Genomic DNA, 115,343 nt, shown 5'->3' with positions numbered 1-115,343 from the left:
CACACCCGACAGGATTTTCATAAGCGTAGACTTGCCCGCACCGTTCTCCCCGATAATGGCATTGACCTTTCCGCTATGCAGCTCCAGGTTGACGTTCTCCAGCGCCGTTACGCCCGAAAACCGCTTTGTGATATTTTCTGCAACCAGCATAATGTTGGATGTTTGATTGATTTTTTTGTTTGTCTTCCTGTCGCTGGTGCGAGCTTGTAGCTCGTTCCATTATTACTTGGGAGTGGCATGTGAAAAGGTACGAGCTACAAGCTCGCACCAGCAGCTACTAAGGAATTGGCTTTGTATGTAGTACGGCGGCCAGATGCCGCGGAATAGTAGACACGAGCGAAGACGCTCACGCCATTTTAACCTTACCTTATTCCTTCACCACCTCCAGCGCTACCGGAATCACTTCAATTTCATCGAGGCGGAGATGCTCTTTGTTTAGTTCGATGGCGCCTATGAACGTTACTTTATCGCCTTTTTTGGCAGCAGCTCTGAAAGGCGGCACTACTTCCGTCCTGATTTTGCGGTTGAGTTCTTCCGACACATTGTTCAGGTCCATGGTGTTGCTGAAGTCGTTGAGGTCTACCAGGCCCAGCGCATCGCGTACGGCGTTTCCGTAGACGAACTCTGTGGCTATTTTGACAGGCTTCTGTTCGCCATCAGCCATCGCCAGAATAGTGACATCGTTCTCGTTGATGGAGCTCAGTTCGCCTTCGCCTTTGATAAGGAAGTAGCGGATATTGCCGATGCCCAGTGCGTTGGAATGGGCTTTGAAGGCGGCTTCTTTGTCTGATTGGAGCTGTGCCATCAGGTCGTTTACCTCGACGGCCTGGTTTAGGCCCGGCATCAGTTTCGTGTCCCAGAAGGTGGCGGCATAGGAGGCGGCGTCGAACTTGCCGGTAGCTGCTTCGGCTTTTACCTCGCTTAGTTTCTCGAAGTATACCGAGTTGTAAGCCAGCAGCACCACCACAACGGCAGCAATGATATATTTCAGTCTCTTTTTCATGGTTGCTTTTGCTTATTTACCTGCCAGATAATCTTCTACATTTTCCTGTTTTACCAGCTCCACGGCTACCGGCATCTTCTGCGGAAAATCACGCTTTCCTTTGAAATATTCATCGGCATAGCTAGCGGCAGTCTGCGCCATAACCACCGGGAACTGCATGCCCGTAGCGGCTATTTTGCCGTTGCTGATGGATTTTACCACATCGTCTGCCCCGTCAAAACCGAATACTTTTACACGGTCTTCTGTGCCTGCTGCCACCAAGGCCTGGTAAGCACCCATGGCCATGGCGTCGTTGCCGCAGAAAACAGCATCAATATCTGGGTGCGCCTGCAGTACCGATTCCAGCACTTCCATGGCTTTGTTGCGGTCGAAGTCGGCGCTTTGCTGGGCTACCATTTTCAGATCAGGATAATTATCTACCACACTGTGGAAGCCTTTGGAGCGGGCCCAGGTGTTGTTGTCGCCCACGAGGCCAAGAATTTCCACATATTTCCCCTTCTTGTTCATCTCCTTTACAAAGTATTTGCCCATCGCTACACAGCCGGAGTAGCTGTCGGAGAGGATTTGTGAGGTAGCGGCTTCGGTGGAATTCACTTCGCGGTCCATGCAGAAAACGGGCACATCAGCTGCTTTGGCTTTCAGGACATTTGAAACGGAGCCATCGGCATCGGTGGGGTTGAAGAGGATGGCGTCGTAGCCCGAGGCAAGGGCGTTTTCGAAATGGTCGGCTTCCAGGGCGGTGTTGTTCTGCGAATCGAAGATTTTGGCTTCGTACCCTAAAGCTCTTGCCTTTTCTGCAGCACTTTCGGCCAGCACCACAAACCAGGGGTTGTTGAGCGTGGAGATAATGACGGCCACTTTCTTAGGTTCTTCTGCACCCGTGTTGCTACCGCACCTTGTAATTAGCAATACTGCGAAAAGCAGGAGCAGCGCCGGTACTCGTTTCATCTTTTTCAACATGACGTTATTTGTAATAGTTTGTATCGTAAGCTGTTCAGGAAAAAGGCGTTATGGAGCTGCTTTTTCTACTGATTTTGATAGCTCTGTTTTACTAAGAACTAACATTCGTTTAAAATAGTGCATAAAAAACTACCTTGCAAGAATTTAAATATAAATAATTTATTTATTTTTAAATAAAGTGTAAAAAGGTGCTGTCTGTGCAGTGCACGAAGGAGAGGAAATTGCAAAGGGCTGGCTTTGCTTGTAGCTATTAATAAAGAGCTAACATTTCGGCAGCGGTTGTGGCATAAGACGCTCGCAGGTCTGGAAGACGCTGCGAGGTCTTTTGAGCCGCTGTTTGTTTGAATTTGGATTCGCAGGATTTTAGGATTAACAGGATTGATAAATTTTTAAAATCCGAAAATCCTTTAATCTGATAAATCCAAATTCAGACAATAATTACCCCCTCAGCAACTCAACTGCGGTTTTCGCGATGCCGCTTTCGGAGAGGCCGTAGTGCCTGAAAATGTCTGCCTGGGAGCCGGTAACGGTGTATTCGTCCGGGATGCCCATGATTTTGAATGGATTGTGGTAACGGTTCTGGAACAGGAACGAAGCGCAGGCTTCGCCTAAGCCGCCGTACACGCTGTGCTCTTCCACGGTTATGATGGCCTGACCGGTGGAGGCCAGCTGGGCCAGCAGGTCGTAGTCGAGCGGTTTGATGGTGTGCATGCTTACCACGGTGGCCGAAATGCCGTAGTCGCTTTCCAGTTTTTCGGCGGCCTGTACAGCTGGATAAACGGTTTCGCCTGTCGCGATGATGGCTACGTCTTTGCCTTCTCTTATTACTCTGCCTTTGCCAAACTCGAAAGTGCCTTGGCCTTCCGGTTGCAGCAGCGGCATGGGCTTTTTGCCGAAGCGCAGGTAGAAGGGCTGGTTCAGTTGGGCTGCCTGGGCCACGGCTTGTTCCGTTTCGAAATTATCGGCGGGCGCTACAACCGTGATGTTGTTGATGGCGCGCAGCACGGCAAAGTCGTGGAGGCTGTGGTGGGTGGAGCCAAGGGCTCCGTAGCTCACGCCGGCGCTGATGCCGACCAGTTTTACCGGGTTGTCGGAATAGGCTACGTCGTTTTTGATTTGCTCCAGGGCACGCGCTGTCAGGAAACAGGCAGGCGACACAGCAAATACTTTTTTGCCAGCTGAAGCCAGACCGGCGGCTACGCCTACCAGGTTCTGCTCGGCAATGCCAACTTCTACTATCTGCTTCGGATACTTCTGCCCGAATGGTACCAGTTTGCCGGAACCGCGCGAGTCGCTGGTTACGGCTATAATATCTCTGTCGGTGGCGGCGAGGCTTTGGAGGGTGCTGGAGAACACATCCTGGTTTGGCTTGCCGGTTGTTACGTCACTTTCTATAATTGCTCCCACTGTTTTCTGCTTTTAAACGGTTACTTCTTTTCCTTCCAGGGCAGCCAGCGCTGCATCCAGTTCTTCCTGTGCCTTGTGGTACTGCTCCTCGCTTGGTACCCCGTGGTGCCACTTCAGCTCGTTTTCCATAAAGCTAACGCCTTTGCCTTTGATGGTATGCGCAATAATCAGGCTTGGCTTTCCTGCTTCGAATGGCATGGCTGCGAAGGCTTCCTTTAACTGCGTAATATCATGCCCGTCCACGTGGCGCACCGCCCAGCCGAAGCTCTCGAACTTGTCGTCGATGGGGTTGGTGTCGCAGACCTCGCAGGTGGGGCCTGTAATCTGGAGTTTATTATGGTCGATGATGGCGCAGAGGTTGTCCAGCTTGTAATGCGAGGCCGTCAGGGCGGCTTCCCAGTTGGAGCCTTCGGGCAGTTCGCCGTCGCCCATCAAGGTAAATACCCGGTAATCACGCTCGTCCAGTTTGGCTGCCAGGGCAGTGCCCACACTCATGGGTAAGCCATGGCCCAGGGCACCAGTATTCTGCTCCACGCCCTTCACTTTCTTGGTCGGGTGACCGATGTAGTGCGACTTATAAGTGCAGAGGTTTTCCAGGTCAGTATATGGGAAAAAGCCTTTATCCGCCAGCACCACGAACAGCGCCTCAACCGTATGGCCTTTGCTCTGGATGTAGCGGTCGCGGTCGGGGGAGGTGAAGTTCTCCGGCCCAACGTTGAGCACGTGGTTGTATAGCACGTTGAGGATATCGGTACAGGAAAGGCTGCCTCCTGTATGGCCTGCTTTCGCCTGGTAGATGTACTTCAGGATTCTTTTCCGGTACTCTATCGACTTTCGCTGTAACTCTTTATCTGTCATCTGATTTCTGGAATTTAATATTGGTTGCTGCCTGGCAGCTGCGTTTTTGTCTTCGTTTGAAGACCAATCTTGTCGGGAAAAGTCTTCTGCTCCTCCCACCATAGCCTCTGCACCACAAGTAGGCAGCAAGGCTTGCTTTTAAATCCCCCTTGGCGAAGGGGGCAGGGGGATTGGTAATTACTGCTGTTCACAAAGTGCTTGCCTTCGCTGGTGCGAGCTTGTAGCTCGTACCCTACTACCACGAACAAAATTTTAGCATCATTTACTGCATTATAAACCTGTTGCTTCTGCTGAAGAACATAAATGCAATAAATTAGCCCGGATAATATTGGTACGAGCTACAAGCTCGCACCAGCGCACCGGTTTCAGGTTCTCCCCTTCAAAGGGGGAATTTTCTCTCAGTACCTTCTTTCTACCCTACACGTGCTGGTAAACTTCCCAGCCCAGGTAGTTTTCGAAGGCTTCCTTCAGGATGCCTGCTGTTTTGGAGGCGTTCATCACGACGTGGTGTTCGAAACCGTTGCGGCACACGTACTGCATCAGGCCCTGCAGGTTATCTATTTGAGCCACGGCACGGTTACCGAAGGTGTTCAGCGGGTCGTCGGTCAGCATGCCTTCGCCTATGTAGACTTTGATGATGCCTTTCGGGTCGTCGGTGCTGATGCGGCCGTAGGTGAGGGGCATGGCCGGGGTGCGGCCTGCGAGGGCGCCGTAGGTGTTTTCTACACCCACAGTGGTACCCAGGATAGGCGCATTGCTGATTTCAATATCCGGTAAGAACGATTTGGCCCAGTTACCGCAGTGGAAGAGTACGCACTTCGTGTCGTCGTCGGCGTAGTTGTTGTTCCAGTCCACGAGGGCGCTTGGCGAGCCGGAAGCCAGCTGCATGGCGTACATGCTCAGGGTACCGGTTACGTCTACTTCGCAGGCGCTTGGCAACATGTTTTCGCTCATCATGCTCATGCTGGTGCACACGTTGCAGCCGTAGTTCTGTTGCAGGGAGGTCCAGCACTGGATGGCGGTGGCGTCGAGCTCATTTGCCTTCACGAAGTCGTTCAGCACCACATCCAGCTTCGCAATCTGTACCATGGCCTCGTCGGGTGTCAGGCCTTTTTTAGCATAGGCATTAATCTGCTCCAGCCGTTCTTTGACCACCGCATCGTCCTTGGTCAGCTTGTTGGCGTTGCCCAGAATTTCGGAAAGGTCGACGGTGGTAACGGAGATGCCGTGGCGCTGTAATATTTTCTCGCTGTAGCGCACGGTGTTGAAGCCTCCTGGCCTGGCACCTACGGCGCCGATGCGTACTTTGCGTAAGCCTTTTACCACGCGGCAAACGCCCAGGAAGTTCTGCAGGTCTTCTTTAAAAGAAGGGTCGTCCGGAGAAACAACATGCTTGGTGGTGAGGGTATATTTGATGCCGTACTGGTAGAGGTTGTTGCACACCGAAATCTTACCGCACCAGGAGTCGCGGCGGCGGGCCACATCCAGCTTGTTCAGCTCGTCCGGGTAGGCCTGTATGAGCACGGGCACGTTCAGGCCGGCCAGGTGCAGCGTTTCAGCTACGCCTCTTTCATCGCCGAAGTTCGGCAGCACCACCAGTACCCCCATTATCTCATCGGCATGTTTTTTAAACAGGTCGGCGCATTTGCGCGCTTCCTGGAACGTTTCCACACCGCCCAGTTTGGAATCGTCCTCGCCCAGCATGATGGGACGGATGTTTAGTGTTTCGAATAAAGCGTTTATTTCAGCACGGGCGGCTGCTACTAACGAATCAGGGAAAAAATCGCGGTTGCCGATGATAACCCCTAGCGTCGATTGTTGTTTCATATTTTGTTAATTCGCTATTATTAATTCTATTTCGTTGTCCTGAAAAACTTTCAGGGATTTGTCTTCTATGCCTGCGTCTGTGATAATATAATCTATCAGCGAAAGCGCTCCCAGACTGGCAAAAGCGCTCTTTCCTATTTTGGTGGAGTCTGCCACCAGGTAGGTCGTTTCCGCAGCATCAATCATCGCCTTTTTTACTACCAAATCGCTGATGCTCGGATACGTGAGGCCTGCTTTGAGCGAGAGGCCCGCCGTTGCCAGGAAAAGCTTCTGCACGTTAATGCCTTTAAAGAAGTCGGCTGCTTTCTGGCCGGTTAACGACAGGGTAGGAGGTTTAAACTCGCCGCCTGTCATAATTACTTCTATGCCCGGTTCTGCCCCCAGCATCAGCGCAATGTTCAGCGCGTTGGTAATAACCGTCAGGTTTTTAAAGCCTTTCAGTTTTTTGGCTATCTCGGTAGTAGTGGAGCCGGAGTCGAGGATGATGGTGTCGCCGCTCTCGATGTACTGCAGGCACTTGCTGGCGATCAGTTCTTTTTTTTCTATGTTTTCCTGGTTTGCCAGCGATACTTCCTGTACCTGTGTTTGTACATTTTTTAAATAGGCACCGCCGTGTTCTTTTATAACTAATCCTTCTTCCTCTAACTTTTCCAGGTCCTGCCGGATGGTAGGTTCGGATACTTTAAAAAGTTTTGCCAGGTCTACTACTTTGGCAGAGCCATCTTCTTTAATGACTTCGAATATTTTTTCTCTTCTGTGGTTTGCTGTCATGTTTACTCGGTACGCCCAACGTTCAGTCCGAAGAAACTATTAGAATACATTGTAGTTTTCTTGCGAAAGAAGAAGTTGAAACGAAATTAATAGAAAAAAATGGAAAATAAAAGAAAAATAAACAGGCACCCGCAGCGTAGCTTCTACGCATGCGGGTGCCTGTACCAAATTATTTTTTTATTTCTTTGGCCATTCGCTTTTCAGAATAAAATGGAAGGTGCTGTTGATGGCATTCGGTTTGGCTTGTTGAATTTCCAGCTTATCGTTTTGCAACAGGCGAATCATTTCGGCACCGGCGTAGAGCACGGGGCCGTAGCCATGCGTGGCATTGACGCTTGCGCCGCGGTGGTAGTAATAGGTGTTGTCGTGGGCGAAGGTGGTGCCTTCTACCGTGCCCTCTACGGCGCCATTTTCCAGCACTTGTGTCTTCACGGCGTTCCATCCTGTTAGGGCTACCGGTCCGTACACATGGCTAACCCACCCTTCGTTTATGCCTTTGGCAATAGCATAGGTAAACATGGCGGTGCAGGAGGTTTCCACGTACGTATCGGGCTTGTCCAGGAGGTTATGCCAGAAGCCGGTGCCGTCCTGTGAATTAGCCAGGCTACGCACCATGGAACGGTAGAGGTGCAGGATTTTGTCGCGGTCTTTGTGCTTTTCCGGCAGTACACTCAGCAGTTCTGCCATGGCCATCAGGGTCCAGCCGTTGGCACGGCCCCAGTAGAAGCGAGGGTCGTAGTTGCCGGAAGTAACACTCCATCCATGGTCAAATAACTCTTTTTCCGGAACGTAAAGCCGGTTGCCCATCTGCAGGAGTTGCCTGGCGGCATCGTCGAAGTACTTTTTGTTTCCGGTAAGTACCCCCATGTTGGCCAGAAACGGCACGCTCATGTATAAGTCGTCGGCCCAGATGGATTGGTACTGCGGACGGTTCCGGGCCAGGGTGCCGTCGGGGAGCCGGTACTGGTTTTTAGAAACGTGCTCGTCTACCCTATTGATAACGGGCAGGTAGTTGCTGTTCTTGTTTTTCAGGTAGGTCTTAATCATGGCCGCACCGATAGAGCCGCAATCATCCAGCGCCTCGAAGTGGAGGATACGGCCCCACGTACCCAGTTTATCGCCAGGTTTCCGGGCATCGTTTTTATGAAAGTAGGAAAGGTTGTCTACCACATAATTGTAAAACCTGGTGTTATGGGCAAAGAACGTTTCGTCGCCGGTTACTTTGGTAATATAATCAAAAGCCGACAACACCACCCCGTGCGTGTACGACCACTCACCGGAAAACCCATCCGACGGGATAGCCTGCGGATTATAGGTGGCGAAGTCCGTGATTCTTTCTCCGGTTTTGGAATCGACAATCGTCTGGGAACTGGTGGCTTCATAATATTTCCGGATGCGGTGCAGTACCTCTTTTATGTTTTCCTCCGACGGCATTTCGTACGGTACCGGATAAATGGGTATCGGGCCCGGAGCCGTTTTCTGGGCAAAGGAGGTGGTGGCGAAAACAAACGACAGAAGCGCAAGAAGAATACTTTTCATTTGTATATTGTTAAGTTGTGTTTAGAATTAAATGAATGAATTATAGTAGTATTCCGGATTTTGTAAGAAGCCGCATTCTGGTATAACAGCCTGCAGCCATAGTGCCTCTCTTTAGTCTAGGAAGTACTTTCCAGGTGGTATTATCTACAAAAGTCTACAACAATCAACACGGATACTATCCGTATCAAAATTTCCATGTTTCAGGGACCGGCGGACAGAAATGATACAGGGCGTCAGACAGTAGCCAACATATACCCAGTAATTTCCCATTTGAACGTTCTACTTCAGGCGTACTCTTCGGAGCAGTTTCAGCTCTTTCAAGCCCGATGGCACTAAAGCATCGCTGGAAGTTGCTATTGCCGGATACGCAAACGTTACACGCTCAGCCTCCGGTAACCCGACATCGTAAATCATGCGGTTCGTGAGCGAATTTGCTACGCGAATTTCGATGTCGTTTGCTCCATCCTTCAGGTACTTGGTGATTTGCAACTGCCAGGGGGAACACCACACAATGCCAGCCTCATTCCCATTTATAAACACCTGTGCCACAGATCCCAGATTACCCAGGTCCAGGAAAATGTCATCGCCTGCCGGATCGAAGGATATGGTCTTCTTGTAGATAGCCGTACCAGAGTAATATTTGATTTGTGGGTCGGCAGATGTTGTCCAGTCTTGCAGCTTTTCCATGGTTAGCTCACCAGGGCCGTCCATTTTTTTGTCGAAAGTAACTTGCCAGCTGCCTGTGATTACTTCGGTTTTATCGGTAGGCTTCGGCCACGAGACAGGCTGAAGTTTTTCAGTTTGATCTGTTATGAAAATAAAACAGGATTCGCGGGCCGCTAAATGCAGTTGTACGGAAACAGTTTTGTTATCCTTTTTTACAATCGGGAGGGAGAAACGTTCGCCTGTTACTGAGTTCCATAGCTGCACCTGTTTCCCGGTAGTAGCAAACGTAAACAGGTTTTCCTCTGCCGCATCTTTGTGGTTATCCAGAAAATAAATTTCTGCATCTGCCAGTTTTCGATGGGCGAAGTAAATCTTGTTCGCTTTGGTGTCTCCGGATGCCATGGCTACATCTGGCGTTATGCCCGCTTTACTAATGGCTTCAGCCAATGGCATGCCCCAATATACTACGCCTTTGCTATAAGCATGTGCGCCTGTGGCAGCTGGATTTTCACCCCACAGCTTATCAGCGATTTCTTTGTATTCCTGTTCTCTTCCTACATCTCTTGCTGAACCGGATGTAAGAGGTTTCTGTCCATAAACTTTTCCTCCCCTTTCAACAATAGAAGCAATTTTACGCAAAGCATCCAACGTGATGTCGCCACTTCGGGGGAGTATCATCATGTTGTAACTTACGCCGTCCGGCAGCATGATTTTCCCTCCTTTCCCTTCCATGCGGGTAAGGAGGGCATCGGTGGTAAAAGCATCGAAATCGAAACCTCCGGGAATGTCGGGAAGGCGGTAAGTGAGAATTTTTACAGGTGCATTTTCACCCAGGTAGACGCACAGGTCAATGGAAGATTTGCCTGTGCGCATGATAGCGGCATTTCTGGCCTGGTAATCCCAGAACGGACGGCTATAATTCCACCAGGTGTTGTTGCGGTTGATGGCATAGTGGCGGCCTCCTCCGGTACTACCGGGTAGCTTGTCCAGCCACGGTTGGTAGGCGGAAGCACAGATGACAAACTCATTAATACCAAAAGCATAGGCATAATCGGCCAGCGATTTTAAGTCGGCAAGGGAAGCGCTATATTTTGCATCGGTATAAGCTTCGCCTGATGCTATTTTTTTGCCATAAAGATGCGCGGCGGAAGAGCTTTCTTTGATGTCGTAATTGCCTTCGGGATGGATGGCCCAGAATTCTCCCTGTGGTTTACTTACTTTGCTCTTGGCCTGAATGGGGTCTCCCACAAAGCACAAGGCGTTGCCAATGGCCTGTGCGGTAAAGGTAAGTCCCCTGCTTTTGCATAACCTTTCAAACGTGCCGTAGTAGTTATCGGCAATCATATCGGCGATGTTGCGCCGCACGTCAAACAAAAAGCCATCGGACTCTTTTACGCTGTTTACCACATAGCCCATCATGGCTGGCAAATAAGAGGTAGGGTCATAGCCTCTTCGCGTTTTAAACTCCGCTATAAAATTGTCGGTCCAGTTTTGTGCGCCGGCCTCGTGGCTATCCATGGCAACGCCTGAGAGGTGGCCGCTGTTGGTAAAGGCGAGGGAATCGGCAATTTTCCCAACATAATTCTCCCACTGTAGTTCGGCTGCCTTTACCGAAAGTTTGTCAGATTCCCTTCCGATTAAATTTGCCCTGCCGTGCTTTGTTTTCGCGCCGGTAGGCACATGGGCAAACCGCATCACAACCCAATAACCGGGAGGAGCATCCCAGCGTAAAATTCCTTCAGCATTCAGTTTGCCGGTAAGGTTGATAATGCTTTTTGCGTCGATGCTTTCAGCGGGTGCGTAGGCAGGTGTTTTATCAGTTTCGATATATTCGGAAAACAGTCCCGCCTTTTCTTCCCATTGGTCCAGTTTGGCCGCAGCGTTCAGCGTGACGGCCCCTAATAACATATCTTTGTTTTTCTCATCCTTCTCCCACCAGTCGTGTAACCGAAGCCGGTAGTACTTTGCTTTTATGGCTGGAAATGAAATAGTCTTCTGTTTCCAGCTTTCGTGGGCCCTGTAAATAGGTTTGAGGTCGCAGATTTTTTTGTAATGAATGCCATCATCCGAAGCTTCCAGCTGGCCCAAATCAGGAAGAACCCGATAACCAGTACCGACAAATTTATCGGAAGGAGGTCCGGGTACGTTGGTGGCGCTGGTGGTAGCTTTTCCCTTTGGCTGCACTTGGTATGTGATGCTTCTTGCCTCAAACGAGTTTTCGAAATTCAGATTGACCAATACTCCCCCTTCCTTTGGAGCTATTCTCGTGAGAGAAGTAACTTTAGGATTGAACAAAGGGGCGAAATCTACGCCCGCTATATTGGAGCTTACGCTGAAAGGAACTGTGGTTGAACTAATGCCTGCGCCGCTTTTGGCCGGAAAGGCAAGGACCGCCACATCCCGGTAAAATCCGTGCTGGTTAACAGGCTCTTCCAACTTCCCGACAAAGCTTTTCCCTCCGCTGATGACCGTTTCGGTGGCCGTGAGACGCTTCATGCTGTATTCTTCCGTAATCCAGGGTCCGCCGGCAACATAGCCATTGGAGAGGTGCACTTCGAATGAGAGTCCCAGGCGTTTTGCTTCTTCAGCCGAAAACCGCAGCATTTTCCACCATTCCGGTGAGAATCCCGGCAATGCATTCTCTGCCTTGCCATGCGACTGATCATAATAAACCACTCCACCGACTCCCCCGCGTTTAAAGGCTTCCAGGTCAGCCGTTATGCCTTCTTTGGTTGTTTCTGTTTCCCCATGGAACCACCATACCTTAGTACGGGCACTGTCCTGCACCTTGTTGAAACCGTGCAGGGCATCTGAAAGCTTTTCAGTTTTAGGTCTTTGAGCAATAGCTAAAGAAGTTAGGGCAATCAGGGGTAAAAGCAGAAGGGTTCGTCGCATGGTGATTATTAAAAGCAATAAATTAGCCTGAAATTTACACTAAAAATAAGGCTCTAATTCTACAGAGCTTGAATTCAAGAACGAAAACAAACGACAGTAGCGCAATAAGAATACTTTTCATTTGTGTACTGTTAGTTTATGTTGTTGAGGTATTTTTCCAGCATCGTGTAGCCATCTGCCGCCACCTTGTTTCTGTCGGACGCATCCTTTGGGTTCAGCCCGTTTTTCTTTTCCCATGCATCCGGTATGCCGTCGCGGTCGGTGTCTTTTGGAACGGGGGCACTTTTCAGCACGGGCCAGCCACCTACATCGTTCTGCGACTGGATGATTTTGCCGGAGCGGTTCCTGACATTCTGCACGATGCGCGCATCAACCGCATCGCGTTTGGGCAGGGTAGCGCCGCCTGTTTCCAGCACCCGCTTGTAGGCAGTTGCAGCATCCTCTGTCTGGACCGGACCCGTTTCCAGTGGCTCTTGCTGCTTGTAAGCACGGACTTGTACGCTCGTCCAGCTTTTGGGGAAATTTACCAGGCTCCAGGGGGTATCAGGCAGTTTGCCGTTGTAGTAATTTCCTGCAAAATAGCCGCGGTTGTAAGGCGACCCTTCTGAATAGGCAACGCCATTGGGTTTAGAATCTGCTCCGGGCACCAGGTAGTTGTTTACATAATTGAGCTGGGTAACGCTAACCTTATCGGCATTGTAACCGGCATGTTCTCCGCCCCAGTTGTAGATAACATTGTTCCTGAAATCGAGCAGCAAGCCCTGCGGGTCCTCGTCGTGCGGGTTGGAATCGTAGTTGCCGGGGCGTGGGTTCCGGCCGCGGTTGCTGGCATACAGGTTATGCAGGTAACTGTACTTTGCCCCGCCTGTTCCGCGAATCAAAGAGCCAAAACCATGGTTATCCGGATTCAGGGCTTCGGTGATGTAACACCACTGTACGGTTACCCTGGTCAGGTCAGGGTCCCTGGTGGAAGCGGATAGTATTTCATCCAGGCTCCAACTGGCGGAACAATGGTCCACGATAATATCATGGCCCTCCGAAATACTGATGGCATCTTTCCCCTGCAAACTGCCCTGCCCGTGCGACCGGTCGCCCAGGCGAACCCGGATGTACCGGATGATGACGTCGTGCGTATGAATCTGCAGCGTCTCACCTTTCAGGCAAATGCCGTCTCCAGGTGCGGTTTGTCCGGCAATGGTGATATAGGGCTTGTCGATGTTCAGCTTGCGGTTCAGTTCTATCGTCCCTGATACACCAAACACAATGGTGCGCGGGCCTTCCTGCTCCACGGCCCACCGTAAACTACCGGGGCCACTGTCATCCAGGTTGGTTACATAAAGAACTTTTCCGCCCCGTCCGCCTTTTGCGTAAGCACCGAAACCTTCGGCAGTTGGAAAGGCAAGCTGCTGGGCATAGGTAACGGAACTCATCAACACAGAAAGAAAAACTCCAACGACTCCAACGAGTATCTTTTTCATTATATATAATTTAATGGGGTAAGTGGTAATATTTTTGGCAATGGCTGCATCGGATGCTGTAGCCGTGCACCAGGCTTTTGTGAATTTAGCTTTTATTTCGCATCTATTTCAAGCCAAAAATGCTTTGTTCGTTATTTATAAAGTTTAATTTTTGTTCTGCACCTGCCACCACAGCCACTGCTCCCTGCAGCAGTAGGTGTGGTGGCAGGTGCAGCTGGATAAAATTCCGTTCCTGTTATTTTTCGCTGAGCCATTTCCAGCGTTTCGCCCAATCAAGCAGCACATCGTTGCGCCATTTAAGTGTCGTTTTAGCGCCCTGCCAGATGCCGTCGTACAATTCCGGAGCTGCCTTATCCGTAAACCAGTTTTCTCCTAACTGATAATCTGTGGGATGTTGTTTTCCGGGCCAGATATTGTTCACTACAAACGCGCCGCTTTGCTCCTGAAACCCGGGAATGGTGGAGGTTACGTTATACGTCAGGGTTTCTGTCTGCTTTGGTGCATACCGTACGGCATAGTTGCCGCTGCCCAGGTAGAACCCGTCCCAGGTTTGATTGCCTGTCGTCATCGTAAAACAGGCAGAATCTGCCGGTATAGTTACTTCTGGCCCTTTAAAATGGAATTCAACTATCGAGTACACCGCTACGGTATCGGTCAGGGTCGTATTCCGGTGATAGACAATTCTCGGGCTGTGGCTGAACTTTTCATAACTTCCTCCCCAGTTGTCACGCATCGGGTTGTTCGGATCGCCGTCCATCAGGTAGAGCAGGGAAGGTGTATCGCCCATTTTGACGTTGCCTTCGTAGCGGTTGTTCTTAAAATCTTTGCCCAGGTGGCCTGCATCGCGAATGTAGTTGGCAAAGTAATTTTTACTGTTCAGCTTATCCGGCACACCTGTGTTAGAAAAAAAGCCCCTGTAGGTCGCATTAGATTCGATGAACCAAAGCGCAGGAAAGTTTTGTGCAATGTAAGCATAGCTGTTGGTGCTCCATTTTTTGTTGGGACCTCCAATCCAGTACACTTTAATCTTGTTCTGAATGTCAGGCGCATCGTGCAGGGCTTGCGCCAGATCTTCGAGGCCGCCCCAAACCAGCACCCATAGCGGCCGGTCGCTTTTTTCTCTAGCCTTTTTAACAATCCAGTCAGAACCTTCGGTTGCGTTGGCATACCCCAAATAGGGTGCACCGCCTTTACGTCCTTGTTTGGTTATGGAGCGCAGGTAAGCAGGGGAGGACAGGCGCTTGTTGTGTTTTTTCAGTTTTGGCAGGTCTTTCTCGTACAAATCAATAGTTCGTAGAATTTCCTCCTTGCTGCCTTCTCCAAACGAAGGTGAAGAAACGAGCCCTTCCAGGTCAAACTTATCACTGTACATGAGCAGATGAATCATGGACTGGTTATCGTCCGGGTCGGTGCCGCCAATGTCTGTGCTGATAAGCACGCGGGGCTTGACTGGTATGGGGTTCTGGCCAAACAAGGCAAGTGCAGTGAGCGACAAGATGAAAGTTAATGCGAATTGGTATTTATACATAAATGTGGTTATTAATCGATGTGTTTTTGGTGGTTTTACAGCTTTATGCATGCACCTCCTTTTATAAAATGTTACTCCACCACATTAACTATTACCCGCTGATAACGGGTTAGGCGGGGAGTGCCATGGTCTGTAACGGCCAGAATAATGTGGATGGTACCTGTTCCCGGGGGCATGACACGGCTGGTCTTCACAATAAAGGAGGCTTTGGGTTGATCAAAATTCTCGATGTCCAAAACCTTACCAGTGCTTGCGTTTGACATGGCGCGCGTTCCTGCTTCGCCATAACAAAACCATTCATAAGACAGGGCATCGCCGTCCGGGTCAGTGGAACTGACAGCGCTGAGGTTGACCCGTTCGCCCTGCCGCGCCGTTATTTCTTTTGGATGATCCAGCTTTGGAACCGGCGGGTGATTGGCTTCTTTGTAGGGTTTAATGGTCCAATCCATGCGGGCGGCAAAGTCGTTTTGGTAGGCAGAGCGCCAGCGCCAGATGGTGGCGTGATTGGTGGTGTGCCATTCCCCGTCGTTTCCTAAAACTTCGTCCTGCACATTGGTCCAGATGGGGCGGGTTTCCGGTTCCAGAAACCATTTTTCTTTCCGGGGGGTGTACAGTTCATAACGGCCTCCCCAGCCGCCCCAATCCGGATGCTCAGGATTGCTTAATCCGTTATTGATGAGATAAAAAAATGCGGGCGTGTCGCCTTCCATCATGAATTCCCAGCGAGGATACACAGCGCCAAGTGGCCCTTTGCTACGGATGTTCTTATCGAGCCATTCGTTGGTAACCAGTGAGAAATCGGCTCCATCGAAGCGGCCATGGAATTTATCTCCGCCAATACCTATCCAGGTAGCATGGTGAAAGCCGCCTCCGGCATTGATGCCAGGTGTTACAATGTAGAAAAGTTCCGGAAACTCTTTGCGAATCCAGGGGCCGCTGTCGTCCTGGTCTGATATGGCGTACACCCGCAGTTTGGATACAAATTTAGCCAGCTCCTTCGGAGACCTGGTGGCCCGTACTTTCCATAGCGCCTGGGCCAGTACATTCGGGCCTCCCCATACGGTTACCCAAAGTGGCCGCTCGTCTTTCCGGTCTGCAGCACGTATTAACAGCTCGGAGCCGGGGGAGTCTTTGCCTTTGCCTACTCCCTGCATGCCATCGAGTGGCAGCCCTTGCGAAATGCGCTCCTGCAGGTAGGCTGCCGTGGGATACCCTGGTTCATGTAGCTCCAGATTATCACGAACCTTTCCATAGTTAGCTACAATGCTTTGCAGATATTTTGGGGAAACTTCGTGCCCGCTACCATGTGGCGTGGCAACAAGTCCTTCGATATCAAAATGATTCGCATAGGTCATGAGCCGTACCATGGACATCTGGTCATCGGGGTCGCCGCCAATATCCGTGAGCACCAGCAAACGGTTTTTTTCGGAAGCCCTCGCTGCTACAGCCAGCAGTAGGAGCATCAGCATCAGCCTAATCGGTTTGTTAATTTTCTGCATTTTGATACGGAAGGTTTTCATGTACAATACTTATCTTATGCGTTTAATCTATTCCGTTTTAGTTTTTCGGCACAAACGGAATAGGTAGTTTAATTTTATCTTAATCTTTATTATTGTTTTAAACCACACCCACAGTTTATGCAGAGCAGAGGGTGTGGTGGCTGGTGCAGAACAAAAAGTTGCATAGTCTTTACTACCTTTTCTAAAGCGTAGCTGCTGCAACGAAAGGAGCTTCATGTTCGAACTAACAATAGTAATGTCAGAAAGAGAAAAATTGTATTCCTTTTCATGATAGCCCACTATTATTTTACTTTAAAGAGCTCTTATTGGGTATGCAAGATCTGCCCTTCCGGAGTGAAGGTTACATAAATATCTTTACCTGATTTTCGCATGCGAAGCGTATAAGTAGCCACCCCTCTCTTTTCTACCATATCCGCATCTGTTATTTCATAGCCTTTATAGGATTCCTGTATGGTTTGCTTAATGGCTACCGGAATCTTTGATTCCTGCAGGTCCTGGTTATGCTGCAATAAATTTACCTTATCATCAAACAAAAACACATGTGCTCTTCCCGCCACTATGTAGTAGACCTTTCCATTCTCTTCCACGTACTTGGCCCTGTTCAGACGCTCGAATGGGCCGTATTTTGAATTGATAAAACTCATGATAGGGGCAGGAACTTCGGCATCATACAGTTCTTTCCGGTATTTAACCAGTTGCGCCTTCTCGTTTATCCAGAAAAAGCGGCGCTTCCCGTTAATCCTGAAAACTATTTCATAAAGCGTCTGTCCGTTTTCAACTGTTTTTTTGGCATCCCCAATGTCAAAAATAGGCTCTTTCGATTCGATGGTTTGCAGAACAGGTTTGGGGATTTCATTCGCGTATAGATCTTGCTGATGTTTTAGCACACCCCCTTTGTAATCCAAGGTTACTTCGTTCGGCTTACTATTCACCTTGTATTTCACCTGGTAGTTTCCATCCTCCAGCTTCCAGCTCACATCTTCCGCGTTCGGAAACTTTACCTGAAAGGAATTTAAGACCACAGCTGGTATATTCTCCTGACGAATAGTTTGTGCGAAGCAATGCGTAACCAGGAACAGAAATATTACTAATACTATAATTCGTTTCAAAGCAAGTACATTTTATACACGTAAAGAAAGAACACGAATCTGGAAACAATTGGGAAAGAATCTGGAAAACACGGGAAATTTAGAAAAAACCGAACAGATGCGTAGCTTTTTTACAGTGGCTTCTCACTCACTTTAAAACTGTGGCGTCCGTTGTAAGTATAGGCTACCGCTAGGTTTGCTACATCGGCAATGGATTTAACAATGGCCAATCCTAAGCCGGTAGAACTATGGCTCTTTGAATTTTTATGAAAGCGCCTGAATAATTTATCGGCCTGTATGGCAGGGGCATGGCTTGTATTTTCAATTGTGAAAAACGAGGCAGACAACCTGATAATGATTTCGCCGTGCGGATGGTTATGGACGATGGCATTCTTCAGCAGGTTCATAACCAGTATTTCAGCCAGGTCTTTGTTCATGTTCATTTCCCAGTCGGCTTCTTTTACATAGGAAATCTGGATTTGCTGGTAGCTGGCAAAATCGTTAAAATCCTGAATCATCCTGCTGAACAGGTGGTCGAAACTAACGGCTTCCGCTGATTGGAACTGGTTATTTTCAATTTTTGAAATGAGGAGGAGGGACTTGTTAAGGCTGGCCAGTCGCTGAAACATTTCTATAATGCTTCCGATTTTTTGCAACTGCTCCGGCGACAGGTTACTGTCTTCGGCAAGTAGTTCAAGCTTATTTATACCGATAGCCAATGGTGTCTGGAGTTCATGCGATGCATTTTCTATGAACTGCTTCTGGCTTTCATAAATTTCGACATTGTTTTTTAACAGGTTCCGGATAGATTTGTTTAGTAAGGAAAATTCCTCAATCCTGGTTTTATCCATTTCCAGCTCCGCCCCTTTGTCAAGCCTGAAAGCATTTATGTAATTTAACACCTGGTAGAATGGTTTCCAGGTTTTGGTTAACACAAAACGATTCACTACGATGGTGCAGACAAACATGAATAAACAAACCCAAAGCAAAGAAGAAATAACTTTTTTTACTAAATCGCCCTTTTGTAAAGCCTGGGAGACGACCTTCATTTCGTAGAAATTGCCATCCGTTGAGACGAACGCCGTGGTAAGCAGCCTGGCCTGATAGTATTCGTTTTTTAAGTCAGAAAAAATAAGCGTGTCTTTGTACGAGTCCCTTACCTGTAGCGCATATGCTTCATCTATTTTCCTGACCAGGTAGTGGTTTTCCTGGAGGCTTTCGTGCTGCACAATGGGAGTTCTGTCTTTTAACTTATCGATAACTACAATTTTGTAATTGGCAAGGCCCTCATCTACCGTTGTTTTAACCTGCTCCAATAACTGAAAATAAAATAAAACCGCCCAAAGCGTTATGGTTACAAACAAAATAAGGGACAAAAAAAGGATGGTGTGGTTAATAAGCTTCATTTAACGACAAGTTTGTACCCCAAACCATAGACCGTATCAATATCAATTTGGGCATGGTGGTCCCGAAGCTTTTTCCGGAGATTTTTAATTTGAGAGTAAATAAAATCGAAATCGTTTGCCTGGTCAATATAATCGCCCCAGATGTTTTCTGCAATAGCTGATTTACGCGCGATTTTGTTTTTATTGAGAACCAAAAAAACAAGAATGTCGAATTCTTTCCTGTTTAGCTCCATGGGGGCTTCGGCTACCGTTACTGACCTTTCTTCGAGATTAATCTGTACGTTTTCCAACACCAGGAATTTCCGGCCGTCCATTTTTCTGCGCCTGATAACCGATTTGATTCTGGCATTAAGCTCGGCCAGGTGAAAAGGTTTTGTGAGGTAGTCGTCGGCGCCAAGTTCCAGTCCTTCCACTTTATCATCAAGCGAATCTTTTGCGGAAAGGATAATAACGCTATCGGCTCTTTCCAGGCTCTTTAGCTTCCGTAATAGTTCCAGGCCGTTTCCGTCGGGGAGCATGATATCGAGCAGCACACAATCGTAATCAAACGAAATAATCTTATCCATGCCCGTACGAAAATCAGCGGCCTCTTCCACCACATAATTCTCCTCCTGCAGAAATTGCTTTATCAATCTCCGCATCTCGGGCTCATCTTCTATTATCAGGATTTTCATTTGATTTAATGCTTTCTATTGTAACTTCTGATGTTATAAAGCTCAAAGGTAACTACTGAAGGTAAACAAATCTCCAGACTTTAGATCAGGCAACCATAGCCTCTCCATTTCAATTTGTATAAATACAGGTCATTTTCTCTCAAAACACCTGTGAAACATCTGTTAAAGGAGGCGTAAATTGTAGCTGCACCAGCCACCACACCCTCTGCTCCTTGCAGCAAGTGGCGTATACTTTACATGATGTGGTAGTGTATGCTGCTGTTATTTACAAGTGCATACAAAAAAACCTGAAGCCCTCCACTGTTACAGTGGATGACTTCAGGTTTAAGTTAATTATTAATTCCCCCTTTGATTTTTAATAGGAGAAATCTATAACAAATTACCTCCAGCGTGGGTCTCCAATTCCTTTGGTATAGATAGGATGGTTTTGAACCTCAGGGGTATTTTTGAAACGAATGCCGTTCAGGTTGTAGAGATGAGCATTTGTATCCCAGTTCGCACCTACTTTTTTACCTTTCGGATAAGGGTCGACCATTAGGTTTTCCGGCGCAATTGGTGTTGGCCCGGTTATCACTTTTGTCGCTTCCAAACCACCCACATTCAGGGCTCCTCCGTTAAAACCGGCTCCCCGGCTGTTGTGACTAAACGGTTGGTTGTTGAATATCTCCGCAGAGGTATAGTAGTCTATCGCATTGTTGGCCGATTTTGCTGAAGTTGAATAGTTGTCCGCAATGTCGAAGCTCAAGCCTGGACGATAGGTCGTGAAATTTAATCCGCTCTGGAAAAACGGCCTGTCGTCGCCGGCAGCTTTTACAGCGATAAAGAGGTTTTTCTTGATCGTGTATTTACTATTGGCCGGCGCATTTGGATGAGCAATCAGGAAACGGCCGTTGGAGATGGAGAAGGCATTCAAAAATGTATTATTCTCGATCGTCACGTTCCATACCACGCTCGGAGCCCAATTAAGGTTCGCATTTTCGCGCATCAGCTGGTCATAGGATATACCGATAAAGGAGTTGTTTCGGATAACCACATTATTGAAAATGTTCGTTTTCTCCGACTTTGCCTCGCCTGTTATAAAAGCATAGCCACGTCCATTCACATCGTACATGCCCACATCGTGGAACAAGCTGTTCTGGATAATGATATTCTCGATAACCTGGCGGTTGGAGCCTTGCGTTCTGAACCAGCCGCGCACCAAGCCCTGGAAGTTACAATTATTAACCTCTAGTTTGGAGCAGGTAAACGGCATCGACGCCGAGTGCTGGTTTATAAAGTAGTTACCTGTAATGCTCTTGCCGGGTGATAAGGATTGGTTGAAGAAGTTAACGGTATACGGTGCCTCGAAGTTAATGTTGTCGAAAATGACATCGCCTACGGTGATACTACCTATTTCGCCGGCCTGTGCCGGGCGGCCAAGCTGGAAGTTGGGAGCCACTGCCCCTGTGTTGGTTTCATTATAGCCCAGGCCCATAAAAACAGTAGGTTTGGTGCCGGGGGTGTTCGACTTTAAGGTGAAACCTTTCGCGATAACGGTACCTGTATTGATATAGTAATTTTTGCCTGCTTCGAGCATGAATATAGTGCCTTCGGCCAGGGTATTATCAAACAGATAATTGTTTAAAATAGTGTCGAGGCGTGAGGCATTGTGTTGTTTGGCCCAGGTATTCGTGTTGTCCACGATGTGTGGGATAAGGATAGGCGCACCTACCTGGCCTTTCATACGCACCATGGTGGTGTTGTAAAGGCGGTCCCAGTAGCGCTTAACCTTGTTATTGAGTCCGTTCACCACATACAGGGCATTGGAGCTCAGGCCTGCAACATCTACATACCCATTGGCCAGGTCTGCCTGGGTCAGCGTGATTTTTTGCGAAGGCAGATTCCTGTTAACTGAAGCAGGCTGTACTAAGATTTCGTCTATCAGGAATTTGCCGTCTTCATGCTGAAAGCCTGGATTCAGAACAGCAGGGTCTGTATTGTACACAGTCAGGTCGAAAAAAACCCGTAAGCTGTTTTCCGTTACATTGCCCACGGACACCACATCGGGAATACCGCGCCGTTCGCCCATCTCAAATTCTGCACGTTCGTCGTTATGGCCGGTATCCCCTTTGCCATACCACTTGGAGTGATAAACTTCTCCGCGGGGGGAGAGCGTTTGAATGGCAAAATTATGCTTGGTTGAATACTGCAAATCTCTCTTCGTCAACTTAAGCACCTCAGGCCCTACGATCGTATCCCAGAGAATATCGCCCGGTATATCCCAGGAACCGGACTGGACTTTCATTTGGATACGGTAGCCTGCAGCGCCATTAATGCCATTCCAAACCAGGTACATATCATTTGTATTGACAACCTGGCTGGCCAGCGGATCGCCGGATTTCCCGGTGTTCGCCTGCGTGCGGAACACCGCCATAAACGACCTGTTGCGTTCTTCGTCGGTGAGTTCATCGATAGGGTCCTTACAGGCATTGAAAACCAATGCCAGCATGCTTGCAAGAACCAGGTTAAGTATGAGTATTTTATTTTTCATTTTAAATATCTTTTATAAAGCCTTAGTTATAGCCATAATAGTTTTTGTAGGCGCCATTGCTCATTTGAATGGCCTGGTTAGGAATAGGCAGGATATAACGCACAGGAGGCAGGTTATTCGGATCCATCACTTCCCAATTGCCTCCCGGACCACCTTTGATAAAGCCGCGGTAGGAGTAAAGAATCTGAGCTCTTGGAACGGAAGTGTTTTCATCGTACCAGTTATAAAAAGTGGCCATCTCCCAGCCGGCACCAGGATGCAGGGTAGCTTCCCACGGATTATAAAATTCAATGATTTTAAAACGGCTGTCAGTATTCGGATAGATGTCTATGTTTTTGGGGTTATCAATACGCTTGTAAAACTTGTTAAAAGGAAGTTTCTCATATTTTTCGTACCCATCTATAAAGTCGCCTCCGGCCATAGACGCTACAATGAAATATTCCTTAAAACTGTTGTACACTACCTTCGAGTAAAGATTCCAGCGAACCAGATCTTTCCAGCGTATGTTTTCGCCGCCCAATTCCCATTTCCGTTCATTAACAATAGCGTTAAAGAAGGTTTCTTTGGAGGCAGCAGCTGCGCTGGTATAATTATCCACTTTTTCTGCATGGTCTGCGGGTTCAAAGGCACGTTTGCGAACTGCTTTAAATGCTTCTGTTGCTTTTGCTCCATTGGGTCCGGTTACCCCATTCTCTACCTCATTCACAGCCTCCGCATACATCAGCAAGATATCAGCATACCGCATATAGGGGAAGTTAATACCGGTACTGCCCGCGCTCTGGTTTCCTAAAACTTTCGCAGGATCAGCCCATAATTTAGACCACTTGTTGTTGTACATGCTATAATCCACAAGTACCTGTGGCAGGTTTGTAGCATCGTAATTCCACATCCCAACGGTGTAGTCTTTCCTGATATCTTTGCGGTCGAAGGAGTAATGGTAGAAGGCATTCAGTCGCATGCCGCCGCTAACAGCACCCCAAGGGTGATTTGTAACGCCTTCAACAGAAGAAACGGCGCCTCCGGTTATAAAGCCAACATTGCTGCTGGAACCTCTCAGGAAAGGCACTTCAAAAATGGGATCATCGTTATTGGTTACAACGTTGTTGGTCTGATCGATGAATACCCGTCTGTACGATTTGTTCAGCTGATGCGTACCGGATGAAATAACCGAATCGGCATATTGCATGGCAATTTTGTAATAATCCTTGTAATCAGGCATACGCTTCATTACACCGGTAGCGCCCTCAGGGTACAAGGCATAACCGCCACGGGTTAAAGCCATGCGGGCAATCATGCCGTAGCAGAATTCCCTGGATGCCCGCTCCACACCGTTATTTAAGGCCGCCGCGTATTTCATGCCGGATGCAGCCCCTCGCAAATCACTAATAAGGAAGTCGAGGATTTCATTCCGGTCCTTAACCGGGATCACAAACGACTGAAGCTTCATGGATGGCTCGGTGTTGAAAGGCACGTCGCCAAACATCACCACCAGGTCGTGGTAGAACATGGCCCGGAGCACTTTCGCCTCACCAAGTTGCTGCGTGAGTTCGATATCGTTTTTATTAAAAACGGGGCTGCTCTGGATTCCTTCAATAAAGATGTTGGCACGCTCAATGCCCTCGTATTGCTTATCCCAGAATCGTTGGATGGAAGCAGCATGCTGGGCGCCGTCAAAGGCTCTGAAATCTTCCCCGCTCACATTCCGTAACTGGTTGCTGAAGGCGGTAAACTCCACGTCGTTGTTCAAGGCAAAGGTGCTGAAATAGGCGTTGCCGTAGGTGTCGTTGCTCATTAACGAAGCATATACGGCAGTCAAGACCCTGTTAATTTCCTCCTTATTCCCAAAGACATAATCGTCCTCGTATTTCGAGTCGGAGCTTACTTCCAGGTAATCGTCGCACGAAACAAGCGGTATTAGCGCTAAGCTGAGAATTATAAGATATTTCCTCATATCTATGTTAATTTAAATCTAATCGATGTGATGTTTGAATTATAAAGTCATGTTTACACCGAATACAAAATTTCGGCTTCGTGGGTAACGGTTATAGTCCACGCCTGGAGTCAGGCCGGTTTGGATATCAACTTCCGGGTCATAGCCGGTGTAATTGGTCCATAACCACAGGTTGTACCCGCTGACAAATACGCGCAGATTCGAAACCTTAAGCCGGTCCATGGCTTTCTGAGGTAATGTATAGCCCAGGGTAAGGTCTTGTAAACGAACGAAAGAACCGTCTTCGATAAAGTAAGAGTGTGTTACTTTCTTGCCGATATCTACCGGGTTGAAGATGACAGCATCGGCGTTCATTTCCTGGTACAGAGCGGTATAACGGGCATCGCTAATCATCCTGTCACCGTAGGTGTCTTCGGCATAACGCCAGCGGCGGTCTTCGTTAAATTCCGGCAGTATGTTGAAGTAGTTGTTGCTGTTGTTCTCGAAGGAGGATAAGGTATAACGGGTGGCGTTATTCACATCGAATCCATAAATAATGTTGAAGTTGGCAGTCACATCGAAATTACGCCATCCCCCGGACAGGTTGAAACCGCCGCTGAATTTGGGATTGGTATTTCCTATAACCACTTTGTCGTTTTCGTTAACTACATTGGTGGCACCCTCTTCGTCTACAAAGTTCTTGAATTTTGGCCTGCCCGGTTGTGTGCCGAAAAGCGCATCGTTATTTACAGTTTCCGGTTTAGGTACCCAGTTGTTACCCTCCAGGGTAAATTCATCGAATGAGTAAATGCCATCATACACATAGCCGTAGATGAGGCCCAACTGATCGCCTACTCGTAGCATGTAATCAAAATCAGAGGATCTCCAGCGGTTAGAAGTCATCCAAAGCACATCTTCAGTGCCATTCAGCTTATCGATTCGTGTTTTGTTGGCTCCAAAGGTGAGCATACCATTCAGGAAAGCATCATTTCGTTTAATGATATGTGCATTCACCGTCAGGTCGAATCCCCGGTTGGTTACCTGGCCAATGTTCTGCATTTGTTGCTTGTAACCCGTTACGGTCGGGATATTGCTCAGGTAAAGCAGATCCGTTGTCGTATTCCAGTATGTTTCCGGTGTTACGGTCAGGCGGCCATCAAACATTTCGATGTCGAAGGCCAGGTTACGGGTGAGGGTGGTTTCCCATTTAATATTAGGATTGGGAAGCGTGTTGCCACCTGCATTCGCATAGTATTCGAATCCGTTTTCGTTAACTTCACCCCAGCCTGGTCCGCCGGTTGTGTTAACTTCGTACTGGTAGCGCCACATGTCGTCGGTAATGCGGTTGTTCCCTGCTTTACCGAGGGCAGCCCGTATCTTGAGTTGTGAGAACAATTCCTGATCAGCCAGGAATTCCTCGTTCGTTAGCACCCAGGCGCCCGAAATGGCAGGGAAATGCCCCCATTGGTTGCCCGGTGCAAATTTGGTTGATCCGTCGGCACGGTAGGTAAGCGAGAGTAAGTATTTCCGCTCGAAGTTGTAGTTGGCCTGCCCAAAGAACGAGGATAATCTTTCAGGCGATGTGATAGCCGAGGTAGATTTCCAGGGCGTTCCTAAGCCCATGTTTCGTATGGCTCTTTCCGCTTCGATTGCTTTCGGAAAATAACGGGCAGAATTTGAGGATGTGAACTGCTCCGTACTCTGGATCTCCTGTCCAACCAGGAAGGTATAGTTGTGCTTATCTATAGAACCTCTATATTCCAGGGTATTGGTCCAGCCATACTTGTTGCGTCTTTGGGTAGTTAGCTCGGTTACAGGCAAACCGTTGTTACTCCTGGCAGTAGAGGTTAAGTCGCCCCAATACCGATCTGAAAAGTTGTAAGCCATGTACTGCGAACCCAAGGTGCGGAAAGTAAGGCCCTGCATCATGTTCCATTCAACAGATGCCTGGTTGGTGAACTCATATCTGTTTCCTCTCAGGTAGTTCTGGTTAATATCTCCTTTGGGATTCGTGTATTCAAAGAATCGTTCTTCTTCCGGATCAATGTCTTCTGCAGGAAGATAAGAAAAGTCGCGTAGACCATTTATTGGTCGGTAACGCAGCACGTTAATAATGCCGCCGCTTCCTACCGCATCGGCACCGGCGCCTCTGTCCTGGCGGTAGGTAAAGCGCGGGTTCAGCAACACCTTTACTTTTTTGGAGATGTCAGCACTCAGTTTTGTGTTCACGTTCGTTCGCGAAACACCGGAGCCGATAAGTACACCTCTTTCTTCGTGATGCGTTACACTTGTATTGAACTTCAGGCCTTGTGAACCACCGCTCAGGGTAAGGTTATACATCTGACTTATTGGCGTGCCACCTAAAATTTCGTCCTGCCAGTCATTTCCTTCAAAGCGTTTGTATAAAGAAAAGTCGGCGGGGTTACCGAAGTTACCCCGGAAGCGCTGTCGGGCTGCATTATTGCCTACAACTGATTCGTATTGAATTTTTACGAACTCATAAGGGCTCATCAGGTCCATTTTGCGGGCAAGCGTTCTTACCTGCGTGTTGTGGTTGAAATTTACTTTTAATTTACCGGCCTGGGCTGATTTTGTGGTTACAACCACCACCCCGTTACCACCACGGGCACCGTAAATGGCCGTTAAGGAAGCATCTTTCAGAATATCGATAGATTGGATATCGGTTGGAGGAATATCGTTGATGTTATCCACAGGAAATCCGTCCACGATAAACAGCGGCGCGTTACTTTGTGTTACCGAGGTACCTCCCCTGATGCGGATGTTCACCTCCGAACCGGGAGCGCCATCGGTAGTGGTAACCTGCACACCGGCAGCTTTACCTGCCAGCGCCTCCGCTGCCGAAGCCACCGGAACACGTGCCAGCGTCCTTCCCGAAACCGAAGAAACCGAGCCGGTCAGATCGGCCATGGTGGTAGCAGTGCCATACCCAATTACGACCACTTCTTCCAGCGCTTTGGCGTCTGCTTCAAGCGTAATGTTAATAACCGAGCGGTTGCCCACTTTCACTTCCTGTTTCATATATCCCACGGAGCTAATAACAAGAATAGCGTCAGGAGAAACGGAAAGCGTAAAATTCCCGTCTATATCGGTTGCGGTACCGTTTGTGGGTTTTGCTTTTTCAAACACGGTAGCTCCCGGCAAACCTCCGCCGGTATTATCCGTTACTTTGCCTGCAATCGATTGCGCTTGAGCCAAAAGTTCAGCCGGTGCAAGCAACGCTAATCCCAGCCATAGAAGGAGGGGGAGCGGCCTTTTCATAAATAGTACTAGTTTACTCATACATTTTTGGATTGTTTGTGGTTAAATGCTCATGGTTGTACCCATTTTGTTTCTGTTAGCCCAGGCTACGCTTTGTCCTGCTTCAGGGCAGTCTCCTGTCCTGAACATTTTTCGTAAGGTGTTCTTTATCGTGGTTCCTTTGCCGGATTAGTTCGGGTAAGGACGGTAGGAGGTGTTACAGGATTTTAACATGCTCTTCTATTAAAATGACGACATAGCAATGCTTGGCCAAAGGAAGAAATATCTGTCTTTGGAAAAACGAACGTTTGTTTATTGTTCTCGCCGCAGCCTCTTGCATTTGACGCGATTACGTGTCAAACATAAGGAACAGGTCGCGGTTTAAAGTTTAAAAATTGGTGAAAAACTATTAAAATTTGGTTATAAAGCATCAAAAGTCGCTTTTGCTATAATTAGGGAGCATTATAGCGCCTTCTCCGGCTTTTTATACTGTTCAGTAGAAAATGACAGCATGACCGGCATAAATTGAATTGCTATATACGCACATCCGGAGAGTGGCATACAATCGGTTATAGCCTGAAAAAATAATCCATCATGTAGAAGTTAAAGGCCAGATAATCAGGTGAAATTATTGCGAACAATTGTTAGGCTAAAAGTATTTAGAAAGAATAACAAAAAAAAGAAGATTTACGAAAAAAATAAAATATTAAAACGGGAGGCAGGAACTGCTCGAAAAGGTAAATTTTCGCAAGTACCACAGGCGTTCAGGGTTTTGCCGGGTTCACAGGTAGGGCAGGTGCATTGCTGCGCCTGTTACCGCTGTATTTCCGGCAGGTAGTGGGGGGGATGGTAAATGTAGAGCAACTTTCGGGAAGGGATGCCATTGCCGCTGTAAGAAGGCCTCGCTGGCAGTTAATCATTTTTTTCATCCTCTGGTAACAGGGTCTGAGGGTGAAATGCCAACCCTTTTTGTTGCTTTGTTTAAAGCTATGTTGGCTAAGTTAAAACCGGTTAACGCTAAAGCCAGTTGGTTCGTGGAGCTGTGGCAATGGTGGCAGGTGCAGCTAACTTTTTCCTGCACAATTGGCTCTAAAGGAGGGCAAAATACTGTGCGTGGCTACTGTTACACAAAATAGAAAAGCTCCTGCTACTCAAATATAAGTAACAGGAGCTTTTTATGCTTTGAATGAAATTAAATTCAGGTCGTTTTCTGTATCGTTACCGGCCCCAGCAGCCCTGCTTCCAGCAGCGGCTTGTCCTCTAAGCGGTAAGGGGCGGTGGTCCAGGTGAGGCGGTCTTTTTCCGGAAGGCTGTGGTCGCCGATCAGGCGGTTGGCCCAGGTGTTGGCCACCTCAATAATTAACTCGTTCTTGCCGGGACGCAAGGCATCGGTTATTTCCACGCGGTACGGGGCGGTCCAGGCGACGCCGGCAGGGGTGCCGTTTACCGTTACTTCCGCAATGTTGGCTACGTGGCCCAGGTCCAGGAAAAAGCGGGCGCCTTTATCGGCAGGCTTTTTCCAGTCGAACGTCTTTTTATAGACGGCGGTGCCGGAGTAGTGGCGGATGCCGAAGGTGCTGTGTTTGCTCCAGTCGCTTAGCTGCCGGAACGTTTGTGGTTCTTCCGGTCCGCCAGCTTCTGCATCGAATTTTACCTGCCAGTCGCCCTCCAGTTGTTTCACCTGCGCCAGATCCAGCCAGTTCTGGCCTTCCTGCATTTTTTGGTCGGAGGTAGCCTGTTGCAATACCACGAACATGGAGCCGTTTGGCGCTAACTTCAATGGCAGCACAGTCCGGCCGTTTTCGGTCCGCCAGTTGGTGGCACTTCGTGCTTCACCGGTTACAGGGTCGAACAGCTCCGGTACACGACCTGCTGTGCGCAACGACAGCTCCAGCGTGCGCTCTTTCTCCTGCTGGTTCGAGATAAAGTAAATGTCAAAATCAGGTGAACTGCGGTGCGTCCAGGCTATTTCCTTTGCCTGCTGCCCATTACTTTCCTGTGCCATTACATCCCGGGCAATACCGATAGCGTCAAATGAAGAAGCCTGGTAGGGTCCTTTCAGGAGGCGCCCTTTTCCGACTTTCCAGAACATCGGGCTGGAAGGAGCAGAGGCTGTGGTGGCTTCTGCAGTATCGCCGCGCCAGAGCTCCTCTACGATTTGCTGCAGCCGCGCTTCGCTTTGCTTTGCATCCTGCAGGCTTGGCGTGTATAATGGGCGCTCACTCATGAGAACAGTAGCACCTTCTTTTACCATTTCTAGCAGGCGGGCTGCCAGTTCGGGTGTCATGTAATTGTTGTTGGGCGCCATCGGACGTTCGCCCGGAAGCACCAGGATGCCATAGCTGGCACCGCCCGGCAGCACGATGCGGCCGTTCTCTACTTTCGCCAGGCGCAGTAGCGCGTCGCGGTTAATGGAGTCGTAGGCGTAGCCCTGCAACGGGTTGGTCCAGTTTTCAGGGTCGGCCATGTTGGCGGAGTGGGTAATGCCGTCGGGTATCTGGCGCAACGGGTGGCCTTCATTCTCCAGGCGCTTCTTTTCCTGTGCGACTACCTCCGGACCAAAAATGCCGGGAAGCGTAGGCACCAGCCTGTCGGGCAGCACGGCACGACGAGGAATTTCTTCGCCGGTAAACACAGCGATGTCGGCCACATGGTTGCCTTGCTGCAACAAAGCCTGGCAACGCTGGGCATAGGTTACCCAGGCACGTCCGGGTTTCCACCAGGTCTGGTCGCGCTGGAAGAACAGGCCAATCGGGTCCAGGGTCATGCCTGGCTTGCGGTCCATCCAGGGATTGTGCATGAACACGTGGTACACAAACTTATTAAACCCAAGGGCATAGTTACGGTCACCAAGGGTTTTGATATTGCCAGGATGCTCGTCCCAGTCCATGCGCAGCTGCGTGAAGCACTCTGCCTGGATAATCGGTTTCCCGTAAACATGTCCGCCGGAGATGGCGTCCAGCATGTCGTTTGGTTTGTCGTGCGTCGGGCTGCGGAGCCAGAATTCACCCATCGGGATATCCACCGTATCAAAATGCAGCATGCCGTCGCTGGTCATGGTTGGCGAAACACACTCGGCACTGAAGGTACAGCCTTTTTCGTGCGCCAGTTCTGCCATGGTCACGAAAAACTTATCCTTCACCAGTTCAATAATGGTCTGGCGTACATCGTACAGGAATTTCTCAGACGTAGCCGCACTTTCCAGCGGAATACCGGCGTACAGTGGCAGGTACGTGAAGAGGTCGTAGCCACGGCGCTTGCGGAATTCTTCCCGGAACACCGGCGACCAGTTCTGGCTGCCGCACTCCCAGCTGTCGACGTGGAATATTTTCAGAATCTCGCCTGCCAGTTCCGGACCAACCTGTTTGATAGTCTCGCCGAACCAGCCGTTAAACTGCAGCGTGATGGCCTCCGGGTTAAATTTGTCGCACTCCAGACCGGCACCGGCTCCGCCTGTGGCGTTGGTGTGGCCGGTGGAGGTGTGGCCCATGCGCATGATGGTCCACTTGCCTTTCGGAGCGTTCCAGTTAAGGTTGCCGCTGGCGTCGAGGTGTTCCGTAATGTCGATGATTTTATCCAGCGGTACGCACAGTTTATCCGGCACCTGTTTGGCAGAAGTACGTTCGCTGATGCGCCACACTTCGCCTGTTTTGCCCTCGTACATGTGAATGCGCGGGGTGCTGGAAAGTTCGATGCCGGCAACCTTAAAGCTAGGACTCCATTTGGCGGAATCGATGTCTTCGGCCCCGGGCTCGGTGCCTGTTTTATCGTATACAAAGCGGAAATACTTTGCTGTTGTCGGCTCGATAACGTGTGTATTGTTGGCATCCGTGTCCTGCCAGCCGTGGCGTGGCGGCACCAGCCGCTTGAGCGAACGAAACGTTTTGCCGTCGTCGCTTACCTGTACCAGCAGGCGCTGCGCCTGGAAGTTGTTCCCGTTGGTGCGGATAACGATGGTGCGGCAGGTAAAGGGCTTATCGAAGGCATACTGAATCCAGCAGGGCTCTTTGCTTGAGAAGTTTTCCTTGTTGCCTTCCTGCACCAGGAACTGCGGCGTTGGCGCATCCGGTTTATTTGAAGTAACCTTCGGCACAACCGTGAAAGTGGACACCCCGGCTCCTTCAGGCGTAGGGTAGGCCAGCACGGCTATATCGCGGTAGTAGTTTTCGTTTGTGGGCGGTTGCGGCAGCTTGCCGGAGAAGCGGCGGCCACCGTCGGTTTGGGTGGTAGACCACACGACTTTCTGCATCGAAAGCTCGGGCGTAATCCAGGGGCCGCCGGCCAGGGCAAAACCGTCGCTGGCGTGCATGGCTATTTCCAGACCGAGGCGTTTAGCTTCGTTCATGGCGTATTGTACCATCTCCCACCATCGCGGCGTGAGCTGCTCCACCACAGGTTCAAACAGCGGCGGGTTTTTTACGCCTTTAATCGGCATGAGGTAAGCCCCGCCTATGCCCGCCTCTTTCATGGCTTCGAGGTCGGCGGTAATGCCTTCTTTCGAGGCACTGGCGTGCATCCAGTACCAGAATACCCAGGGCTGTGCGGCAGCCGGAGGTGTTTGAAATGCTAAACTCAGCGCACTGGCTGGCGCAGTACTGGTCGTTGCTACGGCTCCTTTAGAGCAGGAGGCTACCAGGCCAGCCAGCGGAATACTGGAGGCATAGACGCCCAAGCCGGCAAGGCCGGTGGTTTTAAGGAAGGTCCTTCTATTCCATTTGGAATTCATCAGAGGTAATAAGAATTTATGTGTTGTTTGTTTGGGTTAAAAATAATGCTACTTCTGAAGTTATACCGGATGTTTTTCCCCTTTGAAGCTAATCATGTAGGGGAAAAGCTGAAACGGGTGCGCTGGTGCGAGCGTGCAGCTCGTACTTTCTTCCCGGGCTGAATTGCTGCATTTCTACCTACAGCAGCTTACGAAACGATACTTCATGCTTTACATCGTGGCATGTTAGTACGAGCTACAAGTTCGCACCAACACAAGGGATTGGTGCTGCTGCTGTAAAAATTTCTTTAAACTGATTATTTATAAGTAGCTACTTGCATAGCCTTACTTTTTCAGCTTTTCCGGTCAATCCCCCTGCCCCCTTCGCCAAGGAGGATTTGGTATGCTATAGCCTAAAGTTATAATGTCTTTTTCTGCAAGTTACCAATTAACGGTAAGAAAATTTCTCTTCTTTCTTCCTTCCTGCTTTTTCCAGCTTGCGGGTTGCGTTCCAGTCTCTGAAAGTCAGGTTGCGGTCAAGGTCTGGTTTCGGGAAGAAAAGGCTGGCAAGGTAGCCTACACCAATCACAATCAGGTGGCTGTACACGCCCAGCATGTATTTATGATGCGTAAAGTTGTAGGCTCCCAAATCCAGCAACACCTTGTTTCCGTTACCGAAATCGAATTTGGTGGAGGTCAGGAAGGCGTAGGAGGTGAACAGGATACAGGCTACAATACCAATGTTGAGTCCTTGCCTGTTGGCCCTGGAGCTGAAGAGCCCCAGCAGGAAGATGCCTGCAATACCGCCCGAGAAGATAGCATAGAGCGTAAAGACAATGCCCAATACCCCCTCTTTTCCTGCCGACAGGTAGAGCGTGGCAATCAGGATGGCACCCAGTCCGGAAGCTACCACAATCCATTTGCCTACTTTCAGGTATTCCGAATCGGGGCGGTGCGGACGGAAACGCTTGTAATAATCGGCCACCCCAACAGCAGCCAGGCAGTTCAGGTCGGAGTCGAGGCTGGAGATAGCGGCGGCGATGAGGGCCGACAAAATAAGACCGGTTACGCCAATCGGCAGCTTGGTGTTGATAAAGTGCGGGAACACGGCGTCCGGACGAAGGCCATCGGGCAGCGGGTTCTGCTGGTAGTACACAAACAGGGCCGTACCGATAAACATGAACAGCGCCCACAGCGGCACGGTCAGCAGCACGCCCATCAGGGAGGCACGTACGGCAGACTTATCGGTACGGGCTGTTAAATAACGCTGCACAATGGTCTGGTCGGTGCCGTATTTCTGGATGGCGTAGAAAACGCCATTCAGCGCCATCACCACAAATGTCAGTTTGGTTAAATCCCAGTCGTACGGGCCAAAGCCGGTCTTATCGTTCGCCTCGGCAATTTCCCACACGGCAGCAGGACCACCGTCTACGGAATAAAGAATAATAACCAGGCAGACAATGCCGCCGGCAATCAGCATGAAGCCCTGGATTACATCGAGCCAGATTACAGCTTCGATACCGCCCAATAAAGTGATAGCGATGATGATAAGGCCAATCACCCAGATGGTCATGTACACATTCGCACCAGTCATACTGGCCAGCGCCAGCGCCATCAGGAAGAAGACGGTACCCATTTTGGAGAAGTGCGTCAGGATAAAGGCGAGGGAGCTGTAGAAGCGGGCAAACTTGCCGAAGCGTTTCTCAAAATACTCGTAGGTGCTCAGCCCGATTACCTTGCGGTAGAGCGGCACGATAAACCAAATCATGCCCACTAGCACGGCCGGCACCGCCAGGCCCTGCACCAGCAGAATCCAGTTAGACGAGAAGCCTTCGCCCGGATAAGCCAGAAACGTAACACTACTCACCAGCGTCGCCAGTAACGACATCCCGATAGCCCAGGACGGAATGTTACCCCCTGCGGCAAAATAACTGTTGGTGGAGTTTTGCTTGCGGGCAAAATGCAGGCCCACCCACAGCGATACTGCCAGCGAAAGCAAAATGATTACATAATCTAACCAGTGTAGAGTTTGCTGAGCCATAGATTTTTAATTTATTAGTATCAGATGTTTTGAATGTTTCTTTTTTAGTGCCTGCCTATCAGGAGGCAGACCTGGCCGCTCCACAACAGTGGCCCCGGGCAAAGTAAAGTACAGGGCACCGGAAGCGGCAGGATAAGACAAATTTTTATATAAATCTGCTATTTATATATAAAAATAGAGAAAAGGTTTGGCAAGAACTAACATTCGTTGAATTATTTTTTGTTTTTGTGCTGCTGAGGGCAATAAGAGCTGCAGGAATGGAGGCAGTACAAAAATAAAAGAGGCTGCCCCTTTTCGGACAGCCCCGTGCTTTAGCGTAGAAGCGCTTCGTTCACAAAATTCTTTTCCAATGAGAAAACATGGGAGATGCGAAAGTAATCTGTCTTTCTGATGCTTTCTGGGCCTTACGCGTTGCTTTTCATTTTCTGCTCTTTCTTCGATTCCAGGAAAGAATACACCGTTGGCACCAGCACCAGGGTGGCAATAATGACAATGCCAAGCACTTCGCGCCAGGTTCCGTGCTGAACAAAGGCCAGCAGGGCAAACAGGATGCCGCCTGCCATCCAGAGCGGACCAGCCAGCCGGTGCGTTTTGCGCCAGATGGTCTCGCTTTCCAGGGTCCAGGGAGTGCGGATGCCGATGAAATAGTTCGGTTTAATGGCCTGAAAATAATTGCCCAGCACGGCCAGCAAGGTGCCAATGAGCACGAGCAGCAGGTTCGGGTTCAGCCCATCCGTGCTGGTGGCATTGTAGATAAGGTAAGTCATCAGCCCGGACATGAACAGCACCATCACAAACCGCAGGCGGTGAAAGGTGTTGCCCATGCTTTCGATGCGGCGTTTGGGGTCCAGTTTCGGGAGGAACAACAGCAGCAGGTAAAGCCCCACGGTGGTGAAAAAAACAACGGCAGCCAGCGTGGTTTTGCTGCTCCAGTCGTTGGCCTCCCCCTGCAGGTTGAAGTGGGTCGGCACTCTGTCAGGCAGTTCGTTCCAGGTGATGGCCAGGTACACCAGCGGCACCAGCATCAGGAGCCACATGCTAATTTCGGTTTTCAGATTCAGCTTTTTCATGTCTATTCTTTCAGTGTTATAATCCATTGCATAATATCGTCGAGCACCGTGGTATTGAGGGAGTAAATAACAAACTGTCCCCGCTTTTCCGACGTCACCAGGTCTGCCTGCTGCAGCAGGTCGAGGTGGTGCGAAATGCTGGGTTTTGTGATGTTAAAAGCCTCTGCAATCTCGCCGGCACTCATGTCCTTCTCCTTCAGGAGCTTGAGTATCTCCCGCCGGGTCTGGTCGTTGAGGGCTTTAAAGACTTTGTTCATGCTGATTAGTTATTTAGACAAATATCTAAATAATGGTTGAGATTTGCAAGATGCGCCGGCAGAATTTTTTTGTCTGAATTTGGATTCGCCGGATTAATGGATTTATCGGATTCAGGACGAATTAAAAATGGAAGATTAATCAGATATTTCTGTTGCAGAAGCCTCCACAGTGTGCGCACCTGCCTTTGTGTTTTTCGGGGACTCCTGCACGTGTCTGATGGCAGGAAACTTTATTTTTGTAATCCATTAATCCATTAATCCGGCGAATCCAAATTCAGACAATAAAGGAAATGCTGAATCAATTAAATCATTTCATCACTACCATCAACGGTCCAGGCAAGCAGCAGAGACTGTGGTGGCAGGTGCAGCAGACTAGCTGACCTGTGATTTATGTGATTCGGATGCCTTACGTGAATGGGTAAATGATTAAATTGCTGAGGATAGAGGATGGAACAGTACAGGTACTGTGAAAAATCAGGTCCATCAATTAAATCACCGTAAATCAAAGGTTCAGACAATGCTCCCCGAAACCCATACCCTCAGCGCTCCCTCGGTTAACCTGTTGCTGCACGTGCTGCGCCTGAAGGGGCAGGATGTGGAGGCGCTTTGCCAGCAGGCGGGGCTGGACCCGGTGCTGCTGCAGGATGTGAACGGACGGGTGCCTGTGGAGCAGATGCAGGCCCTGTGGCAGGCAGCCATTGCGGCTACCGGCGACCCGGACCTGGCGCTGCATGTGGGGGAGGCGGTGAATCCGACGTCGGCAGGCATTATTGCTTACGTGATGATGAACGCGCCCACGCTGCACGAGTCGCTGCGGAAGCTTTGCAAGTACCAGGACATTGTGTGCGAAGCCATCCGGACGAGCCTGGAGGTGCAGCAGGGGGAAGCGCTGGTGAAGCTGCAGGTCATTAGTTCTTTCCTGGAGAACCCGCGCCACGCGCTTGATAGTGAAATGATAATTTATAAGAATGCCTTCGAAGCGCTGGTGGGGCAGCCGGTACCTATTAAGCAGGTGCTGTTTGTTTACCCGAAACCGGAGAGCATAGCCGAGCATCAGCGGCTCTTTGCACCTGCCACCTTAGTCTTTGATGCTCCCTACAGCGGTTTTGTGCTCGATGCCTCCTGCCTGCAGCTGCCGGTGGTAACGGCGAACGAGGAATTAAACATGGTGTTCGAACAATATGCCCGCGAGTACCTGCAACGCCTGAAAGAACCGAAAACGGTGCGGGAGCGGGTGCAGCGCGAAATTGCGCAACTCCTGAAAGGGGAGGAGCCAGGCATTAACACCGTAGCACGCAACCTCGCCATGAGCGTACGCAGCCTGCAGAGCCGTTTAAAGGAAGAAGGCGTTACCTACCAGGCGCTCCTCGACGAGGTGCGCAAGGAAATAGCCCTCCGCCACCTCCACGACAACCAGAATACCATCGCCGATATCGCTTACCTGCTGGGCTTTGCCGAGCCCAGTGTTTTCTCCCGCTCCTTTAAAAAGTGGACAGGCCTTCCGCCCGGACTTTACCGCCAGGAGCACCTCCGGATGCAGGCTGCTTCCTGAGTTCTTCGCGCGTGTGGTAATGTTCCCGGAACCAGTCCAGTGTCGTGCGAATAGCTTCGGGAAGGGGCGTAGGCCGAAAGCCTGGCAGCGCCTTTTTTAGCTTGCTGTCGTCGAGCACGATGGTTTGGTCGTAGAGGTAGAGCATTTCCTTCAGCTCGCGGAGCACCGGTATAAACAGGCCCATGAAACGCACAAAGCCTTTGGAGTACAGCTTGTATCTAGGGGTGGTGCCTGCCAGGCTGGCTATCTGCTGAAACAGTTGGCGCATAGAGAGCACTACTTCGCCTCCATAATTATATAGCGTAAAATTTTCTGACGGCGCTTTTTGAAGAAGCTGGTAGAATACACGTGCTGCATCGGGTGTATACACCAGTTGGTGCGGGATGTCGAGATTCACGAGCCAGGGCATGGGTTTGCCGGTAAGGGCCCCGTTGAAAATAGGCGCTACGCCTTCGTTCGTGACATTTGGTCCCCAGAAGTCGGGCAGGCGCAGGAGGAGTACTTTGCATTTCCCTTCGGCAGCAGCCTGTTGCAGCAGCTTCTCCAGCCTTACCCGGATGGCGCCTTCGCGGGTGTTGGGGTTTGGATGGTCCGTTTCGGTGATGGGCCTGGCGGTGAGGCCGTAGTTGTAGACGTTGCCCGGGAAAAGGATGGTGGCTTTGTTTTGTGCTGCCGCTTCTATTACATTGCGGGTCACTTCTTCCATGTTGCCTTCCCACTTGTTATAAGGATAGTTGATGCCGTGAAAGATGTGCGTCGCCTGCGCCCCCAGTTGCTTTAGCAAAGGCAGGTCTTTGGTATCGCCTTCCACAATAGTCAGGTTCGGCTGTTGCTTGAATAGCCCTTGCGCCTTCTGCCTGTTGCGCACCAGGAGCGTCACCTGTTCGTTCTGTGCCAGCAGTTCCTGCGCAACCGCATACCCGATGCTGCCTGTGCCCCCTAATACCAAATAGTGTGCTTTCGTCATTTCCATTGCTTTATGTTTTTATACGTTACAAAGGTCGGAAACAACAGCCGAGGCCTTGATGACAGATGCTGCAAATCGCTTGACTTATTGCGCAGGTGGGGATTTAAGCAGCAGAGGGTATGGTGGGAGGAGGAGCAGTATTTTTCTGAAGGGAAAAAATGTTTGGAGCAGGATATTTTACTAAATTGTCGGAGAGTTGTACTATGGGAGCTGGGAAGGTTTGATGAAGTTTAGGTGAACTCTGGGTATAGTGCAGATAAGCCGGATAGTTCGGTTTATCTTACCGTTGGGCAGCAATTAATAAATGAAGAAGTTAATATACTATGAAAATGCTAAAAGCTTGTTTCTAGAAATAGAGGCTGAATTTAGTTATTTACATATGGACTTAGAATTAAATCCTAAGTACGTTGACTTATCTTTGGATATTCCCAAACAACCTGGTTTAGATTTTGGAATTAATTTGAACCTTCAGACAGATGAGTTATTCATTTCTACTGAATTAATTAATTGTTCTTGGTTTCCTATAAAAGATGCACAGGTGTGCGATATGTTCATGAATGCAGTCAGAGGGATAATAAAGGGCGAATATAGAATTCTGCAATTAGTGAGAAATGAAAATGTATCCAAAGCTATATTGCAAAAACCAATAAATGGCATTTGGGAAACTGTATGCACAGATTCTATGAAGTCACATTTTCCATGGGAAACATTTGAAAAAAGAGAAATAAAAAATTCGTTGTCCAACAATGTATAAAAGGAATACTAAATCCTTTTATACCAGCCCGTTATTCCTCACACCAGTTCATCATCCTAAATTCTTAAATAACCGACCATAAATGCCCAACCTGCTCGAAGCATACGATTCCTATAGCGATTTTCACCGAAGCTCATATTTTATCATTTGTTATGACACGCTCCCTTCCAACCTGAAATTTGAAACGCCCTTAAAAGCAACCAAAGAAGCGATGGAAGCCGTAATGGCGTCGTTTAATTACGAGGATTTACAGTTGAAGGAGGTAGTTAAAAACTGGAACACAGCGGACGATAAAAATGCTGATTCTTCAAATGATTACCCGGACCAGTATTTATTGAAAAGCGAGTCGAAGAAGCTTGTTATCTGGATTTCGTTAGTGAGCAACGAGCTGACGGTAGATTTTCTGTATGATGTGGCGGATGCAGCCCTTGAACAGGAAGTGATATCCATGAACAAGATGCTCCGTGCAAAATTTGGTGTAAACAAGTCGCCGACTTTTAAAGTGCTTTCCCATAACTCACGCCATTTTTATACGGAAGACGTCCGGACGGATGAACTGCAATTAAACCTTGACGAGCTGTATAACGATGACTTCCTGGAAATAAATGCCATCATCGAGGAGGCGTTGAACCGGGAAGTAGCCGGCTTAATTTTGTTGCACGGAGCGCCGGGAACAGGTAAAACTTCTTATATCAAAAGCCTCATCTCCAGGTTCCAGACAAAGGATTTTATCTTCGTTCAGAATGAATTTATCAAGGACCTGCTCAACCCGGATTTTATTTCCTTCTTACTGCAGAACCGGAACTCCATCCTGATTATCGAAGATGCCGAAAAAGTAATTACCAGCAGGGAAAGTTTAAGTGAAAACTCGGTGGTTTCGACCATTCTCCAGCTGACCGACGGACTGTTTAGTGATTACCTGAATATCAAAATTATCTGCACCTTCAACACCAGTATCGCCAGAGTAGACAAAGCACTTCTGCGCAAAGGCCGCATGATAGCCAATTATGAGTTCAAGCCGCTGACGAAGGAAAAATCGAACAAGCTGCTGGAAGCGATGGGTTACCAAGCCGACGGGAAAGATATGGCGCTGGCAGATATTTTTAACTTTGAAAAGAGAGGCTTCGATACGAATGGAGGCGTTAAGAAAATAGGCTTCGGAGTTTAAGAAGAGGTACAGCTGCAGCTACGAGTGCAGCGGAATGTTGGCAATGGCGGTTCTTTCCGGAACAGCTTAGGTCGGACTTCTGTTCTTTAGTGCAGGTGCCTGCTTTTAGCAAAGCACAAAAGAAAAACAAAGTAAATCACATTCGGTGGCTATATGAAAAAACTTTTCCTGACCAGCCTGTTCCTGCTGGTGGTGCTGTACTGCTCGGCGCAGCAGTTGCTAAATTACAAGTCGCTCGACGCCGGCAATCCCATCGCATTCGGCGGCGACCACATTGTATACAAAGGCAAGAAAGTGAAGCTGGGTCCGAAAGCTTTTTTCATCGACGGGCAGCTGACGAAGGAGCAGGCCGCGAAATACCCGTACGTGTACAATTCGGTCAACGAAGCAGCCAAACACCTGACAGACGGTACCGAAGCAGCGCCGATGGTGCTGTACCTGGCGCCGTACGTGTATTGGATAGACAACCCCGATGACCCGGCCATTCGTGTTCCGAAAGAGGGGGCAGCAGTGCCGTATGGTCTGGTGATAAAATGCGAGTGGCTGCGCTTTCAGGGTTTGTCGGATAAGGCCGAGAACGTGGTGCTGGCCAGCAACCGTGGCCAGACCATCGGGGCCCAGGGCAATTTTACCATGTTCCGGTTTATCGGGCAGGGCACCAGCTCCGAGAACATCACCTTTGGCAATTACTGCAGCATCGACCTTGTTTACCCGCTGGCGCCCCAACTGAACCGGGAAAAAAGAGCATCCGCCATTGTGCAGGCGCAGCTTATCCACTGCAACGGCGATAAAATTGTAGCCCGCAATACCCGCTTTGTGAGCAGGCTCAACCTGAATCCTTTTGTAGGCGGCAAACGGGTGCTGTTCGACCGCTGCCACTTCGAATCCACCGACGATGCCCTGTGCGGCACTGCCGTGTACCTGAACTCTACCCTCGACATCTACGGCTCCAAGCCCTTCTACCACACCACCGGCACCGGCGCCGTTTTCCTCAACTGCGACATCAGGTCCTTTACCGGCAATCAGCAGTATTTCACGAAAGCCAACGGACAGGTAGCCGTGGTGGATACCCGTTTTACAAGCGAAGCAACTCCCTATTTAGCCTGGCGGGATGTGGTGCCGCACGAAACGCGCAACTACCAGCACAACATCACGCTCAACGGAAAAGCAGTCGTTATCGGGAAAAAAGACCCGGCCTCCACCGTTGAAATGGCTGGTAAGCCGGTGCTGAATGCCTACCGCCTGGAGCACAACGGCAAGGTAATTTACAACACTTACAACCTGCTGCGCGGCAACGACGACTGGGACCCGATTGGGGTGAAGGAGCAGGTGTTGGCAGCCGAAAAAGCGCAGGGCAAATCCTACACGAATCTGCCGGTGCAGCTGCTGCTTTCGCCCACCAATGTTACGCTTGAAACGAATAAGAACACAGCAAAGCTAAGCGCCAGGGTAATGCGGTTTGGTAACTACGAGCACAGCGATGAGCAAGTGAAATGGGCGGTAGCTCCTGCACATGCTGGGTTGGTAGAACTGAACGTGAGTGCCGATGGCAGGACCTGCGAGGTAATTCCCACTAACACAAACGACGACACCCGGCAGGTTATCATCACCGCAGCTACTGCTTCGGGCCTGGAAGCGGCGAGTGTGTTAACCGTTGCACCTGCCATGTTAGCGGCTCCTGCGTTCACGGCAAAGCCAACTATTGCGAAGCCCACTGATGGGAAACTGAAAGTAGCCTACAAGCTCGACATGCGTTTCGCGGACCAGTCGCGGGTGAGCTGGTACCGCTGCACCGATGCCAAAGGCAGCAACCCGGTAGAAGTAGCTGTGTCGCGGTTCGATACGCCTTTACAGGAATACACGCTTTCGGCTGGAGATGTGGGGTATTACCTCATGGCGGCGGTGGCGCCCAAACACATACGTTGCGAAGCTGGCGAAGCGGTGGCTTATGTGCTGCCAAAACCTATCGCAGCCAAAGATGTGAAAGCCAATCCGAACCTGCTGTACACCGACTTTCGCAACCTTTCTACCAAAAACCAGCCGAAGGTGCTGCCGGGCTTCTGGACGTTCGGGCATTTTGAACCGGAAGATGAAAATAACCCGAATAACGTGAGCAAAGAGCGCGATGCCTGGCACTATGGCGAGGGCGTAGATGGGGCAGCCAACATGCTGGGGCTCTTGCAGGGCCGCAGTGCCAGCCTGCGCTACACCCCGGTCGGGAAAACGTTTGGCGACATGAAACTAACCATGACGGTGGCCCCCTACAAAACGGCAGGCCAGGGCTTCAGCGTGGCGCACCTCTACATGGACGTGCTCATCAAGTTCGACACCGAAACCATGACGGGCTACGGCCTGCGATTTATCCGGACCACCAAGCACCACGATGCGGTGGATTGCGTGTTCGTGCAATATAAGAACGGCCAGGCAACCACGATCAGCGAACCCATCACCACCTCCGGCTACCGGACCCCCTGTACCATTACCATAGAAACCAAAGGAAACAAGCTGCTGGCGCAGGCCGCAACGCAGGCACAGGAGAAGCCGAAGCCCAACAGTCCGGAGGTAGCCGCCGCTGTGGATATGGCAACAGACATCGCACCGGGTAAAGCAGGCGGCTTCGGCATCCAGTACAACGGCGGTGCGCCTGCGCTAATCAAAGACCTGAAAGTGGAGTGGAAATAGTGGCAGGTGCAGTAAGTCCGGAAAGTTTCTTTTAACTTCATGACTTTAAAAATGGCGCGAGCGTCCTCGCTCGTGACGCCTATTCCGCGGCCTCTGGCCGCCGTGAACCATAAGCAGGCTATTTACTGTAGCCAAAGGCTGCGGGATAATAGACACAAGGGGAGCACTCGCGCCAGTATAATTAAGTTTGTCAGCCCTGCGAATAGGGGTGCGCAACAAGACAAGCAACGCATGAACATACTTATTGCCTACGAAGGTGTGATTCCGGTAGCCACATACGGCGGCATCGAGCGCGTGGTCTGGTACCTGGGGAAGGAACTGGTAAAGATGGGGCATCAGGTTACCTACCTGCTGCACGAAGGCTCCTCCTGCGACTTTGCCCCCGTGCTTTTTTTTGATAAAAGTAAAAAAGTGTCGGAGCAGATTCCGGCGGGTACCGATGTGGTGCACTTCAACTTTATGCCCGAAGAGGAAATCCGGACGCCTTACCTGTTTACCATGCACGGCAACTGCAACGACTACCGTGAGTTTGATAGCAATACGGTGTTTGTTTCCCGGAACCACGCCAACCGCTACGGCTCCGACTCCTTTGTGTACAACGGCCTCGACTGGGACGACTACGGCAAACCCGACCTGACGAAGAACAGAAATTACTTCCACTTCCTGGGCAACGCCGCCTGGCGCGTGAAAAATGTAAAGGGCGCCATCAACGCCATTAAACAAACCCGCGACGAACGGCTGCAAGTGCTGGGCGGACAGCGGTTCAATTTTAAAATGGGTATGCGCTTCACCTTCAGTCCCCGCATCAGTTTCTGCGGCATGGTGGGCGGCGAAGAAAAGCTGCAACTGCTCAACGGCTCCAAAGGACTGGTGTTCCCGGTGCGCTGGCACGAGCCCTTTGGCCTGGCCATCACCGAAAGTCTGTACTTTGGCTGCCCTGTGTTCGGTACCCCCTACGGCTCGCTTCCGGAAATAGTAAACAAAGAAGTTGGCTACTTAACAACCAGCACATCAGACCTGGCGCAGGCGCTGGAAAACAGCAGTTCCTACTCCAGAAGCGCCTGCCACCAATATGTCGTGGACGTGTTCAGCGCCCGCAAAATGGCAGAAGCCTACCTGGAGAAGTATCAACAGGTGATAGAGGGGAAGAAGCTGAATGCAGAACCGCCCAGGTTAAAGCAGGTACAAACCGAAAAGTTTTTGCCCTGGCAGTAGGGGCAGGTCTTGCACCTGCCCAATCGTGCACCGGCAATCGTGCAGGGAAAGTAAAAGAAAATACGATAGGAGCAGGGAAAATTAATTCACAGCCATGACTCGGGAACGATTGGGCAGGCGCAAGACCTGCCCCTACAAGTATACAAATGTTCTGAGGCTATGGTGGCAGGTGCAGATAACGCCCAAAAGATGAAAATATGAAGCATAAACCTGATATCAGAACCGTGGATGTGGTGCGGTACGTGACGCCGCTGCGCGAGGGCGGATCGCTGCCGGCCATTGTGGAGGCAGACGACGATTTTATGTACGTGCTCAAGTTCCGGGGGGCCGGGCAAGGCATCAAAGCGTTGATTGCCGAACTTATCTCCGGTGAGATTGCCCGTGCGCTGGGTTTCCGGGTGCCCGAAATTGTGTTCATCAACCTGCACGAAGCCTTTGGCCGCACCGAACCCGACGAGGAAATACAGGACCTGCTGCGGGCCAGCGAAGGCCTGAACCTGGGGCTGCACTACCTTTCCGGGGCCATTACCTTCGACCCGATCGTCAACACCCTCGATACCACGCTCGCCTCGCAAATTGTGTGGCTCGACTGCCTCATCACGAACGTAGACCGCACGGCCCGCAACACGAACATGCTGATGTGGCGCAAAGAACTGTGGCTCATCGACCATGGCGCCTCTCTTTACTTTCATCATTCCTGGCAGAACTGGGAGGAACAGGCCAAGCGGCCTTTCCCGCAGGTGAAAGACCACGTACTGCTGTCGCGCGCCACCGAGCTCGAAGCAGCAGACGCCGCCTTCCGCGCCGTGCTGACGCCGGAGCGTATCCGGGCTATTGTAGCGGTGGTGCCGGACGAGTGGCTGACGGATGTAGAGTCGCCATTCGAGACGGCGGAGGAGCACCGGGAAGCCTATGTGCAGTTCCTGGAAACACGTGTGGCCCATTCTCAAATTTTTGTCAAAGGAGCGCAGGATGCAAGATAAGCACTTATTTGAGTATGCCGTCATCCGGGTGGTGCCCCGGGTGGAGCGGGAGGAGTTCCTGAACGTGGGCGTGATCCTGTACTGCGCTGCAGAGGGTTTCCTGCAGACAAAGTGTGCCCTGAACGAGCAGCGGCTGAATGCCTGTTTTGCAAACGTGGATGTAGCGGAGCTGAAGGAGCGCCTGCTGGCCTTTGAAAAAGTATGTGCCGGCCGTGCGCAGGGAGGCCCCATCGGGCAGCTACCCATCGCCTCGCGCTTCCGCTGGCTCACGGCCGCCCGCAGCACCATTGTGCAAACCTCACCGGTGCATCCGGGCATGTGCAACGATGCCAAAGAAACGCTGGAGAAGCTGTATGAGCAGTTGGTGGCGTAGACTTTACTTCAACTCAATAGAAAGAATTTTATCGCCTACCTGCAACTGGTGCACTACCTCCATGCCGTTTACTACGAGTCCGAAAACAGAGTAGCGGCCGTCGAGGTGGGGGGTGGGGGAGTGGGTGATGAACCACTGGTTGCTCTCGGTGTCTTTGCCAGCCGAGGCCATACCGATGTACCCTGTCCGGAAATAAAGCGGTGCAAACTCCGACCGGATGGCATAGGGCGAACTGCCCCAGCCGTCGCCGCGCTTGTCGCCGCCCTGCACCACAAAGTTGGGGACCACCCGGTGGAAATACAGGCCATCGTAAAAATGCTGTTGGGCAAGCGCTACAAAGTTGGCTACGGTAGCCGGAGCATCCTCTACGAAAAGCTGCAGCTCAATGTCGCCTTTATCAGTTTTTAGAAGCACACGCTGGTTTGCCGGTATTTTCTGCACTAAAGTCCAGTCGATAGGGTGCGTGTAGGGTGGCCGGGGCTGAACAGCTTCCGGTCTGCCGTTGAGGTAGTTAATTGTTTTCTGGAGCTCCATAAAGGTTTCCGTGTCGCGGGGCAGCTCCAGTTGCTGCTGTGCCTCCTTCAGGAAACCGAGGTTCGTATAGGCATCCCGGAAATTCAGGTCTGGCGCCCGCATCACCCCGGCTGCTACTCCCACCAAAGCCACGTCTCCTGAACCAATGGCCTTCTTAAAAATGCGGGCGAATTCCTGTTCCAGCGTTTTCGGAAAACCCGGCTGCAGGCGCATGGCAGCGAGTGCTTCTATGCCATAGGTGGCCACAATAGGCTGTTTTGCCGAAAAGATCTCCTGCTCTATAAACCGGTAGTTGTCGAAGTCGGCAGCGAGCGCTTTAAGCAGATAGCCTTTGTGGTAGGGGTTGTGCGTGTTGTGGTACCGCTGCTTGTATTGGTTGCTGAGGGCGGCCTGGTTGGTACTGTTGCGTAAAAGGATCCACATGATGCCGGATCGTACCCGTTCGTCCTGCACCTGGCGCAGTGCCTGCTCCAGTTTGCCGGTATCAATTTTACGGGTACTGGCCTGGATAAACTCGGCGGTGGCAACCGCAACACTCAGGTTGCTGTCGGTGAGGCCGGCCAGAATCGCCTGCTCTGCCTGTTTGTTGTCTTCTAAGCCAGCCATGGCCCGTATGGCGTTGATGCGTACGCGGTAATCGGAATCGTTTTGCGCAATACCCGCCAGGATTGCCGCTTTGTCGGAGGTCCTGATTTTGGCGATGGCCTGTGCCAGTGCCATCCGTATTTCCGCAGACGGGTCGGAAGTGGCGGCGGTAATGATGGGCTGCCTCGAGGACGTCAGGTCGATGCGGGGTGTGCGGGCCAGGAAATGCGCGGCAGCCAGCCTGGCATCGAGCGGAGAGGAGGGGGCAGCGAGAATCTTTACAGCTTTATCGATTGCTTTAATGCTGCTGTGCTGGCGCATTCCTGCCCGGAACAGTCCCCAGGCCTGCCCGGCCAGGGCATGGTCGTTGGTGGCCGTGTAGGTGGCCAGCACTTCCACGCCCGCGGGGGTGGCAATTTTGCCGAGCGCTTCCAGCAAAGCTGCCTGCACGACTGGCCGTTTTTCCTGCTTCAGGTGTTGGATCAGGCCTGTTTCTGCTTTGCGGTGGCCGGTCTGGCCGATGGCAAAAGCAGCCGCTTCGCGCACGGCTGTTGTCGTGTCGGTGAGCATGGTGAGCAGTTGCGGGAGCGCCAGTGTGTCCTGTACGGAGGCAAAAGCCAGTGCGGCTTCTGTTCGGTAGGCTGCTTTGGAATGGTGCAGGTACTGGAGCAGGGTGGGCGTATTGCGCTCATCCTTCAGGGTATGGATGGCACGCAGGGTGGCATCAGAAAACTTGTTTACAGGAGCAACCGGTTTTTGCGCCTGCGGCGGCTGCACACGGCAGGCGGCCAGGCTTATCAGGATGACCAGGTACAGGGGTATGCTTTTCATGTGGTGGCGCTTGTTTCGAAAATTAGGTGCCTTGCAGGGCTGTAAATGTTTCCGCTCTTATTACCGACGCGTTTTTAGGGCTTACTGTTGCTTTACGGCTCGGACAGCGCATTTGCAGAACCCGGACAGAAATATTTTCGTCAACAAAAATAGCGCCTTGTTCTGCTCTCCTGAAACCAAAGTGGTTGATTTTTTGGTTAGGAAGGAGCAGGAAAGGGGATGTATAATTTTGATTTATCATTCCATATTTCTATATTTAGAGTTGATAATGAGAAGCTTATGCGGGACTTTAGCCTAAAGTTGTTCGACAATGCTTATGTATTGCATCCAAAAACGGAGCAGCAACTGCTTTCATTTTTGCATTACGCCCTTGTGCTCAACCTCCTGCTGCCGTTTTACCTTATCTACACCAACGATATTTACATCGGGCTGCTTATCCTGCTGCTCGACCTGGTCATTGTGTTTGGCTACGGGCTTTACGCCTGGTTTAACCAGAAACCCCGGTTCCGCACCCATTTCACGCTTTCGCTGGAGGGCGTAAGGTACCGGATTCTTGTTTCGGAACCGGAACAGGAGTTTGAGTGGGAGGAGGTTGATACCGTACGGATGCATGCCCATGAACTGGTTTTCACGTTGAAGAACGGTGAGGAGCATACGCTGTGCCTGCATAAGGTGCAGGACGAGGCGGTGCTTCGGAAAGCTGAAACCAAAATCAGGAAGATCGCCAGGCGTAAGGATATTCAATTGCTGTAGACGTAGGTATGTGCACCTGGCTAATTTAGCTGCTTTAACTGCTCCTTTTTTCTTCCATTTACACGTATTACAGCAGGTTTACTCCTGGTTCTGCCTTTGATAAGCCGTATCGCCAGTTTCTGTTCCTGTTGCGGCTTTTATCGTAATCCTTTCAAGTTTACATTTTATTACCTGCAGCTTTGCCTACCTTTGCAGCTCAGTAACTGCCATGGGTGAAACGGCTACACGTGTGTATGGGCTCCAGTTCGGGTTGCTTTGCCTGAGCTCCTTCCTCTTTTTTGCCAGCTTTAATATGATTATTCCCGAGCTGCCGGCTTACCTTACGAGCCTGGGCGGTGCGGAATATAAAGGATTGATCATTTCGCTGTTCACGCTTACCGCCGGCCTGTCGCGCCCGTTCAGCGGGAAACTGGCCGATAAGATCGGGCGGATACCGGTAATGGTAGTGGGTGGAGTTGTCTGTGTTTTCTGCGGTTTTTTGTATCCGTTTACCGGTACGGTAGCAGCTTTCCTGTTGCTGCGGTTTGTGCATGGCTTTTCTACTGGTTTTACGCCCACTGGTACAGCAGCCTATGTGGCTGATATTATTCCGGTGAATCGTCGGGGCGAAGCAACAGGTTTGCTGGGGCTGGCGGGCAGTTTAGGCATGGCGGCAGGACCTGCACTGGGAGGTACAATTGCCAACCAGTTTTCGCTCGATACCATGTTTTATGCTTCTTCGGCCACGGCCTTTTTGTCGGTAGCTGTGGTGGTGCGCATGCACGAAACCTTGCACGACCCACTGCGCTTCCGGATGGGGTTGCTCCGTATTTCCAGGAGTGAGCTGTTTGAGCCGCGGGTTATCGGCCCTTCCGTCGTGATGCTGCTGGCTTATTTCTCCTTCGGCGCCATCCTGACGGTAGTGCCTGATTTCAGCGAACACCTCGGTATAAAGAACAAGGGCTTATTTTTTACAGCTTTCACGCTGACCTCGCTTGCTATCCGGTTCCTGGCGGGCAGGGTGTCGGACCGGTACGGGCGGGTGCGGGTGCTGCGGGTAAGTTCGGCAACGCTGGCGCTGGCGCTGGTCTGGCTTGGCCTGGCAGATTCCGCGTTCGACCTGCTTACTGCTGCTGCTTTGTATGGCATTGGCGCCGGCATGAATTCCCCCACCATCTTCGCCTGGACCATCGACCAGAGCCACGAGGCGCACCGGGGCAGGGCCATGGCTACCATGTACATTGCCATGGAAGCCGGCATCGGAATAGGAGCCCTGGCATCGGCCTGGATCTATAACAACCAGGCAGCAAATTTTCCATTCGTTTTCTGGACCAGCGCCGCCTGCGCCCTCACTTCATTCCTGTACCTGACGCTTGGAAAGTTTAGGAGTTAGAGAGTTTGGGAGTTAGAAAGTTTAGGAGTTTAGGAGTTAGAAAGGTAGAGAGGTTGGAATTTTGTAGGGGTTGAACATCTTTAACCCTGTAACAGAGAGGTCGAAAAGTTGGGGGTGTGGCTGTAGAGACGCGGTGCCCGCGTCTCCTGCACGAACCACAAACAGGCCTAATCCTGAAAATTCTAAAATTCTGTAAATCCTGATTCAGACATTTAACAATTTAACAATGTAACCATCACACCCATCATTCCATCACACCCATCATTCCATCACTACCATCAACGGGTCGGACAGGCAGCAGAGGCTGTGGTGGCAGGAGCAGAAGAATTTGCGAATTGTCTGAACTAGGATTAAGCAGATTAAAGGATTACCCGGATTAGACGCAGCGGCGCACCCTCAGAAAATAACTCCCAAACTCTTAAACTCCTAAACTCCTAAACTCCTAAACTCCTAAACTTTCTAACTTCCAAACTAACATTCCCCCAATAACGAATAACCATTAACCAATAACTATTCACAAGTAACCTGCGTTGTGAAAGAGAGTTTTCTTCGGGACGTTCTTTTTGCTATCTTTCGATACCAAAACATATTCGTGCAGGCTTTTCCTGTATATGACACACTATGGACGCAGCTTTTTTTAAACATCTGTACGAGGAGCACCAGCAGGCTTCGCACCAGGTACCTGGCTCTGCCATTTGCCAGTTTATTGATGGGGTCGTGCAATTGCTGTTTCCCCCTTTATCAGAAAGACGTTTTCATTCGGTTGAAGAGGTAGAAGCCTATGCCGATGGGTTACAGTCGGACCTGCACGGGCTGCTGGCCAGTATGGGCGGTGTGCTTCCGGCCCCGGCTGCAGAACTTACCGAAGCGGTTATGAATTACCTGCCCCTGATCCGCCGCCTGCTCGTGCAGGATGCCTCGGCTATCCTGGAAGGAGACCCTGCCGCCCGTAACCTGGACGAAGTAGTGCGCACGTATCCGGGTTTCCGGGCCGTGATGGTGTACAGGCTGGCGCATGTGCTTTACCGCCTGAAGATTCCGCTGCTGCCGCGGGTGCTTTCGGAGTATGCCCACACCAAAACCGGTATTGAAATTCATCCGGGCGCGCTGATAGGCACCCATTTCTGCATCGACCATGGCACCGGCGTGGTGATTGGCGAAACGACCATTATCGGGAACCATGTAAAAGTGTACCAAGGCGTAACGCTGGGGGCGCTGAGCGTGGATAAGGCCATGGCGTTCATCAAGCGGCACCCTACTATTGAAGATAATGTGGTGATTTATGCCGGTGCGACCATACTGGGGGGCAACACGGTTATTGGAGCGAACAGTGTTATTGGCGGAAATGTGTGGCTGACCGAGAGTGTGCCGCCTAACTCCAGGGTATACCACCGTCCCCAGATAAAAGTAAGCAGGGCCGCAGATCCTGCCGACGTTTTGAATTTCTCTATTTAAATAATCAGAAAAAATATACTATGAAAGCTAATAATGTATTAGAGACGATAGGCAACACCCCAACGGTACGCATAAACAGGCTTTATAACCAGGATGTGGAAGTATGGATGAAGCTGGAACGCAACAACCCGGGCGGAAGCATTAAAGACCGCATTGCTTTGGCTATGATCGAAGATGCCGAAAAGAAAGGCCTGCTGCAACAGGACAGTGTTATTGTAGAGCCTACCTCGGGTAACACAGGTGTAGGGCTGGCGATGGTAGCTGCTGTGAAAGGCTATGAACTGGTGCTGGTTATGCCGGAGTCGATGTCGATTGAGCGCCGCCGCCTGATGGCCTCTTATGGTGCCAAGCTGGAACTGACGGCCCGTGAGAAAGGTATGAAAGGTGCCATAGAGCGGGCACGGGAGCTGGCAACCGAAAACCCCAAAGCCTGGATGCCGATGCAGTTCGACAACCCGGCCAACACGCAGGTTCATATCGATTTCACAGCGCAGGAAATTCTGCGCGATTTTCCGGAAGGTTTCGACTACCTGATTACGGGTGTAGGAACCGGCGGGCACATAACCGGTGTGGCCAAAGTGCTGAAAGAAAAGTTTCCGAACGTGAAAGTGTATGCGGTAGAACCGGCGGCATCGCCGGTGCTGAGCGGCGGCCAGCCAGGTCCGCACCCGATTCAGGGTATTGGCGCCGGCTTTATTCCTTCTATCATGGATACGAGCGTGCTCGACGGTATCATCCAGATTAACCCGGAAGATGCGTTTGATTACTCGCGCCGTGCTGCTGCAGAAGAAGGTATTTTCCTGGGCATTTCCTCGGGCGCCTCGCTGGCGGCTGTGGCGCAGAAACTGGAAGAAGAAATTCCGGCAGGCTCCAAAGTACTTACTTTCTGCTACGATACCGGCGAGCGGTATTTGTCGGTGGAAGGTTTGTTTGTGTAGGTGCTTAACAAGCTTTAAGAAAAGTCCCTGTACAGGTTGCTGTGCAGGGACTTTTTTGTTCTGCTGCACCTGCCACCATAGCCTCTGCTGCTTAATTTTCAGTTTTACGGGGAAGTAGTAAATTGGTATTTTACAATTTTCGGTTGTGCCATAAAGAAGTCTGCCGTATTTTTGTCGCTTTCTTGCTATAAAATTTGTCCGGGAGTAATAACCTGTAAAATAATATTCGATTCAAGCTTAACCTGCATGCACGTTTCGTCAGGCACCTTCTTATCCTGTTCTGTTTGCTCCGCCACACTTCAGTTTAAAGCGGTGAACAGCTTTTGCCTGGTTTGCCCAAACTGTCAGGCGCTGAACTACCGGGGAGCGCAGCAGCCTAACCTGTTGCACCTGCAGCTAAAGCCTGTGCAGGAAGATATGAGCCTTATCCGGATAGGAACAACCGGCGTGGTCAGCGACATGCCTTTTGAGGTTATCGGGCGATTGCAATACTTTTTACGGGAGAGTTATCGGAGTCATTGGTTCCTGCTTTACAGCAATGGCAGCACAGGCTGGCTGGGCGACTGGGAGGGGAGTTACAGTGTTTTTAGCAGGGTAGAGGAAGTGCGGAATAAATTCGAGCATCCGGTACCGGGTAAAAAAGTACAGATACAAAAAGCGGAATACATCACAGAACGGATAGAAAACGGGCGGTATGTGGCAGGTGAGGGGGAACTGGGCGATTTTTACCTCGAAAGCGATAAATTCCTGTCGCTTTATTTTTATACCACGAATGCAGCGCTTGCCCTGGCGAATATTTTTATTTCTAAAAAAGTAGATGCTTTTACCGGCTACTATACCAGCAGCAAGGCATTAAATCTGCAAAACCTCCGGCAGCATCATGATTGGGTTTGAAGTAAAAGATAAAGAAAAGCTGCCGGAACCGGCAGTGGTCAAGTGTCCGAATTGCAGGAACAACATTACATTCATTACCCATGCGCAGGCTTCTTTTGTTGGTTGCGGCAGTTGCCATAAGTTCTTCGAAACCCGTGGTAGTGGCAAGGGGCTGTCGGCTCTTAAATTTTTTGATGTCCGGAAGCAGGTAAAGCCTATCATACCCATTGGTGCTAAAGGGCTATTAAAAGAGAAGTTGTATGCGGTAGTAGGCTTTGCGAAATACAAAGAAGTAAAAGCCGCTTACTTTTGGCAGGAATACGTGCTCTGGAGCCCCATTCACGGTTATGCACTGCTAGCCGAATATGATGGCCATTGGAATTACTTTCAGTTTATTTCGGATTATTCGCACGGCAAAGCCCATCATGGTTCTTTCGATTATAACGGCCACCACTATAATTTGTACAACCGCTACCGCTCGGAAGTGCAGTATGCCGAAGGGGAGTTTTTCTGGGACATACGCGACGACCAGGTACAATACGCCGAGTACATTGCGCCGCCTTATACCATAACGCGCATCCTGGGCAACAAAGAGCTGAGCTGGTTGCTGGGAGAATATATTCAGCCAGAAGACGTAAAAGCGGCTTTCAACCTGGGAGAAGACATGCCCCCGCAGTCGGGCATTGGCGCTTCGGAGCCTTTTTCTACGAGCGTTTCTTTTGAAACCCTGAAACCGATAGCCATTGCGGCGGCCTGTATATTGCTTCTGCTGCAGGTTTTATTTGCTATGTCAAGCAAAGAAGTGCAGCTCAACAGCAACAGCTATACCTTATCCGATACCGGGTTGGGGACTGCTTTACCATCTATGGCTGGGCCCACTTTTACCTTGCAGGAAACCATGCTGGGTAAATCGAGCCTGGAGTTTAAACTGCAGGCACCTGTGGTTAACAACTGGTTTGCGCTGGGCGTAACGCTGGTAAACACCCAATCGCGCCGTGAATACGATTTTGAAATGGGCGTGGAATACTATGCAGGCTACACCGATGGTGAAAACTGGAGCGAAGGCAGTACCAGGCAGGATAAAATTATATCGGCATTGCCGGCCGGTACCTACCACGTTATCCTGCAGCCGTACCGGGAGAATTTTAGCAGTGTGAACAGCTTCACGTTAGCCGTTGTACAGGATGTGCCCATCTGGTCGAACTTCTGGGTGGCCCTTGGGCTGCTGATTACCTTTCCGGCTGTACAGTGGTTCCGGAGTTATACCTTTGAGAAGCGCCGCTGGATGAACAGCGATTTTACACCTTACACCTGAAAAATGCTGTGGCTATGCCTAAATTTAAATTTTCTTTCCTGACGTTTTTCCTGCTTTACCTGGTGCTGGTGCTGGGTTATTTTGTGTATGCCGGCATGACGGGTACCCGCATGCTCGGAGACGATACCGAGCAATTCGACCCCTCCGGACCGGACCGGGATAGCGGAGGCAGGCGGGTTAGAACGCATCGGTTTTATCATAAGTAGTTTGGCTTAAGTTACTTGCAGGAGGAGCAGAGGCTGTGGTGGCAGGTGCAGAAAGCTTTTAGCGTAACCTGAATTGGTTTTAGTTTGAAAAATTTGACTTTATGGAAACATATTTAAACTACAAGTACATTGTCTCGTCGCTGGTCTACTCCATTTTAGGCATCGGTGTGTTATTTACCACGTTCTGGATTGTGGAAATGATTACGCCTGAAAACCTGTGGAAGGAGATTCTGGAAAAGCAGAACATCGCGCTGTCTATTTTATTTGCTGCCTTCATGATTGCGATTGCCATTATCATAGCGTCGGCAGTTCACGGTTAAAAGAGTTTTTTATGCGCATAAACGTTCAGGTCCTCCTGTTGTTTTCGGTGTTTGTGGTGGCGACCTGTGGTCTTATTTACGAGCTGGTGGCGGGCACGCTGGCCAGCTACCTCCTGGGCGATTCCGTTACCCAGTTTTCGACCATCATCGGGGTATACCTGTTCTCGATGGGGATTGGGAGCTACCTTTCCAAATTCTTTAATCGCAACCTTATTGCCTGGTTTATCCAGATTGAAGTGCTGGTGGCCCTGATTGGCGGCTTTAGCTCTACCTTGCTTTTCCTGCTATTTGACAGGGTGGAGTCTTTCAGGCTGGTGTTGTACATGCTGGTTTCGCTTACGGGCATCCTGGTGGGGCTGGAGATTCCCCTGATTATGCGCATCCTCGAAGGTCGCTTTGAGTTCAAGGATTTGGTATCCAAAGTGTTCACCTTCGATTACATTGGCGCCTTGCTCGCCTCCATTATCTTTCCGTTGCTGCTGATGCCGCAGCTGGGCATTTTGCGCACCTCTTTCTTTTTTGGCTTGCTGAATGCCGCTGTGGCGCTGGTGCTTTGTTTTTATTTTAAGAGCGAGTTGCGCTGGCCGGCTTATATGAAAGCAACCTGTGCCGGCGTAATTGCTGCGCTTACCTTCGGCTTTGTGGCCAGCGAACGCATCCTGGCCTTTACCGAGAGCCTGACGTATCCGGATAAAGTTGTGTATGCCACTTCTTCGCCCTACCAGCGCATCGTGCTCACGCGCAATTCACATGACTTCCGGCTGTTTCTGAACGGCAACCTGCAGTTCAGCAGTGCCGACGAGTACCGGTACCACGAGGCGCTGGTGCATCCGGGGCTCAATGCCATTCCTAACCCTAAAAAGGTGCTGGTGCTGGGTGGCGGCGATGGGCTGGCTGTGCGGGAGGTGCTGCGCTACCCGGAGGTGGAGCAGGTAACGCTCGTAGACCTGGACCCTGAAATGACGCACATCTTCTCGTCGCACGCCTCGCTTGTAAAGCTGAACGCGGAATCGCTGTTGTCGCCAAAGGTAAACGTGATAAATGCCGATGCCTTTCAATGGCTCCGGAACAACCAGGAGAAGTTCGACTTTGTGGTGATTGATTTTCCGGACCCTGCCAACTACTCTATCGGGAAGTTGTATTCCAATATTTTTTACCGCTTGCTGCACGCTTCTCTAACTTCGCAGGGAATGGCGGTTATTCAGGCTACCTCGCCTTTTGTAGCGCCTAAGTCGTACTGGTGCATCATCAATACGTTGCAGGCCGAAGGCTTTGCTGCCTTGCCCTATCATGCCCACGTGCCTTCCTTTGGCGACTGGGGTTTCGTGCTGGTTAGTCCGCAGGCGACTATGGCCCTGAACGATGATTACCCGGAAGACCTCCGGTTTTTAAATGGCGATGTTTTCAGGCAGATGCAGATTTTTCCGAAAGACATGCCGCCCCGGCAAACAGAAATAAATAAACTAAATAACCAGGCCCTGGTGCACTATTTTGAAGAAGAGTGGGCGCAGTACCTGAATTAGCGCCTTCCCGGGAGGCTGATACAACAAACTTTTTCGTGTTACTTACATAGATGGCGGAGCAGAAAGGGAGAAGACAGTTTTTACTCAAGAGTGCGTTGGCAGTAGCCGGATTTCCTATCCTGGGCCGATACCTGACGGCCTGTAGTCCTTCCAGGCCAAAGCCCATAGCCGGAAAGTTACAGGGCCCTTCTTTTAAAGCCGGCCATTTGCTGCGTAAGGGTATTTCCGTTATCCCCGAAGAAATTGAAGCAGTGGATGTGGTGATTGTGGGAGGAGGCGTGTCGGGTTTATCGGCAAACCGGTGGCTGCACCAAAACAGTTCTGCCAAAGTTGTGCTGCTGGAACTGGAGGACCAGCCTGGCGGTAACGCCGTGGCAGGCAGAAACAAGTACACCGCTTATCCGTGGGGAGCCCATTACCTGACCTTGCCGAACAATGACTTGCCGGAGCTGCTGCAGTTTCTGGAAGAGGAAGCGGTTATTACAGGCTATAACGAGCAAAAGCTGCCTGTCTACAACGAATACTACTTGTGTTTCGACCCGGAGGAGCGCCTGTTCATAAACGGCTACTGGCAGCAAGGCCTGGTGCCGAACTGGGGTGTGCCTGAAGCGGAGCTGAAAGAAACAGCGCGTTTTTTTAAATTGATAGAGGAGTACCGCCAGGCAAAAGGAGCAGACGGGAAATTTGCCTTTGCCATTCCGTTAGCTGCTTCCTCTGCCGATGAAACCTACCGCCAGCTTGATAAGCTGAGCATGAAGGAGTGGCTGCACCAGGAAAAATTTAGCTCACCGCACCTGCTGTGGTACCTGAACTACTGCTGCCTCGATGATTACGGCTCCCGGCTGGAAGACACTTCGGCCTGGGCCGGTATTCATTATTTTGCTTCCCGGAGAGCCAAGGCCGCCAACACCGATTCCGACCGCGTGCTTACCTGGCCGGAGGGCAATTTCTGGCTCGTGAACCGCCTGCGGCAAGCTGCCGAAAATAACATCAGAACAAACGCCTTAACTTACCGTGTGCATCTAGCGCAGGACAAGGTGCTGGTCGATTACCTGGATGTAACTACAAACAAGCATCGCCGCCTGGTTGCGAAGCAGTGTATACTGGCAACGTCTCATTTTGTAAACGAGCGGCTGCTGCAGGGAATGCAGGAGCAAAGAAATCCGGTTAAACAAAGCCACTTTTCCTATTCCACCTGGCTGGTTGCCAACCTGACACTGAAAGAGGTGCCATCAGGGCGGGGCACACCGTTGTGCTGGGACAATGTAATTTACGGCAGCTGTTCCCTGGGCTATGTGTATGCCAATCAGCAACAGGTGCAGCTGTACCCAGCCAAAAAGACCATCACGTTTTATTATCCTCTTACGGGCGAGCACGAGGCGCAGGTCCGGGCAGAGGCTTACCGGAAAGAGAAGGAAGCCTGGCAGGAAATGGTGCTGACAGAACTGGAAAAAGCACATCCTGCTATCCGTAAAGAAGTAGAAACACTGGATGTCTGGGTATGGGGCCACGGCATGATTCGTCCTACGGTTGGTTTTATCTGGGGCGAGGAAAAAAGGAAAGCAGAAGCACCTGTTCAGGACAAAGTGTTTTTTGCCCATACCGATTTAAGCGGCATCTCTGTATTTGAAGAAGCTTTTTACCAGGGGCTGAAAGCAGCAAAGCAAATTATCAACACGAGCCATGAAGCCTAACTCCAAACAGCCCTGGCTACACTCGGCCGTTGTCGACTTCATCTTTATTTTATCGCCGCCCTTCCTGTGCCTGCTGGCAATAATGGCATTCCCGGATTTTTTCCAGGAGTCGCGGGAGATGTCGGTGGCGGCGTGGGTGGTGCTGGTGCTGTTAATAGATGTGAGCCATGTGTACAGCACACTTTTCAGGACCTACTTTGATAAAGCCACTTTTCAGAAACAAAAACAGCTGATGCTGGCGGTGCCGTTGCTCTCCTGGGGTATTGGTATGCTGCTGTATTCGCTGGACGACATGCTTTTCTGGCGCCTACTGGCTTATTTGGCTGTTTATCATTTCATCCGGCAGCAATACGGTTTTATGAAGTTGTATGCGCGGAAGGAGCAACAAACGCTATGGGAACGTCGCCTGGATATGGCTGCCATTTATGCGGCTACCTTGTTTCCGATACTTTACTGGCACCTGGAAGGCAAGCGCCTTTTCAACTGGTTTGTCGCCGGCGATTTTATCAAAGTCTCTTACCCGGAGCTGCTACCGCTACTGTTTGGTAGTTATGTGGTTGTGCTGGCAGCTTACCTGCTGAAGGAAGCCCGGTTTATTTACCGAACTAAAAAGGTAAACCTGCCGCGCAACCTGGTTATTGTCGGCACCGCGCTTTCCTGGTACCTGGGCATTGTGCATTACAACGGCGACCTGATTTATACCACCTTCAATGTAGTCTCGCATGGGATTCCGTACCTGGCACTGGTCTGGATTTACGGCCGAAAAAAGCAGCAGAGAGCTTTGAACAGCACCAATACGCTATCAAAAGTAGAGAAACTGGTTTTCCGGAACACCGGTCTGGTTTTGTTCCTGGGGCTGGTTGTCGTGCTGGCGTACCTGGAGGAAGGCTTATGGGATGGTTTGGTATGGCGCGAGCATAGGCTGGTATTTTCGTTGTTTACCGGTTTACCCCAGGTGCAGGACAAAATGCTGTTAGCCGTACTGGTGCCCCTGCTGGCCTTGCCTCAGATAACCCATTACGTACTGGATGGCTTTATCTGGAAAGTGTCGAAAGATGAACATCTGAAGCCGTAGGTGATTTTGTGTAATTGTTTTTGCTGAGCAGCAGAGGCTATGGTGGCAGCTGCAGAAGACCTAAACTGGCAGCTTCTGGTGAAATTGGGGTGCGGGCACAGCCGTTCATACAGGGTTTTTCGCTTGGCAGTGCCGGTGCAGCCGAAGAAAGTAAAACGTCGGATTTCAGATTTTTGCGTAGAAGCAGTAAACGCGCGCAATGGCGGAAAGCTTGCCGTAGTGGTACTGTCTAAAAATGAAAGGAAACTATGTCTGAAAACACCCTCTCCCTTTACACCATCTACAACAACCCGACCGACTGGCCGGGGGAGTATGTGATTAAGCGCTGGCTGGTGTCTGAGCCGCGCAATGCAGCTAATGAACTGAACCAGGTGCAGCAGGACCTTTCTTATCTCTTCAACGCCGCTACGCTGGAAGCCTGCCGTGAACAACTCAAAGAAATGGGCTTGCGCAACCTGGGTCGTGCGGATAATGACGATCCGGTGATTGTGGAGAGTTGGATGTGAAGATTAATTGAATGCAAATTGGGTGGCGTTGAAAAAAACACTGATGGAACACCTTCAGAAAGCTGTTGTGACTTCATAGGGTTTTTTCGAGCCATCAAGAAAAGGAGCCGGAGCTTAGGCCCCGGCTTGATGTAATTATACTGCAGCTTTAGCCTGCATTGATTCCATCATTTCTGCCTGGCCTACACGGCCTTTTGGATCTGGTCCATACATATTACGGCCGGCGTCACCATCTCCAAACAGCATCCATAGGCTATAAAATGGAATAAGCTGGAAGAAGCCGGAGTTTCCTCGGTCGTGGCACCTTTTCGCACCAGCTGCCAGGCTTATCCAAGTTGCAAACAAGAAGGTTGCCGAAACTAAAACTACGATGCCCGCAGAGACCTGTTCTCCTGCAAGATAGGCGGCCATGCCAAATCCAAAGAAGATAACTGTGGTAATAATGGAAAGAAGAATTTGAGTAACTGCGTACTCTGTGCGGCGAATCCTGCCGCTGAAAGAGAAGATGTTTGACATAACGTTTTGCTTAAGGGTTATTAATGAATGTTTGTTCTTTTTTTTGAGCATGCCACTACCTGGAAACGTCTTCTATCGGGCACACGTGAAATAAACTGGAATATTGGCAAGAGATAATTCTCAGGTAATATAATGAAAGAATTTATATTGTTTAATGCCTAAACTGTTTTTTCTTTAAGTTGCTTCGAGTTTTTTATTCTGGTTAAAGGCAGTGGGAGGAGAGTAGATGATTCCTGAAGGTAAAGGCGAGTTGTGTGTACTTTTGTGTGATCCAAAAAAAGCACTTGCAGTTTTTTAAGTGTGGAGGATATCGGAGTCGAACCGATGACCTTCCCGAAAGCCTTCGGGACGCTCTAACCAGCTGAGCTAATTAACCGCTCTATATACTTCCGGCTCTTCTTTCTTTTTATCTCAGACTCGCGTTGTCGTGCCGCAACAGAGGTAGGGAACTCTTCCGTGTGCTTAAGCAGCCATGGCATACCTGCCTTTGTGGACTTGTTTCTGCCACTGTTATGCTGCCCGAGCCTTCGTGGCAGGTCCTCTGTTGAGCCTACATAGTAGCGGTTTGTTTTCTCAGAGAAGAGAATGTAAACGGAGTAGGCTATAAAAGAAAAAGGTTGCCGTTTTGCAGCAACCTTTTAGTGGAGAATATCGGAGTCGAACCGATGACCTCTTGCATGCCATGCAAGCGCTCTAGCCAGCTGAGCTAATCCCCCGTTTGAGTGATGCAAAAATAGAATAATTTTCTTTAATCCAAAACAGAAAACAGAAAAATGCGGAAAAAAGAAAGAGCCCCTCTTCCATCTGCTGCAATTTCAATGGTAGCTACGCGTACGATAAGCTACAGCGGCGGCCTTACCGCCTTAATAAATATTTTCTGGTAATGCTCTGAAAATAAGTTGTTTTCGATAACGCCAAGCGAAGTGGAAGCATGAATAAACCTTACTTCCTGGTCGCTGATAACCTCTGTTACAAGGCCAACGTGTGTTATGTTGCGGCTGTTACGGGAGGCGCCGAAAAATACCAGGTCGCCTTCCTGCAGGTTTTTAAGCCGGACTTCGCTGCCGATGCGGCTTTGTTCGTCGGAAGTGCGCGGTAACGGGTAATCAATACTGGCAAAGGAAGCGCAGAGTAAACCGGAGCAGTCCATGCCGATGCGGGAAGTGCCGCCCCAGCGGTACGGGGTGCCGGTATAAGAACGTGCTGTTTTGATAACAGTGGCAATTTCTTTGTTTACATTATTGGATCTGGAGGCCCGGGTGCGGCTGGTGCGGTCTTTGGATGCCACTGCCGGTCTGTCGTTGCCATTCTTCCACGCCAGTTTACGGGCTCTGCGTGCTTCCCGTTTTTCTGCCGCTATCTGCCGGGCCGATTTGTAGGTTTCACCGCGCTTACTGAACACAGGCTGCGACGACTGGCACGAGGTAATGAACAGCATACAAAGAAAAAAAAGTGCAAACAGGCAGGGGGAAGCGGTTTTGTATGTCGTTTTCAAAGCGGTACTTTACTGGTAAGTGAAACAAAAGCAAATTATAACCTTAAAATTAAGCATTACACACGCATTAGAAAAACCAAATCTGATCAATTTGCAGAAGTTCTTTCAGCACGGTGAAAATAAGCTGACTGCAGCGCACCCTGACCTATGGTTCAACAACCAAACGCAATCAGGCGAAGCCCTATTATGCTGATTAGCCGGGAAAATTTTCATTTCATTGGTGGGGATTTATTCCGCCCTGCTCAGGCGGAGGGCGTAAAGTATCGGACGAGCAGCAGAGGGTATGGTGGCTGGTGCAGCAGAAAAAAATTAGCAGCAGTGGCTGTGGTGGCAGGTGCAGTAAGGTTTTTTCGGGGGGCGAAGCAAGAAAGCCTGTGATACAAGGGACGGCTGCAGGATCTGCTTAAACAAAAACAGGCGCAGAATCATTTTTCTGCGCCTGTTTGGTTTGTAGTAGCATGTTGGAGTTGTGTTTTATGGTTTTGTATGTGGGCCTGATGCTCATTTTCGGCAGGTTAACTATCCCATCATATCGTTTCCAAATTTTTCGGCCAGGGCACTGTCCATGGCGCGCAGGTTCATCCAGGATTGCATCAGGTTTTTATGACATTCGTTCAGCGGGGCCTTCTGCTGCTTTGCTGCAGGGCGGTTTTGCGGTTGGTCGGGCTGGGTCATATGATATAGTTGCTCCTGAGACTGCGTATTTTCTTCAGTGGATGGGTGTGCCCGAAAAATAGCCTCGTTAAGCGATTTGCTGCTTTTCATACTAAAAAAATTAAAATTGATTAAACATTAAACTATCCTTTCACGAAGTCATGGGGCGATGCCTCATGCTTTTTCTTCTCCTCTTTAATGAAGTTGTCAACATAACGGGCCACTTCATCTGCATTGTGCTCCTGCAGGAAATGACCGCTGTTTTCAAACTGAATAACATAACTTTCATGGAAAAAGTCTTTCCACTTCTGGAGCGCCTCTGCTTTTACCAGGTTGTCTTCCTCGCCCCAGAGTATCAGGGCCGGGATATCCTGTATAATTTTCCGGTGCTGCCACAACTCATTGAGCCATTTCCTGGTTCCGGGCATGGAGCGGGTGCAGGGGAGGGTATTTACAAGCTGTCCGGGTTGCCCAAGGCCGTTGATGTACTGATTGAGGATGTTCTCTGGCAGTGTTAGTTCGTTGCCGAACAGCTCATGTATCAGCTTGGTATTTGTGTCGTGTAATCGTGCGTGAATGAACCTGGATAAAGGGCCTTCTGCCTTTTCGCCGGACTCATCCGTAGAGGCGCTCCTGGATAACGGCCAGGTCCAGGTGTTGAACAGGACAATGTTCTTCACTTTATCCGGATGTTTCATGGCATAGGCAAAACCAACGGCTGCACCCAGGTCGTGCACCAGCAGGGTAATGTCTTCCAGGTTGAGCTGCGCCAGCAGCTGTTCCACGTTGTCTACCTGCTCCTGCGGATAATAGCTCCAGTTATCCGGCTTGTCTGAAAGCCCGAAGCCGATCAGGTCGATGGCGATACAGCGGTAGTGTTCGCTGAGCTTTTTTACCACTTTCCGGTACAGGAACGACCAGGTCGGGTTGCCATGCAGCATAACAATGGGGGTGCCTGCACCCTCGTCGATGTAGTGCATCCTGCCCGCCTCAACCTCCAGGTATTTTGAATCGAAGGGGTATTCCTGTGTATCTAACCAAGCTGGCCTCATAGCAGTGTAGTGTGTTTATACTATAGCTATACTTTATAGCGGAAGGCAGGTTGTTATTTTGTGGAATAAAAAGGCCGCTTTCAAAATTAAGTTTTAATTAAGCAGCAGCAGGACGTCTGTGATAGGATAAAGACGGAGAAGTCCTAACTTTACACCGCAATGTGTGGAATTACAGGCGTATTTGCTTTTACAGAACCCGGAAGAGCAGCTTTAGAAAGACTGGAGGCTGCCTCAGCAACGCTGGCTCACCGTGGGCCGGATGCTGCCGGCATGTTTGTGAAAGCCCATGTAGGGCTGGCAAACCGGCGCTTATCCATCATCTCGCCGGGGGCTGCCTCTAACCAGCCCATGACCGATGCCAGCGGCCGCTACACCATTGTGTATAACGGAGAGATTTTTAATTACGAAGCACTGCGCAAAACACTGCAGGGGGCAGGCTTCCAGTTCCGGACAGATTCTGATACGGAAGTGGTGCTCCAGCTCTACCGCAAAGAGGGAAGCGAGTGCCTGAAGAAGCTGAAAGGCTTTTTTGCCTTTGCCATTTACGATGCTGCCGAAGATACGCTGTTCCTGGCCCGCGACAGGCATGGCGAAAAGCCCCTGCTCTATTATAAAAGTGCCGATTATTTCCTGTTCGGGTCTGAACTGGCAGCTTTGTTTGAACTTGGTGTTCCACGTGAGCTCGATTACACGGCGCTTTACCAATACCTGCAGCTTACCTATGTGCCAGCGCCCGCCACCATGCTGCAAGGGGTAAAAAAGCTGTTGCCCGGCCATTCGCTCCTGATAAAAGGGAGCAGAATGCAGGAGGCGGTGTGGTACAGGCTGCCTTTTGATGCAGACAAGGCAGCAGCCAACCCCTTAAGCGCAAAACAGCAACAGGCAAAGCTACTGCGCCTCTTAGAGCAGGCCGTAGAAGACAGGCTGACGGCCGATGTGCCGGTAGGCGCTTTCCTGAGCGGCGGCATAGATTCGTCGGTTGTGGTGGCGTTGGCAGCTAAAAACAGGCCAAACTTTAAAACGTTCTCTTTAGGGTATAAGAAGAACCCTTTCTTTGATGAGACAAAGTATGCACGTTTGGTTGCAGCTAAATACAAGACCGATCATACCGAACTGCTGCTCACCCCACAGGACCTGCACGGGCACCTGCTCGGAATGCTCGATGCCCTGAGCGAACCTTTTGCAGACTCCTCTGCACTGGCGGTGTATTTATTAAGTAAGAGTGCCGGCGCCAGTGTAAAGGCCGTGCTGTCGGGGGATGGGGCTGACGAGCTTTTTGCGGGCTACAACAAGCACAGGGCAGAATACAGGTTGCTGCATGGAGGTATGGCAGTGGAGGCTGTAACAAAACTAAAAAATATCTGGAATATTTTGCCGCAATCGCGAAACTCAGCTGTAGCAAACAAAGTAAGACAGTTGCACCGGTTTGCTGCCGGCGCACAGTTAGCTCCCCGGGAGCGTTACTGGTTCTGGGCAACGTGGCAAAATGAGCAAGAGGCGCTGGCACTGCTCCGGCCGGAGTATCGTTTCAAAGCCGTAAACAGGTTGTACCATGCCCGTAAAAGCAGATTGCTGGATCATATCAACAGTGCGCATTACGATCTAAACAGTGTGCTGTGTGCCGACTGGCACCTGGTTCTCGCCAACGACATGCTTCCCAAGATAGATTTGATGGGCATGGCCAATGGCCTGGAAATCCGAAGCCCCTTTCTGGATCACAGGGTGGTAAAGTTTGCTTTTTCGTTGCCTGTTGCTGCCAAGATAGATGGGCACCTGCAGAAGAAGTTGGTGCAGGATACGTTCAGGAGTTTGCTGCCACAGGAGCTTTACAACCGGCCAAAGAAAGGGTTTGAGGTGCCGCTGCTTTCGCTGCTGCAGACAGATGCGCAGGAGTATGTTAAAAAGTATTTAGCGGACGATTTTATAGAAGCTCAGGGGATTTTTGACGTCGCTGAAATCAGGAAACTTCAGAAAGTGCTGTTTTCGGGGGGAGGAGGAGGTGCGCCAACGATTGCATGGGTACTCCTGGTGTTTCAGTACTGGTGGCAAAAATACTTGAACAATTAATATAAAAAATATGAAATAAATATTGTTCATTTTAAATAATGAAACGTAAATAAATAAGCATATATTTACATTTTATTTAAATTTGATTTCCTATGAAAATTGCTGTAGTTGGAACCGGTTATGTCGGCTTAGTAACAGGAACCTGTTTTGCCGAGGTTGGTATAGATGTAACCTGCATTGATATTGATGCAAGGAAAATAGAAAATCTGAAGAATGGCATTCTGCCAATCTATGAGCCCGGCCTGGAGGAAATGGTGTTGCGCAACACCAAGAAAGACCGACTGTCTTTTTCCACCGATTTGGCTGCAAGCGTACAGGGTTGTGATGTAGCCTTTATTGCCGTAGGTACACCTCCCGGAGAAGACGGTAGTGCCGACCTGAAATATGTGTTGGCTGTAGCCCGCAGCATCGGGCAGAACATGCAGGACTACATGGTAGTGGTAACAAAAAGTACCGTGCCGGTTGGTACCGCCAGAAAAGTGCGCCAGGCAATTGAAGCGGAACTGGAGATGCGTGGGGTAGATATTCCATTTGATGTGGCATCAAACCCTGAATTCCTGAAAGAAGGCGCCGCGATCGAAGACTTCCTGAAACCAGACCGTATTGTGGTTGGCGTTTCTTCTGAAAGAGCAGAGGAAGTGATGACGAAGCTTTACAAGCCTTTCCTGATGAATGGTCACCCGCTTATTTTCATGGATGTTCCTTCTGCTGAAATGACCAAGTATGCCGCTAATGCCATGCTTGCCACTAAAATCAGCTTTATGAACGATATCGCAAACCTGTGCGAAATTATGGGTGCCGATGTAAACATGGTGCGCAAAGGCATAGGCAGCGATGTGCGTATTGGTAATAAGTTTATCTATCCGGGTATCGGATACGGCGGTTCCTGTTTCCCGAAAGACGTAAAGGCGCTAATCAAAACAGCTACCGAAAACGGCTACGAAATGCAGGTGCTGAAGGCGGTGGAGAGTGTAAACGAAAACCAGAAGTCCGTGCTTTTCAATAAAATCAAGAAGCACTTCAACGGCGACCTGGCCGGAAAAACCTTTGCTGTATGGGGCTTGTCGTTTAAACCAAAGACAGATGACATGCGCGAAGCACCTTCCCTGGTCATCATCAATAAGTTACTAGAAGAGGGCGCACAGGTGCGTGCCTACGATCCGGTAGCCATGAAAGAAGCAGAACATACGCTGGGCGATTCTATTTACTATGGTAAGGATGAGTACGAAGCGCTTATCGATGCCGATGCCCTGTTGCTGGTTACAGAGTGGCCTGAGTTTAAGGCGCCTAACTTTAATGTTGTAGGCAAGTTAATGAAAGATAAAGTCGTGTTTGATGGCCGGAATATTTATGATGCCGTTGAACTGCGGGACAAAGGCTTTATCTATTATGGAATCGGAGTAAAGCAAAATGTTGAGCAGGTAGATACTGCAGTATAAATAATTATGTCAAGACAACGCGTATTAGTTACAGGAGGCGCAGGCTTCCTGGGGTCCCATTTGTGTGACCGGTTTCTTAAAGAAGGATATCATGTAATTGCGATGGATAACCTGATAACAGGTAACCTGAGCAATATTGAGCATCTTTTTAAGGAGAAACATTTTGAATTTTATCACCATGATGTTTCCAAGTTTGTGCATATTCCGGGCCGCCTGGAGTACATCCTGCATTTCGCATCGCCGGCCAGCCCGATTGATTATCTGAAAATTCCGATCCAGACCTTAAAAGTAGGGTCGCTGGGGACGCATAACCTGCTGGGCCTTGCCAGAAACAAAGGCGCCCGCATGCTCATTGCTTCTACTTCTGAAGTGTATGGCGACCCACTGGTACACCCCCAGACAGAAGATTACTGGGGGAACGTAAACCCGGTTGGCCCGCGTGGCTGCTACGACGAAGCAAAACGCTTCCAGGAAGCCATGACAATGGCTTACCACATGCACCATGGTTTAGAGACCCGCATCGTGCGTATCTTTAATACCTATGGCCCGCGCATGCGCCTGAACGATGGCCGCGTATTGCCTGCCTTCCTGAGCCAGGCACTTCGGGGCGAACCTCTCAGTATTTTTGGCGACGGTTCTCAAACAAGGTCTTTCTGCTATGTAGATGACCTGGTGGAAGGTATCTATCGCCTGCTGTTGAGTGATTATGCGTATCCGGTAAACATCGGCAATCCATCTGAAATTACGATAAAGCAGTTCGCAGAGGAAATCTGCAAGCTAACCGGTGTAGAACTGAAGTTAGAATACCAGCCACTGCCAAAAGACGATCCGCAGAAGCGTCAGCCTGATATTACCCGGGCGAAGGAAATACTGGGCTGGGAGCCAAAGGTAGACCGTGCTGAGGGTTTGCGTAAAACATTGGAGTATTTCAAAGAGAATCTTCATATTGAGCCTAAAGAAGCGAGAACGTTTTAGTTTTTATACTTGCAATAGCAAAGGCCCGGGTTGTAATATCCCGGGCCTTTTGCATTACAGGTCATCTTTTAGAAGAATATCGCGCAAGCGTTCCCCGCTTTTGCCATCGAATTTATACAGCCAGTCTTCTGTGAATTTTGGTTTATTGGAAAGTTGCTGTTGATGGAGCTTGTCAATGTGTTCCAATGCCCAATTAAGTTCATTCAGGTTATACACAGGGTAGGAAACACCGGCTTCAATAAAAGGCTTCGAAACATTCAGTTTGCCAGCAGGGTGGTTTTCGAAAGTAATTAATGTGGTGTGAGGCATTGCCGCAAAAGGCATCAGATAGGTTGAATAGAAGCTCATTACCAGAGATACACTACTACATAGTTTTCTTATTTTTTCATCGTCTACTAGTTCCACACCAGTAACGTTTTCCCACAGAGCCAGGTCCTGAACAGGATGGGGTTTTACTAAAAGGTTAAAACGGTGTGCTGTTACTATTTTTGCAAGTTTTTTAACAAAAGCCTTTTTAAATGTTGTTGTCCACTGTAGCAGGTGGTGTTCGGCCAGAGGCTGATCAATAAATAAAATGATTTTTTGTGGTGTTGCAGGTTTGATATGTGCCAGCTTATCAAAATAGGGTACTCCTATAAAGAAGACTTTATGATCTGGTGATAGTTGATCGTATTGCTGGTGTACCTGAAATACTTTAGGACTGAAGGATATATAATAGTCGGTAGTGCGTTTTTTAGAAGGCAGACGTATGAATGTTTCCAGATAATTGTGTTTGCTTCGGATAGAGATGAATTCTTTTACGAAAGCGGCGTCTTCTGCCGAAAAGCCACGGATGCTGTTTTGGAGAAACAGGCGTGCTTTAATTCTTGATCTTAGGTTAAGCAGAAGTTTTGCCAGGTTGCGGATCTTTCTGAAAGATTTCTGGTGGAGTTCAGGGCTATTGCTAACATTATAACCAATAGCATAATCGGCGCGCATGCCATGTTCCAGATGAAAAGTTGGAATACCTGCATTTTTGCAAGCAATGTTCAGTACCAGCGCATGATACGTGTCAATGTATAAAAAAAGGACTTTGTCAGGGGCTAATGCTGATAACAATGTCTGTGCACTCCTGTAGTCAGACCAATAAACCGCCTGGCCATATTTCTGGTAAGCTTTGTGCTGCTCTTCAGTGGGTGAAGAAAAAAACAGGAACCGAAAATCGCAGCTATCTTTCGCCTCTTTAAGCAAAAGCAGGTAGTCCATTCTGCAATAGTCGCCGATAAATAGTATTTTTGGTTTGAAAGGCATCTTACAAGGTTACGTGATTTACCTCTTAACAGCTAAAGATGAAAAATAGCAGGAGAAAGCCTGTTCGGAGTGTGGCTATTGTTGCGCCGGCTATTGCACGTGAAGGTATAACGAAACAAGTAGCGAATCAAATAACAGGCCTGCAGCAGGAAGGAATACGTGTTTGCTTAATTGTGTTGGCCGAGTCTGATGTGGGTATATTAGCAGAATACGGAGTTTCTGTAGCACAACTGCCTGTGCTGCAACTGTATCAGCCAACAGCTTATTTATCAACGGGAGCCTTTGTTAATGCTATTAGACTAGTTGGTAGGATAGAAAAATTTCTTGAAGAGCATAAGATAGCTGGCGTTGTTGCCCATGCACCTTATACACACTTTGTCATGCGTCTGGTTAAGTTAACGGGATACAAATTTCTGCTTGTACAGTATTTTCATGGCCTGCAGTATAGCGAGTATCCTGTTACTACCTGGAGGCGACGAATGGTGAATGATTTGAACAGGTGGTTGGGAAGGCGCTTTGATAATTGCCATATTTCGGTATCGGAAGCTGTTAAGCAGGAAATTATGACCAACCTTTTCCGGCATCAGGAACATAAAGTGATTTATAACAGTTTGCCTGTCTCTTTCTGGAACGATAAAGCAGAGGAGCACTGGCAGCAGGTACGACAAGTAATTCGGTCGGTAGCCGGAAGGTACCTGGTGCTGATCCCGAACAGGATTGATTATAACAAAGGACAGCTTTTCTTTTTGCAAGTGTTGGGCAATTTTCTGCATACTAGTGGGGGGGCTTTTGCTGATATAGCTGTTTTTGTGGTTGGTGATGGTCCACAGCGAAGAGAGTTGGAGTTGCAGGTACAGTCGATGGGATTGAGTGATATCGTGAAAATAACCGGAGCGTTGCCTAATGCCGTTGTGCAAAAGTTCATGCTGGAAGTTCAGTTGGTCGTAGTGCCTTCCTACTGTGAAGGCTTTTCTCTTTCGGCACTTGAAGCCATAAGCAGCAAATGCCTTCTTCTTGCTTCTGATACGGGAGGGCTGAAGGAGGTCGTACGCGATGGTGACACTGGATTCCTGTTTAGGACTGGTGATAAAAAAGACTGCTTGGAAAAGCTGACTTATCTCTACCACAACCGGCATAAAGTGCTGCTTAATTACCAGCTAATGGAGGATGATCTGAAAAATAAGTTTTCTGTAAAAAGGCATATAAATCAGCTTTTGGAGGTGCTTGAGGTTTGAGTAAACGTGTGGCAAAAAGAATCCTGTTTTTATGCTACTGGTCGCTGAATGATGGGCTTACTAAAGCTACTGTGTTCCCGCGGCTGCGTGTGCTGCAGCATCTTAGTGATGTTGTTGAAGTGGTGTTGATAACGGTAGAACGTGAGCCTTTTGCAGGTAAGGTTGCGCTGCCCGCTGAGCTGAATAAGGTCGTGCATCAGCCATTAATATCCAAACAGTATGGAATTAACATCCTGACCAAGATCAGCGATTTTATTCATTTTCCTAAAAAGCTAATGCAACTGGTAGAGCAGTATAATATAAGCGTAATTTTGGCTCATGGTGCACCTGCGGGCGCGCTTGCTTATAAAGTATGGCAAAAAACACAAACCCCTTTTTATGTAAGTTCTTTTGAGCCCCACGCCGATTATATGCTGGAAACGGGTGTGTGGAACAGGTGGGGGTTAAAGTATCTGTTTCAGAAACGTTGGGAAGAACTGCAGAAGAAGTGGGCTGCAGGATTGATGCCTGTGGCAGAAAATTATAAAACAAGATTAGTACAGGAGGGAGTTGCTCCTGAAAAAGTATCAACGGTGCCCTGTTCGGTTGACTTTAGATCAATGGAATTCAGCCGGACGCAACGTGACAAGATTCGAAAGCAACTGGGGTGGCAACATGCGCTAATCGGCATTTATGTAGGTAAATATGGCGGCTTATATTACCAGGAAGAGGCTTTCAGAATGTATAAGAAGTGTTTTGAGCTGATTGCTGACTTCCGGCTCATCATCCTTTCGCCGCAGGAGAACGGGGAAATTACGCAGCTCTTGCAACAACAGCATATAGATCTTGCTAAGGTTGTTGTAACTTCCGTTCCGCATCATGAAGTGCCTGCGTATCTTTCCGCCGCCGATTTTGCTTTTGCCACTTATAAAGCTAATCCTGCGGCAAAATATCTTTCTCCTATCAAAATAGGCGAATACTGGGCCAGCGGCTTGCCGGTGCTCCTGACTGAAGGTGTGGGCGACGATAGCGACATTATTAAAGCAGAAGGTGGTGGTGCTTTGTTTAATGTGCAGGTAGAGGGGAGTGTGGAGCAGGCCATTGGAAAGATTCAGGTAATACTGAAGGACCCGCAGCACCGGGAGCAAATTCCGGAGCTTGCCAAAAAATACAGATCCCCTGAACGCATAAAGGAAGCTTATGAATACATTTTTGCCAGGCTGGAGGGGGAGTCATGAGCGTGTTATTTGTAGTGCCCTATCCTCCCGGGGAGGCGGCGTCGCAACGGTTCCGGTTTGAGCAGTATTTGCCGTTGCTGCACCGGCAGGGCATCCCTTACCGCTTCTCCGCTTTCTGGAGCCTTTCTGCCTGGAAAATTCTGTATCAAAAAGGGCAAGGTATCCGGAAAGCTTTGGGGTTATTAAAAGGATTTGCAGGAAGAGTACTCCTTTTGCCACAGCTTTTCCGGTATACCCATGTTTTTATTCACCGTGAAGCGACGCCGCTTGGCCCTCCCTGGTTTGAGTGGCTGGCTGCGAAGGTGTTCCGGAAAAAAATAATTTATGATTTCGACGATGCCATCTGGCTGGCCAGCACATCGGGGGAAAGTAGCCTGGCAACCCGCTTTAAATGGCATCGGAAAGTGGCGGGCATCTGCTCCTGGAGCTATAAGGTCAGTTGTGGCAACAGTTACCTGCAAGCCTTTGCCTTGAGGTATAATCCCGCTGCCACGGTACTGCCCACTACTATTGATACAGTGCACCTGCACAACAGACTTAAGGTTCACAAACCCGGAAAAGTGACCATCGGCTGGACCGGCACTCACTCTACACTGCCTTACCTGCAGCTTATAGAGCCGGTACTCCTGCAACTGGAACAGCAGTTTGAGTTTGATTTTATAGTAATTGCCGATAAACAACCCCGGTTGCAGCTGAAGTCGTGGCGGTACCTGCCCTGGCGAAAAGAGACAGAGGTGGAAGATCTGCTGCAGCTTGATATCGGCCTGATGCCCCTGCCGGATACGGCGTGGGCAAAGGGCAAGTGTGCTTTTAAGGCGCTGCAGTACATGGCGCTGGGCATTCCGGCTGTGGTGTCGGGGGTGGGTGCAAACGTAGCTGCTGTGCCGCATGAAGTGGCCGGTTACTTATGTTACGCAACGGCCGATTGGTACACTTACCTGGAGCGGCTGATCCTGCATCCGGAGCTTCGGGCTACGCTTGGGGCCCAGGGGAGGGCACATGTGCAGCAGCATTATTCAGTAATGGCCAATGAAGCTGCTTTCCTGGATTTGTTTAAGTAAATCAGCAGAGGCTGTGGTGGCAGGGGCAGAAGTGTTTTATCGGCTTAATTCGATCGTAAAACGCTTCTGCACCAGCCACCACAGCCTCTGCTCCTTTATAATTGAGATGGGGTCGGGCCCGTTCGTTATCAGATCTTTTTATTTGCTTTTAAGAAAGCGCGGGCCTCTTTAAAGTTATCTGATTTTTTCTCGGAATTGTTGATAACAATGGTGTAGTAGCGCTTTGCTTCTTTCAGGTCTTTTTCCTGCTCGGCAATGCGGGCCAGGTTAAGGAAGGAATTCAGGTAATAGCCGGAGTCGCGTTCTCCGGTCATCTCGGCATACTTTATCACGTCGCGGTAATACTTCTTTGCTTTTGTAAAATCGCGGTACTTGTTCTGGTTGATATAGCCCAGAATATAGGAGGCGTAGCGGCCGCCGACGGCCTCGTAGCCAGGCTTGTTTTTCTCTAGCTTGTCCAGCAGGTCCAGCGATGTATGTTCAGCCATGGTAAAGTGCCCCTGCACGAACAGCAGGCGGGCATAAAACCGCTGGAAATACGCGTTATCCGGATACCGGATGGCCAGGTCCTGTGCAACGCGCAGCGCCTCTGCCAGGTTGCCTTCTTCGCTGTAGATCTTCATGAGGAACAGCTTGGCTTCGGTGGCGGTATAAAAACCATTGTTGGCAACGTAGCGGAGCTGCTTTATGCCCAGCCGTTTGTCGCCGGACGGGAAGAACAGCAGTACCGGGCGGAGCATTTTATAGTTCTCGTGTATCCAGATGGAATAGTAGTTGAACAGCGACTCGCCGAAGAGGAACTCTGGGCTTAAGCCGTTGCCGGATTTTGCCTTTTCCATGTATTCTATGGCGTTTTTGCTGGCGACAGTGGCTTTACGCCAGTTGCTGCGCTCCGAGTGCAGGCGGGCTTCGAACCCATGCGCTGCTGCCAGGAAGAAAGCAGCCTCAAAATTCTTTTCGTCTTTTTCATAGATTCTCTCTGCTTTCTGAATGGTGGTATCCATGTAGGCAAAGAAAAGGTCGTCGTACTGCAAGGTCTGGATGTTGGTTGGTACAATTTTCCACCACTGGCTGAGGCCCATGAGGAAGTAAGGCATCGGGTGCTCGGGGTAGCGGCGGCGCAACGATTTAAACTGCTTCTCGGCACGCTCATACCGGAAGTTGTACATATTGGTTACTGCCCCTTCCAGTTCATCTTTAATGTCTTTGTTTACAAGCAGCATGCCTTTAATATTGCCTTCGGGCAATACCTCTACCTCGCGTATCATGATTTCTGCCATAGACGAATCAGGCTGTGCCTGCTGTTCCTGGGCTTGAGCAAGAAAAGAGAGAAAGAGGCTGAGAGTAATTAAAAGGAATCTATTCATGTAATATAACAAAATTCAGAACGATCAGAATTATAACGTATAACTACCTGCCAGAATTCCCGGCAGTAATAAATGTACAACAAATATGTTAATTTTGAATTCCATCAAAGGAAAATAAAAATATGACATTACTGGAGCAACTATGTCAGGTACATGCCCCGTCCGGCAACGAAAAAAAGCTCGCGGCCTTTTTGATAAACTATATAGAAACGCATAAAGTTCAGTGGAGGTGCCAGCCCCGGATTATTATGGGGGAAGATTTTCAGGATTGTATTTTGCTGGTATTCGGTAAACCCAGGGCTGCCATCTTTGCACACATGGATTCTATTGGCTTTACAGTCAGGTACGGAAAGCAGCTGGTGCCCATTGGCGGGCCGGACACACAAACCGGTTATAAGCTGGTGGGCGAAGACAGCCAGGGGCCAATTGCATGTATCCTGGAACATGACGAAGAAACGGATGCACTGTCTTATCATTTTGAGCGGGAATTAGAACGGGGAACAGAGCTAACATTTGCCTGCAACTTCCGCGAGACGGCAGATACCGTGCAGTCCTGTTACCTGGACAACCGGCTGGGCGTGTGGAGTGCGCTTAAAGTAGCCGAAACCTTAGAGCACGGCGTGATTGCCTTCAGCAGTTGGGAAGAGCACGGGGGCGGTTCGGTGGCGTACCTGGCCAAGTATATTTATGAGCAGTTCGGGGTACGCCAGGCGCTTATTTCCGATATTACCTGGGTTACAGAGGGTGTAAAAGCGGGCCAGGGTGTTGCTATTTCGCTCCGCGACAGCCTGATTCCCCGCCGTTCTTATGTGCAGAAGATTGTTGAAATTGCGAAGGCATCAGGTATCCCGTACCAGCTCGAAGTAGAGGGGGCCGGCGGCAGCGATGCCAAAGAACTGCAACGCAGCGCCCACCCCTGGGACTGGTGCTTTGTAGGTGCACCCGAAGACAATGTGCATACCCCGGACGAGATCGTGCATAAAAAAGACATCGAGAGTATGGTTGCGCTTTACAAAGTACTGATGGAGCAGTTGTAAATGCTTATGCAGAAATGAGTTAAAGGCGCAATGGGTATCCGGCTTTTCTTTTTAGGGCAAAAAAACTGCCAGAGTTCGTGTATTTATTGATTTCACTGGTTGGAGAACGAAAGATTCAATAACAAAAGTTGTTGAAAATAGTGATCATTCTTACTTACAAAGGTTAGGAAAATTGAGAAGAATCTGCTTCCTTTAATATCTCTATATAGTAAGACGTAAACCATTAAATTCTCTTTATGGAATCAATTCTGTACGCTATTCCCGCTTTTGGAATCGCTGCCCTGATTTACACCTTTTTCAGGTCGGCGTGGGTAACGAAGCAGCCACATGGAAACGAGCGCATGAGCACCATTGCGAAGCACATTGCCGATGGCGCTATGGCTTTTCTGAAAGCAGAGTACAAAGTGCTGTTTTATTTTGCTGTTATAGCATGTCTTTTCCTGGGTTACCTGGGCCTTACCGGGGAAAAATCGCATTGGTCTATTGTTGTTGCTTTTGTGATAGGAGCCTTTTTCTCGGCGCTGGCCGGTTTTATTGGGATGCGTATTGCTACAAAGGCGAATGTGCGAACCGCAGAGGCTGCCAGAACGAGTTTATCAAGGGCACTAAGCGTGTCGTTTGCCGGTGGATCCGTGATGGGGATGGGAGTGGCAGGTCTGGCGGTGCTGGGGCTGGGGTCTTTGTTTATCGTGCTTTACTATGTTTTTGTGCAGAGTGTTGGTGCAGGCGCGAATGGCCTGGAGATGGAGCGGGCGCTGGAGGTGCTGACCGGTTTCTCGCTGGGTGCCGAAAGTATTGCCCTTTTTGCACGTGTGGGCGGTGGTATCTATACAAAAGCCGCCGACGTGGGTGCCGACCTGGTAGGTAAAGTAGAGGCTGGTATCCCGGAAGACGATCCGCGGAACCCTGCCACCATTGCCGACAACGTAGGCGACAACGTAGGCGACGTAGCCGGTATGGGAGCCGACTTGTTTGGCTCGTATGTGGCAACTATCCTGGCAACAATGGTGCTCGGGCGTGAAGTAGAGGTGCAGGATAATTTCCAGGGCCTGTCCCCGGTAATTCTTCCCATGCTGATAGCCGGTCTGGGCATCGTTTTCTCGCTGATAGGAATGCTGTTTGTGCGTGTAAGCGAGGGTGGTAATGTGCAGGCTGCCCTGAACCGCGGCAACTGGATATCGGTAATCCTGACAGCCGTAGGCGCTTATTTTGCCATCCGTTGGCTGCTGCCGGACCTGCTGGTGCTGCGCAACTTCGAGTTTACTGCAAACGGGGTTTTTATGGCTGTAATAGTAGGTCTGGTGGTAGGTACGCTTATGAGTATCATTACAGAGTATTATACGGCAATGGGTAAAAAGCCTGTCAATTCTATCGTGCAGCAGTCGTCTACAGGGCATGCTACCAATATTATTGCCGGTCTGGCTGTTGGCATGCACTCTACGGTTATGCCCATTATTGTACTGGCAGCCGGTATTGTGCTTTCGTATGCAGCAGCAGGTTTATACGGTGTAGCGATAGCCGCAGCCGGTATGATGGCGACCACCGCCATGCAGTTAGCCATCGATGCCTTCGGGCCTATTGCCGACAACGCAGGTGGTATTGCCGAGATGAGCGAGCTACCGAAAGAAGTGCGTGGCCGTACCGATATCCTCGATGCTGTGGGTAACACGACTGCTGCCACCGGTAAAGGTTTTGCCATTGCCTCGGCAGCCTTAACCTCCCTGGCCCTGTTTGCCGCCTTTGTTGGGATTGCCGGTATTCCGAGCATCGACCTGTACAAAGCGCCCGTGCTGGGTGGCTTGTTCATTGGCGCAATGATTCCATTTATATTTTCGGCACTGGCGATTGCAGCAGTAGGCCGTGCGGCTATGGCCATGGTACACGAAGTTCGCCGGCAGTTCCGCGAGATTCCGGGTATCATGGAAGGAACCGGGAACCCGGAATATGAAAAGTGTGTGGCCATCTCTACAAAAGCTGCCATCCGGGAAATGATGCTGCCTGGCGCTATTGCCCTGATTGTGCCGCTTATAGTCGGTTTTGGCTTCCGGAATGTTTTCCCGGATACTTCTTCTGCCGAAATTCTGGGAGGTTTGCTGGCAGGTGTAACCGTTTCGGGTGTATTGATGGCCATGTTCCAGTCCAACGCCGGCGGTGCCTGGGATAACGCCAAAAAATCTTTTGAGAAAGGAGTGGATATTAACGGGAAGATGGAATATAAAGGCTCCGATGCCCATAAAGCCTCTGTAACAGGCGATACCGTTGGCGATCCGTTTAAAGATACCTCGGGCCCCTCTATGAACATCCTGATCAAGTTGATGTCGATCATGTCGCTGGTGATTGCGCCGCATATTGCCCTGGACCAGGAGCCTCCTATACCGGAATCGCCACTGGGTGCAACGGAGGTGGAACAAAAAGCACCCGAAAGAGTAGGTGCCGGTGCAAACCCGGAAAAAACAGTAGTGGCTTTCTAACGGTTTGCCTTGCTTCACGAGCCCGACTAATTTAGTTGGGCTTGTTTTTTATATGTAACTTTGTCTGTCTAACTAACGCTCCAAAATCATGTATCCCCGCACGATTACGCTTAACGATTGCCAGTTTAAAACTTACCTGTTCGAAGAAGAAATTATTGCCCGGATAACCATGCTGGCAGATCAGTTGAACACAGATTATGCCGAGAAAAGGCCGCTGTTCCTGGCTGTCCTTAATGGTTCCTTTATGTTTGCTGCCGATCTGATGAAACGGATCGGTGTTTCCTGCGACATCGCTTTTATTCGTTTGTCGTCTTACCAGGATATGGCCAGTACAGGTAAAGTGAAGGAAATACTTGGTTTAACCGAGAACCTGGACGGGCGGCATGTGGTGGTGCTGGAGGATATCGTAGACACCGGCCATACGGTCAACAGCCTGCTGCAGCAACTGCAGCAAAAGAATCCCGCTTCGTTAGAGGTGGCTACGCTGCTGCTTAAGCCGGAATGCCTGCAGCACAAAATCGATATAAAATATGTGGCCAAAGCTATCCCAAATGATTTTGTAGTCGGATATGGCTTAGACTACAACGGACTGGGGCGAAACCTGCGCGATATTTACAAGATTGTTTCCTGAGGCAAGAATAAAAAAAGATTATTTTATATTTGAAATGGATTTTTATATATAAATTTGTTGTTTGGTAAAAACAGAATCCCGTAAAAAAAATTTAATTCAAATAATTTTATACTTAGTTTTGTCTTAATTTTCATTTAAAAGATATGCTCAACATTGTTTTGTTTGGTCCTCCAGGAGCCGGAAAAGGGACACAAAGTCAGAAATTAATCGATAAGTACAACCTGATACATCTTTCGACCGGAGACTTGCTCCGTTCGGAGATCGCCGCCGGTACTGAACTGGGGCTGAGAGCCAAATCGCTGATGGATAACGGCCTGCTGGTGCCGGACGAAGTGGTGATTGGCATGATCGCCAACAAAGTGAAGGAGCATAAGCATGCCAAAGGCTTCATCTTTGATGGTTTCCCGCGCACCGTACCACAGGCACAAGGCCTGGATAAGCTGCTGCAGGAGCACGATCTTGAAATTTCCGGTATGCTTGCCCTGAAGGTAGACGATGAGGAACTGACCAAACGCCTGTTGCTGCGTGGCCAGACTTCAGGCCGCCCCGACGACCAGAACGAAGATCTGATCCGGAAGCGTGTGCAGGAGTACAACAACAAAACGACCCCGGTAGCCGATTATTACAACGGCCAGGGCAAGTTCCAGGCAGTAGAAGGTATAGGCGAGATCGAAGAGATTTTCCAGGAACTTTGCAAGCACATAGATGCGCTGCTGGAAAAAGAAGAAAAAGAAGACAAAGCGTAATTTCTATACTTACATACTTTTAACCACCACATTTGGCATCATCCAACTTTATTGATTACGTAAAAGTCTGTTCCCGCTCCGGGCACGGAGGAGCCGGCTCTTCCCATTTGCACCGCGACAAGCGAACTGCCAAGGGAGGACCAGATGGCGGAGATGGTGGCAGAGGCGGGCACATTCTCCTGCGGGGCAACGCCCAGCTCTGGACCTTGCTGCACCTGCAGTACCGGAAACATATTATTGCCGAAAACGGTCATAATGGCGGCCCCGCACACTCTTCCGGAGCGCAGGGCCACGATGAAGTGCTGGAAGTGCCGCTGGGTACCATTGCCCGTAATGCCGAAACCGGTGAAGTAATGTGCGAAATTACCGCTGACGGGCAGGAGGTTATTCTGACGCCCGGCGGACGCGGCGGTTTGGGAAATGCCCATTTTAAATCGCCTACCAACCAGACGCCCCGTTATGCACAGCCCGGTGAGCCAGGCATTGAGGAGTGGGTGATCCTGGAGCTGAAACTGCTGGCCGATGTTGGCCTGGTTGGCTTCCCGAATGCAGGCAAATCCACGCTGCTTTCGGTTATGTCGGCGGCTAAGCCTAAAATTGCCAATTATCCTTTTACCACCCTGGAGCCTAACCTGGGCGTGGTGGCCTACCGCGATTATAAATCGTTTGTGATGGCCGATATTCCGGGTATTATTGAAGGAGCTTCGGAAGGAAAAGGACTAGGATTGCGGTTCCTGCGCCACATCGAGCGGAACTCCATGCTGCTCTTTATGGTTTCATGTGAGAGTGCCGACATTGCCGACGAGTATAACATCCTGCTGCATGAGCTGGAAACGTACAACCCGGAGCTGCTGGATAAAAAGCGCATACTGGCCGTAACCAAAACCGATCTGATCGACGATGAACTGGAAGCAGAAATGCGGGCCGGATTGCCACAGGATTTGCCCACCGTGTTTATCTCCAGCGTTACACAGAAAAATATCGGTAAACTGAAAGACATGATCTGGGAAGCCCTGAACAGCTAGCAGTTTATCTTTTTTTAGAGTAGCAATCGGTAGAGGCTGAAAAGTTGTCTACCGATTTTTTTTATACCGCAGGCACAGCAGCGGCTGTGGTGGCAGGTGCAGCAGATAATTTCCGTTGCTTTTGGCACAAAAGGGTAATTTACCTGTTGTTAACCACGACTGAACTGCAGCCACCTGTGCCACTATGTCACGGGTGGCTGCTTGGCAAGCAAATTGAAAAGAGTAAATCAACCTATATAACTAAGCTTTTTGAGGCATTATGTCAGATAAACATAAAAATAAAGAGCAGGAAAACGAGGAACTGCAAGAAAACACTGCCAATCTGGAAGAAAATGGGCAGGAAGAGGAAACGGCTTCAGCTGAAACAGCACAGGAAGAAAATACACCAGGGGCAGAGCTTGCCGAGATGAAGGATAAATACATCCGCCTGATGGCTGAATTTGAGAACTTCAGACGCAGAACTGCCAAAGAGCGCCAGGAACTGTTCAAGACAGCGTCGCAGGACCTGATGAGCGAGTTGCTGCCGGTGCTGGATGATATGGAGCGTGCGCGGCAGTCGATCGAGACGTCGCATAACGAAGATGCCATGCTGCAGGGGCTGGAGCTGGTGTTTCATAAGCTGAAGCATGTAGTGCAGCAAAAAGGCCTGAAAGAAATTAAAATAAATGTAGGCGATGACTTTGACAGCGATTTCCAGGAAGCGGTAACTCAGATACCTGCGCCTTCCGATGAGCTGAAAGGCAAAGTCATTGACGTAATCGAGAAAGGATACACTTTAAACGAAAAAGTGATCCGTTTCGCAAAAGTTATAATAGGAGCTTAAGTAATGGCCAAGAGAGATTATTATGAGGTTTTGGGGGTAAGCAACAGCGCTTCGCAGGAAGAGATTAAAAAAGCTTACCGCAAAATCGCTATCAAATACCATCCTGATAAAAACCCCGACGACCCGACTGCCGAAGACAAGTTCAAGGAAGCAGCAGAGGCCTACGAGGTGCTGAGCGACCAGCAAAAACGTCAGCGTTACGACCAGTTCGGCCACCAGGGCATGAATGGCGGCTTCGGCGGTGGCGGCATGAACATGGAGGATATTTTCTCGCAGTTCGGCGACATCTTCGGAGGCGGTGGAAGCCCATTCGATAGCTTTTTCGGAGGCCGGCAGGGCGGTGGCGGCAGACGTACCCGCAAAGGAACCAACCTGCGTATTAAATTAAAGCTCAACCTGGAGGAAATTGCCAACGGCGTTGAGAAAAAAATAAAAGTAAAACGCTACGTAGCCTGCAGCACCTGCGGCGGCAACGGCGCCAAAAACGGCACCGACCTGCAAACCTGTAGTTCCTGCCAGGGCTCGGGCCAGGTGCGCAAGGTGGTAAACACGATGCTGGGCCAGATGGTATCGGCCAGTACCTGCCCGGTTTGCCACGGCGAAGGCAAAGTAGTTACAAATAAATGCGAAACCTGCCACGGTACGGGCAGAGAGCTCCAGGAAGAAGTGATCACGATTAATGTGCCGGCCGGCGTAATGGATGGCATGCAGCTGTCGATGAGCGGCAAAGGCAACGTACCGGAGCGCGGCGGCATTCCCGGCGACCTGCTCATCCAGATAGAGGAAGAGCAGCACGCCACCCTGAAGCGCGATGGCAACAACGTGATCTTTGACCAGTACATCAGCTTTATAGATGCTGCCCTGGGAGCGGATATCGAAGTGCCGACTATTTCAGGTAAAGTAAAAGTAAACATCAAGCCCGGCACGCAGAGCGGCGAAATTTTCAGGCTGCGCGGCAAAGGCATCAAAGACATAAACGGGTACGGCAAAGGCGACCAGCTCATCCATATCAACGTCTGGACGCCGAAGTCGCTCAACAGCGAGGAGCGGGCGAAACTGGAGAGCCTGCGCGATTCCAACAACTTTGCACCGCACCCCGGCAAAAACGATAAAGGGTTTTTCGAGAAAGTGAAAGACTATTTCCAATAAGCTTTACCCACTATAGTTTAATTACTGAAAGCCTGTCTGTTTCCACGTGAAAAGACAGGCTTTTTAGCTTCTGTTTGCAGCTCAGTTCTTCCCGCTGCCCCGGTTTTTAGCAGCAGAGGCTGTGGTGACTGCAGCAGAAGGCTATTTTTGTTCTGCTGCACCTGCCACCACAGCCTCTGCTGAGGTTTAAGAGTGGCAGTATGAGAAAATATTTTAAAAGCGAGCGCGCGCGTTAATAAAAACCTGCATTCGCACAACCTGCCGCTCCTTTATCGGGTTAATAGGGGGATTGGTCGATTTATTAGGTGTAATTCATCTAAACAGTTGCCGCTTCACAGGAATAAATCTATTTTTACTTAAACTAAAAATTATCACATTGAGCATCCTCAAAATCGAAAATGTATCGAAGCATTATGCCAACCACACGGCCCTGGATAATGTGAGTTTCGATATTCCGGCTGGCTGTATTTTTGGTTTACTGGGTCCGAACGGGGCAGGCAAAACTTCGCTTATCCGGATCATCACCCAGATTACAGGCGCTGACTCCGGTAAAATCTACTTCAAAGACCAACCTCTGAAACCTGATCATATCAAAGACATGGGCTACCTGCCCGAAGAGCGCGGGCTGTACAAAAAAATGAAAGTAGGGGAGCAACTGCTGTACCTGGCGCAGCTCAAAGGCTTGTCGAAAAGTGAGGCTACCGACCGCATAAAAGTGTGGGTAGACCGTTTTGAAATCCGCGACTGGCTGTACAAGAACATCGAAGACCTGTCGAAGGGGATGCAGCAGAAGGTGCAGTTTATGGCTACCGTGCTGCACGAACCCTCGCTCGTGATCCTGGATGAACCGTTCTCCGGCTTCGACCCGATCAACGCCAACCTGATTAAAGATGAAATTCTGAGGCTGCGCGACAACGGCGCTACCATTATCTTCTCGACCCACCGTATGGAGTCGGTGGAAGAGCTGTGCGATTATATTGCCCTGATCAATCGTTCCCAAAAGGTGCTGGACGGGCCGGTAAAGGAGGTGAAGGATGCTTATAAAACCGATACCTACCAGGTAATTGGCAATGGCATGCTGCTGGTAACATCACCAGACTACCAGGTGCTGGAGCAGCACGACAGCCACGGCGTTTTCAGGGCTTCCATTAAGCTGCTCAACGACACAAAGCCAAACGACCTGCTGCGTTACCTCATCGAGCGGGTAGAGGTGCACTCATTTATAGAGCTGGTGCCAAGCATCAACGACATTTTTATCCAAAAAGTAAAAGAATCGCATTATGCATAAAATCTGGTTAATCATACAGCGGGAGTACCTGACGCGGGTGCGGAAGAAGAGCTTTATCATCATGACCTTCCTGACGCCCCTGCTGCTGGCCGCCTTCCTGGTAGTGCCTGCCTGGCTGGCCACCGTGTCGGATAGGTCGGATGTGGTGATGGTGCTGGATGAAAGCGGCTTGTTTGCCGATAAGCTGGAAAGTAAAAAGGATATGCAGTTCGTAACGCTGCAGGGCTCACTGGAAGATGCCAAAAAAATATACCAGGAAACAGAATACACCGCGCTGCTCCACATCCCGAAGATCAACATTCAGAATCCTGAAGGGATAAAAGTGTACTCGAAAAAGAACGCCAGCCTGCAGACGAAGGTACGGCTGGAGAACATGCTGGAGCGGGAAATAGAGAGCCAACGGTTTATAGCTTCCGGTATCGAGCGGGAGCTGCTGAACAAAATGAAAGCAAGTATTTCGCTTACCACCGTTAACCTGAGCGACGAAGGCGAAAAGACCAACAATGCCATTGTTACATCAGCGGCTGGATTAATAGGAGCTGTTATCATCTACTTTTTCATTTTCTTGTATGGCGTGCAGATCATGCGCGGGGTGATCGAGGAAAAGACCAACCGTATCATTGAAGTAATGATTTCGTCGGTGAAGCCGTTTCAGCTGATGATGGGTAAAATCGTGGGCATTGCCGGGGTAGGCTTAACGCAGTTTTTGCTGTGGGTGGTGCTGTCGTCGGTGGTGGTAACGGGGGTGCAGGCGGCATTTGGAATTAAACCGGCCCCTTCACCCCTGGAACAGTATGAGGCAGGCAGGGCACAGGCCACCGGCGAGGAAGTAGCCACAGACCAGGAGGGAGGTGCGAAAGAGGTGGTAGCCGATGTAAGCCATGCCTTGGGTAACCTGAATTTTCCGCTGATACTGGCTTGCTTCCTGTTTTACTTCCTGGGCGGTTACCTGCTGTACGGTTCCCTCTTCGGGGCTATTGGGGCAGCCGTAGACAACGAGACGGACACGCAGCAGTTTATGTTCCCGATCACCATTCCGCTGATCATTTCCTTTATCATGTCGTATACCGTGGTCCTGCAAAACCCCGACGGGCCGGTGGCGTTCTGGATGTCCATTATTCCGTTTACCTCGCCTATCGTGATGATGGTGCGGGTGCCATTTGGCGTGCCCACCTGGGAACTGCTGCTCTCGATGGGGCTGCTGGTCGGCGGATTTATTTTTACCACTTGGCTGGCTGGCCGTATATACCGGGTAGGCATCCTGATGTACGGTAAAAGAGTGAATTATAAAGAGCTCTCGAAATGGCTCTTTTACCGGGTGTAGCGTATAAAGCAAAGCCATAGTACAAAATAGAACCTATGTTTTTACCAGTAGCTGGCCCCGCAGGGTCAGCTACTTTTTTTGTAACTTGAGCTAATGAATTTTCATACAAACTTACCCATGAGGCTTCCATTTCTGATTCTAAACCTTCTCGTTTTACTGATGATGACAACTGGTGCAACTGCGCAGGACAAACCGGCTTATAAGCTCTTTACAAAAAAGGGCAAGCCTGTCAGCTACGGCAACATGCTGCAGGAACTGCAGAAAGCCGATGTGGTGCTGTTTGGGGAGCAGCACAACGACCCGATTGCGCACTGGCTGCAGCTGGAAGCAGCGAAGGACCTGTATAAAGCGCATCAGGGCAACGTTGTGATTGGCGCCGAGATGTTCGAAGCCGACGTGCAACTGGTGCTGAACGAGTACCTGGCCGACCAGGTGGCGGAAACTAACTTTGAGCAGGAAGCACGGCCCTGGCCCAACTACAAAACAGATTACAAACCAGTGATACGCTTTGCCAAAGACATGGGCATACCGGTTGTTGCTACCAATGTGCCGCGACGTTACGCCGCTATGGTGGCCAGTGGTGGGCTTGAGGCGCTCGATAAAATTTCAGACGATGGCAAACGCTATTTAGCTCCCTTACCTGTTACAGTAGACATGAACCTGCCCGGTTACAAAAAGATGATAGGCATGTTTGGCGGCAGCACCCACGGCAGTGTTAAAAGCGAGCATATTGTACAGGCGCAGGCCCTGAAAGATGCCACCATGGCCCATTTTATCCTGCAGCAGGTAAAGAATGGTAAAAAAGTGCTGCACCTGAACGGCGCCTACCATTCCGATAACTTCGAAGGCATAGGCTGGTACCTGAAACAGCAGCAGCCCCAGTTGAAACTTCAGTCCATCACCACCGTGCTGCAGGACGACCTGGAAAAGCTGCAGGAGGAGCACCAGGAGAAAGCCGACTATATCCTGGTAGTGCCGGCCAGCATGACCAGGACGTATTGATTGTCTTAACCCTTTGATTTACACAGATTATGCTGATTTCGGTGAAATGGATACTACTTGCAATAATTTTTCAGTCGCTCCTGTCTTTTCCGCTGTTTCCCTTTGAAAATAAAGTAGTAGGCTATTTCAGAATAAATAACAGAAAGCAGAATCTGTTAAATCGGCATAATCAGTGTAAATCAAAGGTTAAGACAAAAAACAGCACAGCCCGGCTCAAGTGAACCGGGCTGTGCTGCCAGTGATCAAAAATGAAAAAATGTTTTATGCTGAGAAGGAAGAACCGCAGCCGCAGGTACTCTTTGCTTGCGGATTGCTGAATGAGAAACCGCGGGCATTCAGGCCGTCCTGGAAGTCAACTTCCATGCCCAGCACGTACATCGCGTGCTTTTTGTCCATAATCAGGTCGATTCCCTCTACATTGTACACCTCGTCGGCATCTTTGGCCTGGTCGAAACCGAGCAGGTAAGACATACCGGAGCAGCCACCGCCCTGCACGCCTACGCGCAGCCCGTAATTTGCTGGTACATTTTTTTCCTGCATTATATTTCTAACCTCAGCCAATGCTCTCGGTGTAAGTGTTATAGGTGCTGTTTTTGCTTCTGTTGCCATAATTCTTTATTAAAAATTACTGTGTAACCGCAAATTTACAAATTCTATACGAATCTTACGGCTACCGCTCGTATTAAGTAAACATTTGCCGGCTGCAATTGATTCATGCATGCCTGAAGTTATTTTTTACGATATTTAGGCGCTAAAGTATAAACTATGGAAAACGGACTCATGTTTTTAATGGAACTCTTACGGCTTGCCCTGCCGGCCCTGATTGTAGCCGGTGCCATGTATTATGTAGTAAACAGGTACCTCGACCGGGATTACAAATCGCGTGTGCTGGACCTGCGCATGAAAAACTCAGAGATCATCCTGCCCATCCGCCTGCAGGCCTACGAACGCATTATCCTGTTGCTGGAACGCATCACGCCAAGCAACCTGCTCATCCGGGTAAGCGGCGCCGGACTGACAGCTGCAGAATATCACCGGGTGCTGGTAACAGAGATACGGGAGGAGTTTAACCACAACCTCTCGCAGCAGGTGTACATGACGGAGCAGGCCTGGCAGATGGTAAAGCGCGCGCAGGAGGGGGTGATCAACATGGTCAATACTGCTTATCAGAACATGCCCCAGGATGCCAAAGGCACCGACCTGGCGAAACGGGTGCTGGAGATGGTATTGGCTGGCGAAGCAGAACCCACAGCAGACGCTATCAGTTTCCTGAAGCAGGAAATTGCGCAGGTGTTTTAGAGCAGAGGCTGTGGTGGCAGGGGCAGCAGACCTGAAGCAGGCCTTTGGGAACCAAAAATTGTTTGCTGCACCTGCCACCATTCCCGCTGCTCTTCTTATGCAGGCTATTTCAGGTCTTGATGCCTTCAGGTGGGGTAGTACGCTACAACAAAACCTTTATTTTTACTTTTCTATCTTTGTAGATAAAAGTATAATATCAGTCCTCCATGTATAGACCATTTTTGGCGTCTACCTTTTTACCTAATTTTTTTCTGGTGTTGGCTTTGTTGGCAATACTACCGTTCCTACTGTTGAATTTATATAATCATCCTGCCATGGATGATTATGTTTTAGCAAACCGGGACCTGAGTGCTGGTTTTTTTGAGACGCAGGCTGAGAGTTATCTTCATTGGTCAGGAAGGTATTTTGCAACGGCTGTGTCCCGTCTGAATCCGCTGCTACAGGGTAACTTTGCTGCTTATAAATTGTACTCTTTCAGTGCCCTTCTTTTACTCATAACGGCAACCCTCTTCTTCTTTCACAGCCTGTTCGGGCAGCTATTTAGTATTAAGAAAATAGTTTCCTTTTCATTGTTCGTGATCACAGTGTACCTTTTGCAGTTGCCTGACATTGCGCAAGGCCTGTACTGGTTTTCGAGCTATATGATTTACCTGGGGGCAATTATCTATACCCTCGTCTTCTTTGGAATTCTTCTGAAGCTGCCGCACGTCAGAAAAAAAGGGGCGAGAACCTTTTTACAGGTCGCAGGTTTTGTTCTGGTGATTGCCATCGTCGGGTCCAATGAATTGTCGATGATAGTTTTAAATGCTACCCTGCTGCTAATACTCATTACCGAGTGGCAACTCTATAAAAAGCTATTACATTACCAGGTTTGCCTGTTCCTGCTGTCGTTACTCTTAGGCCTTGTCGTAGTGTTGGCACCGGGTAATTACGAGCGAATGAGCAGCCAGGCAAGTCCTGGTAATGTACTGTTCTCTTTTGCGGGTGCCGGTGCAATGTTAGTGTTAAATTTTATGAACTGGGGCTTTACGATGTTGCTGGTTTCATTAATTTATATCCTGATCTGGGCTGCAAAATTTAACAACTATAGTATTAGAAGTGATATTTTCAAGGCATCTGTGCCACTTTCTGTTGCCTGGTACCTGGGCACCATTTTCATCCTGCATTTTGTCTTTATTTATTCAACCGGGCAAAGAGCTGGTTCGCGGGTAGAGAATGTTGTTTATTTCCTTTTTGTTTTCGGATGGCTCTACCTGCTTCAGGTTGGGCTAAACAAGTATGGGCAGAAGCTTTTACCTGCTAGCAACACAGGCCTAAATTCATTTGCTTTCTCACTTACAATCATGTTTGCTATCTTAGTACTAAGCCTTGAAAGTAATATTACGACTGCCTATTTAGATTTATTTTCTGGCAAAGCCGCAAGATTCGACCAGGAGTTGAAAGCCAGATACCAATTTTTAAGAACATCAAACTGCAGTACCTGTCCCATTACTCCTGTGACCACGCTTCCTAAATCGTTATACATATTTAGTGAATTGCGCACAGATGAAGTGGTGGAAATGGGTGTAAACAAAGAGTTTGCCACTTATTGGGGGAAATCAAACACCTATTTAACTGGCCCAACACCGGAAGTAAAGGATAATTTTGCTACGTTAAAAGATGTAGGTAGACGTATTCAACGGCAGCTTTTTGGTATGCAAGAGTAGTCTATGACAATCCCTTAATCCGGTTAATCAGCGGTTCAGACAAAGTTGAAACGCGCAGAAATAAAAAGAGGCAGCGAAGAACTTTCTCCTCGCTGCCTCTTTTTATTTTTTACTGTTTTACACCATTTACCCCACCAGCTCCTTCAACTTATACACCAGCGCCTGCATCTGGCCTACAGAGTGTGCCGGGAAGTTGGCGATGCGTATCTGGCTTTCTTTGTAGTTGCCGTAGCCGCTGCCTACCGCCATATCGAAGGGAGATAAGCGCTTGATTACTTCGGATGCCGGTAGTTTGGTGTTGGCAATGATGGTAGTGGCAGAGCGGTGAGCTGGTTCTTCAACCGCAATCTCAAAGTTCTCGCTCGCTTCCAGGTAGTCGTACACCATTTTGGCTTTGGCTTCTGTTTCCTGGCGGATGACATCTACGCCCTTCTGGTTCATTTCCTGCACTACCTGGCCCAGCAGGTAAATGTTGAGCACGTTTGGCGTTTCCTGTGTCTGGTTGGCGCGTGCTTTACCGATGGTAGCCGGGATGCTGTGGTAAGAGCCAACTGACATTCCTTTGGCTTTTAAAGCTTCTGCTTTGGCAATGCAGCGGTCGTTGAGTACCCACACACCCAGGCCGGCAGGCAAACCGAAACACTTCTGCACCGAAAAGTATACCGAGTCAACTTTAGACCAGTCAAGTTTTGGGTGCGGCATAGAAGACACCACATCAATGAAAAACAGTGGTTCAGGACCAGTCTTTTCGCGCAGGGCGTTAATAGCTGCTACGGGCGTACCGGCGCCGGAACTGGTTTCGTTCTGAACTATGGCTACGAGTTCTGCTGAGGCAGGCACTTCAATGTCTTCAACCCGGAATCCTTGTCCGAAAGGCACTTCATGCTTGGTAGCTTTGCGGCCCAGGTCGAGCGAAATTTCATAAAAGCGCTTGGAAAAAGAGCCGTTTACCAGGTGAAAACTCTCCTTCTCTACCGTGTTTTCGATGGCACGTTCCCAGATTTCGTTGGCCGAAGACAGAAAAAGGATATCGAAGTGATCCGGTAGCTGCAGCAACTGGCGTAAACCAGCAACCGTGTGGGCGTAAATATCCTTGAACTGCTGACTGCGGTGCGAAATGCTACCGATCTTATTTTCCATGGCCGTCTGCATGTGCTGGGGCACGGTTGGGTAAAGTTCAGAAGGTCCGGGGGTGAAATAAACTTTATTCGTCATACCTGTATCCGGGCAGCGAGTCCCGCTTTTCGTTGGTTAATGATTTAAAATGCAGTTAGCTGTAGCCTCTGGAGCTACAGCTAACCTGTTTTTGTTGTTCCCTCTTACCTCGTGCCTGGTGGGGCAGAAGTGGGAGCTAATTGTTTGTACTTGCCGGATTACAAATCCGGCGGCTCAGTTAAGACGGGATTACAAATCCCGCCAAGCTATTGCTGATTAATACAGAATCCTGAATTTAATGGTAGCCGGAATGCTCTTCAGGTCGTTGATCAGGTCTTTTTCGTACGCCTTGTCGATATCGGTGATCACATAACCTACCCGCTCGTTGGTTTTGAGGTACTGCCCCAGGATGTTCACGTTATTTTCTGCCAGTACCTTGTTGATATTGGCCAGTACCCCGGGCACGTTCTCGTGGATATGGATCAGGCGGTGCGCATCTTTCAGCTCCGGCAGCTGCAGGTTCGGGAAGTTAACGCTCTGGTAGGTGTTACCGGAGTTGATGTAATCCATGATGCGGTTCGGAACAAAGTTGGCGATGTTCTTCTGCGCTTCGCTGGTGCTGCCACCAATGTGCGGCGTCAGGATAACGTTCGGCAGTCCGCGCAATTCGCTCACAAATTCTTCATCGTTTGTAGCCGGTTCTTCCGGGAACACGTCTACAGCGGCACCTTTTATCTTGCCGGATTTAATGGCCTCCACCAGGCTCTCAATCTCCACCACATGGCCACGGCTCAGGTTCAGGAAAATGGCGCCATCTTTCATGGCAGCAAATTCTTCCGGTCCGAATATATTCTTGTTGTTAGGGCGCCCGTCTACGTGCAGCGATACGATGTCGGAGATCTCCAGCAACTCTTTCAGCGTATTGCATTTTCTGGCATTTCCGAGTTGTAGTTTCTCTACAATGTCGTAGTAGTAAACATCCATGCCCATCGCTTCGGCTAATACCGACAGCTGAGAACCGATGTTTCCGTACCCAACTATACCCAGTTTTTTATCGCGAACCTCAAAGCTGCCTGCAGCCGATTTGTCCCAGATGCCTTTGTGCATCTTTTCGCTCTTGTCGGTGATGTTGCGGCAAAGCATAATGATCTCGCCTATCGCCAGTTCCACCACACTGCGCGTGTTGCTGTAAGGCGCGTTAAAAACAACTACACCCGCATCAAGGCAGGCAGGCAGGTCGATCTGGTTTGTTCCGATACAGAAGGCGCCCACGCACATCAGTTTATTGGCATGCTCCAGCACGCGCTTGGTTACGTGTGTTTTGGAGCGGATACCCAGGATAGATACATTTTTAATGCGCTCGCAAAGCTCATCTTCGCTCAGGGCACCGGCTACGGTTTCTACCTGGTAGCCTTCGTTTTTAAATAGTTTTACTGCCTGCGGGTGTATGTTTTCCAGCAGCAGCACACTGATGCGGTTTTTAGGATATGAAATAGCCATTGGTAATTTGTTCTGGTACAAGAATTCATCCAGGCTGGGCGCAATATGCTCAGCTTTCGCAATCACGCTTTCGCGGGAAATATTTTCGGTAAAGGCATAGAATTTATTGGCCAGACCGGCCTCCTTAATTTCGTAGTCGGTATAGCCATCGCCCAGCACGTACACATCGCCTTCCAGGGCCAGGTCTTCCAGCAGCTTTATTTTTCCCTTGTCCAGGCACAGCACATTCTCTTTATCGAACCCAATGATATTGCCGTTTTCATCATACTCAAACGTGTTGGCATAGATGTTCTCTTCTTTAATGCCGTACTCTGTTACAATGGGCGTGATAAACTCTTTAAAGCCGCTTGACACGATGTAGATGTTGTCGGCATATTCGTTAAAGAAGTTTCTGTTGCGGCTAACCGACTGCGAAACTTTATTTCTGAGCCGGGAGATAAGTTGCTGCAGGTGCCGCTGGTTTGCGTTGAGTAAAGACAAACGCTGGGAAAGTCCTGCTGTGAAGGAGCTTTTGCCCTCCATGGCACTATTGGTAATATCTTTAATCTCCTGCAGGATCTGCTCTTTCTTTTCATCGTCCTGAAGTGTGATTTCTCCTAACTCATCTAAAGCTTCTACCTGTGTGAAAGTACTGTCGAAGTCAATAATGAAAAATTTGTCTTTACTCATAACGGAATGTTCCCTGAAATGTGGAATAAGTATAAAATTGTCTGCTTTAACTGGCGTTTTGGGTACCTGCTAAAGGCTTATTTTAGAAAATCAGCAATTGTGCTTGTTTGGTGACGTAAATATAGTAGATAAAAAAATCCGGCTGCGAATTTAGAGGCCGGATTTTTTTAAAGTAGTGCTATAAAAACCTGTATTTTAAGTAAGTGCCAGTTGTTCGGCTATTATCTTCTGGTAAAAAGCCTCATACTGAGGCAAAATTTTGGCAACATCAAATTCCTTCGCCCTGGCTAAAGCGTTAGCCTTAAAAGTTGGCAGGTGAATATCGTCGAGCACGTAAAGGGCGTTCTTTACCATATCGGGTACGTCGCCTACACGGCTTACAAAACCTGTTACGCCATTGATGTTGAGTTCCGGTATGCCGCCTGCATCGGAGGAGATAACAGGTACTTCGCAGGCCATGGCCTCCAGGGCTGCCAAACCAAAGCTTTCTTTTTCGGAGGGCATCAGGAACAGATCGGCAACGGAAAGTACCTCCTCTACTGCTTCCAGTTTTCCTAAAAACCGTACATCCGGGCAAATGTTCAGCTCCCGGCACAGTTTTTCGATACGCGGACGGTCCGGCCCGTCGCCTACTAACAGCAGCTTGGAAGGGATAACCTCACGCACCCGCGAGAAAATCTGGATGACATCTTCCACGCGCTTCACAGAGCGGAAGTTGGAGGTGTGTACCAGCAGCTTCTCGTTGTTTGGGCTGATAGCCATCCGGAAATGCTCTTTCTGCTGCCGCTTAAACTTCTCCAGGTTTATGAAGTTGGGGATTACCTTGATATCTTTTTCAATCGGGAAGTAATCGTAGGTTTCGGTGCGCAGGCTTTCGGACACAGCTGTAACGCCATCCGACTGGTTAATGCTGAAAGTAACGACCGGCTCAAAAGAAGGATCTTTGCCTACCAGGGTGATGTCGGTGCCATGCAGGGTGGTGATAACCGGGATGTTAATGCCCTTTGTTTTCAGAATCTGCTTGGCCATGTAAGCAGCTGAGGCATGTGGAATGGCGTAATGCACATGCAGCACATCCAGCTTCTCGAACTGCACGATATCCACCATTTTGCTCGAAAGCGCCAGTTCGTATGGCGCATACTGGAACAGCGGGTAAGTAGGAACGAAAACTTCGTGGTAAAACAGGTTCTGGTTATAAAAGTCGAGCCTGGCCGGCTGACTGTAGGTGATAAAATGAACCTTGTGCCCTTCCAGCGCCAGTGCTTTGCCCAATTCTGTGGCTACCACACCGCTTCCTCCAAAAGTAGGGTAGCAGACAATGCCAATTCTCATAGTTGTTTGTTAAAGCTTGTAAACAACAAAGCGCAACGTGCATACGCTGCGCTTTGTTGGAAGTATGTTTAATTATGTTTTAGGAATCAAGGCTTTGTATACGACATCGTGTATACGGGTCCGGATGTTGTATTTAACCAGTTTGTTGTTTCCTGCATCAGGATACACCCTGTTCGACAGGAACACATAAATTAGTTTATTTTCAGGGTCTACCCAGGCGCAGGTACCGGTAAAGCCGGTGTGGCCGAAGGAACTCATCGGAGCCAGGTCAGAGGTAGGCCCGTTGCCGGTTGGTTCCGGTTTGTCCCAGCCCAGGCCGCGGCGGCTCTCTGCGCGCTGCTTTCTGGAAAACTCAGGGACTACATTGGTTTTGAAATACTTATGACCTCCATAGTGCCCGTTCTGCAGGTTCATCTGCAGCAGGATAGCCAGGTCGTTGGCATTGGAGAACAAGCCGGCATGGCCGCCCACACCCCCCATCATAGCGGCTCCCTGGTCGTGCACGGTACCCCAGATCAGGTTCTTGCGGAAGTAATTATCATCTTCGGTTGGGGCTATGGCCTCGCGCGGGTGCTTGAGCAGTGGTGTATATCCTAAGGTACTCAGTCCGAGCGGGGCGTAGAAGTTCTGATCCATGAACTCGTTGAGCGGCTGGTTAAGCATGTGCTCGGCCATACGCTTCAGGATATAGAAGCCCAGGTCGCTGTATTTGTAATCGTAGGTGCCATTTCCTTTTTTAGTAGTTAGCAGAGACGATTTAACGGTCCAGGTCCAGAGCGAGTCTTCCATGGATGAGATGGAGTAAACCCCCGGTATTACCTCGTTGGAAAACAGATCGTTCTGGGTACTGGCATAATATGTTTCCTTCAGTTTCTTGTTGTCCATGGTTTTCTGCCAATGCGGCAGTGTCGCCTGTAAGCCCGCCTGGTGTGTCAGGATATCGCGCAGCAGCAGATTGGCTTTGTTTGTTCCTCTTAACTCAGGCAGGTAAGTCGATATCTTTTCGTCCAGACTGATTTTGCCCTGGTCTTTCAGGAACATGACAGCCTGTAAGGTAGCGGCAACTTTGGTAATAGAGGCAATGTCATAAACCGTGTTGTTTGTGACCGGTTGGGTTTTATCGTAGGTATAATACCCGTATGATTTGTTGAAAACCACAGTGCCATCTTTTACTACCAGCACCTGGCATCCGGGGGTTGCGGCATAAGCTACCGCCTCTGTGGCTACGTTATCAATTTGTTTCAGGACTTTGGAGTCCATGCCTACACTTTCCGGGATACCGTACTTCAGGCGTCCCAGTAAGGGCGTGTTAAGACCAGTTCCTGCTTTTAATTTGGCCGAAGCGGTTACTGGCAATTTGCCCCTGGCGGCCCGTGCACCGAACAGCACCTGCGGCACCAGCGACTGGGCAACCGAATGATCTTCGTAGCCACACACCAGCCAGTTGCTGTCCTCAAAAAACTTCAGGCTGTAGGCATTGCCCATCACGGCCACTACCACCTTTTTATCGGTACGCTCCTGCAGGAAACGGATAAATGCCCGGGTGCTCACCCCAATTCCGAAGTCCCTGGCCGAGGTATAGTTCATGTTATGAATACTTACCACCACTACATCTTTGTCGCGAAGCTGCGGAATAATTTTGGTAAAGGCCGAATCTGGTGCGAAGCGGTCGGGTATGGCAAATGTTGCTACAGGCGCATAATGGTTCAGGGTCTGCTGAAAGGTATTAATGGCAGGTACGCCAATGGCTACAGAAGCAATGCTCATCGTGTCCAGGTACCTGAACGGCAGCAGGTTGTCTTTGTTCTGCACCACGGTAACAGAATGCTCAAACAGCTGCTCCTGCACGACCAGGCTCAGTGGCCGGTCGAGTTCTTCTTTCAGGTTGTTCAGTTCTACCGGGTTATACCGGTTCAGGCCAGCCCAGTATTTGGCATGCAGGATTTTTCTTACCCGCTGGTCAATATCCTCCGGTTTAAGCAGCCCAGCAGCAATAGCTTCTTTTATTTTAGTTACGGCAGTAGGCACATCTTCCGGGAAAAGCAGTACATCATTGCCCGCCATCAGTGCTTTCAGGTCTACCTCGCCTGGTTTGTAGTACTTGCTTACGCCTTTCATGTTCAGGGCATCGGTAAACACCAGCCCCCTGTACTTCATTTTTTCCTTTAACAGGCCGGTTACCAGCGGATAGGAGAGGGTGCTGGCCAGGTTACGGGTGGTATCGATGCTGGGCAGGTACAGGTGCGCGATCATCACGCCCATGACGCCGGCATCGAACGATTTTTTAAAAGGATACAGCTCTACCTCTGTTAGCCGCTTCATGTCGTGCTGCACTACAGGCAGTGCCAGGTGCGAATCGGTGTCGGTGTCGCCGTGGCCCGGGAAATGCTTGGCAACCGCAATTACGCCATGGTCCTGCAGGCCCTGGATGTAAGCAATGCCGCGGCGTGTTACTTCCTCCTTCGACTCGCCAAACGAACGGTTGCCGATAACAGGGTTGTTGGGGTTCACGTTCACGTCCATGACAGGCGAAAAACTGACGTTTACGCCCAGGCGCTTCATTTTGAGGGCTATTTCACGGCCCATCAGGTATACGTACTTTTCGTCGTCCATGGCCCCAAGCGTCATTTGCTTGGCAAAGTTCATGCTGCTGTCCAGGCGCATGCTCAGGCCCCACTCGGCATCCATGGCAATTAGCATCGGCACTTCGGCAAGGCGCTGGTAGCGGTTAGTGAGGCGTGCCTGGCGCTCAGGGCCTCCCTGCATAAACATCAGGCCCCCAATGCCGTACTGGCTTACCAGGTTGTCGATCTCCCGGAAATGCTTTTCGTCCTTGTTGGAATAGGCAGCTACCATAAAAAGCTGCCCAATACGCTCGTCAGGCGTGAGAGTGCTGAAGACACTATCTACCCATATTTTCTCTTTTGTACTGACAATCACCTCGTCCGATGACTTCAACGACATCAGTGGTCCCATCCCAAAGAAAATAAGTATAAGCAATCCTAAACTAAAACTCTTCAACATCCTGCACAGGTATTATATAATTGGAACAAGTCAAAATTAAGCCTAATTTTGCAAATAGCGTTTAATAAATCAACGTTTATGAAGCGCCGTTGCCAGACAAAGTCAAACAAGCGAATACTCAATATACTGCTAGTTTATTTAAGAGGCAAATATTGTTTATCCTCATAAGTGCTAACGACGTTTAGCTCAAATCCATATAAGCAACATGGCAAAGATTTTAGCTAAAAGCAGCAGGCACTTTATTCATTTTTACATTTGTTTTCTGAATTAGGTCTGTAAATTTATAATAAATTTTAATCAGAAATAGTTCTGTTTTACAATTTAATAATGCTCAAAAACCCGGCCGAAAATGGTTTTTTGCTGGTTTTAGAGCTGGAAATATTATTTAGAAGCTGATAATCGGATGCCCGACATAATACATTTACTTCCTGATTACCTTGCTAACCAGATAGCAGCCGGAGAAGTGGTGCAGCGCCCTGCCTCGGTTGTGAAGGAGTTGCTGGAAAATGCCATCGATGCAAAGGCAACAAGCATTCAGCTGATCGTGAAGGAGGCAGGAAAACAGTTGGTACAGGTGGTGGATAACGGTACAGGCATGTCGGAAACAGATGCCCGCATGTGCCTGGAGCGTCATGCTACCTCTAAAATCAGTTCTACCGAAGACCTGTTCCGCATCCGGACGATGGGGTTCCGGGGAGAGGCGATGGCCTCGATAGCGGCTGTGGCGCAGGTAGAACTGAAAACAAAACCGCATGGGGCCGAGGCAGGTACACGCTTGCTCGTAGAAGGCTCTGCGCTGGTAACGCAGGAGCCTGTGGTAACGCCTGAAGGAACCTCTATTGCCGTTAAAAACCTGTTTTACAACGTGCCGGCCCGCCGTAATTTTCTGAAAACGAATGCCGTGGAGATGCGCCATATCCTGGATGAGTTTCAGCGGGTGGCGCTGGCCTACCCGGAGGTGGCCATGTCATTGTACCACAACGAGGTGGAGGTGTTTAACCTGCCTGCTGCCAAACTGAGCCAGCGCATCATCGGGCTGTTTGGCAACAACTATAAGGAGCAGATGGCCTATTGCGAGGAAGAAACTTCTTTCCTGAACGTGCGGGGCTACATCGGGAAGCCGGAGTTTGCGCGAAAAACACGGGGCGAACAGTTTTTCTTTGTAAATAACCGCTTTATTAAGAGCGGCTACCTGAACCATGCCGTCATGACTGCGTTTGAAGGGCTGCTGCCCAAGGACAGCCACCCATTTTACGTGCTCTTTCTTGATATCGAGCCTGAAAAAATCGACATAAACGTACACCCGACCAAGACGGAGATAAAGTTCGAGGACGAGAAAACGGTGTATGCCATTGTGCATGCGGCTGTAAAGAAGTCGCTGGGGCTGCATAACATTGCGCCTTCGCTTGATTTTGAGGGCGATGTGAATTTTGCGCCGCTGCAGCCGATACGGGTGCAGGGTGGCCAGAACGAGTTTGAGCAGGAGAGCAGAGGCAATGGTGGCAGCAGCAGTGCGAATTTCCCGGGCTTTAATCCGCCGGCCTCGCCGAAGCGGCTGAAGTCGGAGGGCTGGGAGCAACTGTATGACGTGACGCGTAACCAGCCTGCACCGCAGGAAAGTAAAATTACCTCGTCGTCGGGTATGAACCTGCTCGACGATGCGTTTGCTGAAACGCCCGCTGCTACGAACAAAGCCCTGCAGATACACCAGAAATACCTGCTGGTGCAGGTAAAGTCGGGGGTGATGATCATCGACCAGCAGGCGGCACAGGAGCGGATTTTGTACGAGAAGTACATCAGCTCGCTGCAAAAGAAAACCGGCATGTCGCAGGCCCTGCTGTTCCCGCAGACGGTTGATTTGTCGCCGGCCGATGCGGTGCTGCTGAAGGAGCTGGCGGGAGAGTTTAAGGATATGGGCTTCCAGTTCGAGGATTTCGGCGGCAACACTATTATTCTGAACGGCTTACCAGCCGATGTACAGGCTGCTAATGAAAAAGAGCTGCTGGAAGAGCTGATAGAGCAGTATAAAAACAATGCGGCTACCCTGAAGCTGGACAGGCGCGAGAACCTGGCGCGGGCCATGGCCAAACGGCTGGCTTCAAAATTGCAGGCACGAATGTCGGACCTTGAAATGAATTCGCTCGTAGACAGGCTGTTTGCCTGCCAGGTGCCCAACTACACGCCCGGCGGACAAAAAACGCTCGTGATTATGGAGCTTGGCCAGCTGCACGAGCTGTTCCTGAAAGGCTGATTTTATTTATGTACGAATAGCGGATTACGCCGGCTGGTGATGGGATATCCTTTGCCCCAAAAGCAGTTGTGGTAATCGCTTTAAAAAAGATAACATGTTCAATATCACCCCAATGGTCAGGAACCTCCTGATCATCAATGTGGTTGCGTATTTTCTGCAGGACAGGCTGTTCGCTACCGGACAGTTTGCCCTTTATCATTTCGGATCTCAGAACTTTCAGCCCATACAGCTGTTCACGCACATGTTCCTGCATGCGAACATTGGCCATTTGTTTAGTAATATGTTCAGCCTTTTCATCTTTGGGCCGCTGCTGGAGCGGTTCTGGGGCTCTGAAAGATTCCTGGCTTTCTACCTTATTACCGGTCTGGGGGCCAGTATGCTGTATTCGGGTGTACGGGCGTACGAACTGCACCAACTAAAAGTAGACACGGAGCAGTATGTGGAGAATCCATCGCCCGTGGCCTTGAACAATTACCTGGAGGAACACATTGGAGAAGGTTTTGGCCGGGAAACGGTGGTGGCTTTTCATCGTGATGCGGATAATCCGGTGTATGTCGAAGAGAGTAAAGAACTGGTTATAAATATTTTCAGGCGTGTGTTTAACAGCCCCATGCTGGGTGCGTCGGGTGCCGTTTTTGGCATCCTGATGGCATTTGGGATGCTGTTCCCGAACCTGGAGCTTATGCTGCTGTTTTTACCTATCCCGATCAAGGCAAAATATTTTGTGCTGCTGTACGGGGCGTACGAATTGTATGCAGGTTTTAACCGGGTGCCGGGCGATAATGTGGCACATTTTGCCCATCTGGGCGGAATGTTATTTGCGTATATACTGATTAAAATGTGGCATAGGAACAATTATCAGGACAACTACTAAAGCACATGAATATTATTGAAGATATAAAGCACGCTTTCCGCCAGCCTAACAACACCCTGAAACAGCTTATTCTTATTAATGTTATTGTTTTTGTGGTGCTGCTGGTGTTGCGGCTGTTGCTGACATTTACGGTTGGACCGCATGCATACAACCTTGTGGTGAGCTTTATTGCCTTGCCGTCTCTTCCGGAAGCACTTTTATTTAAACCCTGGACCTTAGTTACCTACTTTTTTACGCACGAAGGCTTTCTGCATATAATTTTCAACCTGCTTAACCTGTATTGGTTCGGGCAGCTGGTGCGGGAGTACCTGGGCGACAAGAAGTTGCTGAGCCTGTATGTGTTAGGCGGACTGGTGGGCGGTATTTTATTTGTGCTGTTCTTTAACCTGGTGCCTTTCCTGTCGCAGCGGTTCCTGGGGCTGCCCATGATCGGGGCTTCTGCCAGCGTACTGGCTATTGTGGTGGGAGCGGCAACCCTGTTGCCCAACTATACATTCAACCTGATCCTGATCGGGCCTGTCCGGATTAAGTATATAGCGCTTTTCCTGGTAATTCTATCTATCTCGGGAGCTGTGGGCGATAACGCAGGTGGTAACATTGCGCACCTTGGTGGCGCTATTTTGGGGTGGGTGTTTGTAAAACAGCTCCAGCGCGGCAACGACCTGGGGCGGCCGATGCACGCCACCTTCGACTTTATCTCAAACTTATTCAAGCGCAGGCCAACCCTCAAGGTAACACACCGCCAGGGCAGTGGCGCCACCGCTGCCAGCAGGATGAATGGCAGCGTCTCCGGCAAGCCCAGCCAGAGCGAAATCGACCGCATCCTGGACAAAATCTCCAGCTCTGGCTACGAAAGCCTCTCCAAAGAAGAAAAGCAACGGCTGTTCCAGGCAAGCCAGAAAGATTAGGAGTTTGGGAGTTAGAGAGTTTGGGAGTTAGAGAGGTAGAAAGGTAGGGGTAGAAAGGTAGAATTGGTAGGGGTTGAACATCTTCAACCCTGTAACAGAAAGGCAGAGAGGTTGGGGGTACGGCTGTAGAGACGCAGTGCCCGGGTCTCCTGCACGAACCACAGACAAACCCAATCCTGTTATTCCTTAAATCATTTAATCGTGTTCAGACAAAAAGAATCACAAAAATCAATTAAATCACCGTTAATCAAAGGTTCAGACAAGCAGCAGAGGCTGTGGTGGCTGGTGCAGCAGAATAAAAATACCTAAAAACAGCAGAGGCGCTCCCCAAACTGGCAGCGCCTCTGCTGTTTTATTTGATAGAGCTTCAGCTTACGCTTTGGCAGTCATTTTGTCCAGGGCATCCATCACTTCTTTTACGTGTCCGCGGGATGTTTCCAGGAGTTGCTTCTCTTCGTCGTTCAGTTGCAGTTCGATGATTTTTTCGATACCGTTCTTGCCAAGAACAACCGGCACGCCCAGGTACACCCCATCAATGCCGTATTCGCCTTCCAGTTTCACACAAACCGGGAACACGCGGCGCTGGTCGCGTACGATAGCCTCTACCATCTGGGCAGCAGCAGAACCCGGTGCATACCAGGCCGAAGTACCCATCAGTTTTACCAGTTCGCCACCGCCATTTTTGGTGCGGTCCACAATGGCGTTCAGTTCCTGCTCGCCGATCAGCTCCGTTACCGGAATACCGCCAACGGTGGTGTAGCGCGGAAGCGGAACCATGGTGTCGCCGTGGCCGCCCATCAGCACCGCCTGGATATCTTTCGGAGAAACGTTCAGTGCTTCGGCCAGGAAGGCTCTGTAACGTGCCGTGTCCAGGATACCGGCCATACCCATCACCTTCGTCCGTGGCAGCTTAGAAGTGATGTGGGCCGCATAGGTCATAACATCCAGCGGGTTGGAAACTACAATGATGATGGCGTCGGGAGAGTGCTTGATCACATTCTCAGTTACCGACTGCACGATACCGGCATTTGTCGAGATAAGGTCGTCACGCGTCATGCCTGGTTTGCGGGGAAGGCCGGAGGTAATAACTACTACATCAGAACCTGCTGTGCGTGAATAGTCGTTTGTTACGCCAACAGTGCGGGTATCATACAGGTTAATAGGCGACTTTTGCCAGATATCAAGCGCCTTGCCTTCTGCAAAGCCCTCTTTAATATCCACTAATACTACTTCGTTCGCGATCTCGCGGTAAGCCAGCACATCGGCGCATGTTGCTCCTACATTGCCTGCTCCAACTACGGTTACTTTCATTTTCGGATATTCAGTTAAGGGTTCGTAAAATTGGTTAACTCCTGTAAATATTAGAAAAATATGCTATTAAACAAGGGGAGAAGGTATTTAATCTTTATCTTTTTGTGAATGCAAGCCCCAGAAAGTCACGCCAAAAGCAAGTACAGCCGTACCCGATGCCCTGTCAGGTTAGCTGCTCCTGCCACCACAGCCGCTGCGACCGCTGATGGTAGTGATTAAATGATTTTTATAGTTGTCTGAACCGCTGATTCGTGTGATTAAATTGATTTTTGTGATTATTTGTCTGAACAAGATTAAATGATTTAAGGAATAACAGGATTGGATTTGTCTCTGGTTCGTACAGGAGACGCGGGCACCGCGTCTCTACAGATCATAATGCCCAACGCTCTAATTTTCTGCGCTGCTGTTAAAGGGTTGAAAATGTTCAACCCCTACAAAATCTCTACCTCTCTACCTCTCTACCTCTCTACCTCCTAAACTCCCAAACTCCCAAACTCTCTAACTCCCCAACTTTCTAACTTCCAACACCCGTTCGGTTTTATCTGTTACTTTAAACCGGTTATCGAGCCGCTGCCCTACTACCCACACGATGGATTGCTCGGAGGTGAGTACCAGCACGTTTGGCTTCAGGTTGGCGGGTACTTTGCGGTCTATCAGGAAATCGCTGATTTTTTTCTTGCCGTTCATGCCCAGCGGTACAAACCAGTCGCCTTCCTGCCAGGGGCGGAGCTTGAGCGGGAATTTCAGCAGGTCGGCGTCCAGGGCTGCTACGTGCGGTTTGGTGTTTAGCTTGTACTGTGCCGCATCTACATACCGTAGCTGCAGGTGTACATGCGCTTCGTTTACTTCTGTCTGCCCCTCTGCTATGGCTACACTTCCGAAGGCACTCAGGTTTTTTGGTGTGATCACCAGCTGCGCCCGGTCCTTCACCAGCGTATGGGTGGGCGAGTCGAACTGCTTGCCCGAGATGCTCTCCAGCGCCTCCAGGAGCTCCAGCACAACCGGGTAGCTGAAATTGTATGGCTTCAGCAGCTCGTGCAGCACGACCGGCAGGCCGGTTGCCCCCTGCAGCGGCTCCAGCGAAATGTACACCGCTTCTGCTTCCTGGCGCATTGCTCGTTGCCCCAGTTCATCAATGTACCTGGCTACGATGGCTTCGGCCTGGCTTACGCGCTCGGCGGTCTGCTGCAGGGTCTCCTCCAGGTTCGGGTTTATTTCCTTTAGGGCCGGTATTACCTCGTGCCTGATTTTGTTGCGCTGGTACTTGGTGCTCAGATTGGAGCTGTCTTCGCGCCAGATGAGCTGCTGCTCCGTTACAAAATCGTAGATATCGTCTTTGGTGAGGGGCAGCAGGGGCCGGATGATGTTGCCGTTTCGGGGTTGTATGCCATGCAAACCGGCTATGCCGGTGCCTTTGGTAATGTTGAGCAATATGGTTTCGGCTACATCGTTGCTATGGTGCGCTGTGGCAACAAAATCGTACCCTTCCTGCTGGCGTACCTGCTCAAACCAGTGGTAGCGCAGCGCACGTGCTGCCATTTGTATTGAGAGCTTTTCCCGGGTCGCAAATGCACTGGTGCTGAAGTTTTCCGTAAAGAAAGGAACGCCGTACTTTTTGGCCAGCTTTTTGACAAATACCTGGTCGGCTTCCGACTCCTCGGAACGCAGCCCGAAGTTGCAGTGGGCAATGGCGAAGCTGTACTTCAGCTGGTGCAGCACTTCGCACAGCACCACCGAGTCGATGCCGCCACTTACGGCAGCCAGCATTTTGCTTTCGGGGAGGCAGAGGTGGTGCGTTTGTATAAAACCTAAAACTTTCTGGAGCATAGGAGAGGGCGTGGTGAATTTTTTATAATTTTGAAAGTTATTTCCTGTAAAGGACGGTTTGCTAAAAGCCCCGGGAACGGTAACACCTTGTTTTGCTTTATGAAATAGTCTTTTACCTTTTGTCAGTCACAAATGAAGATTACAAAGCTACTTTTTTCTGTTGTCTTTACGTTTATATCGTTTGCTGTTTTAGGGCAGCAGACGCAAAAAAGCAGGGTGGAGCTGCAGGGGGCCGATAGTCTGGTAGGAGGCGTTACGTACAACGGCGAAAAAATAACCAAGCTGCTGGGCAATGTAAAGTTCAAACAGCAGGACATGACGCTCTTTGCCGATTCGGTGTACCGCTACGTAGACAGGCAGGTGCTGGAGGCTTTCGGGCAGGTGCGGATGAACCAGGCCGATACTGTAACCATTACCGGCAGCCGCGCCACCTACGACAGCGACAAGCGTCAGGCCAACATAAGCGGCGGTGTGGTGATGCAGGACCCGAAAATGACCCTCACCACCCCCACGCTCGATTATAACCTGGATACAAAAGTAGCCACCTACACCGAAGGCGGAACCATTGTTGACCCCGAAAACCAGCTGCAAAGCCAGTGGGGAGCCTACGATACCAATACCAAGATTTTTACGTTCCGGCAAAACGTAAAAGTAACGACGGCGGACTATACCATCACGGCGCAGAACATGCGCTACAACACCGAATCCAAGATCGTTTATTTTGCGGGGCCAACCTTTATCAAAGGACAGCAGGGCGATTTGTATGCAGAGGAGGGTACCTACGATACGATCAAGAAGATTTCGCGCTTCGGTCGCAACGCTTACATTCTTACCCCGGAGTACCGGCTGGGCGGCGACCAGCTGTACTACGACCAGAACAGGGGCTATGGTTTTGCCCAACGAAATGTAACGCTGCGCTCGCTCAAAGACGACGTAACCATTCATGGCCAGACAGGGCGCTACTGGCGCGGCAGGGGGCTTGCAAAAGTCTATGGCAGCCCGGTGATGGAAACAATCCTGGACGGCGACACACTTTACCTGGCAGCCGATACGTTAATTTCGCGGGAGTCGCAGGTGCCGGAGATGCCCAGTATGCTGTTTGCGTTTCCGAATGTCAAAATATTTAAGAAAGACCTGCAGGGGGCCTGCGACTCGCTCAGCTATAACCGCACCGACTCCATTATGCACATGAACCGCAAGCCCATCCTGTGGAGCGATGCCAGCCAGCTGGTTTCCGATACCATCCATATCCAGCTGCGCAACAAGACCATCGATAGGATGTACATGTACAGCAATGCCTTTATAGCTTCGGAAGATTCGTTAAAGAACTACAACCAGGTAAAAGGGCGCGACATGGTTGCTTATTTCCAGGAAGGGAATATAAGACGGGTGAATGTAAACGGGAACGGGGAAAGCCTGTATTTTGTGCTGGAGGGAGATACCGCTGTGACAGGCATGAACAAAGCAATCTGCAGCGATATGGTGCTCAAATTCGCTGAAAAAGAACTTAAATCCATTTCATTTCTCGTGAACCCCGATGCCAGCCTGATTCCGCCGCATGAGCTGAAAGAAGAAGAAAAAACGCTGGAAGGTTTTAACTGGATGGGAGAGCTGCGGCCACAGCGGAAAGATATTTTTGCCAAACGTGTACCGGCCGCCAAGCCTAAAAAACAAACTAAACCGGCTGCCAGGCCCGCCACAAAACCGAAAAAGCCGGCTGCAACATCCAAAAAAACGGCGGCAGCTGCCAAGCCAGCAGCAAAGCCAGCTACTGCAACGCTTAAAAAACCTGCTGCAGCACCCACCAAACCCACTGCACCCGGAAGCGGCTTCAAAAAAGCGCCGGACAGGTAATGTCGTTCATTGTTGTAAATCAAACATATATTCTATAATTTTGCCCGTTCATGAATAAAGGCATTTTCCATACCCTTGTACTAGTATGCTTGTTGCTGCTGGCCGCTGGCTGCAGCAACTATCAGAAGCTTTTAAAAAGCACTAGTGTAGAAGACAGATATCAGGCAGCGCTGAAATACTACGAAAAAGAGGACTATTACCGGGCTAACCAGTTGCTCGAGCAGATTCTGCCGCTCATGGGTGGTCTTCCGGAAGGAGAGTATGCCCGCTATATTTATGCCAACACGCATTATAAGCAGCGCGAATACCTGCTCAGTGCCTACCAGTTCAGGCAATTTTATGAAACATACCCCCGGAGCCAGTATGCCGAAGAGGCTATGTTTCTGCATGCCAAGTCGGAATACATGAATGCGCCGGATTTCGAGCAGGACCAGACGCCGACCCTAACAGCGATAGAAGCCATCCAGGAATTTATGACCCGCTACCCGGAGTCCGGATTAATGGAAGAGGCAAATGCCATGCTGGAGGACCTGAACGTTAGGCTGGACCGGAAAGCATTTAACAGTGCCCGCTTATATTACCAGTTGCGTTATTACAACTCGGCAGTGGTAGCCCTGACAAACTTTCTGAACGAACACCCTGCGTCTCCTTACGGCGAGGAAGCCGCTTTTTTAAGATTAGATGCCCAGTATCGTTATGCACAGGAAAGCGTACTAAGTAAGCAGCAGGAGCGCTTTATGGAGGCAGTCGATTTCTACCAGAGTTTTATCGACCAGTATCCGAACAGCAAATACCTGCGCGATGCCGAACAGGTGTATAGCAACGCCCTATCCGAACTGGATAAGTTAAAACAAACCACAGCAACAAAAAGCAATTTATAAAATTACATATATGGCAGCAGTTCCATCATCCATCGTTACCCGAAACATGGCCGATTTTGCAAAGCAAACAGGCAATGTCTATAAATCAGTAGCTGTTATCTCCAAAAGAGCAAACCAGATTTCTGTGAAGCTGAAAGAAGAGCTAAGCTCTAAACTGGCTGAGTTCGCCACTACGGTAGATAACCTGGAAGAAGTTTTCGAGAACCGGGAGCAGATCGAAATATCCAAATACTACGAGCGCCTTCCCAAGCCTACCAACCTGGCGGTAGAGGAGTTCCTGGAGCACAAAGTATATGTGCGTACGCCTGATTCAGAAACCGAGGAAAAATCATTCTAGTACCGGATGCTCCGGGATAAAAAAATTATTGTTGGTGTTTGCGGTAGTATAGCTGCGTATAAAGCAGCCGTACTGGTACGCGAACTTATAAAAGCAGAAGCAGAAGTACAGGTAATCCTGACCACTTCTGCTTCTGCTTTTATAACGCCCCTTACACTGGCTACTTTGTCTAAACGCCCGGTGCTGAGCAACTTTGTGCAGGATGAGCGGGGCGTCTGGAGCAACCACGTAGAGCTTGGCCTCTGGGCCGATGCGCTGGTGATAGCGCCTGCCAGCGCCAACACGGTAGCTAAATTTGCTGGCGGCTTTTGCGATAACCTGCTTAGTGCCGTCTACCTCTCGGCCCGCTGCCCTGTTTTTCTGGCGCCCGCCATGGACCTGGATATGTACCGGCACCCGGCCGTGCAGGCCAATTTTACAAAGCTGCGGGGGTACGGTAATCATATTATAGAAGCCACGCACGGCGAACTGGCCAGCGGCCTGGTGGGGCAGGGGCGCATGGCGGAGCCGGAAGAGATTGTGCAGGTGCTTCAGAACTTTTTTACAGACAGTGGAAAAATCGTTTAACGGCCTGAACGTATTGCTAACCGCAGGCCCTACCTACGAGCCAATCGATCCGGTGCGGTTTATCGGGAACCACTCTACCGGTAAAATGGGTTATGCTTTAGCAGAATGCTTTGCCAGCCACGGGGCGAAGGTGCAACTTGTTTCCGGACCAACAAACCTGAAAGCGCAGCATCCTGCCATTACGGTTACACCCGTTACCACTGCCGACGAAATGTACCAGGCCGTGCAAGCCTTGGCACCCGATGCTGCTGTGTTAGTGTTTGCTGCTGCCGTAGCCGATTACAAGCCGAAAGTAGTAGCGGACAAAAAAATAAAAAAAGAGGGCGACGACATGACAATAGAGCTTGTCCGGAACGTTGATATAGCAGCGGCCCTTGGTAAAACGAAGAAGGAAGGGCAGTTTTCGGTTGGCTTTGCCCTGGAAACAGACAACGAAAGCCGGAATGCCCGTCAGAAACTGGAAAAGAAAAATTTAGACATGATCGTGCTGAACTCCCTCAACGATCCGGGGGCCGGTTTCAGGCACGACACAAACAAAATAACCATAATTGAACGGGATGCCACCACTGCTTTTGAGCTGAAGCAGAAAAGCGAGGTGGCACAGGATATTGTAAACCTTATTTGGGAGCGCTTACATGCTTAAGAAAGTACTTGTTTTACTGTTGGTGTTGGTAGCAGCTGTGCGTGTACATGCACAGGAGCTGCAGTGTGATGTGGTGGTGAACAGCGAGCAGGTGCAGTATACCGACCGGACGTTGTTTGCCGATATGCAGAACCGCATTTTCGAGTTCATGAACAACCGCCGCTGGACCGACCAGACCTACAGCACCGAAGAACGCATCAAGTGCCGCCTGCTAATCAACCTGACCGAGATGCCCGAAATCGGGACTTTCAGGGCCAATGTGCAGGTGGTGTCGGTAAGGCCGGCGTATGGCACCGGCTACGAGAGCACTCTCTTCTCTTTTATCGATAAAGAATGGCTGTTCCAGTTCAACACGGCGCAACCCCTCGACTTTGCCGAAAACAGCTACACCTCCAACCTGTCGTCGATGCTGGCCTTTTATGCCTACATGATCATCGGGATGGACAACGACAGCTTTAGCCGATTAGGAGGGGCGCCTGCTTACGACAGGGCCAGGAGCATTCTCAATTTAGCTGCCTCGCAGGGAGCCAACTACCCGGGCTGGAAAGCCTTCGAGGGGAACCGCAACCGCTACTGGATGATCGACAACCTGCAGGACCCGCAGTTTGTTCCGTTCCGCGAAGGTATCTATAACATGCATCGCCAGGGCCTCGACCTGATGATCGAAAGCCCGGAGAAAGCGCGTAAGTCGGTGTTGGGGACGTTGGAGGCGATCCAGAAGCTGTCGCAGTTAAAGCCGGGAGCGGCGGTAATCCGGTCGTTCTTCGATGCCAAGTCCGATGAGCTGGTGAACATGTTCAAAACGGCTGCCCCTGCCGATAAACAGGCGGCCTACGCCATTCTTTCGCAGGTAGACCCCACCAACAACTCCAAGTACGAAGTGCTGCTCAAGCGCTAACCTTTCCGAATCTCGCGGAAAGCCCGTATCTTCACGTGGGGTAGCCGCTGCTGCCCCTGAATAAGAAACAACATGGGAAAACGCCAGATCCGGGTCCTAAGAAAAAACGTTCCAGACCAGCTTCCTCACCTGCAGCAACAACCGCTGGTGCAGGTAATATTGCGCTCCAAAGCTGTTTACCAGGGCAGGATCAGAAGATTTAACCTGGATAAACTGGAGCTGATGGACAGGCGCAGTATCCGGCATGTGGTGCCTCTGGAGCAAATTGATGAAATTATTTACGATAAAGAAGCGGCATTTTAACCTATGCTGGTAGATCTCAAAATAAAAAATTACGCCCTGATAGAGCAACTGGAGATGCACCCCTCGCCGTTGCTCAACATTATTACCGGCGAAACGGGAGCAGGTAAATCCATTATGCTGGGCGCCATAGGGCTGCTGATGGGCAACCGTGCCGATAGCAAGCTGCTGTTTAACCAGCAGGAGAAGTGCGTGATAGAGGGGGTGTTCGATATTTCCTCTTACAACCTGCAGGAAGTTTTTGCAGCCGAAGACCTGGACTTTGATAACCAATGTATCCTGCGGCGGGAAATCAGCCCCAGCGGCAAATCGCGCGCGTTTGTAAACGACACGCCGGTAACGCTGGACGTGATGCGCAGCATCGGCGATAACCTGATGGACATCCACTCGCAGCACGATACCCTGCAGCTCGGCGATACCAGCTATCAGCTCAACATCCTGGATGTGTATGCCGGCAACACCTCGCTGGATATTTACGCAGGCAATACCACCTACCTGAAAGATTACAACGAAGCTTACCGTCATTACAAAAAACTGGAATCGGCTTACCGCAAGCTGCAGGACCAGCTGGCGCAGTCGCAGAAGGAGCTGGATTACCACTCGTTCCTGCTCAACGAACTGGACGAGGCAAAGCTGGAGGCAGACGAACAGGACGCGCTGGAGGCAGAGCTGAAGGAGCTGGAAAATGCCGAAGATATCAAACTAAAGCTGACCCAGGCGGTGCAGTACCTCACCGAATCGGAGTTTAACATTACTTCTGCTTTAAAAGACACGGCTTACCTGGTGGGGCAGCTGGCCCAGTTCTCGTCGAAATACGAAGAACTGCGCAGTCGCACCGAGAGCTGCATGATTGAGCTGGTTGATATTGCCGGAGAACTCGAAGACGCCGAGCGAAAAACAGAAGCAGACCCTGCGCGCGCGGCAGAAGTGCATGAACGCCTCAACCTGCTCTACACGCTGCAGCGCAAGCACCAGGTAAAAACGGTTGCCGAACTCCTGGCTATCCAGGAAGAGCTGGAGCAGAAGGTAAACAGCGTGTTGAATATCGATGCCAGCATTGCCGAAACCAAAAAAGCCATGGCAGCCGCCGAGCAGGTCGTGCTGGAGAAAGCAAAGCTGTTATCGGAGCGGCGGAAGTCGGTGTTCGGTAAATTTGAGAAGGAACTGTACAGCCTGCTGGCGGAGCTGGGCATGCCCAATGCCCGCATCGTGATCCAGCACACTGCCACAGCGCCTTCTGCTACCGGTACCGATGAAATCAGCATCCTGTTCAGTGCCAACAAAGGCGCAACCCCACAGAGCCTGGTAAAAGCAGCCTCGGGCGGTGAATTTTCGCGCCTGATGCTGAGCGTGAAGTACATGCTGGCCGATAAAACTGCCCTGCCTACCATTGTGTTTGATGAAATAGACACGGGTATTTCCGGGGAGGTGGCCGTAAAAGTGGGCCGTATGATGCAGCAGATGGCGCAGAAGCACCAGATCATTGCCATTTCCCACTTGCCACAGATCGCAGCCCAGGGCAACTCGCATTACTTTGTATACAAGCACGACCTGGAAGAGCGCACCGTAAGCCGTGTTAGGAAACTGGATGCCGAAGAACGTGTAAATGAGATCGCCCACATGATTGCCGGTGCCAATCCGAGCGCAAATGCATATCAAAGTGCAAAGGAATTGCTTTCGCTATAAAGAGTTTTACTATATTGCTGTCCTGTTTCTGAAAACAGGAGCAAACGCAAAAAAGGCAACTAAAAAATATACATAAAGATATGTCCTATAATTTACTTAAAGGAAAGAAAGGAATCATATTCGGCGCACTGGACGAAAAGTCTATTGCCTGGAAAGTAGCACTTCGTGCAAAGGAAGAAGGCGCTGAGTTTGTACTCACCAACGCGCCAATGGCCATGCGCATGGGCGAGATTAAAAAGCTGGCAGAACAATGCAACGCAGAGGTAATTCCTGCTGATGCAACTTCAGTAGAAGACCTGGAAAACCTGTTCACCAAAGCGCAGGAAATCCTGGGTGGCAAAATTGACTTCGTGCTGCACTCCATTGGCATGAGCCCCAACATCCGTAAAGGCAGAACATACGGCGACCTGAATTACGAGTGGTTCCTGAAAACGCTGGACATATCGGCCCTCTCTTTCCACAAAGTAATGCACGTGGCCGAGAAGCAGGATGCCCTGAACGAGTGGGGATCTATTGTAGCCTTGTCGTATATCGCAGCCCAGCGTGTGTTCCCTGACTACACCGATATGTCGCAGGCGAAAGCCGTGCTGGAGTCGATAGCCCGCAACTATGGCTACCGCTTAGGAATGCAGAAAAAAGTGCGCGTAAATACCATTTCACAGTCACCGACCAAAACGACTGCCGGTACCGGTGTGGGTGGTTTCGATGCGTTCTATGAATATGCCGATAAAATGTCGCCGCTGGGCAACGCTTCTGCCCAGGAGTGTGCCGACTACTGCATCACGCTCTTCTCCGACCTCACCAAAATGGTAACCATGCAAAACCTGATGCACGATGGCGGCTTCTCGAGCATGGGTATCTCAGAAGGCATCGTGGAAATGATCAGCAAGTAATGTGCTGATTTTTTAATGTGCTGCTGTGCTATTTGAACAGCAGCAAGAACAGAAGAGGCTGCTCCGGTTTGGGGCAGCCTCTTCTGTTTTTGCCAAAGGAATGAGGAACAGCTGTGGCTGTGGTGGCAGGTGCTATGCTGTTTTTTTGTGCTGCAGTGGTGCAAATTTATTTACTGCGCCTGCCACCACACCCGCTGCTGCTTAGCCTGCACTGTTTAGCACATCAGCACATTAAAAAATCAGCACATTGTCATTCGCCATCCTCCCGGTGCGTGGTAGCAATATCAAAGGCAGGAATACAGACAGACCAGTATTCGGTTTCTTCGTCAAAAGGATTTGAATAGCGCACGCGGGCACCGGCTTTAACCAGTATGGTTTCGCCGGCATTTACCTCTACTTCCTCGCCATCCACCTCCACTAATTGTTTGCCTCTTATTACGATGGATATTTCGTCAAATTCGGGTGTCTGATGCGGCTCGCCCCAATGAGGCGGCGCTATCATGTGTGCCACACTAAAACCGGGGGTGTGGGTAGAGGCATAACCAAAATGCTCTTCAATTAATTTCCCATCGGTGGTGGGCACTTTAAAGGGTTTGGTTTGCTTGGTGTACTTCTTTTCAGTCACGGTATGTTTGTTTTCAGTATTATGGTGTTTCTTGGTTCGTTTCGGCACAGGCGCCTTCTTCGTAGGAAGTTACCCCTGCCCGGTCTGCTTCGCAGGCATTGCCGTAGGTTTTCCCGTCGCAGCCGCACACCGGCTTGTATTCTGCCGTGCAGATTTTATCAGGATCTATTTTGCTTTCGTCGATGCAGTTTGTTTCGGCGTTGTCGCAGCCGGAAGTGCTGCCGAGGACAACAAAAAGGACTGCCAGAATAAAGTTAATTTTCATGGTGCATTCAGAAGTATAGTGTTTTGCTATATACGGATAAGTTGTTTCTAATGCATCAAAAAAATACGAAAAAGCTTGCTGCTGTTTCCTTCGCAGGGCAGGTCATGCATTTTTTAACCAAGTAAAGCTGTTGCCGTATGTTAACTGATGACATAAAATCGTAACAAATCGGGGGCAGTAGGGTATAAGTCTATCTATCGCCAACCCGGATCAAACAACAAAAAATAACATCATGAACGACGACAAAGGAAAAATTCTGCTGGCAACACTGGCAGGTATTGGCGCAGGCATTGTAGCAGGCGTATTGCTGGCACCGGATAACGGGCGCCTCACCCGCGATAGCTTAAAGAGCAGCTTTACAAAAGCAGGCAAAGACCTGGAGCGGACGATGAAAAAGTGGATGGACAGCCTCGAAAAAAGAAGAGTGACAGAGCCTGGCAGCAGCCTGGTGATGCACGGCTCCTGGGACGACGTAAAAGGCCAGCTAAAACAAAATTACGGTGAACTTACCGAAGACGACCTGCTGTACGAAGAAGGTCAGGAAGACGAGTTGTTCGGGCGTTTGCAGCGTAAGCTGGGAAAAACCAAAAATGAAATAGTAAAGCTTATTTCCGATTTATAAGATACCGGCAACAGCATAAGAGCTCAGCTGCTAACAGGCTGGGCTTTTTTATATTTTTTAAAAGTGTATGAAAATATTCTGTTTTATAGATATAACTTAATACATTGCTTCCACGTTATACGAAATAATAATCAACTAAGAACTAAAAGATAACTTATCATCAATTCTAATCACTTCAAAACTATGAGAGACAATAGCGGAAAGATTATATTGGCTTTATTGGCAGGAGCCAGTGCCGGTGTTATAGCAGGTTTGCTGATGGCCCCGGATACTGGTGAAGCAACCAGAACCGGTGTGAAAAAGTGGGCTTCCAAGCTTAGCAAAGATCTTGAGAAAAACCTTCAGGCAGGTCTGGATGAAATCAAAAACATGAGCAGCGATGTAATGGATAACCTGAACAAAAAAGCTGCTTCTGTTACAGGTAATGGTGGTGCTTCTACTGGAGCTACTTCTGGTACAGCATCTACCACAACAGGTGCCGGCACTGCTTCTACATCTACCGGCGCTACAGGCGGCGGTGGAACTGCTGCTGGTCCGCGTACTGGTGCAGGTGCATAATTTTTAATCGGGACAATTTATTGTATCCGTTACTGGCTTTAAATATTTTTAGCCAAAAGTAAGAGTCTGCTTCAGGAGGAGCAGACTCTTACTTTTTAGTAACTTAATGTCGCCTGAAAGTTCAACTTTCGGCATTGTCTCCCGTTAATATAGAACCCCGTACCCAGGTGCGGCGGAAGTATGAAAACAAAACCTGAAAATAATAAAAGCAAACGCGTATGGAAATAAGATCATTAGGGGAATCAAAAGGAAATTATACAAACTCCTCAGTTCGCCAGTTCAAACAAAGAGACACTCATATGCATTCTGATGCCAGCGAAGGCAGCAGCGGAAGTGGTAAGTTGGCAGTCGGGCTTTTGGCTGGCGCCAGTGTTGGCATACTCGCCGGCATGCTGCTGGCACCGGAAAGAGGTAGAGAAATGCGGAAGCAGATTGCAAACTCCGCAGCTAAAGTGGGCGACCAGATGAATAAGGCCATGGCTACCTACAAAGACAAAATGAATTCCTGGACCGGGAGACGAGCCCATGAGGCGCCACCATCCAACCAGGAACTGAACGGACCTGCAAACAGAAGCACTACTGCAGGATCGGGTACAGTAGACAAACATGTGCTGTAAACAGAACGGCTGAAAAAAGAAAAGGAGAAAGGCTGCAGGTCATGCAGGCTTTCTCCTTTTTTTATTTTCAGGAATTGACAGGTTAATCTGCTTTCTCCGGTTTCATTTGCGGGAAGAAGAGCACGTCCTGGATAGAGTAGGAGTTGGTCATGATCATGGCCAGGCGGTCGATACCAATGCCAAGTCCTGCGGTTGGCGGCATGCCGTACTCGAGGGCGCGCAGGAAGTCTTCGTCCAGCACCATCGCTTCTACGTCGCCACGTTTGCCCAACTCCAGCTGCTCTTCAAAGCGGGCGCGCTGATCGATCGGGTCGTTCAGTTCGGAGAAGGCGTTGCAGATTTCCTTGCCGTTGCAGATAGCTTCGAAACGTTCAACCAAACCCGGCTTGCTGCGGTGTTTCTTGGCCAGCGGGCTCATCTCTACCGGGTAGTCCGTAATGAAAGTTGGCTGGATAAGGTAAGGCTCGCAAGTCTCTCCAAAAATCTCGTCTATTATTTTGCCTTTGCCCAGTTTCGGATCGATGCGGATGCCCAGCTTCTCTGCCGTTTCTCGGAGCTGCGGCTCTTCCATTTCAGAAATATCAATTTTGGTGAAGTGCTCGATGGCTTCGAACATGGTAAAGCGTTTCCAGGGACGCTGGAAGTCGATCACGTTGTCGCCTACCTGCACTTTGGTGGTGCCATGCAGCGCCATTGCTACTTTCTCTACCATCTCTTCCACCAAATCCATCATCCAGTTGTAATCTTTGTAGGCAACATACAGTTCCACCTGCGTGAACTCCGGGTTATGGAAGCGGCTCATGCCTTCGTTGCGGAAGTCTTTGGCAAACTCGAACACGCCATCAAAACCACCCACAATCAGGCGCTTCAGGTACAGCTCATTGGCAATGCGCAGGTACAGCGTCATGTCCAGCGTGTTGTGGTGCGTTTTAAACGGACGGGCAGCGGCGCCACCGTACAGCGGCTGCAGGATAGGTGTTTCCACTTCCAGGTAGCCTTTGTCGCTCAGGAAGCTGCGCATGGTGTTTACCAACTGGGTACGTTTCTTAAAAGTATCACGCACGTGCGGGTTTACGATCAGGTCTACGTAGCGCTGGCGGTAACGCAGTTCCGGGTCGGTGAAACCGTCGTGTACTACTTCGTTTCCGTTTTCGTCTATTTCACGCTTTACAATGGGCAGTGGCTTCAGCGACTTGGTGAGCAGCTTCAATTCGGTTACATGCACCGATGTTTCGCCCACCTGTGTTACGAACGCGTATCCTTTTATGCCGATAAAGTCACCGATGTCCAGCATTTTCTTGAACACGGTATTGTACAGGTCCTTATTTTCGCCGGGTGCAATATCGTCGCGCGACACATAAATCTGGATGCGGCCCGAGCTGTCCATGAGTTCGGCGAAAGAGGCTTTGCCCATGATGCGGCGGCTCATCAGGCGGCCTGCCAGGCTCACTTCCTGGTAGGTGTTCTGTTCCTTATCGAAATTTTGCTTTATTTCTTTGGCAGTGGCAGTAACTTCAAATAGCTCGGAAGGGTAGGGGTTGATCCCCAATTTTTCGAGCTCTTCGCGCTCGTGGCGTCTGCGTAGTTCCTGTTCGCTCAGTTGCATTGCGTTGTCTACTAGGTTGGATGGATAAATAAACCGCAAAATTGATAAATATTCGGGAGCTTTTAAAGTTTATTAGTTATTAGTTGTTGGTGACTTTGTTGCAACGGATATAAGAAGGGGATATAGCTTGATTAAAAAGTAGAGTTGTAGCGTATCTTAGAAGCGACCAAACTTTTAAGAAGCGAT

General features: G+C 49.8%; 93 protein-coding genes and 2 tRNA genes (1 of these 95 running past the window's edge). 52 read left to right on the top strand and 43 right to left on the bottom strand.

What is annotated here, in order from left to right:
• The 22 genes from DCW36_RS21010 to DCW36_RS20905 form a co-directional block, all read right to left on the bottom strand.
• A protein-coding gene (locus DCW36_RS21010) for a sugar ABC transporter ATP-binding protein (RefSeq protein ID WP_114781714.1) crosses the window boundary here: on the bottom strand, positions 1 to 150 show its 5' end (the start). Its footprint begins 1,356 nt before the window's first position; 150 of the gene's 1,506 nt are visible here — the first part of the coding sequence; the start codon lies at positions 148 to 150; its stop codon lies off the left edge, out of view.
• A 217-nt stretch (positions 151 to 367) separates the two neighbouring features.
• Complete coding sequence (locus DCW36_RS21005; RefSeq protein WP_114781713.1) at positions 368 to 1,003, bottom strand: DUF2291 domain-containing protein; 636 nt, start codon at positions 1,001 to 1,003, stop codon at positions 368 to 370.
• Between the two features lie 12 nt (positions 1,004 to 1,015).
• Positions 1,016 to 1,951 (bottom strand): D-ribose ABC transporter substrate-binding protein, encoded by a 936-nt coding sequence (locus tag DCW36_RS21000; RefSeq protein ID WP_114781740.1) that lies wholly within the window; start codon positions 1,949 to 1,951, stop codon positions 1,016 to 1,018.
• Between the two features lie 450 nt (positions 1,952 to 2,401).
• Complete coding sequence (locus DCW36_RS20995) at positions 2,402 to 3,370, bottom strand: transketolase family protein (RefSeq protein WP_114781712.1); 969 nt, start codon at positions 3,368 to 3,370, stop codon at positions 2,402 to 2,404.
• Positions 3,371 to 3,382: 12 nt separating this feature from the next.
• Positions 3,383 to 4,228, bottom strand: a complete 846-nt coding sequence (locus tag DCW36_RS20990) for a transketolase (RefSeq protein WP_114781711.1) — start codon at positions 4,226 to 4,228, stop codon at positions 3,383 to 3,385.
• Between the two features lie 417 nt (positions 4,229 to 4,645).
• Positions 4,646 to 6,055 (bottom strand): L-fucose/L-arabinose isomerase family protein, encoded by a 1,410-nt coding sequence (locus tag DCW36_RS20985; RefSeq protein ID WP_114781710.1) that lies wholly within the window; start codon positions 6,053 to 6,055, stop codon positions 4,646 to 4,648.
• Between the two features lie 6 nt (positions 6,056 to 6,061).
• Positions 6,062 to 6,826, bottom strand: a complete 765-nt coding sequence (locus DCW36_RS20980; protein ID WP_114781709.1) for a DeoR/GlpR family DNA-binding transcription regulator — start codon at positions 6,824 to 6,826, stop codon at positions 6,062 to 6,064.
• 177 nt (positions 6,827 to 7,003) lie between these two features.
• The gene (locus DCW36_RS20975; protein ID WP_114781708.1) at positions 7,004 to 8,365 is read right to left on the bottom strand and encodes a glycoside hydrolase family 88/105 protein; all 1,362 of its coding nucleotides are present in this window, start codon (positions 8,363 to 8,365) and stop codon (positions 7,004 to 7,006) included.
• A 279-nt stretch (positions 8,366 to 8,644) separates the two neighbouring features.
• Positions 8,645 to 11,926, bottom strand: coding sequence for a glycosyl hydrolase (locus DCW36_RS20970; RefSeq protein ID WP_114781707.1), 3,282 nt, complete (start codon positions 11,924 to 11,926; stop codon positions 8,645 to 8,647).
• Between the two features lie 131 nt (positions 11,927 to 12,057).
• A complete protein-coding gene (locus DCW36_RS20965; RefSeq protein ID WP_114781706.1) occupies positions 12,058 to 13,404 on the bottom strand; it encodes a pectate lyase family protein in 1,347 nt (448 codons plus the stop codon).
• A 235-nt stretch (positions 13,405 to 13,639) separates the two neighbouring features.
• On the bottom strand, positions 13,640 to 14,932 hold the full coding sequence (locus tag DCW36_RS20960; RefSeq protein WP_114781705.1) for a nucleoside hydrolase-like domain-containing protein: 1,293 nt from the start codon (positions 14,930 to 14,932) through the stop codon (positions 13,640 to 13,642).
• Positions 14,933 to 15,003: 71 nt separating this feature from the next.
• Positions 15,004 to 16,452: a nucleoside hydrolase-like domain-containing protein gene (locus DCW36_RS20955; protein WP_240676262.1), complete on the bottom strand. Its 1,449-nt coding sequence runs from the start codon at positions 16,450 to 16,452 to the stop codon at positions 15,004 to 15,006.
• 302 nt (positions 16,453 to 16,754) lie between these two features.
• Positions 16,755 to 17,561: a PepSY-like domain-containing protein gene (locus tag DCW36_RS20950; protein WP_114781704.1), complete on the bottom strand. Its 807-nt coding sequence runs from the start codon at positions 17,559 to 17,561 to the stop codon at positions 16,755 to 16,757.
• Positions 17,562 to 17,671: 110 nt separating this feature from the next.
• On the bottom strand, positions 17,672 to 18,946 hold the full coding sequence (locus tag DCW36_RS20945; protein ID WP_114781703.1) for a sensor histidine kinase: 1,275 nt from the start codon (positions 18,944 to 18,946) through the stop codon (positions 17,672 to 17,674).
• A complete protein-coding gene (locus DCW36_RS20940) occupies positions 18,943 to 19,620 on the bottom strand; it encodes a response regulator transcription factor (RefSeq protein WP_114781702.1) in 678 nt (225 codons plus the stop codon). Before DCW36_RS20940 ends, DCW36_RS20945 begins: the two co-directional genes overlap by 4 nt.
• Before the next feature lie 379 nt (positions 19,621 to 19,999).
• The gene (locus DCW36_RS20935; protein WP_125185347.1) at positions 20,000 to 22,150 is read right to left on the bottom strand and encodes a hypothetical protein; all 2,151 of its coding nucleotides are present in this window, start codon (positions 22,148 to 22,150) and stop codon (positions 20,000 to 20,002) included.
• A gap of 22 nt (positions 22,151 to 22,172) precedes the next feature.
• Positions 22,173 to 24,101: a RagB/SusD family nutrient uptake outer membrane protein gene (locus DCW36_RS20930; RefSeq protein WP_114781700.1), complete on the bottom strand. Its 1,929-nt coding sequence runs from the start codon at positions 24,099 to 24,101 to the stop codon at positions 22,173 to 22,175.
• A 39-nt stretch (positions 24,102 to 24,140) separates the two neighbouring features.
• On the bottom strand, positions 24,141 to 27,296 hold the full coding sequence (locus DCW36_RS20925; RefSeq protein ID WP_205702972.1) for a SusC/RagA family TonB-linked outer membrane protein: 3,156 nt from the start codon (positions 27,294 to 27,296) through the stop codon (positions 24,141 to 24,143).
• 1,240 nt (positions 27,297 to 28,536) lie between these two features.
• On the bottom strand, positions 28,537 to 32,064 hold the full coding sequence (locus tag DCW36_RS20920) for a glycosyl hydrolase (RefSeq protein WP_114781698.1): 3,528 nt from the start codon (positions 32,062 to 32,064) through the stop codon (positions 28,537 to 28,539).
• A 427-nt stretch (positions 32,065 to 32,491) separates the two neighbouring features.
• Positions 32,492 to 34,084 (bottom strand): sodium:solute symporter, encoded by a 1,593-nt coding sequence (locus DCW36_RS20915; RefSeq protein ID WP_114781697.1) that lies wholly within the window; start codon positions 34,082 to 34,084, stop codon positions 32,492 to 32,494.
• A gap of 404 nt (positions 34,085 to 34,488) precedes the next feature.
• The gene (locus DCW36_RS20910) at positions 34,489 to 35,154 is read right to left on the bottom strand and encodes an SdpI family protein (protein ID WP_114781696.1); all 666 of its coding nucleotides are present in this window, start codon (positions 35,152 to 35,154) and stop codon (positions 34,489 to 34,491) included.
• A gap of 2 nt (positions 35,155 to 35,156) precedes the next feature.
• On the bottom strand, positions 35,157 to 35,411 hold the full coding sequence (locus tag DCW36_RS20905) for an autorepressor SdpR family transcription factor (RefSeq protein WP_114781695.1): 255 nt from the start codon (positions 35,409 to 35,411) through the stop codon (positions 35,157 to 35,159).
• Positions 35,412 to 35,928: 517 nt separating this feature from the next.
• On the opposite strand from DCW36_RS20905, the gene DCW36_RS20900 reads away from it, so the two are divergent.
• Positions 35,929 to 36,963, top strand: a complete 1,035-nt coding sequence (locus DCW36_RS20900; protein ID WP_114781694.1) for an AraC family transcriptional regulator — start codon at positions 35,929 to 35,931, stop codon at positions 36,961 to 36,963.
• On the opposite strand, the gene DCW36_RS20895 is transcribed toward DCW36_RS20900, so the two are convergent.
• Positions 36,893 to 37,936 (bottom strand): NAD-dependent epimerase/dehydratase family protein, encoded by a 1,044-nt coding sequence (locus DCW36_RS20895; RefSeq protein ID WP_114781693.1) that lies wholly within the window; start codon positions 37,934 to 37,936, stop codon positions 36,893 to 36,895. The two genes, DCW36_RS20900 and DCW36_RS20895, sit on opposite strands and share 71 nt — an antisense overlap.
• 298 nt (positions 37,937 to 38,234) lie before the next feature.
• On the opposite strand from DCW36_RS20895, the gene DCW36_RS20890 reads away from it, so the two are divergent.
• From DCW36_RS20890 to DCW36_RS20865, 6 genes are all read left to right on the top strand, one after another.
• A complete protein-coding gene (locus DCW36_RS20890; RefSeq protein WP_114781692.1) occupies positions 38,235 to 38,684 on the top strand; it encodes a hypothetical protein in 450 nt (149 codons plus the stop codon).
• Positions 38,685 to 38,766: 82 nt separating this feature from the next.
• A complete protein-coding gene (locus tag DCW36_RS20885; RefSeq protein WP_114781691.1) occupies positions 38,767 to 39,852 on the top strand; it encodes an AAA family ATPase in 1,086 nt (361 codons plus the stop codon).
• Between the two features lie 153 nt (positions 39,853 to 40,005).
• Entirely contained in the window at positions 40,006 to 42,534 is a 2,529-nt protein-coding gene (locus tag DCW36_RS20880) for a PemB family protein (RefSeq protein ID WP_114781690.1), read from the top strand.
• Between the two features lie 231 nt (positions 42,535 to 42,765).
• The gene (locus DCW36_RS20875; protein WP_114781689.1) at positions 42,766 to 43,749 is read left to right on the top strand and encodes a glycosyltransferase; all 984 of its coding nucleotides are present in this window, start codon (positions 42,766 to 42,768) and stop codon (positions 43,747 to 43,749) included.
• 197 nt (positions 43,750 to 43,946) lie between these two features.
• Positions 43,947 to 44,732, top strand: coding sequence for a HipA family kinase (locus DCW36_RS20870; RefSeq protein WP_114781688.1), 786 nt, complete (start codon positions 43,947 to 43,949; stop codon positions 44,730 to 44,732).
• Positions 44,722 to 45,105 carry a DUF3037 domain-containing protein gene (locus DCW36_RS20865; protein WP_114781687.1) on the top strand — a complete coding sequence of 128 codons (384 nt, stop codon included), beginning with the start codon at positions 44,722 to 44,724 and terminating at the stop codon, positions 45,103 to 45,105. Before DCW36_RS20870 ends, DCW36_RS20865 begins: the two co-directional genes overlap by 11 nt.
• A gap of 3 nt (positions 45,106 to 45,108) precedes the next feature.
• On the opposite strand, the gene DCW36_RS20860 is transcribed toward DCW36_RS20865, so the two are convergent.
• Complete coding sequence (locus tag DCW36_RS20860) at positions 45,109 to 47,055, bottom strand: peptidylprolyl isomerase (RefSeq protein WP_114781686.1); 1,947 nt, start codon at positions 47,053 to 47,055, stop codon at positions 45,109 to 45,111.
• A 279-nt stretch (positions 47,056 to 47,334) separates the two neighbouring features.
• Between DCW36_RS20860 and DCW36_RS20855 the strand changes: the two genes are divergently transcribed.
• The 12 genes from DCW36_RS20855 to DCW36_RS20800 all read left to right on the top strand — a co-directional run bounded on the left by DCW36_RS20855 (position 47,335) and on the right by DCW36_RS20800 (position 59,085).
• Positions 47,335 to 47,808, top strand: a complete 474-nt coding sequence (locus DCW36_RS20855; protein ID WP_128397004.1) for a hypothetical protein — start codon at positions 47,335 to 47,337, stop codon at positions 47,806 to 47,808.
• A gap of 208 nt (positions 47,809 to 48,016) precedes the next feature.
• Positions 48,017 to 49,180 (top strand): MFS transporter, encoded by a 1,164-nt coding sequence (locus DCW36_RS20850; RefSeq protein WP_114781684.1) that lies wholly within the window; start codon positions 48,017 to 48,019, stop codon positions 49,178 to 49,180.
• Between the two features lie 621 nt (positions 49,181 to 49,801).
• Positions 49,802 to 50,635 (top strand): serine O-acetyltransferase EpsC, encoded by an 834-nt coding sequence (gene epsC, locus DCW36_RS20845; protein WP_114781683.1) that lies wholly within the window; start codon positions 49,802 to 49,804, stop codon positions 50,633 to 50,635.
• Between the two features lie 20 nt (positions 50,636 to 50,655).
• A complete protein-coding gene (gene cysK / locus DCW36_RS20840) occupies positions 50,656 to 51,573 on the top strand; it encodes a cysteine synthase A (protein ID WP_114781682.1) in 918 nt (305 codons plus the stop codon).
• 246 nt (positions 51,574 to 51,819) lie between these two features.
• Entirely contained in the window at positions 51,820 to 52,467 is a 648-nt protein-coding gene (locus tag DCW36_RS20835; RefSeq protein WP_128397003.1) for a hypothetical protein, read from the top strand.
• Complete coding sequence (locus DCW36_RS20830; protein ID WP_114781680.1) at positions 52,454 to 53,761, top strand: DUF4178 domain-containing protein; 1,308 nt, start codon at positions 52,454 to 52,456, stop codon at positions 53,759 to 53,761. Before DCW36_RS20835 ends, DCW36_RS20830 begins: the two co-directional genes overlap by 14 nt.
• Positions 53,762 to 53,775: 14 nt before the next feature.
• Positions 53,776 to 53,967 (top strand): hypothetical protein, encoded by a 192-nt coding sequence (locus DCW36_RS20825; RefSeq protein WP_114781679.1) that lies wholly within the window; start codon positions 53,776 to 53,778, stop codon positions 53,965 to 53,967.
• A gap of 101 nt (positions 53,968 to 54,068) precedes the next feature.
• Positions 54,069 to 54,287: a DUF350 domain-containing protein gene (locus DCW36_RS20820; RefSeq protein ID WP_114781678.1), complete on the top strand. Its 219-nt coding sequence runs from the start codon at positions 54,069 to 54,071 to the stop codon at positions 54,285 to 54,287.
• Positions 54,288 to 54,298: 11 nt separating this feature from the next.
• On the top strand, positions 54,299 to 55,810 hold the full coding sequence (locus tag DCW36_RS20815) for a polyamine aminopropyltransferase (protein ID WP_114781677.1): 1,512 nt from the start codon (positions 54,299 to 54,301) through the stop codon (positions 55,808 to 55,810).
• Positions 55,811 to 55,860: 50 nt separating this feature from the next.
• Entirely contained in the window at positions 55,861 to 57,504 is a 1,644-nt protein-coding gene (locus tag DCW36_RS20810) for an NAD(P)-binding protein (RefSeq protein WP_114781676.1), read from the top strand.
• Positions 57,494 to 58,579, top strand: coding sequence for a hypothetical protein (locus tag DCW36_RS20805; RefSeq protein ID WP_114781675.1), 1,086 nt, complete (start codon positions 57,494 to 57,496; stop codon positions 58,577 to 58,579). Before DCW36_RS20810 ends, DCW36_RS20805 begins: the two co-directional genes overlap by 11 nt.
• Positions 58,580 to 58,827: 248 nt before the next feature.
• Complete coding sequence (locus DCW36_RS20800; protein ID WP_114781674.1) at positions 58,828 to 59,085, top strand: hypothetical protein; 258 nt, start codon at positions 58,828 to 58,830, stop codon at positions 59,083 to 59,085.
• Positions 59,086 to 59,220: 135 nt separating this feature from the next.
• On the opposite strand, the gene DCW36_RS20795 is transcribed toward DCW36_RS20800, so the two are convergent.
• From DCW36_RS20795 to DCW36_RS20765, 7 genes are all read right to left on the bottom strand, one after another.
• Complete coding sequence (locus tag DCW36_RS20795) at positions 59,221 to 59,601, bottom strand: DUF805 domain-containing protein (protein ID WP_205702971.1); 381 nt, start codon at positions 59,599 to 59,601, stop codon at positions 59,221 to 59,223.
• 301 nt (positions 59,602 to 59,902) lie between these two features.
• Positions 59,903 to 59,977 (bottom strand) — tRNA-Pro (locus DCW36_RS20790).
• On the bottom strand, positions 59,955 to 60,188 hold the full coding sequence (locus DCW36_RS20785) for a GIY-YIG nuclease family protein (RefSeq protein ID WP_240676268.1): 234 nt from the start codon (positions 60,186 to 60,188) through the stop codon (positions 59,955 to 59,957). The genes DCW36_RS20790 and DCW36_RS20785 overlap by 23 nt, the downstream gene beginning before the upstream one ends.
• 55 nt (positions 60,189 to 60,243) lie before the next feature.
• A tRNA-Ala gene (locus tag DCW36_RS20780) sits at positions 60,244 to 60,317 on the bottom strand.
• 125 nt (positions 60,318 to 60,442) lie between these two features.
• Complete coding sequence (locus DCW36_RS20775; protein WP_240676261.1) at positions 60,443 to 61,039, bottom strand: C40 family peptidase; 597 nt, start codon at positions 61,037 to 61,039, stop codon at positions 60,443 to 60,445.
• Positions 61,040 to 61,615: 576 nt separating this feature from the next.
• A complete protein-coding gene (locus DCW36_RS20770) occupies positions 61,616 to 61,861 on the bottom strand; it encodes a hypothetical protein (protein WP_125185343.1) in 246 nt (81 codons plus the stop codon).
• A gap of 32 nt (positions 61,862 to 61,893) precedes the next feature.
• Complete coding sequence (locus tag DCW36_RS20765; RefSeq protein WP_114781672.1) at positions 61,894 to 62,802, bottom strand: alpha/beta fold hydrolase; 909 nt, start codon at positions 62,800 to 62,802, stop codon at positions 61,894 to 61,896.
• A 159-nt stretch (positions 62,803 to 62,961) separates the two neighbouring features.
• Here DCW36_RS20765 and asnB point away from each other — a divergent pair, with 159 nt between their 5' ends.
• The 3 genes from asnB (at position 62,962) to DCW36_RS20750 (ending at position 67,283) form a co-directional block, all read left to right on the top strand.
• Positions 62,962 to 64,869, top strand: coding sequence for an asparagine synthase (glutamine-hydrolyzing) (asnB, locus tag DCW36_RS20760; protein WP_114781671.1), 1,908 nt, complete (start codon positions 62,962 to 62,964; stop codon positions 64,867 to 64,869).
• 92 nt (positions 64,870 to 64,961) lie between these two features.
• Positions 64,962 to 66,308 carry a UDP-glucose dehydrogenase family protein gene (locus DCW36_RS20755; RefSeq protein WP_114781670.1) on the top strand — a complete coding sequence of 449 codons (1,347 nt, stop codon included), beginning with the start codon at positions 64,962 to 64,964 and terminating at the stop codon, positions 66,306 to 66,308.
• Between the two features lie 6 nt (positions 66,309 to 66,314).
• Complete coding sequence (locus DCW36_RS20750) at positions 66,315 to 67,283, top strand: UDP-glucuronic acid decarboxylase family protein (RefSeq protein WP_114781669.1); 969 nt, start codon at positions 66,315 to 66,317, stop codon at positions 67,281 to 67,283.
• 54 nt (positions 67,284 to 67,337) lie between these two features.
• Here the strand turns inward: DCW36_RS20750 and DCW36_RS20745 are convergent, their stop codons facing one another.
• A complete protein-coding gene (locus DCW36_RS20745; RefSeq protein ID WP_114781668.1) occupies positions 67,338 to 68,573 on the bottom strand; it encodes a polysialyltransferase family glycosyltransferase in 1,236 nt (411 codons plus the stop codon).
• 38 nt (positions 68,574 to 68,611) lie between these two features.
• On the opposite strand from DCW36_RS20745, the gene DCW36_RS20740 reads away from it, so the two are divergent.
• Genes DCW36_RS20740 through DCW36_RS20730 form a run of 3 tightly spaced genes read left to right on the top strand, consistent with a single transcriptional unit; the run spans position 68,612 to position 72,086 of the window.
• Positions 68,612 to 69,808 carry a glycosyltransferase family 4 protein gene (locus DCW36_RS20740; protein WP_114781667.1) on the top strand — a complete coding sequence of 399 codons (1,197 nt, stop codon included), beginning with the start codon at positions 68,612 to 68,614 and terminating at the stop codon, positions 69,806 to 69,808.
• An 8-nt stretch (positions 69,809 to 69,816) separates the two neighbouring features.
• Positions 69,817 to 71,025, top strand: a complete 1,209-nt coding sequence (locus tag DCW36_RS20735) for a glycosyltransferase (protein ID WP_164891205.1) — start codon at positions 69,817 to 69,819, stop codon at positions 71,023 to 71,025.
• Positions 71,022 to 72,086 carry a glycosyltransferase family 4 protein gene (locus DCW36_RS20730; RefSeq protein ID WP_114781665.1) on the top strand — a complete coding sequence of 355 codons (1,065 nt, stop codon included), beginning with the start codon at positions 71,022 to 71,024 and terminating at the stop codon, positions 72,084 to 72,086. Before DCW36_RS20735 ends, DCW36_RS20730 begins: the two co-directional genes overlap by 4 nt.
• A 128-nt stretch (positions 72,087 to 72,214) precedes the next feature.
• Here the strand turns inward: DCW36_RS20730 and DCW36_RS20725 are convergent, their stop codons facing one another.
• Positions 72,215 to 73,366, bottom strand: a complete 1,152-nt coding sequence (locus DCW36_RS20725; protein WP_240676260.1) for a tetratricopeptide repeat protein — start codon at positions 73,364 to 73,366, stop codon at positions 72,215 to 72,217.
• A gap of 209 nt (positions 73,367 to 73,575) precedes the next feature.
• On the opposite strand from DCW36_RS20725, the gene DCW36_RS20720 reads away from it, so the two are divergent.
• The 10 genes from DCW36_RS20720 to DCW36_RS20675 all read left to right on the top strand — a co-directional run bounded on the left by DCW36_RS20720 (position 73,576) and on the right by DCW36_RS20675 (position 84,949).
• Positions 73,576 to 74,490, top strand: coding sequence for a M20/M25/M40 family metallo-hydrolase (locus tag DCW36_RS20720; protein ID WP_114781663.1), 915 nt, complete (start codon positions 73,576 to 73,578; stop codon positions 74,488 to 74,490).
• 236 nt (positions 74,491 to 74,726) lie between these two features.
• The gene (locus DCW36_RS20715) at positions 74,727 to 76,961 is read left to right on the top strand and encodes a sodium-translocating pyrophosphatase (RefSeq protein WP_114781662.1); all 2,235 of its coding nucleotides are present in this window, start codon (positions 74,727 to 74,729) and stop codon (positions 76,959 to 76,961) included.
• An 88-nt stretch (positions 76,962 to 77,049) separates the two neighbouring features.
• Positions 77,050 to 77,592 (top strand): hypoxanthine phosphoribosyltransferase, encoded by a 543-nt coding sequence (hpt, locus tag DCW36_RS20710; RefSeq protein ID WP_114781661.1) that lies wholly within the window; start codon positions 77,050 to 77,052, stop codon positions 77,590 to 77,592.
• 143 nt (positions 77,593 to 77,735) lie between these two features.
• Positions 77,736 to 78,338, top strand: coding sequence for an adenylate kinase (locus tag DCW36_RS20705; protein WP_114781660.1), 603 nt, complete (start codon positions 77,736 to 77,738; stop codon positions 78,336 to 78,338).
• Positions 78,339 to 78,370: 32 nt separating this feature from the next.
• Entirely contained in the window at positions 78,371 to 79,363 is a 993-nt protein-coding gene (obgE, locus tag DCW36_RS20700; RefSeq protein WP_114781659.1) for a GTPase ObgE, read from the top strand.
• Between the two features lie 259 nt (positions 79,364 to 79,622).
• The gene (locus DCW36_RS20695; protein ID WP_114781658.1) at positions 79,623 to 80,186 is read left to right on the top strand and encodes a nucleotide exchange factor GrpE; all 564 of its coding nucleotides are present in this window, start codon (positions 79,623 to 79,625) and stop codon (positions 80,184 to 80,186) included.
• A gap of 3 nt (positions 80,187 to 80,189) precedes the next feature.
• Entirely contained in the window at positions 80,190 to 81,335 is a 1,146-nt protein-coding gene (gene dnaJ / locus DCW36_RS20690; RefSeq protein WP_114781657.1) for a molecular chaperone DnaJ, read from the top strand.
• Positions 81,336 to 81,711: 376 nt separating this feature from the next.
• Positions 81,712 to 82,623: an ABC transporter ATP-binding protein gene (locus DCW36_RS20685; protein ID WP_114781656.1), complete on the top strand. Its 912-nt coding sequence runs from the start codon at positions 81,712 to 81,714 to the stop codon at positions 82,621 to 82,623.
• Entirely contained in the window at positions 82,616 to 83,947 is a 1,332-nt protein-coding gene (locus DCW36_RS20680; RefSeq protein ID WP_114781655.1) for an ABC transporter permease, read from the top strand. The genes DCW36_RS20685 and DCW36_RS20680 overlap by 8 nt, the downstream gene beginning before the upstream one ends.
• A gap of 159 nt (positions 83,948 to 84,106) precedes the next feature.
• On the top strand, positions 84,107 to 84,949 hold the full coding sequence (locus DCW36_RS20675; protein ID WP_240676259.1) for a ChaN family lipoprotein: 843 nt from the start codon (positions 84,107 to 84,109) through the stop codon (positions 84,947 to 84,949).
• Positions 84,950 to 85,210: 261 nt separating this feature from the next.
• Here the strand turns inward: DCW36_RS20675 and DCW36_RS20670 are convergent, their stop codons facing one another.
• Complete coding sequence (locus DCW36_RS20670) at positions 85,211 to 85,558, bottom strand: HesB/IscA family protein (protein WP_114781653.1); 348 nt, start codon at positions 85,556 to 85,558, stop codon at positions 85,211 to 85,213.
• 156 nt (positions 85,559 to 85,714) lie between these two features.
• Between DCW36_RS20670 and DCW36_RS20665 the strand changes: the two genes are divergently transcribed.
• Together DCW36_RS20665 and DCW36_RS20660 are read left to right on the top strand one after the other, a co-directional pair.
• A complete protein-coding gene (locus tag DCW36_RS20665; RefSeq protein ID WP_114781652.1) occupies positions 85,715 to 86,248 on the top strand; it encodes a DUF7935 family protein in 534 nt (177 codons plus the stop codon).
• A 206-nt stretch (positions 86,249 to 86,454) separates the two neighbouring features.
• The gene (locus tag DCW36_RS20660) at positions 86,455 to 87,954 is read left to right on the top strand and encodes a DUF6056 family protein (protein WP_128397002.1); all 1,500 of its coding nucleotides are present in this window, start codon (positions 86,455 to 86,457) and stop codon (positions 87,952 to 87,954) included.
• Positions 87,955 to 88,080: 126 nt separating this feature from the next.
• Here the strand turns inward: DCW36_RS20660 and DCW36_RS20655 are convergent, their stop codons facing one another.
• The 4 genes from DCW36_RS20655 to DCW36_RS20640 form a co-directional block, all read right to left on the bottom strand.
• A complete protein-coding gene (locus DCW36_RS20655) occupies positions 88,081 to 89,169 on the bottom strand; it encodes an aminotransferase class V-fold PLP-dependent enzyme (protein ID WP_114781649.1) in 1,089 nt (362 codons plus the stop codon).
• A 216-nt stretch (positions 89,170 to 89,385) separates the two neighbouring features.
• Complete coding sequence (gene serA / locus DCW36_RS20650) at positions 89,386 to 91,278, bottom strand: phosphoglycerate dehydrogenase (RefSeq protein WP_114781648.1); 1,893 nt, start codon at positions 91,276 to 91,278, stop codon at positions 89,386 to 89,388.
• Positions 91,279 to 91,473: 195 nt separating this feature from the next.
• Positions 91,474 to 92,610 (bottom strand): N-acetyl-alpha-D-glucosaminyl L-malate synthase BshA, encoded by a 1,137-nt coding sequence (gene bshA / locus DCW36_RS20645; RefSeq protein WP_114781647.1) that lies wholly within the window; start codon positions 92,608 to 92,610, stop codon positions 91,474 to 91,476.
• Positions 92,611 to 92,682: 72 nt separating this feature from the next.
• Positions 92,683 to 95,586, bottom strand: coding sequence for a glycoside hydrolase family 3 N-terminal domain-containing protein (locus DCW36_RS20640; RefSeq protein WP_114781646.1), 2,904 nt, complete (start codon positions 95,584 to 95,586; stop codon positions 92,683 to 92,685).
• A 451-nt stretch (positions 95,587 to 96,037) separates the two neighbouring features.
• Between DCW36_RS20640 and mutL the strand changes: the two genes are divergently transcribed.
• From mutL to DCW36_RS20625, 3 genes are all read left to right on the top strand, one after another.
• Positions 96,038 to 97,885, top strand: a complete 1,848-nt coding sequence (mutL, locus tag DCW36_RS20635) for a DNA mismatch repair endonuclease MutL (RefSeq protein ID WP_114781645.1) — start codon at positions 96,038 to 96,040, stop codon at positions 97,883 to 97,885.
• A 94-nt stretch (positions 97,886 to 97,979) separates the two neighbouring features.
• The gene (locus tag DCW36_RS20630) at positions 97,980 to 98,759 is read left to right on the top strand and encodes a rhomboid family intramembrane serine protease (RefSeq protein WP_114781644.1); all 780 of its coding nucleotides are present in this window, start codon (positions 97,980 to 97,982) and stop codon (positions 98,757 to 98,759) included.
• Between the two features lie 5 nt (positions 98,760 to 98,764).
• Positions 98,765 to 99,667 carry a rhomboid family protein gene (locus tag DCW36_RS20625; RefSeq protein ID WP_114781643.1) on the top strand — a complete coding sequence of 301 codons (903 nt, stop codon included), beginning with the start codon at positions 98,765 to 98,767 and terminating at the stop codon, positions 99,665 to 99,667.
• A 372-nt stretch (positions 99,668 to 100,039) separates the two neighbouring features.
• On the opposite strand, the gene mdh is transcribed toward DCW36_RS20625, so the two are convergent.
• Together mdh and tilS are read right to left on the bottom strand one after the other, a co-directional pair.
• Entirely contained in the window at positions 100,040 to 100,978 is a 939-nt protein-coding gene (gene mdh / locus DCW36_RS20620) for a malate dehydrogenase (protein WP_114781642.1), read from the bottom strand.
• Between the two features lie 498 nt (positions 100,979 to 101,476).
• The gene (gene tilS / locus DCW36_RS20615; protein WP_114781641.1) at positions 101,477 to 102,805 is read right to left on the bottom strand and encodes a tRNA lysidine(34) synthetase TilS; all 1,329 of its coding nucleotides are present in this window, start codon (positions 102,803 to 102,805) and stop codon (positions 101,477 to 101,479) included.
• A gap of 132 nt (positions 102,806 to 102,937) precedes the next feature.
• Between tilS and DCW36_RS20610 the strand changes: the two genes are divergently transcribed.
• The 9 genes from DCW36_RS20610 (at position 102,938) to DCW36_RS20575 (ending at position 110,864) form a co-directional block, all read left to right on the top strand.
• On the top strand, positions 102,938 to 104,659 hold the full coding sequence (locus DCW36_RS20610) for an OstA-like protein (RefSeq protein WP_114781640.1): 1,722 nt from the start codon (positions 102,938 to 102,940) through the stop codon (positions 104,657 to 104,659).
• A gap of 50 nt (positions 104,660 to 104,709) precedes the next feature.
• On the top strand, positions 104,710 to 105,540 hold the full coding sequence (locus DCW36_RS20605) for an outer membrane protein assembly factor BamD (protein ID WP_114781639.1): 831 nt from the start codon (positions 104,710 to 104,712) through the stop codon (positions 105,538 to 105,540).
• A 10-nt stretch (positions 105,541 to 105,550) separates the two neighbouring features.
• Positions 105,551 to 105,877, top strand: coding sequence for a DNA-directed RNA polymerase subunit omega (locus DCW36_RS20600; RefSeq protein ID WP_114781638.1), 327 nt, complete (start codon positions 105,551 to 105,553; stop codon positions 105,875 to 105,877).
• 6 nt (positions 105,878 to 105,883) lie between these two features.
• The gene (locus tag DCW36_RS23005) at positions 105,884 to 106,444 is read left to right on the top strand and encodes a flavoprotein (protein WP_317127259.1); all 561 of its coding nucleotides are present in this window, start codon (positions 105,884 to 105,886) and stop codon (positions 106,442 to 106,444) included.
• Positions 106,428 to 107,087 carry a bifunctional phosphopantothenoylcysteine decarboxylase/phosphopantothenate--cysteine ligase CoaBC gene (coaBC, locus tag DCW36_RS23000; protein ID WP_317127258.1) on the top strand — a complete coding sequence of 220 codons (660 nt, stop codon included), beginning with the start codon at positions 106,428 to 106,430 and terminating at the stop codon, positions 107,085 to 107,087. Before DCW36_RS23005 ends, coaBC begins: the two co-directional genes overlap by 17 nt.
• A complete protein-coding gene (porD, locus tag DCW36_RS20590) occupies positions 107,080 to 107,985 on the top strand; it encodes a type IX secretion system protein PorD (protein ID WP_114781637.1) in 906 nt (301 codons plus the stop codon). The genes coaBC and porD overlap by 8 nt, the downstream gene beginning before the upstream one ends.
• 72 nt (positions 107,986 to 108,057) lie before the next feature.
• Positions 108,058 to 108,288 carry a hypothetical protein gene (locus DCW36_RS20585; RefSeq protein WP_114781636.1) on the top strand — a complete coding sequence of 77 codons (231 nt, stop codon included), beginning with the start codon at positions 108,058 to 108,060 and terminating at the stop codon, positions 108,286 to 108,288.
• A 3-nt stretch (positions 108,289 to 108,291) separates the two neighbouring features.
• Positions 108,292 to 109,971: a DNA repair protein RecN gene (gene recN, locus DCW36_RS20580; protein ID WP_114781635.1), complete on the top strand. Its 1,680-nt coding sequence runs from the start codon at positions 108,292 to 108,294 to the stop codon at positions 109,969 to 109,971.
• A gap of 80 nt (positions 109,972 to 110,051) precedes the next feature.
• The gene (locus DCW36_RS20575) at positions 110,052 to 110,864 is read left to right on the top strand and encodes an enoyl-ACP reductase FabI (protein ID WP_114781634.1); all 813 of its coding nucleotides are present in this window, start codon (positions 110,052 to 110,054) and stop codon (positions 110,862 to 110,864) included.
• 250 nt (positions 110,865 to 111,114) lie between these two features.
• Here DCW36_RS20575 and DCW36_RS20570 read toward each other — a convergent pair whose 3' ends face one another.
• On the bottom strand, positions 111,115 to 111,489 hold the full coding sequence (locus DCW36_RS20570; RefSeq protein ID WP_114781633.1) for a cupin domain-containing protein: 375 nt from the start codon (positions 111,487 to 111,489) through the stop codon (positions 111,115 to 111,117).
• A 19-nt stretch (positions 111,490 to 111,508) separates the two neighbouring features.
• Entirely contained in the window at positions 111,509 to 111,754 is a 246-nt protein-coding gene (locus tag DCW36_RS20565; protein ID WP_114781632.1) for a Kazal-type serine protease inhibitor family protein, read from the bottom strand.
• A gap of 232 nt (positions 111,755 to 111,986) precedes the next feature.
• Here DCW36_RS20565 and DCW36_RS22995 point away from each other — a divergent pair, with 232 nt between their 5' ends.
• The 3 genes from DCW36_RS22995 to DCW36_RS20550 all read left to right on the top strand — a co-directional run bounded on the left by DCW36_RS22995 (position 111,987) and on the right by DCW36_RS20550 (position 113,551).
• Positions 111,987 to 112,376, top strand: coding sequence for a CsbD family protein (locus DCW36_RS22995; RefSeq protein WP_114781631.1), 390 nt, complete (start codon positions 111,987 to 111,989; stop codon positions 112,374 to 112,376).
• Between the two features lie 183 nt (positions 112,377 to 112,559).
• Positions 112,560 to 112,934 carry a YtxH domain-containing protein gene (locus tag DCW36_RS20555; RefSeq protein ID WP_114781630.1) on the top strand — a complete coding sequence of 125 codons (375 nt, stop codon included), beginning with the start codon at positions 112,560 to 112,562 and terminating at the stop codon, positions 112,932 to 112,934.
• Positions 112,935 to 113,233: 299 nt separating this feature from the next.
• The gene (locus DCW36_RS20550) at positions 113,234 to 113,551 is read left to right on the top strand and encodes a YtxH domain-containing protein (RefSeq protein ID WP_164891204.1); all 318 of its coding nucleotides are present in this window, start codon (positions 113,234 to 113,236) and stop codon (positions 113,549 to 113,551) included.
• Positions 113,552 to 113,633: 82 nt separating this feature from the next.
• Here DCW36_RS20550 and lysS read toward each other — a convergent pair whose 3' ends face one another.
• A complete protein-coding gene (gene lysS, locus DCW36_RS20545; RefSeq protein ID WP_114781628.1) occupies positions 113,634 to 115,157 on the bottom strand; it encodes a lysine--tRNA ligase in 1,524 nt (507 codons plus the stop codon).
• Positions 115,158 to 115,343: the final 186 nt, after the last annotated feature.

The sequence above is a fragment of the Botryobacter ruber genome (assembly GCF_003347595.2).
Lineage (GTDB): Bacteria > Bacteroidota > Bacteroidia > Cytophagales > Hymenobacteraceae > Pontibacter > Pontibacter ruber_A.
Note: the sequence above shows the minus strand (reverse complement) of the source record. Positions and strands in the feature narration are given on the sequence as shown.

What these genes read in the sequence shown, in the direction of transcription:
- DCW36_RS21005 (WP_114781713.1), bottom strand. Translation starts at nt 1,003, where the DNA reads ATGAAAAAGAGACTGAAATATATCATTGCTGCCGTTGTGGTGGTGCTG.
- DCW36_RS21000 (WP_114781740.1), bottom strand. Translation starts at nt 1,951, where the DNA reads ATGAAACGAGTACCGGCGCTGCTCCTGCTTTTCGCAGTATTGCTAATT.
- DCW36_RS20990 (WP_114781711.1), bottom strand. Translation starts at nt 4,228, where the DNA reads ATGACAGATAAAGAGTTACAGCGAAAGTCGATAGAGTACCGGAAAAGA.
- DCW36_RS20985 (WP_114781710.1), bottom strand. Translation starts at nt 6,055, where the DNA reads ATGAAACAACAATCGACGCTAGGGGTTATCATCGGCAACCGCGATTTT.
- DCW36_RS20980 (WP_114781709.1), bottom strand. Translation starts at nt 6,826, where the DNA reads ATGACAGCAAACCACAGAAGAGAAAAAATATTCGAAGTCATTAAAGAA.
- DCW36_RS20975 (WP_114781708.1), bottom strand. Translation starts at nt 8,365, where the DNA reads ATGAAAAGTATTCTTCTTGCGCTTCTGTCGTTTGTTTTCGCCACCACC.
- DCW36_RS20970 (WP_114781707.1), bottom strand. Translation starts at nt 11,926, where the DNA reads ATGCGACGAACCCTTCTGCTTTTACCCCTGATTGCCCTAACTTCTTTA.
- DCW36_RS20965 (WP_114781706.1), bottom strand. Translation starts at nt 13,404, where the DNA reads ATGAAAAAGATACTCGTTGGAGTCGTTGGAGTTTTTCTTTCTGTGTTG.
- DCW36_RS20960 (WP_114781705.1), bottom strand. Translation starts at nt 14,932, where the DNA reads ATGTATAAATACCAATTCGCATTAACTTTCATCTTGTCGCTCACTGCA.
- DCW36_RS20955 (WP_240676262.1), bottom strand. Translation starts at nt 16,452, where the DNA reads ATGAAAACCTTCCGTATCAAAATGCAGAAAATTAACAAACCGATTAGG.
- DCW36_RS20945 (WP_114781703.1), bottom strand. Translation starts at nt 18,946, where the DNA reads ATGAAGCTTATTAACCACACCATCCTTTTTTTGTCCCTTATTTTGTTT.
- DCW36_RS20940 (WP_114781702.1), bottom strand. Translation starts at nt 19,620, where the DNA reads ATGAAAATCCTGATAATAGAAGATGAGCCCGAGATGCGGAGATTGATA.
- DCW36_RS20935 (WP_125185347.1), bottom strand. Translation starts at nt 22,150, where the DNA reads ATGAAAAATAAAATACTCATACTTAACCTGGTTCTTGCAAGCATGCTG.
- DCW36_RS20930 (WP_114781700.1), bottom strand. Translation starts at nt 24,101, where the DNA reads ATGAGGAAATATCTTATAATTCTCAGCTTAGCGCTAATACCGCTTGTT.
- DCW36_RS20920 (WP_114781698.1), bottom strand. Translation starts at nt 32,064, where the DNA reads ATGAATTCCAAATGGAATAGAAGGACCTTCCTTAAAACCACCGGCCTT.
- DCW36_RS20915 (WP_114781697.1), bottom strand. Translation starts at nt 34,084, where the DNA reads ATGGCTCAGCAAACTCTACACTGGTTAGATTATGTAATCATTTTGCTT.
- DCW36_RS20910 (WP_114781696.1), bottom strand. Translation starts at nt 35,154, where the DNA reads ATGAAAAAGCTGAATCTGAAAACCGAAATTAGCATGTGGCTCCTGATG.
- DCW36_RS20905 (WP_114781695.1), bottom strand. Translation starts at nt 35,411, where the DNA reads ATGAACAAAGTCTTTAAAGCCCTCAACGACCAGACCCGGCGGGAGATA.
- DCW36_RS20900 (WP_114781694.1), top strand. Translation starts at nt 35,929, where the DNA reads ATGCTCCCCGAAACCCATACCCTCAGCGCTCCCTCGGTTAACCTGTTG.
- DCW36_RS20895 (WP_114781693.1), bottom strand. Translation starts at nt 37,936, where the DNA reads ATGGAAATGACGAAAGCACACTATTTGGTATTAGGGGGCACAGGCAGC.
- DCW36_RS20890 (WP_114781692.1), top strand. Translation starts at nt 38,235, where the DNA reads ATGAAGAAGTTAATATACTATGAAAATGCTAAAAGCTTGTTTCTAGAA.
- DCW36_RS20885 (WP_114781691.1), top strand. Translation starts at nt 38,767, where the DNA reads ATGCCCAACCTGCTCGAAGCATACGATTCCTATAGCGATTTTCACCGA.
- DCW36_RS20880 (WP_114781690.1), top strand. Translation starts at nt 40,006, where the DNA reads ATGAAAAAACTTTTCCTGACCAGCCTGTTCCTGCTGGTGGTGCTGTAC.
- DCW36_RS20875 (WP_114781689.1), top strand. Translation starts at nt 42,766, where the DNA reads ATGAACATACTTATTGCCTACGAAGGTGTGATTCCGGTAGCCACATAC.
- DCW36_RS20870 (WP_114781688.1), top strand. Translation starts at nt 43,947, where the DNA reads ATGAAGCATAAACCTGATATCAGAACCGTGGATGTGGTGCGGTACGTG.
- DCW36_RS20865 (WP_114781687.1), top strand. Translation starts at nt 44,722, where the DNA reads ATGCAAGATAAGCACTTATTTGAGTATGCCGTCATCCGGGTGGTGCCC.
- DCW36_RS20860 (WP_114781686.1), bottom strand. Translation starts at nt 47,055, where the DNA reads ATGAAAAGCATACCCCTGTACCTGGTCATCCTGATAAGCCTGGCCGCC.
- DCW36_RS20855 (WP_128397004.1), top strand. Translation starts at nt 47,335, where the DNA reads ATGCGGGACTTTAGCCTAAAGTTGTTCGACAATGCTTATGTATTGCAT.
- DCW36_RS20850 (WP_114781684.1), top strand. Translation starts at nt 48,017, where the DNA reads ATGGGTGAAACGGCTACACGTGTGTATGGGCTCCAGTTCGGGTTGCTT.
- epsC (WP_114781683.1), top strand. Translation starts at nt 49,802, where the DNA reads ATGGACGCAGCTTTTTTTAAACATCTGTACGAGGAGCACCAGCAGGCT.
- cysK (WP_114781682.1), top strand. Translation starts at nt 50,656, where the DNA reads ATGAAAGCTAATAATGTATTAGAGACGATAGGCAACACCCCAACGGTA.
- DCW36_RS20835 (WP_128397003.1), top strand. Translation starts at nt 51,820, where the DNA reads ATGCACGTTTCGTCAGGCACCTTCTTATCCTGTTCTGTTTGCTCCGCC.
- DCW36_RS20830 (WP_114781680.1), top strand. Translation starts at nt 52,454, where the DNA reads ATGATTGGGTTTGAAGTAAAAGATAAAGAAAAGCTGCCGGAACCGGCA.
- DCW36_RS20825 (WP_114781679.1), top strand. Translation starts at nt 53,776, where the DNA reads ATGCCTAAATTTAAATTTTCTTTCCTGACGTTTTTCCTGCTTTACCTG.
- DCW36_RS20820 (WP_114781678.1), top strand. Translation starts at nt 54,069, where the DNA reads ATGGAAACATATTTAAACTACAAGTACATTGTCTCGTCGCTGGTCTAC.
- DCW36_RS20815 (WP_114781677.1), top strand. Translation starts at nt 54,299, where the DNA reads ATGCGCATAAACGTTCAGGTCCTCCTGTTGTTTTCGGTGTTTGTGGTG.
- DCW36_RS20810 (WP_114781676.1), top strand. Translation starts at nt 55,861, where the DNA reads ATGGCGGAGCAGAAAGGGAGAAGACAGTTTTTACTCAAGAGTGCGTTG.
- DCW36_RS20805 (WP_114781675.1), top strand. Translation starts at nt 57,494, where the DNA reads ATGAAGCCTAACTCCAAACAGCCCTGGCTACACTCGGCCGTTGTCGAC.
- DCW36_RS20800 (WP_114781674.1), top strand. Translation starts at nt 58,828, where the DNA reads ATGTCTGAAAACACCCTCTCCCTTTACACCATCTACAACAACCCGACC.
- DCW36_RS20795 (WP_205702971.1), bottom strand. Translation starts at nt 59,601, where the DNA reads ATGTCAAACATCTTCTCTTTCAGCGGCAGGATTCGCCGCACAGAGTAC.
- DCW36_RS20775 (WP_240676261.1), bottom strand. Translation starts at nt 61,039, where the DNA reads ATGCTGTTCATTACCTCGTGCCAGTCGTCGCAGCCTGTGTTCAGTAAG.
- DCW36_RS20770 (WP_125185343.1), bottom strand. Translation starts at nt 61,861, where the DNA reads ATGAAAAGCAGCAAATCGCTTAACGAGGCTATTTTTCGGGCACACCCA.
- DCW36_RS20765 (WP_114781672.1), bottom strand. Translation starts at nt 62,802, where the DNA reads ATGAGGCCAGCTTGGTTAGATACACAGGAATACCCCTTCGATTCAAAA.
- asnB (WP_114781671.1), top strand. Translation starts at nt 62,962, where the DNA reads ATGTGTGGAATTACAGGCGTATTTGCTTTTACAGAACCCGGAAGAGCA.
- DCW36_RS20755 (WP_114781670.1), top strand. Translation starts at nt 64,962, where the DNA reads ATGAAAATTGCTGTAGTTGGAACCGGTTATGTCGGCTTAGTAACAGGA.
- DCW36_RS20750 (WP_114781669.1), top strand. Translation starts at nt 66,315, where the DNA reads ATGTCAAGACAACGCGTATTAGTTACAGGAGGCGCAGGCTTCCTGGGG.
- DCW36_RS20745 (WP_114781668.1), bottom strand. Translation starts at nt 68,573, where the DNA reads ATGCCTTTCAAACCAAAAATACTATTTATCGGCGACTATTGCAGAATG.
- DCW36_RS20740 (WP_114781667.1), top strand. Translation starts at nt 68,612, where the DNA reads ATGAAAAATAGCAGGAGAAAGCCTGTTCGGAGTGTGGCTATTGTTGCG.
- DCW36_RS20730 (WP_114781665.1), top strand. Translation starts at nt 71,022, where the DNA reads ATGAGCGTGTTATTTGTAGTGCCCTATCCTCCCGGGGAGGCGGCGTCG.
- DCW36_RS20725 (WP_240676260.1), bottom strand. Translation starts at nt 73,366, where the DNA reads ATGGCAGAAATCATGATACGCGAGGTAGAGGTATTGCCCGAAGGCAAT.
- DCW36_RS20720 (WP_114781663.1), top strand. Translation starts at nt 73,576, where the DNA reads ATGACATTACTGGAGCAACTATGTCAGGTACATGCCCCGTCCGGCAAC.
- DCW36_RS20715 (WP_114781662.1), top strand. Translation starts at nt 74,727, where the DNA reads ATGGAATCAATTCTGTACGCTATTCCCGCTTTTGGAATCGCTGCCCTG.
- hpt (WP_114781661.1), top strand. Translation starts at nt 77,050, where the DNA reads ATGTATCCCCGCACGATTACGCTTAACGATTGCCAGTTTAAAACTTAC.
- DCW36_RS20705 (WP_114781660.1), top strand. Translation starts at nt 77,736, where the DNA reads ATGCTCAACATTGTTTTGTTTGGTCCTCCAGGAGCCGGAAAAGGGACA.
- DCW36_RS20695 (WP_114781658.1), top strand. Translation starts at nt 79,623, where the DNA reads ATGTCAGATAAACATAAAAATAAAGAGCAGGAAAACGAGGAACTGCAA.
- dnaJ (WP_114781657.1), top strand. Translation starts at nt 80,190, where the DNA reads ATGGCCAAGAGAGATTATTATGAGGTTTTGGGGGTAAGCAACAGCGCT.
- DCW36_RS20680 (WP_114781655.1), top strand. Translation starts at nt 82,616, where the DNA reads ATGCATAAAATCTGGTTAATCATACAGCGGGAGTACCTGACGCGGGTG.
- DCW36_RS20675 (WP_240676259.1), top strand. Translation starts at nt 84,107, where the DNA reads ATGATGACAACTGGTGCAACTGCGCAGGACAAACCGGCTTATAAGCTC.
- DCW36_RS20670 (WP_114781653.1), bottom strand. Translation starts at nt 85,558, where the DNA reads ATGGCAACAGAAGCAAAAACAGCACCTATAACACTTACACCGAGAGCA.
- DCW36_RS20665 (WP_114781652.1), top strand. Translation starts at nt 85,715, where the DNA reads ATGGAAAACGGACTCATGTTTTTAATGGAACTCTTACGGCTTGCCCTG.
- DCW36_RS20660 (WP_128397002.1), top strand. Translation starts at nt 86,455, where the DNA reads ATGTATAGACCATTTTTGGCGTCTACCTTTTTACCTAATTTTTTTCTG.
- DCW36_RS20655 (WP_114781649.1), bottom strand. Translation starts at nt 89,169, where the DNA reads ATGACGAATAAAGTTTATTTCACCCCCGGACCTTCTGAACTTTACCCA.
- serA (WP_114781648.1), bottom strand. Translation starts at nt 91,278, where the DNA reads ATGAGTAAAGACAAATTTTTCATTATTGACTTCGACAGTACTTTCACA.
- bshA (WP_114781647.1), bottom strand. Translation starts at nt 92,610, where the DNA reads ATGAGAATTGGCATTGTCTGCTACCCTACTTTTGGAGGAAGCGGTGTG.
- DCW36_RS20640 (WP_114781646.1), bottom strand. Translation starts at nt 95,586, where the DNA reads ATGGGACCACTGATGTCGTTGAAGTCATCGGACGAGGTGATTGTCAGT.
- mutL (WP_114781645.1), top strand. Translation starts at nt 96,038, where the DNA reads ATGCCCGACATAATACATTTACTTCCTGATTACCTTGCTAACCAGATA.
- DCW36_RS20630 (WP_114781644.1), top strand. Translation starts at nt 97,980, where the DNA reads ATGTTCAATATCACCCCAATGGTCAGGAACCTCCTGATCATCAATGTG.
- DCW36_RS20625 (WP_114781643.1), top strand. Translation starts at nt 98,765, where the DNA reads ATGAATATTATTGAAGATATAAAGCACGCTTTCCGCCAGCCTAACAAC.
- mdh (WP_114781642.1), bottom strand. Translation starts at nt 100,978, where the DNA reads ATGAAAGTAACCGTAGTTGGAGCAGGCAATGTAGGAGCAACATGCGCC.
- tilS (WP_114781641.1), bottom strand. Translation starts at nt 102,805, where the DNA reads ATGCTCCAGAAAGTTTTAGGTTTTATACAAACGCACCACCTCTGCCTC.
- DCW36_RS20610 (WP_114781640.1), top strand. Translation starts at nt 102,938, where the DNA reads ATGAAGATTACAAAGCTACTTTTTTCTGTTGTCTTTACGTTTATATCG.
- DCW36_RS20605 (WP_114781639.1), top strand. Translation starts at nt 104,710, where the DNA reads ATGAATAAAGGCATTTTCCATACCCTTGTACTAGTATGCTTGTTGCTG.
- DCW36_RS20600 (WP_114781638.1), top strand. Translation starts at nt 105,551, where the DNA reads ATGGCAGCAGTTCCATCATCCATCGTTACCCGAAACATGGCCGATTTT.
- DCW36_RS23005 (WP_317127259.1), top strand. Translation starts at nt 105,884, where the DNA reads ATGCTCCGGGATAAAAAAATTATTGTTGGTGTTTGCGGTAGTATAGCT.
- porD (WP_114781637.1), top strand. Translation starts at nt 107,080, where the DNA reads ATGCTTAAGAAAGTACTTGTTTTACTGTTGGTGTTGGTAGCAGCTGTG.
- DCW36_RS20585 (WP_114781636.1), top strand. Translation starts at nt 108,058, where the DNA reads ATGGGAAAACGCCAGATCCGGGTCCTAAGAAAAAACGTTCCAGACCAG.
- recN (WP_114781635.1), top strand. Translation starts at nt 108,292, where the DNA reads ATGCTGGTAGATCTCAAAATAAAAAATTACGCCCTGATAGAGCAACTG.
- DCW36_RS20575 (WP_114781634.1), top strand. Translation starts at nt 110,052, where the DNA reads ATGTCCTATAATTTACTTAAAGGAAAGAAAGGAATCATATTCGGCGCA.
- DCW36_RS20565 (WP_114781632.1), bottom strand. Translation starts at nt 111,754, where the DNA reads ATGAAAATTAACTTTATTCTGGCAGTCCTTTTTGTTGTCCTCGGCAGC.
- DCW36_RS22995 (WP_114781631.1), top strand. Translation starts at nt 111,987, where the DNA reads ATGAACGACGACAAAGGAAAAATTCTGCTGGCAACACTGGCAGGTATT.
- DCW36_RS20555 (WP_114781630.1), top strand. Translation starts at nt 112,560, where the DNA reads ATGAGAGACAATAGCGGAAAGATTATATTGGCTTTATTGGCAGGAGCC.
- DCW36_RS20550 (WP_164891204.1), top strand. Translation starts at nt 113,234, where the DNA reads ATGCATTCTGATGCCAGCGAAGGCAGCAGCGGAAGTGGTAAGTTGGCA.
- lysS (WP_114781628.1), bottom strand. Translation starts at nt 115,157, where the DNA reads ATGCAACTGAGCGAACAGGAACTACGCAGACGCCACGAGCGCGAAGAG.